The sequence below is a fragment of the Brevundimonas sp. UBA4553 genome, from assembly GCF_002387245.1.
GTDB lineage: Bacteria > Pseudomonadota > Alphaproteobacteria > Caulobacterales > Caulobacteraceae > Brevundimonas.
On record NZ_DGLD01000002.1, the window covers coordinates 54968 to 163994 of the forward strand.

Consider the following 109027-nt stretch of genomic DNA (forward strand, 5'->3'; position numbering starts at 1 on the left):
CCGACCTCCTCGAAGGTCTTCTCCAGATACTCGCGCGGCTCGACCTCATAGCCCTGGAACAGCTCGCGATAGGACTTGGCCACCCGCTTGGGCGTTTCCACCAGACCCTCGCGGTCGGGATTGTCGCCCGCCCACTGGATCAGGGTGCGAACGGCGGCTTCGGCTTCGGCCTGCGAGACGGAGGGTTTGTGCGCGTGGTCGGTCATGGCTTGTCCATATAGCCGGACGGGCCGATCAATCCAGTCGTCAAGACGATCGACGGTTCGCATCGGTTTTCCTAAACGGCCTGTTAACCATCCTGTCGGCATTTTCTGCCCAGTTCCCTGGGGTGGTCGATGAGCGGCGCGGAAGTTCTGGATATTGGCCGCGACGCCATCTGGCTGACGATTCAGCTGTGCGCCCCCGTGCTTGTCGTCGGCCTGGTGGTCGGCGTGGTCATCGGCCTGTTTCAAGCCCTGACCCAGATTCAGGAACAGACCCTGATCTATGCGCCCAAGATCATCGCCATTTTCGTGTCGCTGCTGCTGTTCCTGCCGCTGATGGGCGCCTTGCTGGGCGGCTTCATGCGCGAGATCGCCGCCCGCATCGCCGGGATGTAGGTCGGCCGTGGAGTCCTACGCCACCGCCGAACAGATCTGGGCCGGGGGGCTGATCTTCGCCAGGATCGGCGCGATCCTGATGACCATTCCCGGCATCGGCGAATCCTATGTGCCGCCGCGCGTGCGCCTGTCGCTGGCCCTGCTGCTGGCGCTGGTGATGTGGCCGCTGGTGGCCGGGTCGCTGCCGGCCCTGCCGCCGACCCTGGGCGGCATGGTGGGCTGGATCATCCGCGAGGTCCTGACCGGCCTGGCCATCGGGGTCATCCTACGCAGTTTCATGACGGCCCTGGTCACGGCGGGCGAGATCATCTCGCAGCAGACGACCCTGGGCTTCGCCCAGACCGCCAACCCCTTGCAGGCCTCGCCCGGCTCGACCCTATCGGCCTTCCTGATGCTGCTGGGCGTGACCCTGATCTTCGCCACCAACACCCACCACCTCTTCATCGCCGGAATCCTGGGCTCCTACGAAGCCATCTCGCCGGCCCAGCCGATGATCGCGGCTGACTTCGCCGCCATGGCGGTCAAGACCTTGAGCCAGAGCTTCATGCTGGGGGTGCAGTTGTCGGCGCCGGTGCTGGTCTTCGCCCTGATCTTCAACCTGGCCTCGGGCCTGATCGCGCGGGTCATGCCGGCGTTTCAGGTCTATTTCGCCGCCGCCCCGCTCAGCGTCCTGCTGGGCCTGTCGATCTTCGCGCTGAGCCTCGGCGTGATGGGAACCATCTTCATCGACCGCTATCGCGCCCTGGCGCGGGTGTTCACGGGAGGGAGCCTTGGCTGAAGGCGCCGATCCCGAGTCGAAAACCGAAGAAGCCACCCCGCGAAAACTTGAGGAAGCGCGGAAAAAGGGCGACGTCGCCAAGTCGCCGGACGTGGCGGCGGCCATGTCCCTGGCCGGGGCGACGGCGGTCCTGCTGATCGGCGGCGGATACTTCTCGCAACAGATGGCCGAGGACATGCTGCCGTTCCTGGCCGAGCCCCATGCCATGATCGGCGGGCTGGAGGCCGGAGCCGGGATCGAGATCGGGATGCGCGCGGTCTGGGCGGTGACCCCCTTCCTGGCGGCCCTGATGCTGGCGGTCGTGGTGGGCGGCGTGGGCGGCAACCTGTTTCAGTCGGGCTTCATGTTCACGGCCGAGAAGATCAAGCCCAAGTGGTCGTCGGTCAGCCCCCTGTCGGGTTTCAAGCGCATCTTCGGTCCGGACGGCATTGTCCAGTTCATCAAGACCTTCCTCAAGCTGGTGGCCATCGGCGCCGTCTGCTGGTGGGTGCTGAAGCCGCACACGCGCGAGCTGGAGAACCTGGCGGCCATGAGCCCGGCCATGATCCTGCCCTTCGCCCGCGACCTGGCGGCGGCGCTGATGATCTCCGCCCTGATCTTCCTGGCCTTCACCGCCGGGGCCGACTTCATCTGGCAGAAGTTCCGCTTCGCCAAGCGGATGCGGATGACCAAGGAAGAGACCAAGGAAGACTACAAGCAGACCGAGGGCGACCCCCATATCAAGGGCAAGCTGCGCCAGATCCGCATGCAGCGCAGCCGCCAGCGGATGATGCAGGCCGTGCCGGGCGCCACCGTCGTCATCACCAACCCGACCCACTATTCCGTGGCGCTGCGCTATGAACCGGATCAGGGCGACGGCGCCCCCATCTGCGTCGCCAAGGGCGTCGACGCCGTCGCGCTCCGCATCCGGGAGCTGGCGAAGGAAAGCGGCGTGCCCGTCGTCGAGAACGTGCCTCTGGCGCGCGCCCTCTACGCCACGGTCGAGGTGGACGAGGTCATCCCCCGCGAACACTTCGAGGCGGCCGCCAAGGTGATCGGCTTCGTCATGCAGGGACGGAAACGGCGGTGACGCGCGATGCTGAGAGGAACGGCGTATGCTGACGACCACTGATTCGCGCGAGCGAGGCGCCATGACCGTTTCCAAGACCAGAGCGGCGGCGACGCGCCGTCCGACCTTTGATCCCCTGCTGGTGGTGATGGCCTTGGGCTTCGCCCTGGCGGTCGCCGCCATGGTCTATCCGGCGTTTCGCGCCAACGCCTTCACCGCGCCCGGCCTGATCCTGATCTTCGCGGCGGGGGCCACGGCCCTGATCTGGCTGTTCGCCTTCGGCCGGGCCGAGGTGCGCCGCGCCCACGGCGACACGGCGGTCGAGATGCTGGACGCCATGGCCGAGCCCGCGGCCCTGGTCTGGCCGTCCGGTCAGGTGCTGGCCTTCAACGGCGCCTGGGCCGAGGAGAACGGGGCCGTCACCGCGCTCCCGCGCGGCAAGTCGGCGCAGGCCCTCTACATGGCCTTCGCCCAGGCCCGCGAAGGCCATCAGGGCCGCGCCATCGTCCAGATCGGCGCGCGCGAGATCGAGGTCCTGATCGGGCAGGCGGGGCAGGGGCGTTTCCTCGTCCGCGCCGCGCCCGACGCCGTCCTGCCGGTGCCGCAGACCGCGCCCGTCGCCGCCCCCGCCAAGGTCAGCGGCGAGGCCCGCGCCATGGCCGCCGGCGCCCCCTTCGGCTCCACGGTCATCGCCGGCGACGACCTGTTTGCAGGCCGGGCCGAGGATTCCAACGCCGCGCTCGCCGTCCTGACCGGCCCCGCCGCCTCGGGCGACGCCGCCTTTGGCCACCTGTTCGATCTGGCGGGCGTGACCGAGGCGAAGGTCAAGCTGGCGGCCGGGTCGTCCGGCCCGATCGAGCTGGTGGCCCGCGCCTATCCCGACCGCCACCTGCACCTCTATGTCGCGCCCGAGGGCGACAAGCGCCGCGTCTGGCTGTTCGACGTCTCGTCGCAGAAGTCGATGGAGCTGCAGCTGTCGCAGGCCCAGAAGATGCAGGCCGTGGGCCAGCTGGCCGGCGGCGTGGCGCACGACTTCAACAACCTGCTGACCGCCATCCAGATGCAGCTGTCCGAGCTGCTGGAGCGCCATCCCGTCGGCGACCCCTCCTATGACGGTCTGAACCAGATCCGCCAGACCGGCATCCGCGCCGCCGACCTGGTGCGCAAGCTCCTGGCCTTCTCGCGCAAGTCCACGGTGCGGCGCGAGCGTCTGGACCTGGGCGAACTGGTCGGCGAATTCGCCGTCCTGCTGCGCCGCCTGCTGCGCGAGGACGTGCGGCTGGAAACAGACTACGGCCGCGACATGCCTCTGGTCCTGGCTGACAAGAGCCAGCTGGAGACCGCCGTCATGAACCTGGCGGTCAACGCCCGCGACGCCATGCGCGGCGTGGTCGAGCCGGGCGCGGGCGTGGTCACCATCAAGACCCGCCGCCTGACCGAGGGCCAGGCCCGCGACATGGGCTGGCGCGAGGCCGCCGGCGAGATCGCCCTGATCGAGGTGTCGGACACCGGCCCCGGCGTGCCGCCCGAACTGCTGGACAAGATCTTCGAGCCCTTCTTCACCACCAAGGCGGTCAACGAAGGCACCGGCATGGGTCTGGCCACTGTCTATGGCATTGTCCAGCAGGCGGGCGGCCACATCAGCGTCACCAACCTCGAGGGGGCGGGCGCCGCCTTCCGCATCTTCCTGCCCGCCGCCTCGGCCGAGGAACTGGTCGCCGCCCCCGTGGTCGAAAAGGCGGTCAAGGCCGCGCCGCGCGACCTGTCGGGCGCGGGCCGCATCCTGTTCGTCGAGGACGAGGCCGCCGTGCGCGGCATCGCCGCCCGTCTGCTGCGCCAGCGCGGTTATGAGGTGATCGAGGCCTGCGACGGCGAGGAAGCCCTGATCCTGGCCGAGGAATGGGCGGGTCAGATCGACATGATGATCTCCGACGTCATCATGCCGGGGCTGGACGGTCCGTCCCTGCTGAGGAAGGCGCGACCCTTCCTCGGCGACGCCCCGGTCATGTTCATCTCGGGCTACGCCGAGAGCGACTTCTCGGACCTGCTGCAGGACGAGACCGGCGTCTCCTTCCTGCCCAAGCCGCTGGACATCAAGACCCTGGCCGAGCGTGTGAAACAGGAACTGCACGCAGGCTGATCGCGGCTCCCCTCACACCGGTCTGCGCAGCGGCGGCGCGGCAAGCAGAATGCAGCAGGTTCCTGTTCTGGAGCGCTGCTGCATTCCGATTACAGCGGGTGACCGGACTGCCCGTCAGTCGCGACCGTGACTGAGGAACTGCTGCACGACGTTGGACATGTCGAACGACTTGCCGCCCTGCACCGGCGGATACTGCGCCAGGGTTTCCAGATGCTGATGCATCAGTTCGCCCATTGGCGATGTCAGCCACGAAACCTTCTGCAGCAGGTGACCGTAAGAGTCGGTGGTGTCGTAGCTCTCGAATGGGTCCATTCGGATATTGAACACCAGCGGCTTGCTACGACCCGTGATCGTTCCATAGTAGTCCTTGGCCGTTGAGAAGTGCCATTTCCAAGGCCCCATCCTCATCGCCGTCAGTTTGGACTCATTGTAGTGGAAGATGTGGTTTCGTGCGGATTTGTCAGTCTTCCCCATCCAGTAATCAAGGTTATTTTCACCATCGATGTACTGTTTCTTTTCGGACATCACCTTGCCCTTCACATCTTCGACTCCGCCAATCGCGGCCAGGGTGGTGAACATGTCCTGGTGAGCCTGGATGCCGTTCTTGAGCTGTAGCGGCTCGATGACGCCGGGCCAGCGCAGCATCGAGATGACGCGTACGCCGCCTTCATAGGTAGTCATCTTCTCACCCCGCCAGGGCGTGGTGCCTCCGTGTGGCCAGGATGCGTGCTCCGGGCCGTTGTCGGTGGAGTACCAGACGACCGTATCGTCCTCGAGATCCTGATCCTTCAGGAAGTCGAGCACCACGCCGACGTCGTGGTCGTGCTGCAGCATGCCTGATCCGTGCAGGTCGGCCTCCGACGTGTACTTCTCCGCCGCATAGCGCCACTTGTCGTTCAGCCGGGTGTAGAGGTGCATGCGGCTGGTGTTCAGCCACACGAACCAGGGCTTGCCGTCGGCTTCGGCGCGCTTGATGAAGTCCAGCGCGGCCGGTGTGAATTCGGCGTTGTCGACGTCGTGCATCCGCTCCTGATGGAGGGGGCCGGTGTCCTCGATCTTCTGCTTGCCGACGCGGCCGAAGCGGGGGTCCTCGCTCGAGTCATCCACGTCTGTCGCCCAACTGTGGATCACGCCGCGGGCGCCGAACTTCTTCTCGTATTCCTCCAGGCTGCCCGAATAGGCCTTGGCGAAGTTCTGGTAGTCGCGCTGCTCGTCCTCTTCGGAGACGTTGAGGTGGTAGAGGTTGCCGAAGAACTCTTCGAAGCCGTGGTTGGTCGGCAGGTGCTCGTTGCGGTCGCCCAGATGGCTCTTGCCGAAGTGGCCCGTGGCGTAGCCGGCCTCCTTGAGCACCTCGGCCAGGCATGGCGACGCCGGCTGCAGTCCGAGCGCATCGCCCGGTTGCCCGACGGTGACCATGCCCGAGCGGATCGGATACTGGCCGGTGATGAAGGAGGCCCGACCGGCCGTGCAGGACTGCTGGGCGTAGTGGTCGGTGAACCGAATGCCTTCCAGCCCGATCCGGTCGATGTTCGGCGTGGTGTAACCCATGGTGCCCAAACCATAGGCGCTGACATTCTGCCAGCCGATGTCGTCGCCCCAGATGACCAGGATATTGGGTTGCTTCTTCGCCATGGCGGCCTCCGTTTCACAGAAGGCGAGCCTGACGTCCGGCGGCCGGGCTCCCCTATCAGGTCAAACCCGCAGACGGCTGCCGGAGAACCGTAACTGGTTCGCGAGTGGAGACCGGCGACCCGGCCTGGACCTCAAATCCTCATGTCGAAGTGACGCGGCTCGGCCCCGCGGCGTTCGCGGGCGGCGTCGTGCAGGGTGTCGGCCAGGTCGAGCAGTTGGTGGCGACGCAGGCGCGGGATGACTTCCAGCAACTGCAGTCGCAGGGTTTCGGCTTCGGCGTCGCTGAGGGGCGTAAGCCGGCGGAGGGCGCGGGCGGTCATGGCGGTCCTCCTTTCAGGAGGTTTGTGAGGTCACACGGATCACTTTAGAAAGCGCTGTTTCGCCAATCGGGTTCCAGTTCGGACGGGATTGCGGGAAAATCTGAACAAACAGCGCTGTAAAGGCTTGGGTCTTTCGTGCGTCGCCCTAGATAGGGACCAGACGAATCCCAACTGGAAGAGGAAGCTCCCCATGGCCTTCACCCTGCCCCCGCTGCCCTACGCCTATGACGCGCTGGAACCGGCCATCGACAAGGAGACGATGACCTTCCACCACGACAAGCACCACCAGACCTATGTCGACAACCTGAACAAGGCCGTGGACGCCGACGCCGCCCTGCAGGGTCAGTCGCTGGAAGAGCTGTTCGCCAAGATGTCGACCCTGCCCAAGGCCGTGCGCAACAACGGCGGCGGTCACTGGAACCACAGCCTGTTCTGGGAGCTGCTGGCGCCCCAGGGCCAGACCGGCGAGCCCTCGGCCGAGCTGGCCGCCAAGATCGACGCCGAACTGGGCGGTCTGGACAAGTTCAAGGCCGACTTCGACGCCGCCGGCGCAGGCCAGTTCGGCTCGGGCTGGGCCTGGCTGATCCTTCAGGACGGCAAGCTCAAGGTCACCTCGACCCCGAACCAGGACAACCCGCTGATGGACGTGGCCGACGAGAAGGGCGCCGTTCTGCTGGCCGCCGACGTCTGGGAGCACGCCTACTACCTCAAGTACCAGAACCGCCGCGTCGACTACCTGAAGGCCTTCTGGTCGGTCGTGAACTGGAACAAGGTCAACGAACTGTACGAGGCCGCCAAGGGCTGAAACGCCCGCGCAGCTTGACTCCGGGAGGGCGGGCCTTCATAAGCCCGCCCTTCTCGCATCGGGTTTCGGCCCGAGGCGCAGATTGACTACGGACGATGCGTGGACCGCCGTTGAGATCGCCGCTCCAATCGGGGAGGGGCCGGGCCGCATCAGCATGAAGAGTGACTTATGTCCAAGCGCCATAGCGCCAAGTACAAACTCGATCGGGTCATGGGTGAAAACCTGTGGGGCCGCGCCAAGTCTCCGGTTAACAAGCGCTCGTACGGCCCCGGCCAGCACGGCCAGCGTCGCAAGTCGAAAGTCTCGGACTTCGGCCTGCAGCTGAAAGCCAAGCAGAAGCTCAAGGGCTACTACGGCAACATCACCGAGAAGCAGTTCTCGGCGATCTATGACGAAGCCGGTCGCCGCAAGGGCAACACCTCGGAAAACCTGATCGGCCTGCTGGAATCGCGTCTGGACGCCATCGTCTACCGCGCCAAGTTCGTCCCGACCGTCTGGGCCGCTCGCCAGTTCGTCAGCCACGGCCACGTGACCGTCGACGGCAAGAAGGTCGACATCGGTTCGTACCGCGTCAAGCCGGGCCAGGTCGTCGAGATCAAGGAAAAGTCGCGCAGCATGGCTCTGGTGCTCGAAGCCCAGCAGTCGTCGGAGCGTGACATCCCTGACTACCTGGAACAGGGCGATCGCGGCTTCTCGATCCGCTACGTTCGCGTCCCGGAACTGTCGGACGTGCCGTACCCGGTCAAGATGGAACCGAACCTGGTCGTCGAATACTACTCGTCCTGATTTCAGGCGATCGACGATAGAGTTGACGGAGGCCCCGGTGAAAACCGGGGCTTCTTTCTTATTAAGGATCGCTGTTCCCTTACGGAAAGAAGCAGCGCATTCTACCCGGGTGGACAGGGGTCCGCCCCGGAAGGCCGAGATGAGACGAACCGCCGCTCTTTGCGCCATAGCCGCCGCCGCCGTTCTCGGGGGCGCCTGCGCCACGACGAACGCCGAGCCGGTGGTGCGCACGGCGGATATGCCGGGGCAGCTGGAGCCGATCCACGCCGCCGCCTTCACGCGCGACACGGCGGTCTTCTGGGTCAGCTCCAACGGCTGCACCAGCAAGGCGGACGTCAAACCCTTCATCACCCGCCTGCGCGACAGCGCCGTCATCACCCTGCGTCGGGTGGACGAGGACCAGTGCGCCCAGCCCCGTTCCGACGGCGTGCAGCTGCAATGGAGCTTCGAGGAGCTGGGCCTGCCGCCGGGCGCCGCCGTCTCGGTGAACAACCCCTACATGATGCGTCAGGACGAGAAGCCGAAAGAGGCCTCCTGACCCGCCGGCCGCGGCAAGGCTTCGTTAGCCATTTAGGACGACGACGGATTAAGGATTAAGGCCCTAGGGAAAGGATTGTTTTCGTATCCTTCCCCCCAGGATCCCATGCGTCTCGTCGAATGTCTGACCAACGCCCATAATCTGGCGCTGGTCGCCCTTGCCGCTCTTGTCTGCGTCCTGGGAAGCTGGATCACCATCAGCCTGCTGAAGCGGGTCCGCAGCACGCGGGCCGGGGCACGCATCGCCTGGGTCTTCCTCGGGGCTGTGGCGGGGGGCGCCACGGTCTGGTGCACCCACTTCGTCGCCATGATCGCCTATGAACCGGGCGTGCTGGTCACCTATGAGCCGGGTCTGACGGGCGTGTCGCTGCTGGTCGCCATAGCAGGCTCGGGGGCGGCCCTGCTGCTGGCGGCGCAAAGGCTGCGGATCGCGGCGGTCCTGGGCGGTCTTCTGTTTGGCCTGAGCGTGGCCAGCATGCACTTCATCGGCATGGCGGCCTTCGCCGTGGACGCGGTGATCCACTGGTCGAGCGGCTACGTCGTGGCGTCCGTGGCGGGGTCCCTGGTGTTCGGCGCCCTGTCCTTCCACCTGGCGGACAACGCCGTGGACACGCGCGGCCGCTGGCTGGCGATCGGCAGCATGGTGCTGGGCATCGTCATCCTGCACTTCACGGCCATGTCGGCCATGACCATCCTGCCCTTCGCGCCGCTGGACGGCGCCCTGACCGGCAATGACGCCAAGCACGCCATCGCCATCGGCGTCGCCGGCGTCGGCCTTCTGGTGCTGGGCGCGGGGGCGGCCAGCTATGCGCTGGACAGCCAGTCGCGCGGTCAGGCCGAGGTGCGCCTGCAACATCTGATCGAAGGTACGGTCGACGGCATGGCGGTCGAGCGCGACGGCGTCGTCATCGCCCTGAACGGCGCCCTGACGGCGCTGATCGGCGTCGATCGCGAGACGCTGATCGGCCAGAGCCTGTCGGCCTGGGCCGAGGACGCGGCCCGCCTGGTCAACGGCGACATGGTTCAGTCGACGCTGAAGACGGTCTCGGGCGAGGTTCTGCCGGTCGAACTGTCGGCCAAGCGCGACCACGCTAGCGAAGGCGTGGTCATGATCTACGCCGTGCGCGACCTGCGCGCCCGCCAGGCCCAGGAGCGCCGCATCGCCCACCTGGCCCGCAATGACAGCCTGACGGGCCTGCCCAACCGCGCCTCCTTCCTCGAACGCCTCAACCGCCAGACCTCGACGACCAAGCCGGGTCAGACCCTGGCCCTGTTCGCCCTGGACCTGAACCGGTTCAAGGAGGTCAACGACCTGTATGGCCACGCCGTCGGCGACCAGCTGCTGTGCCGCATTTCGGATCAGCTGCGCGACGCGCTTCAGGACGGCGAGTTCGTCGCCCGTCAAGGCGGGGACGAGTTCGTGGCCATGGCGCCCGTTTCCTCGCGCGCCGAGGCCCAGGCCGTGGCCGAGCGGCTCCGCGCCGCCGTCATCCGTCCTGTCACCATCGACCATGCCGACCTGTCCTGCGGCGCCAGCATCGGCGTCTCGTTGTGGCCCGAGGACGCCGACGACCTGTCGACCCTGATCAACAACGCCGACCTGGCCATGTATCGCGCCAAGGGCTCGCTGACCGTCGACATCTGCTTCTACGAGGCGGACATGGATCAGGCCGTGCGCGCGCGGCGCCGCGTCACCCAGGCCCTGCGCGAGGCCCTGGATAACGAACAGTTCGAACTGCATTATCAGGTCCAGGCCTCGGTCGAGACCGGCAAGGCGACGGGCTATGAAGTCCTGCTGCGATGGAAGGACGAGAACGGCCGCAACATCCCGCCGTCGGACTTCATTCCCGTGGCCGAGGAGACAGGTCTGATCCTGCCGATCGGCGAGTGGGTGCTGCGCCAGGCCTGCCAGCAGGCGGCAGCCTGGCCGGAGCCGCATCGCATCGCGGTGAACCTGTCGCCGGTGCAACTGGGCCATGTGGATCTGCCGCGCCTGGTGCAGCAGGTCCTGAAGGAGACGGGTCTGGCCGCCTCGCGGCTGGAGCTGGAGATCACCGAGACGGCCATGATCAGCGACATGGAACGTACCACGCACGTCCTGCGCCAGCTGAAGGCCCTGGGCGTCAGCATCGCCATGGACGACTTCGGCACCGGCTATTCGTCACTGTCCACCCTGCGGGCCTTCCCCTTCGACAAGATCAAGCTGGACCGGTCCTTCATGACCGAGCTGGACGGCGAAGGACCCCAGTCGCGGGCCATCATCCGCGCCGTCCTGACCATCGGCGAAAGCCTGTCGATCCCGGTGCTGGCCGAGGGGGTCGAGACGCCCGAGCAACTGGCCTTCCTGCGATCGCAGGGCTGCAACGAAGTGCAGGGCTATCTGCTTGGCCGGCCCCAGCCCGAGGCGGACGCCCTGTCGCACGGCGCCGCCGTGATCGCGGCGGCGCCGTCCCAGACTCAGGCCGCGATCGACGCGTCCGCCAAGGCTCTCGCCGCGGCGTAGCCGGGCCAGTGGGCGGCTCCGGCCCGCTCATACTGGACGGGCAGGCCCTCGGGTTGGCCCAAGGTCACCGCGGCGTGGTGGCCCCAGTGGGGATCGTCCAGCACGGCGCGCGCGATGGCGATCAGGTCCGCCTTGCCCTCGACCAGCAGGGCCTCGGCCTGCTGCGGAGTGACGATCATGCCCACGGCCATGACGTTGGCCTCCGGGACCGCCGCCTTGACGGTCTCGGCGAAGGCGACCTGATAGTTGGGCTGGTCGCCCGGAATGCGGGCTGTGGCGACATTGCCGCCGCTGGTCAGGTGCAGATAGTCGTAGCCCATGGCGTGCAGGGCCTGGCCGAAGACGGCGGCCTCTTCCGGGGTGACGCCGCCCTCGGTCCAGTCTGAACCGTTGAAGCGCGCGCCCAGGGCCTTGGTGCGGGGCCAGGCGTCGCGCAGGGCCTGCGCCACCCGCAAGGGGAAGCGCATCCGGTTCTCAAGCGAGCCGCCGAACTCGTCTGTCCGTTCATTCGACAGCGGCGACAGGAACTGGGTCAGCAGATAGCCGTGGGCGGCGTGCAGTTCGACAAGATCGAACCCGGCGCGGTCGGCCCGTTTGGCGGAATCGACAAAGGCGTCCACAACCCGGTCCATGCCCGCCCGATCCAGGGCGGTCGGCGTGTGCCAGTCGGCCTTGAAGGGCTGGGCCGAGGCGGAAAACGTCTCCCAGGCCTTGTCGGCGGGGGCGGGGCCGCCCCGCTCGATCCACGGCGGATTGGTCGAGGCCTTGCGCCCGGCGTGGGCCAGCTGGACGCCGATCGGGGTGTCGGAATAGGTGCGGATGTCGCGGATGAGCCGGGCGAAGGCGGCTTCCTGTTCGTCGTTCCACAGGCCGGTGTCGGCCCAGGAGATGCGGCCCGCGGCCTCGACGCCGGTGGCCTCGATGATCACCAGGCCGGCGCCCGACAGGGCCAGCCGTCCGATATGCTGGGCGTGCCAGGGCTGGGGAACCCCGTCCACGGCCGAATACATGCACATGGGGGCGACGACGATGCGGTTCTTCAGCGTCAGCGGTCCGACGGCGCGGGGGGTGAACAACAGGCTCATGCTCGGCTTTCTCGATGATCCCGGGGAGGGGGCGGCACAGTAGCTATGACTGTGGCTGTTCGGTTCAACCCCCGCCTTTCCGATTATTCACGTGATCTGAAACGGCGACGCTGGCAGTTTCCGCGTCAGCAAAGAAGGGGAACACCTATGCGCCGTATCATCATCGCTCTCGCCGTCGCCGCCGTCGCCGCGCCCATGCTGTCGGGCTGCATCATCATCGCCAGCGACAAGCCTACGACCCGCGTCATCCACTCGACCCCGGCCGAGGCCAACTGATGCGCCAGGCCTCCATCAGGGCAGCTGTCGCGGCCGTCGCCCTGCTGCCGCTGCTGGGCGGCTGCGTCATCTATTCGAACGACGGCGGGGAAAAGATCACGGTCGCCTCGGATCGCGTCTCCGTCCAGACCGAAACCCTGGAAGCCGTCCGCAAGGTCGACTTCGACGGGCAGAAGCTGAACGTCGTCGTCGGCTCCAACGGCTGCACCGAGGCCAGCAGCTTCGAGGTCAAGATCAAGGACGGCGACCCGGCCGAACTCAGCCTGACCCGCCGCGCGCCGGATCTGTGCAAGGCCCTGGTCCGCGAAGGCGTCACCGTCAGCTGGACCTACGCCGAACTCGGCCTTGAAGCCGGTCAGCCGGTGCGCGTGCTGAACCCGATCAGCCTGTAAGAAAAATCAGGACCTTCCTCTCTGTCGCGCAGCGACAGGGAGGAAAGGGCAAGCTCTGTCTTTACGCCGAAAACGGCCCAAGCATCTCCGCCGGGATGCGGGCGGGACGCAGGGTGGCGGCGTCGACCAGGCACCATTCCGACAGACCCTGGGCGCAGACCCGGCCCTCGCTGTCCTCGATGCGGACATAGCGGCTGAAGCGCGGACCCTGGGGGTCGCCGACCCAGGTGCGGGCGACGACGCCGGTGGCGCCGGGGGCGATGGCGCGCAGGTAGTCGATCTCGTGCCTCAGCGCGACCCAGGACCATTTCGCCCGGGTCTCGTCGTCGAAGCGCGCATTCCAGTGGGCCGTGCCGACATCCTGCAGCCAGCCGACATAGACGACGTTGTTGACGTGGTTGTTCTCGTCGATGTGTTCCGGCCGCACGTCCAGCGGGACGACGAAGACCTCACGATCCTCGCGCGGCGTCAGCGGCGGCCGGGCCATCCGGGGTCAGGCTTCGCCGAGGGCGACGCCCTTCTCGACCATCAGGGCCTGCAACTCGCCAGCCTGGAACATCTCGCGCACGATGTCCGAGCCGCCGACGAACTCGCCCTTCACATAGAGCTGGGGAATGGTGGGCCAGTCGGTGAAGGCCTTGATGCCGTCGCGCAGGCTTTCGTCCTGAAGCACGTCGACGCCGACGAAGGCCGCGCCCACGTGGTCGAGGATCTGCACGGCCAGCGAGGAGAAGCCGCAGCGCGGCGCGTCCGGCGTGCCCTTCATGAACAGGACCACGTCATGCTCGGCCACGGTCTGGGCGATGAAGGCGTGGACGGGGTCGGCGGCTTGGGCGGTCGTTTGATCGGTCACGTTGGGGCCTTTCAGAGAAGCCCGTCAGCTAGGCGCCCAAAGGGGCGGGGTCAAGGCCGCTGCGGCGTAAGAGCTCAGGCCGTCTCGGGCGTGCGCGCCAGACGCTCGGCGCGTTGCGCCAGGGTGGTGGCGCCGTATTCGCGCGCCGTCGCCGCGGCTTCGACCAGCATCAACCCCAGATCGCGCGGGGATTCGCCGGTCCAGCGGGCGCGGGCCAGAGCGATCCGGGCCATGCCGATCTGGTCCGCAGCCCAGTCCAGCGGGGTCGAGACCAACGACGGACGGATCAGGCGTCGACGCAGACCCGTCTCGATCTCCAGCAGCGCGCCCAGGTCTCCCACGGAGGCGGCGCGGCTCGCCTCCTGCGCCACCCGCCGTTCATGGGCCAGAGCGCCGAGCACCAGGCCGCCGCCCTCTGTCAGGGCCTCGGCTTGCACCAGCACCAGCAGGGGCAGGGTCTCGCGTTCGGCTCGCAGCACCTGGATGGCGGCCCAGTCCAGAGGGCTGTGGTCGGGCGTGAACTGGTCGGCGGCGGCGTCGAACAGGGCGTAGGCCTGATCGCGCGCCACGACATCGTCGGCGATCGCGGCCAGCGCGGCCATGCCCGCAGCGCAAAGGGCGAGAGCGCGGGCGCGACTGAGCGGCCGCTGCTCGGGCGAGGCGACCTCGACCAGGGCGCGCAGGTCGGCGCCCGCCTGATCCAGCATACGAGGGTCGCGCGCGGCGAGGCCCGCTTCCAGCATCAGGGCGGCGCGGTCCAGGCGCAGCTCGTCTTCCAGAGGGCGCTGCTGCCCCTTGAGGCCGTGAAGCGCGCCGTCCAACAGGACGGCGGCCTCCTGCAGGGCTGCGGCCTCGCCCGAGAGGGAGGCCTGCCGGGCCCTCAGCCGAGCGTAGAGGGCGCCGACGGCGGCGACCGTGTCGCTGCGCCGTGCGCCGGGCAGGGCGGCCAGCAGGGCCAGAACAGCCTCCAGCCGCGCCGGGTCGCCGCACAGGTCGAAGGCCAGCATCCCGCCCTGGGCCAACTCCAGCGTGGCGCGGATGATCTCGTCGTCGTTGCGGGCGTGTCGAAGGGCGTCGCGGGCGGCGGTCTCGGCCTTGGCCAGGCTGTTGGCGACGCCGCTTCGGCGGGCGTGTTCGCGCCACAGGGCCGAGGCGCGAAGCGAGGCGTCATGGGGCCGCGCGCAGGACACCCGACCGGCGTCGACGCTCTGCTGGCGGGCCTCGACCTCGACCAGGCCGACGCCGATCAGCTCCAGCCAGCCGAGATCGTCGCTATCGCGCGCCTTCTCGAACAGCCGTCGCAGATCTCTGCCGAATTCGAACATCTCAGACCTTCGTCGTCCCGCTTCGGGATCGCGAAGGCGATCCTGCTGACGCACAAGCAAACGCAGCGCCGCTGGAACGGTTCGGCTTGAGCATAAGGAAGGGAATTCGACGGCCAGCCCCGAGCGAGGCTCAGCCCAGACGCGGGGTCTTCTGACGGCAGCGTTGCAGGACGGCGCGGGCCTCGGCTTCGCCCGCCGACAGGCGTTTCACCGAATCGACCCTGGCGCGGGTCTGGTCGTTCTCGGCCAGGGTCGGATCGCGCCCCGCCGCCGTCGCCGCCTGCATGGCCGCCAGCGACCAGTAGAGGGCGGCGTCATAGAGGGTGCGGCCATAGCGGCTCTCGCCGCCTTCGAGTTCAGACGCCGCCTGGGTCAGCCCAGCGCACCGCACCGCCTCGTCATAGGAAACGAGTCGGGTCGTCGGGGCGGCCTGGCCCAGAACCGCCAGGGCGGTGACGACTGCGATGAACATCAAGAACTCCACGGCGCTCCGGAGGGAAGGAGCCGGCGCCGCCTCTCCTAGAGAACCACGGGCGTGTGTCGGATGAAAGACGTGTTCAGTAAAGCTTCAGGTTGCAGTCAGGTCGAGGGCGGGGCGGGGCGCATGGCGCGGCCCTGATCGACCAGCCAGCGGACGAAGGCGCGTCGCGCCCGCGACGGCTCGCCTGCGCCGGGGATGGCCGCGACCGCCGCGCCATCGGGCTGAAAGCCGAAGGGGGCCAGCAGCCGACCGTCTGTGACTGCTTCCGCCGCCAGCGCCCAGGGCAGCACCGCCGCGCCCCATCCCGCGAGGGCGGCGTCCAGCACGAAATGCAGATGAGCGACCGGACGCTCGGAGGTCGCGGTCGACCTATGGCCGCTGAGCGCCGACCAGTCCGTCCATCCGCTCAGGTGGGTACGCGCGGTCAGGCGGGGCGCGGCCAGGATCGCCGCGCGCGCGTCCGGACCCGCGAGGGCCGGCGCTATCACCGGGCCCACGGCGCTGGGGGTCACGACCTCGGCCTTCAAGGACTCGATCCGTTCGGGGTCCAGCAGGCGCAGCACGACGTCGGCCCCGCGACGGCTGACCGCATGGGGCGCCAGTTCGACCAGATGGACCCGGATCTCGGGATGCAGGCGTCCGAAGTCGGCCAGACGCGGGATCAGCCATTTGACCGACAGGCTGGCGTTGACGGCGACGTGCAGGTCCTGACCCTCGCTGCGGGCTCGCGCCACGGCGGCGGCGACCCCGTCGAAGGCGGCGGTCAGGCCGGGCAGCAGGTCGCGGCCCCCCCGCGTCAGCGTCAGGGCGTGGCGCGGCCCCTCGAACAGCCGAACCCCCATCTGGGCCTCCAGCGCCTTGACCTGACGACTGACGGCGCTGTGGGTCACGTTCAGCTCGGCCCCGGCCAGGGTGGCGCTGCCGGTCCGCGCCATGGCCTCGAACGCCCGCAAGGCGTTCAGCGAGGGCAGGGCGGCCCCGGATGTGAGGTTTTCGAACATACCCTTTCCGATAGGTCGCTTTCGTTCCCGCGGCAATGCGAGGATCAGGGCGACCCATGTCGTCCCCTGCTCATCGTCTGATCGTTCCCGTCCTCGGCTTCGGCCTGATCGTCGCCTTCGCCTCCAGCTACTATCTGCTGGGCGTGCTGGCCGAGCCGCTGGCGGCGGGGACAGGCACGACGCCGTCGCTGGTCTTCGCCGGGCTCTCCGGGGCCTTTCTGGTTTCGGCGGCGCTCAGCCCCTTCGGCGGCCGCTGGGTCGACCGGCGCGGCGGGCGCGAGGTTCTGGCGGTCGCCTCCGTGGTTTTCGCCGCCGGTCTGGCGGGCCTGGGCCTGTCGCAGGGGCCGATCAGCGTGGTCGCCTCGATCCTGATGCTGGGCGTGGGGATGGGCGTGGGCTTCTACGGCCCGGCCTTCGCGGTGCTGGTGGCCCTGCACGGCGAGGCGGCGAAAAAGCCGATCACGGCGGTGTCCCTGATGGGCGCCTTCGGCGGCGCGCTGGGCTGGCCGCTGACCCTGGCCATGATCGAGGCGGTCGGCTGGCGCGGGGCCTGCTTGGGATGGGCAGCCCTGCATCTGCTGGTTTGCCTGCCGCTCTATCTGACCTTGCTGCCGGACGGGCGGGCCGGACCCCGTCCGTCAGCGGAGGTCGGGCGGGTGCGTTGGGACGGGCGCATGATCCGGCTGGCGGTCCTGTTCGCCGGGGCCTGGTGGATCGCCACGGCCATGAGCGCCCACCTGCCGCGCCTGATGGGCCGCCTGGGGCTGGCGCCGGTCGAGGCGGCGGGCGCGGCCAGTCTGATGGCGGCTGCGGCGGTGGGGGTGCGGCTGCTCGCCTTTCTGACCTCCGGCAGGGGCTCCCCGGTCGCCGTGCTGCGGTTCGCCACCCTGCTGCACCCCCTGGGCGCGGTCGTCGCCTTCTTCGGGGGCAGGTCGCTGGCTGGGGCGGCGGCCCTGGGTCAGGGGGCGGGCAACGGCCTGCTGTCCGTGGCCTCGGGCGTCCTGCCGCTGCACCTGTTCGGCAAGGAGAACTACGCCACGCGTCAGGCCCTGATCCTGACCCCGGCGCGCTTCCTTCAGGCGGCGGCCCCGCTTAGCTACGGCGTTCTGCTGGACCGTTCGGCAGGGCTGGCGCTGCTGGCGTCGAGCGCCGTCTGCGTCCTGATGTTCGCCATGACCTTCGGGCTGGAGCGGCGCGCCTAGATCACCGGCTCAGGGTCGGCCAGCAACCTCGTCTTGCGCGGTCCGGCGCGGTCCAGGGAACGCCAGGCGGCGGCTAGGCCCTCCACGGCGCGGTCCAGATCCGCCTCCTCGCGGCTGAAGGGCAGGCGGATGAAGCGGTCGAACGCGCCGTTGACGCCGAAACGCGTGCCGGGCGGGATGCGCACGCCATGATCCGGCGCGGCCAGGGCCAGGCGCGTGCTGTCGGGCCGGGGCAGTTCGACCCACAGCGACAGGCCGCCGTCGGGACGACGCGTCTTCCACTCGGGCAGGACTTCCGCCAGTTGTCCGCGCAGATGGGCTTCGCGCTGGACGATGATCCGGCGGCGCGCCGCCAGCGGCGCCGGGTCGCCGGCCAGCAGGACGGCGGCGGCCAACTGCTCCATCACCGGCACGCCCAGATCCAGCGACGGGCGATGGCGCACCACCGCCTCCACCACCTCGGCGTGGGCGCGCAGCCAGCCGACGCGCAAGCCGCCCCAGTAGGGCTTGCTGGTCGAGCCCAGCCGGACCACGTGCGGCCCGTGATCCACGGGCGGCGGCGGCGGGCGGTCGAACCACAGTTCGCGCAGGGTGTCGTCCAGCACCAGCAGGGCGCCGACGCGGGCCGCCGCCGTCGCCAGGGCGGCCTCGTCTTCCGTCGACAGGACATGGCCGGTCGGGTTCTGGTGCGCCCCGATCAGATAGATCATCCGGGGTCGGACACGGGCGATAGCGGCCAGCATCCCGTCCATGTCCCAGCCCTGCGCCGTCATGGCCACGGGGCTGAGGTCGAGGCCGGCCTGCATCAGGGCGTCCAGGGCGTGGGGATAGCCGGGATGCTCGACCACCGCCCGATCGCCGGGCCGCGTCGCCGCCCGCAGTAACAGGGCCAGGCCGCTGAGGGCACCCGCGCTGACGACGATCTGCTCGGGCGTGGTGGTCAATCCGTCGGCGGCGTAGCGCTCGGCCACGGCGCGGCGCAGGACCTCGATCCCGAGCGGCTCATAGCCCCGGCTGGGCAGGTGGGCGGGCAGGGCCTCCAGCGCGCGGGCGTAGGCCGCGTGGACCTGTTCATCGGCGGGCATGGCGGCCGAAGCCATGTCGACGACGCCCGGCGCGTCGTCCCTCTGCATCGGCCCGTCGAGGCGTCGCACCGATCGCGACGCCGGGCTGGCGGGCAGGGCGGTGACGCTGCCCGATCCGGTGCGGCTGACCACGAAGCCGTCCGCCCGCAGTCGGTCCAGCGCCGCGCTGACGGTGATGCGGCTGACCCCCAGGGTTTCGGCCAGCCGCCGCTCGCCCGGCAGGCGCGCGTTCAGCGACAGCCGCCCGTCGAGGATCATCAGCTTCAGGGCCTCTGACAGGCGGCGATAGGCGGGCTCGCCGTCCGGCCCGCGCCAGCCGTTCAACTGACGCGACAGGGAGGCGGCGTTGACCAGGGCGGGGCGCATAAGGCCATCCTCGCAAAAGCGGCCCTATAAAACAAGGCCAATAGTCTGTTCTGTGACCTCATGTTCATGCGTCGCTTCATCCAGCTTCAACTCGGCCTGCTGCTCTACGGGGCGTCGCTGGCCCTGATGGTCCGCGCCGATCTGGGTCTCAATCCATGGAGCGTCCTGCATCAGGGCCTGTCCGAACGGACCGGCCTCAGCCTTGGCATGGTCGTCAACCTGGTCGGGGCTCTGGTGCTGTTGATCTGGATTCCACTGCGCCAGAAGCCGGGCGTCGGCACCATCTGCAACGTCCTGCTGATCGGCACGGCGGCGGACGTGGCGCTGTGGGCCTTGCCGCCTGTCGAGGGGCTGGCGCTGCGGATCGTCTTGCTGATCGCGGCCATCGTGCTGAACGGGGCGGCGACGGCGGCCTATATCGGCGCGGGCCTCGGTCCCGGCCCGCGCGATGGTCTGACCACGGGGCTGGTCCGGATCAGCGGCTGGCGCATCGGCTGGGCGCGGACCGCCATCGAGGTCGCGGTCCTGGCCATCGGCTGGCTGCTGGGCGGCGTGGCCGGCGTCGGCACCGTCCTCTACGCCCTCGCCAACGGCCCTCTGGTCCAGTGGTTCATGGCCCGTTTCGAGATCGCCCCGAAACCACAGGTCAGCCCGGCGCCGTCAGTCTGAGGCGGTTTCGGCCGCTGGCGTCCTGATCTGATCCAGCAGGGTCCGGGCGCGCTCGACGTGCTCGCCGCCATGCGGATTATTGGCCACGGGCGCCAGCATGGCCGCCGCCTCCTCGCGCTGCCCGACACGCAGCAGGGCGTCGGCCGCCTGGGCACGGGCGCTCATGACCTGGGGCGCATAGGCGACGGCCAGGCGCCAGGTCTGCAGGTCGTTGTCGTTGGGATAGGTGTCGGCCATCCGGCGGATGCGGGCCAGGGCCAGATAGATCCGGTAGTCGGTCGGATCGGTTTGCAGGGCGCGCGCCAGATAGCCCTGAGCCTCGACATAGCTCTGGGCGAGATTGTCGGGGGCGTCGTCGCCGGCCCGAATGCGGGCGCGGGCCAGAAGTTGCAGGGCCTCCGCATCGTCGGGCGCGACGGCGAGCGCCCGTTGCAGCGCGGCCTCGCCCTTGGCGGCGTCGCCCCAGTTCATCTCGGCCCGCCCCAGGGCGACCAGCGCCAGTCGGTCGTCGGGATAGCGGGCGGCGTCGCCTCGCACCTTCTGCAGCAAGGCTTGGCCGTCGGCCTCGGTCTTGGGATAGCGGATGTTCAGGCTGTCCAGCAGCATTTGGTCGGCGCTGTCGGGCAGGGTCTGGAAGCTCATCGCCGGACGGACGTCGTCCATGCGGATCTCCGCATAGCTCATCCTGCCGCGCAGATAGGCCTTCAGCGCCGCCTCCAGGCTGTCGGGCGTATGTCCAAGGTGAGTCTGCAGCGCCTCGAGCGGCGGCGTGCCCCCCGCCGTCGCCGCCAGATAGGCGTCCAGACCGCGGCGGCGGTCGGGGTCCATGAACATATAGTGGGTCAGCAGCCAGGACTGGGCGTAGAAGGCGCCGCGCATGCGGCGATTATCGAACGTGCGGGGGCTGCTGATCAGCAACTGTTCGATGGGCAGCCATTGGACCTCGTTCAGCGTCCGCAGGCGGCCCGGATTGAAGTAGCCGACCGTCACCTTGTCCGGATTATCGACCGAGGCGGTCATGAAGAACTCGGCGAAACCTTCGGTGAACCAGCCCGGATACCCGCCCGGAAAGTTCTGGAACATGAAGTGGTGGGCGTATTCGTGAAACAGGATGTCGTCGCCGCTGCGCCGGTTCAACACGGCGTAGACGTCGGTCTCGCTGGCCGAATAGAATCCGGCGACGCCTTCGGCCAGATTGGGATTCACCTGACGCAGGTCGCTGTTGGTGTAGACCAGATAGACCGGCAGCTTTCGCGACCCTTCCGTCGGGGGCACGCTGAGCTGGCGGCGTAGAAGGGCGTCGAACCGTTCCAGCCGTTCGGCGTGACGGCGGAGGTCGCCCTCGGAGCCTTCGCCATAGACCAGGAAGTTCGGGGTCTCGGCGCGTCGCCATTCGGCCTGGGCCGCCTGGACCGAACCGAGGGCGATCACCCCGCCCAGGAGCATGGCGCGCAGGGTCCGCGACAGCCGGCCGACGCGCGTTCCGTTCCAGTGAATCATGAGCCGCCCCCGTTTCGACGCAGCCTATAGGTCGACCATGACAGCTGCAAAACGGCGATCGGTCGCAGCCGGGATGCGGCGTCCGAACCTCGCCAGACCCCGATGGGCGGGCATGAAAGGAAGGCGACGTCCATCACCGAGGGAGGTCCCCATGCCTGTACTGTCCGACAAGGTCGCCATCATCACCGGAGCCAGTTCCGGTATCGGGGCCGCCGCCGCCCGCCTGTTCGCCGCCGAGGGCGCGGCGGTGGTCGTCACCGCCCGGCGCGAGGCTGAGCTGTCGGTCCTGGTCGCCAGGATCGAGGCCGAAGGCGGCCGCGCCGTCGCCGTGCCGGGCGATATCCGCGACGAGGCTCTGTCCGAGCGGCTGGTGCGCACGGCGGTTGATCGTTTCGGCGGCCTGGATATCGCGCTGAACAACGCCGGGGCCATTGGGGTCAATGAACCGACGCCCGAGATCGCCCTGGACCGTTGGCGCGACACCCTGGACATCAACCTGACCGCCGCCTTCCTGGGCGCCAAACATCAGATCCCGGCCCTGCTGGATCGCGGCGGCGGCTCGCTGATCTTCACCTCGACCTTCGTCGGCCACGCCATCGGCATGCCGGGCATGGCGGCCTATGCGGCGGCCAAGGCGGGTCTGGTCGGCCTGTCGCGGGTCATCGCCGCCGAGTTCGGGGGCAGGGGCCTGCGCAGCAACTGCCTGCTGCCCGGCGGCACCGACACCGAGGCGGGGCGCGAGTTCGCCCACACGCCCGAAATCATCGCCTTCGTCGAGGGAATGCACGCCCTGAAGCGGATGGCGACGCCGGACGAGATCGCCCGCGCCGCCCTGTTCCTGGCGTCGGACGCCTCCAGCTTCATGACCGGAACGGCCATGCTGGTCGACGGCGGGGTGTCGATCAGCAAGACCTGAGGTTCAGCCCCGCTCCTTGGTCTTGGTGAAGGCGATCTTTGGGAAGCGTTCGGAGACATAGCCGGTCTCCCACGACGACTTGGCCAGGAAGACCGGCGCCTGGTCGATGTCCACGGCCATCTGCGGGCGATACTTGCCGGCGAAGTCTTCTAGGTCGGCCTTGTCGCCAGCCACCCAACGCGCCTCGGCGTAGGGGCTGGGCTCGAAGACGACGTCGAGGTTGTATTCCTCGCCCAGGCGGTCGGCCATGACCTCGAACTGCAGCTGGCCGACGGCGCCGACGATGAAGTCCGAGCCCAGTTCGGGGCGGAACAGCTGGGTCACCCCTTCTTCGGCCAGACCTTCCAGCGCCTTCTTCAGGTGCTTGGCCTTCAGCGGGTCCTTGACCCGGACGCGTTGCAGGATTTCCGGGGCGAAGTTGGGCAGACCGGCGAAGCGCACCAGACCGCTTTCCGACAGGCTGTCGCCGACGCGCAGCACGCCGTGGTTGGGAATGCCGATGACGTCGCCGGCATAGGCGTCCTCGGCCAGTTCGCGGTCCGAGGCGAAGAACATGATGGGGGCGTTCACCGACAACTGCTTGCCGGTGTTCTGCACCTTCAGCTTCATACCGCGCTTGAACGACCCCGAGGCCATGCGGAACATGGCGATGCGGTCGCGGTGGTTGGGGTCCATATTGGCCTGGACCTTGAAGACGAAGCCGGTGACTTCGGTCTGACCCGGCTCGACTTCGATCTCGACCGGCGCCGGGGCGTTGCGGGTCTCGGGCGGGGCTTCCTTCCGCGCAGGCATGACTTTGGGCGGCGGGGCCCATTCGCCGATGGCGGCCAGCAGTTCGTCGATGCCGAAGTGGCGCAGGGCCGAGCCCCACAGCACCGGCGTCATGTGGCCTTCGAGGAAGGACTGGCGGTTGAAGGCGGGATAGCCGGCCTCGATCAGCTCTTGGGTCTCCATCAGGGCCTCATGCTCGCCCGCCTCGAAATACTGGGCGGCGTCGGCCAGAGGCAGGGCCTCGGGGTGGGGCACGTCTTCTTTGGAGCCCGCAGGCTTCTTGGCGTAGGGCTGGAACTTGCCGGTGCCCATTTCGACCATGCCGCGCAGACGGTTACCGCTCTCGGCGGGCCACCAGATGGGGGCGGGGTCCAGCTGAAGACGCGAGGCGATCTCGTCCAGCAGGGCCATCGGGTCCTGGGCCTCGCGGTCCAGCTTGTTGATGAAGGTGATGATCGGGATGTCCCGCAGACGGCACACCTCGAACAGCTTGAGAGTCTGCGGCTCGATGCCCTTGGCGGCGTCCAGCACCATGATGGCGCAGTCGGCCGCGGTCAGGGTGCGATAGGTGTCTTCCGAGAAGTCCTCGTGGCCCGGCGTGTCCAGCAGGTTGAACATCTTGGCCACGCCGTCGGCCGTGGTGTGCTCGAAGGTCATGACCGAGGCCGAGACCGAGATGCCCCGCTCCTTCTCGATCTTCATCCAGTCCGACTGGGTCCGCCGGTTCTCGCCGCGCGCCCGCACGGCGCCCGCCGCGCGAATGGCGCCGCCCGCCAGCAGGATATGCTCCGTCAACGTCGTCTTGCCGGCGTCGGGGTGCGCGATGATGGCGAAGGTCCGGCGGCGGCCGGCCTCTTCAGGCAGGGTCAGTTTCGACATGGCGCGCACGTAGCGCGCGCAGCGCCGAAAGTCGATTGTCACGATGCCGTGAAAGACCCTTCGCGAAGCGGGGCTTTTGGGGGCATGCTCATTTCTGTGAGACGCCGGTCCATGAGGTCGACGCCGCAAGGGAAAGGAAACGACATGGCTCTGGTGCATCCGGGCAAGGTCCCGCCCGCGCGTGGCGAGCGGGAACTTCACCCCGTCTTCGGTCTGATCTGCGGCTTCGGCCTGATCGCCCTGGCGGCGACGACCGTCCACATCCTGTTCGGACTGTTCTAGGCTCCGCCTCAGTCGGCGGCGGGCTCGTCCTCGGCCTCGGCCTCGCCCCGACGCAGGGTTTCGGCCTCCTCGGCGTCTGCATCGGCCTCGCTGATCCCCTTGGCGCGCAGCAACAGGGCGCGGGCGCCTGGCGAGGGTCGGTGCGGGTCGTTGACCAGGGGCTCCAGCAGGGGCACGGCCTCGTCGTTACGGCCACGGATCATCAGCACCTGGGCCAGGTTGATGCGCGCCTGGCCTAGTTGCGGGGCCAGAAGATAGGCCTGTTCCAGCACAGTCACGTCGTTGTCGTTGGGATAGCCTTCACCGCCGTTCCGGTTCTCGGCGATCAGCAGCAGGGTGGCGTAGTTGTCGGGATCGGCCCGATAGGCGCGGTGAAGCAGGCTGCGGGCCTCGGCGCTCAGGCGGTCGGCGTCTTCCGGGGTGTCAGCGTTCTTTCGGGCCTCAAGGCGGGCGCGGACCAGGTACTGCAAGGCCTCAACGTTCTCGGGCTCCAGTGCGAGCAGGCGTTGCAGAGGCGCTTCGGCAGCCGCCGGATCGCCGAAATGCAGTTCGGCGTGACCCAGCGCCAGGAGAGCCAGCGGGTCTTCCGGGTGACGGGCGGCGGCGCGGCGAACCTCGGCCGCCGTCTCGGCGCGATGCTCCTCGGAGACGCCGATCTTGAGCCTCTGGTTCAGCAAAAGCAGGTCGTTCGCCGAGCGCGGCAGCCGCGTCACGGTCACCGGCACGGTCGGATAGGCGATCACCACGCCCTGATAGGGAATGCGGCCGCTCATGTAGCGGCGCAGCGTGCGGCTCAGTTCGACCGCATCCAGCCCCGTCGCCCGTTCCATCGCTTCCACTGGATCGCCGCCGGCCCCGACATCGCGCAGATAGACGTCCAGCATCGCCTGACGCCCAGGGTCACCCAGGAACCAGTGGGTCAGCAGCCAGGCCAAGGGGTAATAGGTGTCGCGGCGACGTGCGGTTTGCAACGGGCGTTTGGACAGCAGCTCCGTCATGGGCATCCAGGAGGCCGTCTGCAGCCAGTACGCGCGGTTCTCGTTGTACTGGCCCACCAGGACGCGGGATTTCTGAACCTCGACCGTGGCGTAGTATTCGGCGAACCCCTCGATGAACCATCCCGGATAGGGATAGGCGAAGTTCTGCATCATGAAGTGGTGCGCGTATTCGTGCTTCAGCGTGTCCACAGTCTGGTCACGCAGGGCGATGCCGAAGATGTCCTCGTCGGTCGCCATATAGAAGCCGGCGACGTTCTCCGGCAGATCGGGCCGAACCTTGACCAGGCCGCTGCGCGAGGCGGTGAGATAGATGGGCAGCTTCCGTGGCGGGCTTTCTTCAACGTTCAGCCCCATGCGCAACCGCAGGAAGCGATCGAAGGATTCCAGCTCCTGAACGAAGTCGCGCAGCTTGCCCTCGCTGCCGTCGCTGTAGACGATGAAGCGTTCGCTTTCGGCTTTCAGCCAATCGGCGGAGGCGGGGGTGATCCCCGCCGTGGCGGCCGTCACCATGGACAGGGCGGCGATCACCGCGCCCCGGCGCAGGCCGCTGAAAAGATTGAAATGCTTCATGTCGACGCCCCCCATGACGAAGGCGTCAGAGGTAACGGAGGTTGACGGAATGGAAAAGGGGTTGCGGCGTCAGGCCGCCATTCGGCCCCAGACGGCGCGGTCGGCGGCGACGGCGCTCAGGCGGCCGTGGGCGGCGCGGGACTGAAGCTGGCGCATCACCATTTCGGGCAGGGCGCAGAAGCGCGGCTCGACCAGTTCGGGCGCGCAGCCTGCGTCCGGCGCCGCGAACAGGGCGGCGTTCACGCCCTCGGTCTTGTGCGCGATCAGCCAGGCCAGACGCCGGGCGCGGGCAGGATCGTTCCGATGCAGCATCGGGTCCTCGGCGAACAGGTCGCAGCCCATTTCCAGCACATAGTCGAAGTCCAGCTTCTCGAAGCGTCGCACGTCATGGCTCGGGGCCGGGCAGGCCTCGTCCAGATCGAACACGACGTCGTTCAAGAGAAACAGCATGGCCGTCCACCGCTACGCAGGCCGTTCTGGCCCGATGAGACCGGTTTACGTCGCCTCGCTTGCGGTCCCGTTCACGAACGCGGTGAACGCGCGGTTAGGGATGATGAGCTGACGGAGCCTAGGCGTCCTGCACCTTCTCCGTCAGGAAGTGCCGGCCCTGGCGGTCCTCGATCTCCACCACCCACAGGTCGGGATCGTAGCGGCGCTGACGTTCGATGTAGGCGTCCAGTTCATTTTCGCTGTCGCTGACGACGGGCTGGATCCACAGGGGCTCGCCGTCCTGGCCTGTAGCCTCGGTATAGAGACGGGCCGTGCGTTCGGCGGTGTTGTAGGCCTTGACGATCACGGCGCCGCCGCGCGCATCGCCCTTCCTGACCACGGTGGCGTAGGCGCCCTCCAGTTCGGCGCGGCGGATCAGGGCACCGGCCCAGACATCGGTGGAAAGAAGCAATTCGCTAACCCTGATTGGACACGGGACCGGAACCTTGCGGCCCTAGGGTCGAGGTCATGAGGATAGGCCTTTCCCCCCGTTCCGCCAGCAGAATGCTGGCCGCGACGCTCGCCGCGATGACGCTGGCGGCGCCGGTTGGCGCGGCGCGCGCGGCGGTGACCGACGCCTTCTACGATCGCGTCTTCATGCTGGCCGCCCACCAGAAGTGTGACCTGTTCGAGCCAAAACTGATCGCCGCCCTCGACGCTGCGGCCTTGCAGGCGCGGGGCGCGGCCCTGCGCGCGGGCACGCCCGCCGCTGATCTTTCGGCGGCGGCCGCGCGCGCCCGGTCCAAGGCGTCGCGCACGGCCTGCGACGACGCCGACCTCGGCCGGGTGCGCGCGCGTGTCGACGCCGGGTTCGCCGGCTGGTCGCGCGCGGCCCGCATGACCTTCCCTGGCGAGCGCGGCGCCTGGCGCGGCGACCGCTATGAAAGTCAGGCGGTCGGCTGGCGGCTGGTGCAGGACAGCGTCACCGGCGGCTCGCCGGTTCGCTTCGGCCTGGCGGGCAGCGGGCCGACGGCGACGACGCCGGTGGCGGTCGTCTCCTTCGTCGGCGGGCCCCGTCCCTACGCGGCGCGTCTGGTCATGCGGGACCGAGCCCAGGCGCCGCGGGTCTGGCTGACCGGAGGCGGGCTGCCGCCCGAATCCGTGCGTCAGGTCTTCTTCGCCGCCGCCGCCCGGGCGGCCGCGCCGACCCTGCTGACCGAGGGCGCGCGTCAGGGCGAAACCTGGACCTTCTCGCCCCAAGCCGCCGACGCCATCGCGCAACTGGACCCGCGCGAGAGCTTCGTCATTGAATTCCTGTTCCGCGACGACAGCGTGGCGGAAGCCCGCTTCGAAGCCGGCGACTTCGCCGCCGGCCGCGCCTTTCTGGCCATGGGTCTGCTTTAGGGCTCTTGCCAGCGCGTGCGGCGGCCCTTGAACCGTTCGGTCACGCGCTACGGTTCAGCGGAATGACCTCCGCCTCGCCGGTGACCGGAGCGCGCGTTGCGGGGACGACGACGGGCAGGCGGACGGTGACGGCCGTGCCCTCGCCCAGGGTGCTGTCGATGGTCATGGCGCCGCCGTGCAGTTCGGCCAGCGAGCGGACCAGCGACAGGCCCAGGCCCGTGCCCTGCGCCCGCTGTTCGGCCCCGCCGGCCTGCTCGAAGGGGCGGCCGAGCCGGACCAGATCCTCAGGCGCGACGCCCAGACCCGTGTCGGCCACAGTCAGCTCCAGCTCCGCGCCTAGCCCCTCGGCGCGAACGGTCACCGACCCGCCCGTGGGGGTGAATTTCACCGCGTTGGACAGCAGGTTCAGGGCGATCTGCTTCAGGGCGCGGCGGTCGGCGGCGACGGTCAGGGGCTCCGGCGGCAGGACCGCAGCCAGCTCCACGCCCTTGTCCTCGGCCTGGACCCGGACAAGGGCCAGCGCCGCCGAGACCAGTTCGCGCATATCGAACCGTTCGATCGTCAGGGCGTAGCGTGCGGCCTCGATGCGGCTGACGTCCAGCACGTCATTGATCAGATCCAGCAGGTGGCCCCCGGCCTGATGGATCGACTGGGCGTAGTCGGCGTAGCGCTCGGGCACCGGGCCGAACAGGCGCTGACGCATGATGTCGGAAAAGCCCAGGACGGCGTTCAGGGGGGTGCGCAGTTCGTGGCTCATGTTGGCCAGGAAGCGGGACTTGCTGGCGTTCTGGGCCTCGGCCTCAGCGCGCGCGGCTTCCAGACTTTCCTCGCGGGCGTGCTGAAGGGTGGCGTCCAGCGCCAGGGCGATCAGGCGGGGCGGCGCGTCCTGACCCAGGCGGCGCAGGATCAGGAGGATGCGGCGATCCAGGGCCAGGCGCGGGGCGAAACGCACCTGGGCCTCGGCGCCGGCGCGGGCCTTGGCCAGGGCGGCCTGGACGGCGGGCCGGTCCGGCGCGTGGACGGCGGCGACCAACCCGTCCTCGAACAGGGGGTCGATGGGCAGGGCCGCCGGCGCGGCGCCATAGGCCGCCAGGACCATGTCCGAGGCGTCGAGCACCAAGGTCAGTCCCGCCTGGCCGGCCAGCACGGTCTCGACCCGGGCGGCGGCGGCGCTGGTCGCCGCCCGCCGGCGGGCCTGGCTGACGGCGTTCATGCGGAAGGCCGACGCCGTGGCTCCGGCGGTCAGCAGGCCCGACACGGCCGCCAGACCCGGCGAGACTTCCGGCGCGCCGTTCACGGCGGCGGCGATCAGGCCGGCCAGGATCGCCAGCGCCGATCCCAGGGCGCCGAAGGGGCCAAGCCGCGCCGGGGCCAGGGCGACGGCGGCGGCCAGGGGCATGAAGACGAACCCGCCCAGCGGTCCGGCCAGACCGCCTGAAAGACCCGACGCCGCCGTGGCCGCCACCGACCAGGCGATCAGAAGCGCGGCGCGCACCGCAGGGGCGTCACGGCCCAGCAGGCTGAGGCCCAGCAAGCCCGGCGCAGCCATGGCCAGGGCGGCGGGGACATCCAGTCGGGCGTGACCGTCGCCCAGCCAGACGCCGCCCAGCGCCGTCAGCCCAACCGCCGCCGCCCAGCCCGCGTGCCAGGCAGCGAGAGCCGGCCCGCCCGGCGCGTCGTCGGGCAGGGCGTCGGCGGGATGGGACAGGATGGGCGGTGGGTTCAATCCAGGGCTTCGCGCGAGTGAATCAAGCGGCGCAGTCTAGGCCTGGACGGCGCCGGTCCCTAGGCCGCTCGCCTCGCGGGCGACTGGAACCCGCCGTCATTGAGCAATCAGTTGGGGAAGAATGCGGCGGTTGTCGTTAACGTCGCCGCAGCCTATGTCGCCCGCATGACCGCCACAGACGCCATCCCCGCCCTCGCAATCGACGAGGTTCTGAGCGAACTGGTCGAGGAATTCGACCTTCTGGGCGATTGGGAAGGCCGGATCGAATACGTCATCGACCTGGGCAAGGGTCTGGCGCCCCTGCCCGAGAGCGACCGGGTCGAGGCCAACAAGGTGCCGGGCTGCGCCGCACAGGTCTGGTTGTCGACGCGCTTCGCCGACGGGCGGCTCTTCTTCGACGCCGATTCCGACAGCGCCCTGTCCAAGGGCAATATCGCCCTGTTGCTGAAGTTGTATTCGGGCCGCGAGCCGGCCGAAATTCTCGCCTTCGACGCGCGCGCGGCTTTGGACCGGCTGGGTCTGCCCTCCGCCCTGACCCGTCAGCGGGCCAACGGCCTGAACAGCATGGTGGGGAGAATTCGGGAGGCTGCGGCGGCCGGCACGGCCTGATCGCGCCTCAACCGATCGTCAGGAAGGCGCCGATGAGCGCGGCGATGGCCAGGGTCAGGAGCAGTCCCTCAAACGGAGAGAGGGACCAAGCGGAACGACGTCGGCGGACTTTTGCAACCATTGTGGCCTCTCGCTTTCAATAATGATCTTGAGGGCGAGTTCCGGCGCGCCGCGAAGCGGTAGCGGCTGGCCGTAAAGGCCGCGCCACAATGCATCCAGTGCGCGATCGGCTTCCCCCAAGGGTTCCATGCGAATCACCGAGCCACGGCCGAGCGGGGGGCGTCGTTAACAATTGTTGGGAAATTGGGGTAACGTTGGTTTTTGTGAAGTCGCCTCACCCGATGCCATAGTGGTCCGCGAGGGCCTGCAGCCCCTGCTTCAACAGCGTCTTGCCCTGGCGGCGACGCAGGAACAGGGCCTCCTCGGCCAATTGCAGGGACGTGCCGCGAATGCAGACCTGTTCGACCAGGGCGCGCAGTCGGGGGCCGCACGCGGTCAGGGCCTTCTCGACGCGGGCAGCGGCGGACAGGGCGCGGTCGGTCGGTTCGCTGCGCGCGGCGGAGCCGCCGCCGGCGCGGGGCAGGGCGTCCCAGCGCATGGTCAGTGAAGGGCCTGAAAGGGCCATCTCTGCTTCACGACGCAGGCGTTCGCCCGCCGCCACCTCGGCCGGGGCGAGCCACGGGCGGCCCGAGGCGTCCTTGCGCCGCGCCAGCCAGGCGACAGGGCTCTCGCCCAGATTGGCGCGACGCGTGGTCAGGCGGCCGTCGGCCTCCATGACCGGCCGTTCGCCCTCGATCAGGCCAGGACGCCCCGGCGACGGCGAGGGCGACAGCGAGGTGTTGGTCGCGGGCAGGGCGCGGGGCAGCCAGCCGCCGCCGTCGCGTCGTCTCAGGCCGGGCCGTTCGACCAGGGCGCGAAACGCCGCCTCGTCCAGGGTCAGAACCACGCGTCCGCGTCGGTCCCCGCCCAGCCGCAGGGGATAGCCGCCGGCCGACTGGTCCAGCCAGGCGCCGGGGCGATCCAGCAAGGACCGCGCTCGCTCCAGGGCACGGCTCACCGGCCCGCTCCCGCCGTCGCGGCCAGGTCGATGGCGGGCAATTCCGACACGGCGCGCAGGCAGGCCTCCAGCCCGTCCATCACCGCGTCGTAGCGGTCGTCGTCTCGCTCGTCCTCGGCCCAGCGGCAGGCGGTCGAGGCGGTGGCCCGGTTCAGGCCGAAGGCGTGGCCGACGCGCTCCAGCGGCCAACCGTAGGAGACATGGGCCAGATACATGGCCGACCAGCGGGCGCGACAGGCGCGCGGACGGGTCCGTTCGCGCCCCCGCATCTCGGTCGCCGGCACACCGAAGGCGTAGGCTGCCAAATGCAGGGCCGCGTCGGCGCGGATGCGGTCGCCCTCCGTCACCGGCACGCGATAGGGCTCGATCCGATAGGTTTCCATGTCGTCAGTTGCTCCCGAACGCTCGTTTGTTCTTCCCATCGTGCCGTAAGCCGAGGGGTGGGTTAGGAATGTTGTCCTAACGAACGTCAAAAGCGGTCGTTTCCCCTTGCCGGGTGCGGGATCGGCTGTGGATGGATCGACGCGCGACAGGGGACGGTGCGCGCGTCAAGGGGGTATGGCGCGCCCTCGCGTTAATAAATTAACGAATCCTTGACTCGGGACTCTCGACGGCGATTCGCAAATCAGCCTAAGCGTTTCATATCGGGACCGTTAACCCTTCTTAAGGTTTTGACCCGTTAACGTTGGAACAAGGTTACCCGGCCGTCGCTCCCTTGGCGGTCGCACCCAAGCTTTGCCTGGAGGGGCATGAATGCGCGTCCTGCTGATTGAAGACGATCACGCCACGGCCCAGAGCATCGAACTGATGCTCAAGTCGGAAGGCTTCAATGTCTATACGACCGACCTGGGCGAGGAAGGCATCGATCTGGGCAAGATCTATGACTACGACCTCATTCTGCTGGACCTGAACCTGCCCGACATGAGCGGCCTTGAGGTTCTGCGTCAGCTGCGCGTCGGCAAGATCAATACGCCGGTCATGATCCTTTCGGGCAGCCACGAGATCGAAACCAAGGTCAAGACCTTCGGCGGCGGCGCCGACGACTACCTGACCAAGCCTTTCCACAAGGACGAACTGATCGCGCGCACCCACGCCGTGGTCCGTCGCTCCAAGGGCCACGCCCAGGCCATCATCCACACCGGCGAGATCGCCGTGAACCTCGACGCCAAGACGGTCGAGGTCGATGGGCACCGCGTGCACCTGACCGGCAAGGAATATCAGATGCTGGAGCTGCTCTCGCTCCGCAAGGGCACCACCCTGACAAAGGAAATGTTCCTGAACCACCTCTACGGCGGCATGGACGAGCCCGAGCTGAAGATCATCGACGTCTTCATCTGCAAGCTGCGCAAGAAGCTGGCGACGGCGGCGAACGGCAAGCACTACATCGAGACCGTCTGGGGCCGGGGCTACGTCCTGCGCGACCCGTCGGAAGGCGCGATCAACGTCGCCGCCTGAAAGACGCCCTGAGCCTCCACTCGGGTTGAAGACTGAAACGCCCGCCGGGAAACCGGCGGGCGTTTTTGCATTCTGGGTGCGCTAACGGCCTTCGGCCTGCTTGAGCGCAATACGCCTTTCTCCCGCAACGGCAGAAGGGCTTTAGCCCCTCACCGCGATGACCGACTTTGTCAGGCCCAGGACCACCTCGTCGTGGTGGGCGGCGTCGGGGAAGAGGAAGCGGAACTGGGTCTTGTCCAGCAGGCGGGCGTGCTGGACGTCGCGCATGGCGGCGCCGATGTCGGGCGCCTTCTGCGAGAAGCCATGGGCCTTGCGCATCAGGGCGCGCGCCCGGCTCTGCTCGCTGCGCCAGTGGAAGAAGGGCGCCGAGAAATGGGGCTCGATCGGGAACCAGAAGTAGGGGGTCTGGACGTAGTAGCGCGGCGCCAGGCGGCGCGCCTCGGCGGCGAAGGCCTCCATCCGCACCCAGTCGCCGACGTGCTCCACCACGGAGTTGGAGTGGACCAAGTCGAAGCTGTTGTCCGCATACTGCGGCAGGGCGCAGGCGTCGCCGTCGACGTTGTCGAACAGGGTCTCGTCGACCGCGTCGAAACCGCCCGGATTGACCAGGGTGATGCGGACGCTGTGTGCGTCCAGGAACTCGCGCGGGAACAGGTTCCAGTATTCGGGCTCGCCGCCCAGATCGATGATCCGCACCGCGCCCTTCTCGGCGTGGATGGCCTCGATCAGCGCGGTGACGCGTTTGGCGCGGGCGCGGCGGAAGCGCGACACCAGCGAGTTGGGATCGGCGTTGTCCTGAAGGGCGTGGATCAGCTTCATGACGCCGTTAGATCACGGCGGCGTTGCCTTCCGGTAAATCAGCGACGGAACGCCGCCTCGAGCGCAGCGGCCAGGGGCTTGGGGCGGCCCTGGGCGTCGAACAGCAGGGGCTGGTCGCGGCCGTCGTCCTCGGGTTCGCGCCGCAGCCAGCTATCGGTGTCGCGCAGGCCCCAGGCGGTGAAGGCGAACCGCTGGGCGGCGGGCAGGACCATGAAGGCTTCGGCCAGTTCGACCACCCGGCCCTTCTGCTGCTCCAGCTTCTGATCGCGCGACCGGGTGTCGAGGCGGCGGCCGTTGCGCAGCGAGGCGTCCAGTTCGGAGACGTGGATCGGCAGGCCGAAGGCGGCCAGCTCGCGCATGAAGGCCGTGATCTGGCCGGCGGGAATCTCGATGTCCAGGTGCGACTGGGTGCCCAGTCCGCCGATCGGCGCGCCTGCCTTCAGCAGGCGTTCTACGGTGCGCAGGAAGGTGGCGCCCTTTCGGGGATTATTCTCGAGATTGTAGTCGTTGATGAACAGGACGGCGTCAGGCGCGGCCAGCTTCGCCTGTTCGAAGGCGCGGATCATATAGCCGTCCTGGCCTAGACGCTGGCTCCACAAGCAGTCGCGCAGACCGTCGCCGTCCTCGGCCACCGGCTCATTGACCACGTCCCAGCCGACCGCCTGGCCGCGGTAGCGTCCGGCGACAGTGGCGATCCAGCGGTCGTAGTCGGCCTCGAACCGCCTCTGGTCCAGGTCGTGGAAGTGGGGATGGTCCTGAGCGTACCAGATCAGGGTGGTGCCATAGAGGCGCAAGCCATTGTCGCGGGCGAAGACGGCGATGCGGTCGGCGGCCGAGAAGTCGTAGCCCCCGTCGGCCGTCAGGATCCGCTCCATCTTCATCTCCCACTCGGGGGTCAGCTGATTGAAGTGGGTGCGGACCAGATCGACCCATTGCGGATCGTCGAACTGCCCCGTCATGGCGCTGAGGCCGACCGGGAAGGGAGCGGTCGATTTCAGGGGCGCCACGGTCGGCGGCGGCGCCGGCGGTTCCGTAGAGCCGCAGGCGGCCAGAGCCAGGGGCGTCGCCAGGACGGCGCGGCGCGAGATCATCGGACGTCAGCCCTCGGCACGACGCCTCAGGCCCATTTCGTCGAAGGCGGCGGTTTCGCGCTTGGCGGCGGCCAGCAGCTTGCTGAGGCGGGTCGCCTCGGCGACGTGCTCGAACTTCTTCAGTTCCTCAAAGGCGCTGGTCAGGGCGTCGCGGGCGCCTTCCTCCTCGGCGCCGACGGCGACGACCAGTCCCTCCGCGTCGGCCCGCTTCAGCGCCCAGCCCTTGAGGTAGGCTTGCAGCATCATGCCCGACGACGGGTCCAGGCGGGCGTTCTGGCGTTCGATCTCGACCTCGGCGTCCAGCACGGCGACGCGCATCTCGGCCTCGGCCTTGCGGGCCGCGACCTCGGCCAGACGCTTCTGCAGCGTCTCGACTTCGTAGTTGGAAATGCGGATCAGGGATTGAGCCCAGGCGGTCATACGGAAGTCTTCCAGATCACGGTTGCACCATTCCTTGGTTCAGAATGGTTTCCAGACGGTCAAAGCTTTCGCTTAAACTGGTGTGGTCGTCCTTGTCCTGGCCGAGGAAGTCCTCGAGCGCGGGGTTCAGGGCGATGGCGCGGTCGACGATGGGGTCGGCCCCGGTGCGATAGGCGCCGATCTTGATCAGCTCTTCCATGTTGGCGTAGGCCGAGAGGCACTGGCGGGCGCGGCGGTTCAGCTCGCGCTCGGGCGGGGTCTGGCATCCGGGCAGGGTCCGGCTGACCGACTTCAGCACGTCGATGGCGGGGAAGCGGCCGCGTTCGGCGATCTTGCGGTCCATGACGATGTGGCCGTCCAGAATACCGCGCACGGCGTCGGCGATGGGCTCGTCATGGTCGCCGCCGTCGACCAGGACGGTGAACAGGGCGGTGATCGGCCCGGCCTCGGTGCCGTCAGGTCGGATCGGGCCGGGCCCGGCGCGCTCCAGCAGCTTGGGTAGTTCCGTGAAGACGGTCGGCGTATAGCCCTTGGTGGTCGGCGGCTCGCCCGCGGCCAGACCGATCTCGCGCTGGGCCATGGCGAAGCGGGTGACCGAGTCCATCAGGCACAGGACTTCCAGACCCTGATCGCGCAGATATTCCGAGATGGCCAGGGTCATATAGGCCGACTGGCGACGCTTCAGCGCGGGCTCGTCCGAGGTGGCGACGACGACGATGGCGCGCTTCAGGCCCTCTTCGCCCAGGGTCTCCTCGATGAACTCGCGGACCTCGCGGCCCCGTTCGCCGATCAGGCCGACGACGACGACGTCACAGGTGGCCTGCTTGGCCAGCATGGACAGCAGCACCGACTTGCCCACGCCCGAACCGGCGAAGATGCCGAGGCGCTGACCCCGGCAGGTGGTGGTGAAGACGTCCATCGAGCGGACGCCCAGATCCAGCCGCTCGCCCACCCGGCCGCGCGAATGGGCCGGCGGCGGCGAGGCGCGAAGGGGATAGGGAACGGCGCCCTGCGGCAGCGGGCCCAGCCCGTCGATGGGCAGGCCGAAGGCGTCGATGATCCGCCCCAGCCAGGCCGTGGTCGGACGCACGCTGGCGGCGGTGTCGATGATGCGGATGTCGGCGCCGGGGGCCACGCCCTCCACCGGGCCGAAGGGCATCAGCAGGGCCTTGGCGTCGCGGAAGCCGACCACCTCGGCGGGCAGGGGGGACTGTCCGCGGCGCTCGATCTCGGCGCGCGCGCCGACCGCCAGACGCGACAGGCCGCCCCGGGATTCGATCAGCAAACCGCTGACGCCCGCCACCTTGCCGGTGACGACCAGCGGGTCGATCGCTTCGACGGCGGCGACGAGATTGCGCAAGCAGAAGGCCCCTCAGGCTGCGTCGGGTCGATCCGAACGCCACGCCTGTCACCGTTAACGAATGCCTCATCGTGGTTAATGAGCGGTGAAGCTGATGTAGGGGGATGCCCGTAGGCTGTGCCGTAGGAAAACTAAGGTTTCTGATTTTACAGTTCGATGACAAGGCGCGTCATCAATCGAGTCTATCGCTGGGGAGCGGACTGGATGTTCGGCAAGGGTCGTCAGAAGCAAGATGTGGAGCAGAAGCTCCATGACCTCGACAGCAAGATGGCCGCGATCGGCCGATCCCAGGCGGTGATCGAGTTCGATCTGGACGGTCGCATCCTGGACGCCAACGACAATCTGCTGAAGACCATGGGCTATAGCCTGGACGAGATCCGGGGCCAGCATCACCGCACCTTCATGGATCCCGCAGAGGCCGCCAGTCCGGCCTACGCCGCCTTCTGGCGCGACCTGAACGCGGGGCGCTTCGTGGCCACCAAGTTCCGGCGTCTGGCCAAGGGCGGACGCGAGGTCTGGCTGCAGGCCTCCTACAACCCGGTCATGGGACCGGACGGTCGCCCGGCCAAGGTCGTCAAGCTGGCGGTGGACATCACCGAGGCGGAACATGACGCCGCGCGGCGCGAGGCCGAGCGCCTGGACGCCGAAGCGGCGCAGTCCGCCCTGGTCGAGGCCGTGGCCGGCAGTCTGGCGCGTCTGTCGGACGGCGACCTGACGACGCGGATCGACCGCGACATGAGCGGCGCGCACGCTCGGGTGAAGGACGACTTCAACAACGCCGTCGACCGTCTGGGCCAGACCCTGGGCCAGGTGCTGCATTCGGTCTCGGGCCTGCGCGGCGGCTCGGATGAAATCTCCATCGCCTCCGACGACCTGTCGCGCCGCACCGAGCAGCAGGCCGCCAGTCTGGAAGAGACGGCCGCGGCTCTGGACGAGATCACCGCCACCGTGAAGCGCAGCGCCGAAGGCGCGCGGCAGGCCGCCGCCGTCGCCGGCGAGGCGCGGGGCCAGGCGGATCGCTCCGGCGGGGTGGTGCGTGAGGCCGTGGCCGCCATGGACGGCATCCGCCAGAGTTCGAACCAGATCAGCGACATCGTCGGCGTCATCGACGAGATCGCCTTCCAGACCAATCTGCTGGCCCTGAACGCCGGGGTGGAGGCGGCGCGGGCGGGCGAGAGCGGGCGCGGCTTTGCGGTCGTCGCCTCCGAGGTCCGCGCCTTGGCGCAGCGCTCGGCCGAAGCGGCGAAGGAGATCAAGGCCCTGATCTCGGCCTCGGCCGCCGAGGTGGCGCAAGGGGTCAGGCTGGTGGGCGAGGCGGGGGCGTCGCTGGACGCCATCGTCGGCAAGGTCGGCGAGATGGACGCCCTGGTGGCCGAGATCGCGGCCTCGTCCCAGGAGCAGTCGTCGGGGCTCAGTCAGGTCAACTCGGCGGTGAACCAGATGGATCAGGTGACCCAGCAGAATGCGGCCATGGTCGAACAGACCACGGCGGCGGCGGCCAACCTCAAGACCGAGGCTGAAAGCCTGGCGCGGTTAGTCGGGCGTTTCCGCACCGGGGCGGCGGGGGCGCCGCCCGTGCTGGAAGATCAGCGAGCGCGGCTGCGCGCCGCCTTCTGAGCCGTCAGAAGACGCGCTGGATCGCCAGCCGCATCAGGACCGCGAGGATGAGGCCGAACATCAGGCCGGCGGCGATATTGCCAAGGGGGCTGCGCAGGCAGGCGATCAGGGTCTTCATGGTCGTCTGAGCGTCAGGCGGGCGCGCCGGGCTCGGTCAGGCCCTGGGCCTGTCCCCTGGGCGCCGTCAGGACCGCGCCGATCGAGGCGGCGATGATGCAGGCGATGGCCAGCCACTGCATCGGGCTGAGCTGTTCGTGCAGCAGGACCAGGCCCGCCACGGCGCCGATAGCCGGCTCGACGCTGAGCAGGACGCCGAAGGTGCGCTTGGGAATGTGACGCAGGGCGATCATTTCCAGCGAATAGGGCAGGGCGCTGGACACCAGGGCGACGCCGAGGCCGAGCAGCAGGATCGAAGGCGCCAGCAGCGCCGCGCCCGCCGTCGAGACGCCGAAGGGCAGGATGACCAGGGCGGCGGTGCTCATGCCCAGGGCCACCGACTGTCCAGCGTGCATGTGCGACAGCCGCTTGCCGAAGACGATGTAGAGCGCCCAGCACAGGCCGGCGAAGGCGGCGAAGGCGACGCCTACCGGGTCCAGCCCTTCGACCCCGCTCCAGATCGGCAGCAGCATGGCCAGCCCTGCGACGGCCAGGCCCACCAGGGCGAAATGCACCAGACGGCGCGAATGGATCAGGGCCAGGGTCAGGGGGCCGGCGAACTCGATGGCGATGGCCAGGCCCAGCGGAATGGTGCGCAGCGCCATGTAGAAGCTGAGGTTCATCAGCCCCAGGACCAGGCCGTAGAGCAGCACCCGCCCGGCGTCCGAGCGGGTCAGACGGAACCGCCATGGCCGCCAGATCGCCACCAGCACCAGGGCGGACAGGCCGACGCGCAGGGCCGCCGTGCCTTCGGCCCCCACGAGAGGAAACAGGCTCTTGGCGAAGGAGGTGCCGACGGCCAGCGACACCATCCCCCCGGCCAGGGCGAGGTAAGGCAGGGCGGCCGAAAGGCGCGGCGAATTCTGGATCAGGGCGGGGGAGGACATCGGCCGGGAACCTAGTGAAAAGCCGCTTGCGTTTCTCGCTGATTTCAACTGATGAAACGCGTGAAACCCGCGTCTGGATACATGGCCATGCAAGAAACCGTCACGCTCGATGATTTCGACCGTCGCCTGCTGGATCTGGTCCGGCGCGACAACCTCAAACCCGCCCGCCTGCTGGCGGAGGCTGTGGGCCTGTCCGAATCGGCGGTGTCGCGTCGTCTTCGCCGCCTGCGGGAGGAAAAGGTCATCATCGCCGACGTGGCGGTGATCGATGAGGAGCGGCTGGAGCGGGCCTTGACCATGCACGTCCTGGTCGAGATGGAGCGGGAGGGCACCGGGGTGCTGGACGCGCTGATCGACAGTCTGACCGCGCGACCGGAAGTCCAGGCGGCCTGGTACGTCACCGGCGAGACCGACTTCCTGCTCTATGTGCGCGTGCCGACCATGGAGGCCTATGAAGTCTTCACCCGCGAGGTGCTGAACGACGACGCGCGCGTTCGGGCATTCAAGACCCTGATCTCGATCCGCGAGGTCCTGCCGTTTGATCCGGCGCGGCGGCGATTGATGCGGTGAGCGCAGCTGGGACGAGGTTGAGAATTCCTGTGCGGCCCCGTCTTGCCTCGGGCGTATAAGGGCTGTCACTTAGACGAAACTCGATGCACGGAGATCTCCCCATGTCCGATACCGCCTATGACGCCAGTCGCCACAAGAAGGCCGGCCGGGGCCGCGTCTACGACAGCATCATCGACACCATCGGCGACACGCCCCTGGTGCGGCTGCCCAATCTGACGGCGGAGTATCAGCCCAAGGCGACGGTGCTGGCCAAGCTGGAGTTCTTCAACCCGATCGCCTCCGTCAAGGACCGGATCGGCGTGGCCATGATCGAGGCTCTGGAGCAGGCGGGCCGCATCCGGCCCGGCGCCGTTCTGGTCGAACCGACCAGCGGCAACACCGGTATCGCCCTGGCCTTCGTCGCGGCGTCCAAGGGCTACAAGCTGATCCTGGTCATGCCCGAGAGCATGTCGATCGAGCGCCGCAAGATGCTGGCCCTGCTGGGCGCCGAGCTGGTGCTGACCCCGGCGGAACAGGGGATGAAGGGGGCCATCGCCATGGCCCAGGACATCCTTGACCGCACCCCCGGCGCCGTCAGCCCCTCGCAGTTCGAGAACCCGGCCAATCCGGTCATCCACGAGGTCACCACCGCCGAGGAGATCTGGAACGACACGGCGGGCGCGGTGGACATCGTCGTCTCGGGTGTCGGCACGGGCGGCACCATCACCGGCGTCGGCCATGCGCTGAAGCTGAAGAGGCCGTCGATCAAGATGATCGCGGTCGAGCCGACCGCCTCGCCCGTGCTGTCCGGCGGCGCGCCGGGACCGCACAAGATCCAGGGCATCGGGGCCGGCTTCATTCCGCCGATCGTCGACCGCGACGTCATCGACGGGGTCGAGCAGGTGTCGAACGAGGACGCCTTCGACATGGCGCGCAAGGTGGCCCGCGTGGAGGGGGTGCCGGTCGGCATCAGCTCGGGCGCAGCCCTGGTCGCCGCCTTCCGTCAGGCGGCGCTGGACGAGAACGCCGGCAAGACCATCGTCGCCATCATCCCCAGCTTCGCCGAACGCTACCTGTCCACGGCCCTGTTCGAGGGGCTGTAGGGGCGGACGATCGCCCTCACCCGCGGTTAACCGGCTCGCGTTAGGGTAGCAGCCATGTCGATGCCGGCTGCCAGTTCCGAGCCTGAAAGCCTTCCGGGTCCCTCGAAGGCGCGCCAGACCCTGCTGAGGCGTCTGGCCGACGTGGTCTGCCTGCCCGCCAGCCGGATCAACGCCTTCGAGCGGGCGGTGACCGGCGACCTGCTGGTCGAATTGTTACGGCAGGCCTCGGTCGAGGAGCGGCGGCGGGTGGCCGTGCGCCTGGCCCCGCTGGCCGAGATTCCGGACAGTCTGGCCCGGCTGCTGCTGCGCGACGAGCCGTCGGTGGCCGCCCCCCTGATCGAACAGTGCGCCTCGCTGACCGACGTGGATCTGATCGGCTGCGCACGTGACGCGACGATCGAGCATCGTCTGCTGATCGCCGAGCGGCGCGGGCTGTCGGAAGTGGTCACGGAGGCCCTGCTGAGCTTTGGCGAAGAGGCGGTCATCGAGGCGGTGCTGCGCAACACGTCCGCTCGCCTGGCGCAGATCGCCGTAGAGGGCGTGGTGGCGCTGAGCCGTCACAGCCGCGGGCTGTGCGCCCCCTTGCTGAAACGGCCGGAGCTTCGGCCCTCGGGCGCCTATGTCATGTTCTGGTGGTGCGGGCCTGAAGAGCGCCGCATCGTGCTGCAGCGGTTCGCCGTCTCGCGCGAAGTCCTGCAGGACAGCGTCGAGGACCTGTTCGCCCAGGCCGCCGCCGAGGGCTGGTCGGACCCCGTCACGCGCAAGGCGCTGCAGTTCATCGAGCGCCGCCAGCGCAACCGCGCAGCTATCGAAAAGAGCCCCTATGGCGGTCTTGAGGCCGCCGTCGCCGCCGCCGGGCAGGGCATGACCCGCGAACTGGTCGGCGAGATCGGCTATCTGTCCGGGGTCAAGCCGCTGACCTCGGCCAAGATCATGGGCGACGCCGGCGGCGAGTCCCTGGCCATCCTGTGCAAGGCCACGGGTCTGTCGCGGCTGGACCTGCAGACCCTGTGGCGGGCCATGCGCCGACCCGAGACGACCGAGGACGGCGAGGTCCATCCCGACTGGGAGCGGGTGCAGATCACCTATGAGATGCTGGCGGTGGACCGGGCGCAGACGGTGCTGCGTTACTGGAACTGGTCGCTGTCCTCGGCCCTGACGCCCGAACTTCTTCGCGCCATCCGTGAAGGCGAGGAAGACCTGGTCGATGAATACTCCGCCCCGGAGCGCGCCGCCATGTTGGCGCTTGCAGAGAACTTTGGTCGCTGAAGCCCGAGCACTGATTTCATTTTAGATAAGTAGAAGACTTCGCCCGCGAGGCGATATTCTATGCTTGCATTGCCATTATCGTCGAACATCCGTATGAAAACGTTCAGCGGCGGGTCTTGTCAGATCAGTCGAATGCGTTTGGCTCCTGCAACAGGCGATCCCCCCATGGAAGAAAAACCCGAACTGCTGGAAATGACGGCGGACATCGTGTCGGCTTACGTCAGCAACAACACCGTCTCGGCCGACGCCGTGCCCGGTCTGATCGCCCAGATCCACGCCGCTCTGTCGGGCGTGTCTTCCGGCCCGGTCGAAATCGAACCCGAGCCCAAGGAACCGGCGGTTCCTGTTCGCAAGTCGATCACGCCTGACTTCCTGATCTGCCTGGAAGACGGCCGCAAGTTCAAGTCGTTGAAGCGCCACCTGCGCACCAAATACAACATGAGCCCCGAGGAATACCGGGCGAAGTGGGGTCTGGCCAAGGACTATCCCATGGTCGCCCCGAACTACGCCAAGGCCCGTTCGGACCTGGCCAAGCAGATGGGCCTGGGCCAGGGCGGCCGCAAACCGGCCCGCGCCCCGCGCGCCAAGAAGTAAGTCCGACCTTCCAGGGTTGGCTGCAGCGCCCGTCTTCCGAAAGGAAGGCGGGCGTTTTTGCATTCTATCGGCCGACGGTGATTGACCTAATCCATTCGGATCAATGGCCTGACCGTGCATGAGATGGTGCCGGCCTGCACACGAACCTCGGCATGCTTTTGGTCAGGAATGGAAAACCAGGTCTCCCGACCTTCTAGGGACGAATAGATCACTCCCGGTGAAACGGATAAGCAGCGCCCTGTGTCCATCGTGTCGAAGGTGCAGTCTGTCACGCCTTGCTTGAAGGCGAGAAGCGCCGAGCCGACCTTGAACTTGCTTTGATACCGACCCCAGTGGTCAATCGGGCGACTGATGGTCTGGCAAGGCGCTTCTATTTGAGCGGGCGCCGCCAACGGAACAAAAAGCGCTAGGGCGAATGACAACATGAGCTCATCCTGGCAGGCGGCCCCATGAAGTGAGGCGGCAGGTCTCTACGCCGCGTGCATGGCCTTGCGCATGCGCCAGAAGCGCAGGGTGCGCTGGGCGGCTTCGTGGGTCAGGTCGTTGTACATGCCGGCGTAGGCGCGGGCCTTGCCCATGGCGTCGCCGTCGGTGTTCAGCAGCACGACGGCGTAGGTCAGGAACAGGGCGCGATCCAGATCGGCCGCCTTGCAGACCACGGCCAGGGCGTCCAACTCGCGTCGCTCGACGATCTGGCGGGCCGTGTGAAACTCGATGTCGGCCAGCTGCGACAGGGCGATCAGGAAGGAGGTCCGGCCGCCCGAGCGCAGGAAGCGGGCCAGGACCTGCGGCGTCAGCTGGTTGGCGGCGCGCAGTTCTTCGACATAGGCCAGGCTCTCGGCGTAGTCAGGCGGCAGGGCGCCGTCGTCGGTGGCGACACGGGTGCGGCCGGCGGCCAGGGCGCTTTCCAGCAGGGCCGGGTCCATGCGGGCGTTCTGTTCCAGAATGCGCTGACGCAGGCGGGCCTCGACCTCGAAATACATCTCGTTCAACAGGTCGGCGGGCAGGCTGGCGCGCTCGACCGTCGGCGCGTGCAGGGCCGGGTTGGCGCGGGCCCGTTCGACGGCGGCTTCGCAGGCGGCGCGCGACAGATGGGCGCCGTCGTTGCCGAGCAGGACGCCCAGGGTTTCGTCGTCGCCGCGCTCGACAATGGCGTCGGACACGGCTTCGGAGACCTCGGCGCGCTGGCTGACGGCGCGCATATGACCCTGACCGCGCGAGCGGATGACCTGGATAAGGTCCGCCTCGGTCAGCATGGGCGAGGCGCGCAGCACGGGCTGGGCCACGTCCTCCGCCTCGTCGTTGGCGAGACGACGGATCAGCTGGATCGGGGCGTCGGTGGCGGCGGCGAAGCGCTCGGCCAGTTCGGCCCGGACAGCCAGCTCCATGGCGTCGGTCAGGTCGCTGAGCACCGCGCCGTAGAGGGCGGTCTCGGCTTCGCTGCGTTCCGGGTCGCCGAAGAAGTGGTCGGTCAGTTCACGCAGCAGGGCGCGGCGCTTCTCGCTGGACGTCTCCTGAGCTAGCGCGATCAGGTCGGGCAGGCGCGAGACGTCCATGATGGGGGAGAAGGCGGCGCCGTCGCTCATGGCAGGTCAGGATCTTCGTTGGCGGGCAGGGCCTGCAGGCGGCCGTTGGCGTTGCGGATCAGATTGGGGGCGGCCGGCGGCTGGGCCAGGTCGGTCGAGGCCGGCATGGAGGTCAGGTCCACCGGAAGCGCGTCCAGATAGACTGGCGCCGGCATGGGCGTGGCGTCGGGCTGACGTCCCGCCTGGCGGTGGACGGAATAATAGCGGGCGCTGTCCTGGGCCGGAGCGGGGGCCGGAGCCGCATAGGCGGCGGGCGGCGTCTGGGCTTCGGCCTGGGACTGGGCCGGCGCAGCGGGCGACGGGGCAGGACGTTGCAGGCGGAAGATGGGGGCGTCGCGGCGGGGCGCCATTGGATCGTAGGCGGCGGGATCAGGAACTGCGGCGGCCGGTGCGGCCTCGACGACGGGAGCCGGGCGCGCCTCCGTCGCCGCGGCGTAGGCCGCAGGCGCCGAAGGGGGCGAGACTGGAGCCGGAGCTGGAGCCGCGGGGGTGGGGGCGGCCGCATGGACGGTCGGCGCGGTCTCCGCGAAATAGCCGGTCGGCACGGCGGCAGGCGCCGGGGCCGGCGCGGGTGCGGCGGCCGGAGGCTGGGTCCACGGCGCCGGCGCAGGGGCGGGCGCGGCGGCGAAATAGGGTTGCGGACCCGGCCCCTCGATCGGGGCGACCGGCTGCGGCGCGTAGGCGGGGGCCTGTGAGCCGATCCAGGCGCTGGCCGGGGTCAGGCCCTGGCGCGGCTCGACGCTGGACGGCCGGGCCGCGGCGGAATAGCCGCCGCGCGGGATGATCGGCGGGCGGACGGGCGCAGTTGAAGGCGACGCCTCGACGGCGGGGTGAAGGTCGGCGGCCGGCGTCGACACGGGCGCGACAGAGGACGGCGCGGGGGCCGGGCGGTAGGTGCGGCCGGGCCAGCTGAGGTAGCGCAGGCCCGCAGCGGAGGCGCTGGACGGGGCCGGGGTCTGACCGACCGCGCTCTGGGCGGCTGCGGGCGCGACAAGGCCCAGGGCGCTGGCCCCAAGGGTCAGGATGGCGATGATCGGCGGGCGTCGCACGGACGGCCTCCTGCTGCGAGACGGCGTTCAGCGTCCAGACTAGGCCGTGACGGCTTAATCCGCTGCTAACGGCGGCTCAGTTGCGGCCCGGCAGATACTGGGGCGTGAAGGCCTCGCGCCAGTCGGGGGGCGAGGGATAGGCCGCCTCGGTCTGTTCGGCGAAGGCCTGCCAGCGATCGGCGGTCATGGCGCCCAGACCGTAGAGGGCGGCGTCGCCGCCATCGACCACGGCCTCGGTCCGCAGGCTGTCGCGCACGGCGTTCAGCAGGCGCTGGGTCAGGGCGGGATTGGCGCGCCGGATCAGGGCGTCGCCCTTGGACCCGTCGCCGTGCACATAGTCGCGCCAGCCCTCGACCGAGGCGGCGATGAAGTCGCGCAGGGCCCGGGCGTTGTCGCGGGCGAAGGCGTTGGGGGCCAGGACCAGCCCGCCGTAGGAGGGGTATCCGTCGTCGGCCGGGATCAGGACGCGCGGCTCGAACCCGGCCTCGCGCGCGATCAGGGCGGGATCGCCCGAGGTCAGGCGTCCGATCAGGACCGCGCGCGGATCGTCGCGCAGGGCCTTGAGGTTGTCGTCAGGCGCGCCCGGTCGGGCCTGATCGGCGGCCAGTTCGAAGCGGGTCCGAAGCCAGTTCCAGAAGCCGGCCTGATCGGCGGGCGACATCAGGATCGGTCGGTCGCGCAGGGCCGACAGGGTCTCCAGCGGCTGATCCGGGCGGGCCATCAGGACCACGGGGTCCTTCTGCATGAAGGCGGCGACCGCCTTGACCGGGGCGCGGTCGGCGATCAGCCGCATCGGCGTGAAGCTGTCGACGCCGACGGCCAGTTCCACGGCGCTCGTGGCCAAGAGGGCGGGGATGTCGGCGCCCGCCGCGCCGGTCAGGATCTCGACGTTCAGGTCGCGGCGTTCGTAGGCCCCGGTGGCGATGGCCTGATAGAAGCCGCCGTGGGCGGCGGTGACCGGGCCGCCGGCGGCGAGGCGCAGACGCACCCGCCCGGACTCATCGACCGGCGCCTCGGCGCGGTCGCACGCGGACACGGCGCTGACGGCGGTCAGGCCGGCGGCGCCCAGCAGCAGATTGCGGCGGGAGAGGCGGTCGAGGGTCATTGACTGACGGTTTAGGCGGCGACGGCGCACTTGGAAAGGCCGCGGCGCCGCACTGCACACTGGAATTGAGCGAGGGGACGCGACCCCGGGCGAACCCGCGATCCCGTCCCCTCGCCAAGTCCGGGTTGGACCTGGCCGTTCGGGTCAGGGCCTGGCCTTTCTCCGAAGCGAAGATCCGCGTCTGGACGCAAGCGTCCGAACCGATTTCGCTGCGGCGACGTCGGGCGAGCCCGGCGGCGTCGGCTGGTCTCCTGGCGGCTCCTGGGTCGCGTCGGGCGCGTCGTCGGGACGCGTCGTCTTCGATCCTGGCCTGGTTCTCCGTGACCCCCGCGCCGGGGCGCTGAAAGGTCGGGAGCCTGTGGCCCTGCCTCGGTGTCTCCGCGTCCTCCGAAGAGGCTTTGGAACCCTGGGTCAGAGAGCCGGGCCGGTTCGCTTGATCTCCCGCTAACCCATTGCTGAGTTTGGGATTTCCGCGCCGCCGTGTCCCGTTGGCCTGTTGACGTTCTCGCGGAAACCGCTATGGGGCAAGCGTCCGAATCCGGTCGCTTGTGCGGAACACCCCCGAGCCCGGTGGATAAGCCTGTGCATATCTGTGGACGGACGAAATTCGCGCTCGCGGATCAGCGGCTTGCGGCTGTCCACAGGAAAGCGGCCGTTGCGGCATACCGCCACGAGCAAGGAACGGCCGCCGTCTCCCGAACGCTTCCTCGACATCCAAACCGAAGGAGGAACCGCCATGACAGCCCAGTCGAACCGCGCCCTGGACCGTAATGAAGCCCTCTGGGTCGATCAGACGGAGCGCCTGACCGATCACACGGATCGCGAGCTGGCGGACCTGATCAAGCTCATCAGGGCCCGCCGCGATCGCGCCCAGCGCCTGATCAGAACCCGTTCCCGATCGGCGCAGCGTCAGGGCGAGGTCAATATCGACAGCGGCGCGCGCGAGAAGAAGGCCCTGCTCAACGCCGCCATCGACCGGATCAGCCAAGAAATAAAGCGCCGCAAGGACCCGGTCGCGCGCGCTGAAACGGCGACCGCCAACCTTCGTGACGCCGTGCAGCGCAAGACGGAGAACCCGAGCTGGACTGGGCCGGAAGACTTCACCGCCAACGACGGTCCGGCTGAGACCCCGAACGCCAAGATCGCGCCTTCGGGCGCGCTGCACGCCGAGGGCATGCGGGCGGCGATCGCCCGATCGACCGGCGATCGCTGATCAGGCGGGCGGGCGAACACGCGGAACCGCAAGGGAAATCCATCGTTCCGCCCTCATCTGAAGGAGAACGACATGATCAAGTGGGCCATCATCTTCGCCATCATCGCCATCGTGGCGGGTCTGCTGGGCTTTGGCGGCGTCGCCGGCGCGGCGGCGGGCATCGCCAAGTTCCTGGCGGTTCTGGCCCTGATCGTCTTCGCGATCTTCCTGGTCCTGGGCTTCACGGTGGCCAAGAAGGTGACCTGATCCAGAGCGCGATCTGTGACCACGAACGGCGGCTCCCTGTGGAGCCGCCGTTTGCCGTTTCGCGGGCCTGCGCTAGGGGGTAGGTCCCTATCGAAGGAGCAGACCATGCAGCGGCGATACAGAGTTGTGGACGCCTTCTCAGCCACGCCGCTAATGGGAAACCCCGTCGCGATAGTCCTGGATGCCGAAGGTCTGAGCGATGGGCAGATGGCGAGCATCGCCCGGTGGACCAATCTGTCGGAAACTACCTTCGTCCTGCCGGCCACGACGCCCGGCGCCGATTATCGGCTGCGCATCTTCACGCCTGAGAGGGAGTTGCCCTTCGCTGGCCACCCCACGATCGGAACGGCCCATGCGGTTCTGGAGGCGGGGCTCGTAGAGTTGAGCAATGGTGGCGTCACCCAGGAGTGCGGCGTGGGTCTGGTGAATATCGCCGTGACGGGATCAGGCAGCGAGCGGCGACTCGCCCTGACCCTGCCGCCCGCAACCATGGTCCCCCTGGACGAGGGCGATGTCATCGAACTGGAAGCGATCCTGGGCCATCCCGTGTCGAGGCCGCCGGCCCCGGCCGTCATCGACGTGGGGGCTGTTTGGGCTGTGGCGCAGGTCGAGAACGTCGACGCTCTGCTGGCCCTGACGCCCGACTACGCGCGGTCCGCCGCGTTCGAGCGACGCAAGGGCCTCACAGGTCTGTCGCTCTTCGCGGTCGATCCGGCGACCGGCAGGGTCGAGACCCGGTCTTTCGCCCCGTCCTGCGGCGTCGACGAAGATCCGGTCTGCGGCAGCGGCAACGGCTGCGTCGCCGTGTTCCGGGCTCGCTCGGGTCAGCTTGCCGGCGCGTCATGGGCCTACACGGCCGAGCAGGGTCGGAACGTGGGGCGCGCCGGTCTGATCGAACTGTCGGCCTCTGGCGACGTCATCCGTGTCGGCGGAGCCTGCGTCACCACGCTGATCGGCGTGCTGGAGGTCTAGCCCGCCAGCGCCGCCTTCTTCTCTTCCAGCTCCAGCCAATCCAGTTCTGCGGCTTCGAGGTCGGCGCGGGCCTTGTCGGCGGCCTTCATGGCGCGGTCGAAGGCGGCGGGGTCGCGGGTGTAGAGGCTCTGGTCGGCCAGGATGGCGTCCTGCCTCGCGATCTCGACCGGCAGGGTCTCCATCAGCTTCTCGACCTCTTCCAGACGGCGGGCGTCCTTATACGAGAGTTTGACCGACTTCTTGGACGCGGCGGCGACTGGGGCGGGGGCCTTCGGGGTCGTCTCGGCGTGGGTCGGCGGGGGGGCGAGGAAGGTCGGGTTCTGACGCAGGAAGTCCTGCCAGCCGCCGGGGGTCTCGACGATGTCGCCGCGTCCGTTCATGGCGATGGTCGAGGTGGCCAGGCGGTCGACGAAGTCGCGGTCGTGGCTGACCAGGATCAGGGTGCCGTCATAGCCCTCGAGCAGCTCTTCCAGCTTGTCGAGCGTGTCCATGTCCAGGTCGTTGGTCGGTTCGTCCAGGACCAGCATGTTGGCGGGCTTGGCCAACGCCCTTGCCAGTAGAAGGCGGTTGCGCTCGCCGCCCGACAGGGTCGAGATCGGCTGGCGCAACTGGGCTTCTGAGAACAGGAAGTCCTTGGCGTAGGCGGCCACGTGCTTGGAGAAGCCGCGCACGATGATGCTGTCGCCGCCGCCCGGCGTCAGGGCGTCCCACAGGGTCATGTCCGACTTCAGCCCCTCGCGCGACTGGTCCAGATAGACGGGCTCCAGGTTGGCGCCGAGGCGGACGGTCCCCTCGTCCGGCGTCAGTTCGCCGAGCAGGGTCTTGACCAGGGTGGTCTTGCCCGCGCCGTTGGGGCCGACGATGGCTAGGCGATCGCCGCGCATGACGCGGGTGGTCAGGCCCTTGAAGATGGTCCGCTCGCCGAACCGTTTGGCCACACCCTTCAGCTCGGCCACCAGCTTGCCGGACACGGCGCCGGAATCCACGCCCAGATAGAGGTCGCGCGGAACGTCCTTCATCTTCTCGGCGCGTTCGGCGCGCAGGGCGGCCAGGTTGCGGGCGCGGCCCTCGTTGCGGGTGCGGCGGGCGGTGATGGAGCGGTAGAAGGTCTCGGTCTCGCGCTCGATGGTCTTGGTCAGCTTCTCGAGAGCCAGGGCCTCTTCTTCCTGAACCTTGGCGGCCCAGTCGTCGAAGGCGTCGAAGCCCTTGTTCAGGGTGCGGACGCGGCGGTTGTCCAGCCAGTGGACGGTGTTGGTGACCTTGTTCAGGAAGGCGCGGTCGTGGCTGACCACCAGGACGGCGAAGCGGGCCTGAACCAGCTCGTTCTCCAGCAGTTCGATGGCCAGGATGTCGAGGTGGTTGGTCGGCTCGTCGAGCAAGAGGACGTCGGGTTCCTCGGCGAAGGCCTTGGCGAGGGCGGCGCGGCGGGTCTCGCCGCCCGACAGGCCCTGGGTCGATTTGGACGGCGACAGGCCGAAGGTCTCGAGCCAGCTTTCGGCGGTCCAGCGTTCGGCCCCGCCGGAAGCGGCGTAGTCCAGAACCGTCTCGCCGGTAATGTCGGGCTCCTGGGGCACATAGGCGAAGCGGGCGCCGGCCTGGACCGCGCGGTCCCCGCTGTCGGCCTCGATCAGGCCGATGACGATCTTCATCAGGGTCGACTTGCCGGCCCCGTTGCGGCCGACCACGGCGGCGCGGCTGCGCGGCTCGACCGCCAGATCGACCCCGTCGAACAGCGGGCGCTGACCGTCCTGCAGACGGACGTCCTTGAGAGCGACGAGAGGGGGGCGAGCAGCCATGAAGACGATGAGACCAATGAAGCGGGAGGCAGGGGCGTCCCTATAGAGCAAAGGGGCGGTGACAAGCCATCGCTTGATAACATACCAACTGGACGGTAAGTGTCGCGCATGGACACTCAAACCCGCCGCCGCGCGCCGGAAGCCACGCGCGCCGAGATCATCGACATGGCCATCGAGGCCGCCGCCGAGCAGGGGGCGATGGGGTTGAAGCTGGATGCGGTGGTGGCGCGCGTTCCGTTCAGCAAGGGCGCGCTGCTGCATCACTTCCCGACCAAGCTGGCCTTGCTCGAGGGGGTGATCGACCATCTGGCGGCGGAGATGACGGCGGCCATCCTGGCCGAGGCCGCGCGCGATCCCAACCCCTATGGCCGCAATGCGCGGGCCTATCTGCGGGTGACGGTCAATGATCCGGTGACCGACCGCGACGTCAGCATCGGCCGGGCCGCCCTGGTGGCCTGTGCTGTGGAACCGAGCCTGATCACGCGCTGGCGGACGGCGATGCGCAGCCTGGCCGAGGATGACCCCGTCGACCTGGCCGGCAAGGACGACGCCTTGATGCTGCGGCTGATCGCCGATGGTCTGTGGATGAGCGATCTGTTCGGCACCCACGAGGTCTCGCCGGAACAGCGCAAGGCTCTGCTGTCGCTGCTGACGCCGGGCAGCATCCTGACCGAGGCCCAGGCCGAGCTTGAAGGTGGCCCTGAGGGCGGGCGGGCCGAATGAATCCGATCACATGGGCGGCCCTGCTGGGCGCCATCGGCTTCGAGGTGCTGGGGACGACCCTGTTGCAGCAGTCGCAGCAGTTCACGCGGCCCTGGCCGACGGCGGGGCTGGCGCTCTGCTACGGCCTGGCTTTCTATCTGCTGACCATCGCGCTGAAGCAGATGCCGGTGGGTCTGGCCTACGCCATCTGGAGCGGGCTGGGCGTGGTGCTGATCTCGATCATCGGCCTGTTTCTGTTCAAGCAGAAGCTGGACGTTCCGGCCATCGTCGGTCTGGTCATGATCGTCGGCGGGGTGGTGGTGATCAACCTGTTCTCGAAGAGCGTGACGCACTGAAGGGCGACAGGGGCGCGCAGGGCGCGTATAGGCCCCGCCCATGAAACCCTTCTGGGAAACAACGCCGCTGACCGAGATGTCGGCGACCGAGTGGGAGAGCCTGTGCGACGGGTGCGGCCTGTGCTGCGTCATTCGCTTCGAGGACGAGAACACCGGCGAGATCGTGCCGACGCGGGTGCACTGCAAGCTGTTCGATCCCGACAAGTGCAGCTGTTCTGACTACGCCAACCGACAGGCGCACGTGCCCGACTGCATCCGGTTGACGCCCGGCAAGATCGGCGGGCTGCGCTGGCTGCCGCCGTCGTGCGGCTATCGTCGGGTTCATGAGGGACGCGGGCTGGCCTGGTGGCATCCGCTGGTTTCGGGCGATCCCGAGACGGTTCATGCGGCCGGGGTGTCGATCCGTCGTCAGACGATTTCCGAGACCGCGCTGGAGAGCGAGGAGGACGCCCTCGATTTCGAGGCGCCCGAATGGATGCTGGAACGCGGGTCGAAAAACCCCGGCTGATAACGTTTCGTTCGGCGCTTTGGGCGAGAACCAAGTTTCCGGAGGGCGTAACCGTGTCATTCACCACCAAGAGCATCGAGGCGCTCGACGCCCCGGCGGGGCCTTTCCACCGGCTGGTCGATCTGGCGGCGACCCTGTTCGATTGCCGGGCCGCGGTGGTGACCTTGCTGACGCCGACCGAGGCGATCATCCGCTCCAACGCCGGCCTGTGCGCCACGCGGACGCCGCGTGACAGCAGTCTGGCCCCCCTGGTGACCGAGATGGGGCGCGGGGCGGTGCTGGTGATCCCGGACACGACCGAGGACCCGCGCATCAGGGACCACCCCATCGTCAAGGGGCACGCCAACCTGAGATTCTTCGCCGCCGCCACCGTGTGCGGACCGGACGGCCAGCCGATCGGGGCGCTGAGCGTCCTGCATGACCACAGCCTGCCGACGCCGAGCGATCGGGAGATCGCGCAGCTCAAGCTCCTGGCCGGCATGGCCGAAGACATCATCGCCGGCATCGAGGCGGCGCGCATTCGCGACGAGCGCCTGGAGACCCTGAGGCTGGTCGAGCAGATGTCCGGCGTCGGCCATTGGCGGCTGGAGCGCAGCAACGGGGTCGTCGAGTGGTCCGATGAGGTCTACCGGATCCACGGCGTCGAGCGGGAGAGCTTCGATCCCAATCTGGACAGCGCCCTGGACTTTTATGTCGATGGCGATCGCCAGACCCTGACCGAACTGATCCAGCGCGGGCTGGAGGACGGCGAGGGATACCTGGCCAAGCTGCAGATCACGCGGCCGGACGGCGAGGAGCGGCGGGTCCTGACCCATGCCGAGACCGAGGTCGACGAGACCGGCCGGGTCATCGCCATGTTCGGCGTCTTCCAGGACGTGACGGAGCAGGAACGCGTCCTGGCGCGGGCGCGGCGGGACGAGGGCCGTTATCGCCTGCTGGCCGAAAACGTCGGCGACGTCATCACCCGCGTGAAGATGGACGGATCGAGCAAGTATATCTCGCCGGCCATCCAGCAGTTGCTGGGCTGGACCTTCGAGGAGATGAGCGGCCAGTCGCAGGACTATGTCTATCCTGAGGACCGTCATCTGGTGCTGAAGGCGATCGGCGAGGCGGTGAAGACCGGCACGCCCAGCCGCCTGGAACACCGGGCGGTGCACAAGAACGGCACGGTGATCTGGGTCGAGTGCACCTTCAAGGCCCTGACGGACGAGAACGGCCATGTCGACGACGTGGTGGTGGTGATCCGCGACATGACCCAGCGCAGGGCGTTGGAGGACGAGGTCATCGAGGCCAAGGAAAGGGCCGAGAAGGCCGCCCAGGCCAAGAGCGAATTCCTGGCCAACATGAGCCACGAGCTGCGGACGCCGCTGACCAGCGTCATCGGCTTTTCGGGCCTGTTGCAAGGCTCGGAGGCCCTGCCCGACGAGGAGCGGGTCTATGTCGAGCGGATCGCCACGGCCAGCGAGGCTCTGCTGGGGGTGATCAACGACATCCTCGACTATTCCAAGCTGGAAGCGAACGCGATCGAGATGGACCCCGAGCCCTTCCAGGTCGCGGCCTTGGTCGACGGGGCCGCGGCGATCGTCGAGGGCCAGTGCCTGAGCAAGGGGCTGAAGCTGAATGTGGTGGTCGACGCCGCCATGCCCGCCGTGCTGACGGGCGACGCCGGGCGTCTGCGCCAGGTCATGCTCAACTTCCTGTCCAACGCCGTGAAGTTCACCGGCAAGGGCGGGGTGACGCTGAGGGTCGGCGGACGACCGGAAGGCGACGGCCGCTGGCGGCTACGGGTGGAGGTCACCGACACCGGGATCGGGATTCCGGCCGAGAAGATCGAGGTCCTGTTCCAGCGGTTCTCGCAGGCCGACGCCTCGACCACGCGAGTCTATGGCGGCACCGGGCTGGGGCTGGCGATCTCGCGGCGGCTGATCGAGATCATGGACGGCGACATCGGCGTCGACAGCCAGCCGGGTCAGGGCGCGACCTTCTGGTTCGAGGCGCCCCTGGCGCAGGGCGGGGCGGTGGGACGCCTGGCCAGCGGCGGCGAGGCCATGCCGACGCCGGGCGGGATGACGGGCGGCCGCATCCTGCTGGCCGACGACGCGCCCGGAAACCGCGAACTGGTCAGCGCCATCCTGCGCGGGCTGGGGCTGGAGATAAACACCGTGTGCGACGGCGCGGAGGCGGTGCAGGCCATGCAGACCGGGGCCTATGACCTGGTGCTGATGGACGTGCATATGCCGGTCATGGACGGGCTGACGGCGACCCGGGAAATCCGCCGGATGCAGACCGGCACCGGGCGGCGGACGCCGATCCTGGCCCTGACGGCCAACGTCCAGGCGGACCAGGTGACGCGGTGCCTCGACGCCGGCATGGACGGGCACCTGGCCAAGCCGATCCAGATCGTCGAGTTGGCGGGCGCGCTGGCGCAATGGCTGGCGGAGACGGACGGCGACCCGGCGGCGGCGGGTCTGGTGGTCGCCTGACGACGCCATCCTGCGACGGCTATCGCAGTCACACGCCGCAAAGCCTGTAAATTCCCGGGATTGACCCGTTCTCGAGGCTGTTCGCCAGCCTGAGGACGCTGGTCGGCTATGGTTCAGGCATGGCGGGAAATGGGGATCAGACGGGAATGGAGACCAGTTGGCTGGACGCCGTGTTCGATCGGCTCAAGACGCTGACCGACGAGGCGATCGCGGTGATCGCGGCCGCTGATGCGCCGGCCGATGTCGCGGAAGCCGAGAAGCGGGCGCGGGCGGTCGGCGTTCTGGCGCGGACGGCCAAGGCCGTGGCGGCCCTGCGCGCGGTTCCTGTCCGAAAGACCCCCAACCCCGAAGAGGATGAAATGAGCGAAGACGATCGTGATGTCAGCGACGCCGAACTGGCCGGGCTCCAGGCCGAATTCTTCGCCCGTGTCGATCATCTCGTCGCAGCCTTCGAGCGCAAGTCCCTTGCTGCGGGACTGGATCGAGGGCCTGCCGAGAGAGGCGCAGGTCCGGGCGCTGCGGGCGGGGATTCAGGCGGCGCCGAAGCTGAGCGACGAACAGATCTGGCCGCCTGACGACTGGCGCACCTGGGTGCTGCTGGGCGGACGGGGGTCGGGCAAGACCTTCGCCGGCGGCTTCTGGATGAACGAGCTGGCGCGGCGAAAGGACTGGACCTTCGCCCTGGTCGGGCCGGCGCTGCACGACGTGCGCGAGGTCATGGTCGAGGGGCCGTCGGGCCTGAAGGCCCAGGCGGCGAGAGACAACCGGCCGCGCTGGGAAGCGGGGCGACGGCGGCTGGTGTGGCCGTCGGGTTCGGCGGCCTACGCCTTTTCGGCGGAGGACCCGGACAGTCTGCGCGGGCCGCAGTTTCATGCGGCCTGGGCTGACGAGTTCTGCGCCTGGCGGAACATCGAGGCGACGCTGTCGAACCTGAGGTTCGGATTGAGGCTGGGGCACGACCCCCGGCTGACGATCACCACGACGCCGAGACCCATTCCGGCGCTGCGGCGGCTGCTGGCCGAGCCCGGCGTGGCGAAGGCGCGGCTGGCGACGGCGGCCAACGCCGACAATCTGGCTCCGGGATTTCTGGCGCATCTGAAGCGCCTCTACGCCGGGACGCGGCTGGAGGCGCAGGAGATGGAGGGGCTGATCGTCGAGGCGGACGGCGCCCTGTTTCGGGCCGAGGATCTGGCGCGGGCGCGAGGGAGCCGGCCGGCGAAATTCGAACGGGTGGTGGTGGCGGTCGATCCGCCGGCCAGCGCCCACGGCGACGCCTGCGGCATCGTGGCGGCAGGGCGCAAGGACAAGGTTGGATATGTGCTGGCGGACCGGTCGGCGCGGGGGCTGTCGCCGGCCGGATGGGCGAAGCGCGCAGCGGAGACGGCAGCGGAGTTCGACGCCGACCTGGTGCTGGCCGAAGCCAATCAGGGCGGGGAGATGGTGCGGACCCTGCTGGGGCAGGCGGACTGTCCGGCGCAGATCAAGCTGGTCCACGCCAGCCGGTCCAAGAAGGCGCGGGCCGAGCCGGTGGCGGCTCTCTATGAGCAGGGGCGGGTGGTTCACTGCGGCGCGTTTCCAGCGCTGGAGGAAGAGATGATGGCCTTGGGGAGCGAGGCGGCGGGCGCGAAAAGCCCTGACCGCGCCGACGCCCTGGTGTGGGCGCTGACCCATCTGCTGCTGGCCGGGAAGACGCAGCCGAGGCTGCGGGCGCTCTAGAGCCCTATTTTGATGGAGAACCACATGGATTGGCGACGACCGTTTGGTCGGCGGCGCATCGACGCGCCTGAAACCAAGGACAGCCGGGCGGGACCGCTGATCGCCCTGACCGGGGCGGGGCGAGCGCGGTGGACGCCGAGGGATTACGCCCATCTGGCCGAGGAGGGGTTTGCGAGGAACGCCGTGGCCTATCGCTGCGTGCGGATGATCGCGGAGGCGGCGGCGTCGACGCCCCTGATGGTCATGGCCGCGGGCGTGCGGACGACCGAGCATCCCTTGGCGCGCCTGCTGGCCAGGCCCAATCCCGAGCAGTCGGGCGGGGAGTTGATGGAGGCGCTCTACGGCGCGTTGCAGACGGCGGGCAACGCCTATGTCGAGGCGTCGGGGGACGCGGAAGGGGACGGCGCACCGGACGAGTTGTGGGCGTTGCGGCCCGATCGGGTGAAGGTGGTGCCGGGTCGTGCGGGCTGGCCTGAGGCCTATGAGTATGCGGTGGGCGGGCGGGCGGTGCGGATAGGGCGGCACGGAGACGGCTGGTCGCCGGTCATGCACCTGAAGCTGTTTCACCCCACTGACGATCACTACGGGTTCTCGCCGCTGGAGGCGGCGGCCTTCGCCATTGACGTGCACAACGCCTCCGGGGCCTGGAACAAGGCGCTGCTGGACAATGCGGCGCGGCCAAGCGGGGCTCTGGTTTACGGGGCCAGGGACGGCGAGCGGCTGACGGGCGAGCAGTTCGAGGCGCTGAAGGCGGAGCTGGGCGAGGCCCATTCTGGTGCGAGGAACGCCGGGCGGCCGCTGTTGCTGGAAGGCGGGCTGGACTGGAAGCCGATGAGCCTGACGCCGCACGACATGGACTTCATCGCCGGCAAGCACGCGGCGGCGCGGGAGATCGCCCTGGCGTTCGGGGTCCCGCCGCAGCTGCTGGGGATACCGGGGGATGCGACCTACGCCAACTATCGCGAGGCCAACGCGGCCTTCTGGCGCGGAACGGTGATCCCGTTGGTGCGCAAGGCGGCGGGCGCGATGACGGGCTGGCTGGGCGGACGGTTCGCGGACTGCCGCATCGAGCCGGACCTGGATGCGGTTCCGGCCCTGCAGGTCGAGCGGGATGCGCTGTGGGCGCGGCTGACTGCGGCCGGCTTCCTGACGCACGAGGAGCGGCGTCGGATGGCGGGGGTGGAAGCGTGATGGAACAGGTCAGGAAGATCCCTGTCGCCCTGATCGCGGCCCTGCTGGTGCAGACCATCGGCGGCCTGGTCTGGGCCGGCGGCGCGGCGGCGCGCATCGCGACGCTGGAGCAGAGGGTGGGCGAGCAGAGGCTGGTGGCCGAGCGGCTGGCGCGGGTGGAAGCCCAGGGCGAGGCCGTGAGGGCGGCGGTGGACCGGATCGAGCGTCGGCTGGAGGAGAAGTGATGGACGATGATCCAATCCTCCCCTGCGGAGCGGGGGAGGGGGACCATCCGCAGGATGGTGGAGGGGGCGGAACGGCCCTGCATGATTTCAATCAAGGTCGGGGCCTGTCGCTGAAGTCGAGCGTGAGAGCCGCCCCCTCCACCGCTGCGCGGTCCCCCTCCCCCGCAGGCGGGGGAGGATTGCTGTGGATCGAGGGCTACGCCTCGTTATGGGGCGTGGCGGACCTGAACGGGGACGTGACGGCGCGCGGCGCCTTCGCCGACAGCCTGGCCAGGACGGGGGCGGGCGGGGTGCGGATGCTGCATCAGCATGAGAGCCGCGCCGTGGTCGGGGTCTGGGACGAGATGGTCGAGGACGAGCGCGGCCTGCGGGTGCGCGGGCGTATCCACGACTGGTCGGGCGAGGCGCGCTACGCCCAGGCCCTGACGCGGGCGGGGGCGCTGGATGGGCTGTCGATCGGATTCCGCGCGGCCAAGGCGCGGCGCGAGGGGCGCCTGAGGGTGCTGAGCGCGGTGGAGCTGTGGGAGGTGTCGCTGGTGACGTTTCCGATGCTGCCGGGGGCGCGGTTTCAGTTGTCGCGGGCGTAGTATTCGCGGCCTTCGCGGCGGAGGTCTTCGAGGGTCTGGCCGTTCGGCGGCGTGATGTAGGCCAAGGCGGGTGGGGCGTCGGGCGAGCATCGGCGCTTGGGGTCTTCACCGAACCACACGACATTGAAGCCGCCCAGTGTGTTGCGCCGCAGCTTCCAACGAACTGCGCGGTCGCTGCGGCGATCTGTGTGCTGAACGGTTAGGACCGTCAGTCGCCCCCGACGAACCTCGCCCGAATGAGCACGGCGGACATCTAGATCGACGATCCAAGGCCAGCGCATGATGATGCAGTCATTGCAGTCTGGCATAATGGTCGGCGTCTGCGAGACGATGCGAGCGGAGACTTCGGCGTCGTAGCATTCAGTTTTCTGGGCGATGGCGCTGGTCGCGCTCCAGGCGGAGGCGGCGGCGAGAGCCGACAGGAAGACCAGCTTTTGGGTAGCCCTGCTGAGCGTGGAATTCGATCTCATGAACGCAGCGCCGGGAAGGGACGGCGGCCGGTGGGTTTGGCCTCGACGACGTAGTGGTCGTGCATTTGACGCAACCAGCGCCAGTGCGTGAAGAGCAGCGCTGCCGTCAGCATCAGGCCGTAGGCGGACCAGTAGTCGAGTGGCAGGGTCAGGCCGGTCCAGCGGGTCAGGAGGCCGAAGGGGTCGCGCAGGAAGGCCAGGGCGATCAGGGCGACCGAGATCAGGAGGCCGAGCGCCGTGATGAGGGGCTCAAGGAGGCGAGGGAGCGGAGCGCCGAAATGGGCGATGGCGGCCTGAAGCCAGTCGGGAAGTGAATCGACGGGCGGCTTTTCGTCGATGCCGAGGGTTTCGCCGACGGTGGCGGCGTCGGCTTCTTCGGACATCTGCATCCGCTGCAAGGGCGACAGGGCGCTGCGGCGCGCCTTCTTGGCCGGCTGGAGGAGGCGGCCTACGAGGAAGGGAAGCGCCGCGCCGCCGAACACCACGATGGCGGGCAGGGCCGCGATCAGGCCCGATTCGCTGTCACCGGCATGGAAACTGACGGCGATGGCGGTGACGGGAATATAGGGCACGCACAGCCAGGCCAGCTTGAGCCGCCAAGACCGTTCGGCGGCGTTGAGCCAGGCGGAGGTCATGCCGGGCTCTGGCGGCGTAATAGGCATGACGTTTCTAGCGCCCCTTCGACGTATCGACTTCGCGGATCGTGGCACCCTGGACCGCCCAGAGCTTGTCGCCCGCCATGACGTAGATCGGCAGGCGGTTGAGCAGCGAAAGGAAGACATGAATTTCGAGCGGTTGGGGCGCGACGATGACGTTGGTCATGAGGCCGACCGTCTGACCGCCTTGCTGGGCCTGGCGGCGGTCCAGATCGAGGCAGCTGTTGGACAGCTGTTCGCGTTTTTCGACGGTGCGGCCGTCGGCGCTGACATGGAAACGGTAGTGGCCGCCCATCGGCACCTTGTTGGCGTCGGTGGTCGAGGCCAGCAGCCAGACCAGCCAGCCGTCGCTGTCGGGATCGTCCAGCACCACGGAGTTGTAGCGGGCGGCGCACCGTAGGGCGCCGACGCCAGAGGCGGCGGTGTTGCGGGCGCGGAAAAGGGTGGCGTGCTCTTCCGACAGGTCGGCGCCGAGGGTTTCGATGACCGCACTGGCGCGCCCGGTCTTGTCGACCAGGACGTCGTAGCCCGGACGCGGTTTGTCGAGATCGCCGACGAGGAAGCGGACCAGATGACCTTCGTCTTCCTGAACCGCGATCCAGCCGATCAGCCCTTCGGGCGGTTTGCCGCCGAAGCGCGCCAGCAGAGCATCGGTGGCGCGGGCGGCGGCGCGATCCTGAAGGAAGATGGCCGAGCCCATCCCGCCGGTCTGCGGCAGAGGCCAGGCCTCGACCTGGACGGCGGGCGCGTCTTCCGAGGCCAGCGCGGCGTGGCCCAGGCCCAGCGTCAGGCCGATGAGCAGGGATACCAACAGCAGCCGCATGGGCGATCCTTTTCGAGGATGTCCCGCGCAGCGGCAGGGACAGGGCGCGACTCGATGCGGGTCGCGCGCCGAGCGTAACCGCGAACCGCGGTTCTTCAACCGGAGAGAGCATGAAAGAGACCAAGACCGTGTCGGGTAATCCCGAGGCGCGCGCCGCCCTGCATGAGATGATGGCGGCGTTCGAGGCGTTCAAAGGGGCCAATGACGCCCGTCTGGACGAGATCGAGAAGAAGGCGTCGGCGGATGCGCTGCTGGAGGAGAAGGTGGCGCGCATCGACCAGGCGGTGGCGGGCGCGCAGGCGCGTCTCGACCGCGCGTTGAGCGAGAGCCGCCGCCCGATGTTGGGCGGTGAGCCGCCGGCGATCGTGGCGGCGCCGGAGGCCAAGGCGGCCTGGGACGGCTATATGAAGTCGGGTCAGTCCTATGGTCTGGAGCTGAAGGCGGGGCTGTCGTCGGCGTCGAACTCGGCGGGCTATGTCGTGCCGCCGGAGACGGAGCGGGCCATCGAGCGGCGCCTAATGGCGGGGTCTCCGATGCGCGAGATCGCCACGGTGCGCACGGTCGGTTCGGGCGTGTTCAGGAAGCCGGTGTCGACGGCGGGCGTGACGGCGGGCTGGGTGGCCGAGACGGCGGCGCGGCCTGAGACGGACCCGGCGACCCTGGCCCTGCTGGAGTTCTCGTCGGCCGATCTCTACGCCTGTCCGGCGGCGACGCAGAGCCTGCTGGACGACGCCCTGATCGATCTGGACGAATGGCTGGCGGCCGAGGTCGAGGACGCTTTTGCGGCGCAGGAGACGGCGGCCTTCGTCAGCGGCGACGGGGTCAACAAGCCCAAGGGCTTCCTGGCCTATGCGACGGCGACCGAGGGCACGCAGACCTGGGGCCAGATCGGCACGGTGGCCTCGGGCGCGGCGGGCGCTTTCGCCAGCACGAGCCCGGCGGACAAGCTGATCGACCTGATCTATGCGCCCAAGGCTCAGTATCGGCCGAACGGGCGCTTTGTGATGAACCGGCGCACGGTCTCGGCGGTGCGCAAGTTCAAGGACGCGGACGGCGCCTATATCTGGTCGCCGGCGACGCGACCGGGCGAGACGGCGTCGCTGCTGGGCTATCCGGTCACCGAGATCGAGACCATGCCGGATGTGGCGGCCAACAGCCTGTCGATCGCATTCGGCGACTTCTCGCGCGGCTATCTGATCGTGGATCGCGCAGGCGTGCGGGTGCTGCGCGACCCCTATTCGGCCAAGCCCTATGTGCTGTTCTACACGACCAAGCGCGTGGGCGGCGGGGTGCAGAACTTCGACGCGATCAAGCTGATGAAGTTCGCGGCGAGCTGACTGAACTGACCCCTCTCCCCTTGCGGGAGAGGGAGGGACCCGTCGCGTGAGCGGTGGGAGGGTGAGGGGTTTCGCGGGCGGTGCGACCCCTCATCCGACCCCCCTTTGGGGGCCGCCTTCTCCCGCAAGGGGAGAAGGAAGAGGGAAACAGGAGAATTACTCATGAGCGCACCCGTGACCCTCACGGAGGCGAAACTGTTCCTGCGCGTCGAGCACGAGGCGGAGGACGGGCTGATCCAGACCCTCATCGACGCCGCGCGGGCGCGGGTGGAGGGGGAGGTGGGGCTGAGCCTGACCTCGACCTCGGCGGCGCCGCTGCGGCTGGCGGTGCTGATGCTGGTGCTGCGGGCCTATGAGCGCGGCGAGAATGAGATGTCGGCGGCGCCGGTCGAGGGGTGGATCGCGCCCTATCGCGTGGTGCGGCTGTGAAGATTGTTGCGAGCCTGGTGCGGGCGGTGGAGGCGGAGACGCCCTATGGCGGTCGCGCAGTCAGTTATGAGCCGGTCGGGTCGCTGTGGCTGAGCCTCGGCGCGCGACGCCGGCGCGAGCGGACGGAGGGCGGCGTGACGCGCGGCGTGGAGACGCTGAGCGCGACCGTGCGGGCCGATCCGCGGCTGGCCGAGGGGCTGATCGTGCGGTTCGGCGGGGCGGACTGGGGCGTCGCCGGGATCGAGGCCGATCCCAAGGCGGCGGGGCGCGTGCGGCTGAACCTGGAGCGGACGCGATGAGAGATCATGAGGGGGCGCTGATCAAGGCGCTGATCGCCTGGCTGAAGGGCGACGCGGCCTTGCAGGCGCTGCTCGGCGATCCGGTCAGAGTCTGGGACCAGCCGCCGGAGGAGCCTGAGTTTCCGCATCTGCTGATCGGCAAGAGCGAGAGCCGGGGGCTGAACGCGGACGGGGGCGGGGTCGAGCATCGACTGACCCTGACCTGCGCCAGCCGGTTTGCAGGCATGGAAGAGGCGCGGGCGGTCGCGGCGGCGGTGCGGGCGCGCGTGGCGGACGCGGCGGTCGAGGGCGACGGGGTGAGGGCGGTCAGTCTGGACGTGACGTTTACCGACGTGTTTCGCAGCGCGGACTTGAAGCGCGGCCAGTCACGAGCATGGGCGGTGATGCGGCTGCGGGCCGTGACGGAAGAGGTTTGAGAACTGATCCTTCCCTGCGAAGCGGGGGAGGGGGACCATGCGCAGCATGGTGGAGGGGGCGGCTACGGGCAGTGCGTGGGGCTTGCCCCCTCCACCGCTTCGCGGTGCCCCTCCCCCGTCGCTGCGCGACAAGGGAGGATTGAAGGCATGACGGCGCAACGCGGCAAGGACATCTTGCTGAAGATCGAGGGCGCGGCAGGCGCCTTTACAACGGTGGCGGGCCTGAGGGCGCGGACGATTTCGCTGAACGCGAAGACCGTGGACGCGACGGACGGCGACAGCGCCGGGCGCTGGCGCGAGCTGCTGGCCGGGGCCGGGGTGAAGTCGGCGGCGGTGTCGGGGCAGGGGATCTTCCGCGACGCGGCGTCCGACGCCCTGATCCGCGAGGCCTTCTTTGAGCAGGCGGCGAAGACGTGGCGGCTGATCGTGCCGGACTTCGGCGTGCTGGAGGGGGCCTTCCTGGTGGCGGCGCTGGAATACGCCGGCGAGCACGAGGGGGAGGCGAGTGTTGCGCTGAGTTTGGCCAGCGCGGGCGAAGTGACGTTCGCGGCGCTGTGAGGGTGAACGGCGTGCGGGGCGAGGCGACGGCGGTGTTGGCGGGGGCGGAGCGGAGGCTGTGTCTGACGCTGGGAGCGCTGGCGGAGATCGAGACGGGGCTGGGCGTCGCCGGGATGGCGGGGCTGGCCGAGCGGATGAAGGCGCTGTCGGCGCGGGATCTGCTGGTGGTGCTGGCGGCCTTGCTGCGCGGCGGGGGCGAAGGGGTGTTGGCGGACGGGCTGGCGAGCGCGGCGGTTGATCCACGCGAGGCGGCGGAGGCGGTGGCGAAGGCGTTCGCGGCGGCCGCATGACGCCACAGGATCAGCAATGGAGCGAGATGTTGCAGGCGGCGGCGCGGATGGGCGTCGGGCCGGAGGGGTTCTGGCGGCTGTCGCTGAAGGAGTGGCGGATGCTGACGGCGGGGCCGGCGCAGGCGGCGCCGCTGGCGCGCGGCGAACTGGAGCGGATGAGGGAGATGTGGCCGGATGACTGACAGTTTCAGGCCGGACGGGATCGACGCCGTGCCGGTGAAGGCGGCCGAGGCGGCGGTGGCGCTGGAGTCGCTGAAGGAGCCGGCGGAGCGGGCGGCCAGCGCGATCGAGGAGGCGTTCGGGCGGGCGGGCGAGAGCCTGACGCGGTCGCTGGTGCGGGCGGCGGCGGACGGCGAGGTGACGATGGCCGAGCTGGCGCGGGCGGTGCTGAACGCCGTCAATTCGGCGGCCGGATCGGGCCGAAGCGGCCGCCTGTCGGATGCAATCTCGGCGGCGATGAGCGGGTTCGGCGGGGCGCGGGCCGAGGGCGGGCCGGTGCTGGGCGGCGGGGCCTATCTGGTCGGCGAGCGCGGACCGGAGGTGTTTCGACCGGCGGGCGCGGGCAGCATCGAGCCGATGGGCGGCGCGGGCGTAACGGTCAATGTCAGCGTGGACGGCGGGGCGCAGGGCGTGTTGCGGTCCGAGGCGCAGATCGCGCGGATGCTGGCGCGGGCGACGGCGCTCGGCGCGCGAAGGATGTAGCGGCAAGGCCTAAGCGACGGCCGAATACAACGAGGCTCAAGCAGCGAGGCGCCGCGCGCCGAGCGATAGCTCAAAGAAAAAGGGGCGCTCCGAAGAGCGCCCCCTGGTCTTATTCGCCCTTGGGATTGGGGCCGAACCTGTTGTCGCCGCGCTGGCTGTCGCTGATGCCGATCCAGAGCAGGAAGGCGATGTTGACCAGGAACATCACAGCGATGCCGCCCATCATGGAGCCGAACATCGCCAGCATGACCTCGGGGTCTTCGCTCTCGAAGGCCTGGGGGTTGGTGATGATCGACATGCCGACGGCGCTGATGATCATGATGAAGCCGACGATGTTGGCGACCCAGGGGACAACGGCGAACCAGCCGGTCTTGCCCATGTCGTGCAGGCGTTTCACCACAATGGCGACGTTGGGCCAGATCATGGCGATCGACAGGATGGTGCCGATGATCGGAATCCAGCCGAGAACGACGCCCGCGCCGAGCAGGATCAGCCAGCTGATCCAGAAATGCTGGCGGCGCAGGCGGCCGTTGAACGAGAACATGGCGCTGGCGAAATCATAGCCGCCGCCGGTGTCGCGGGCGGTGTAGGCCGAGTTGGCGGCCTGGCCGAAGGCGGCGGTCGGCGAACCGGCCAGAACCATGACCTGGGTCGCCTCGAGGCCTTCCGGCACGAAGTCGACGCGGGCGCCGGCGGCGATAACGCCGCCTGCCTGGATGGCCGAACGGGCGAAGCCGTAGCGGATGCTGTCGTCGCCGCTGATCAGGCCCGTGCCCGACACGTCGTCATAGCTGAGAATTTCACCGCGCAATCGGAAGTCTCCATATCTGAACGGCCCCCGGGCCGCTTTGCCGCGAGCATGACCGAGCGATGGTTTCCAGACAAGCCGAAGCGTGACCTTGGGGCAGGTTTTTTAAGAACGAGTCTCAGTTTGGGTCAAAATCGTTTCGGAGCCAGCCCGTAGCGATTGGGGTGGGGCTGGGAGGGAATGCAGGCCACGACCAGCATGAAGAGGCCCCCGACATAGGGGACGAAGCTGATCAGATAGAGCCAGCCCGATAGGCCGACGTCGTGCAGACGGCGCGAGGCCAGGGCGATGCCAGGAAACATCAGGAACAGCCCCCAGACGGCTGGCGCCAGCATGGCCAGAACGGCGACGGCGGACAGGGAATCGCTATCGTAGCTCAGGCCCACGAGGAAGAAGAAGGGCAGGAAGGCCGCCATCATCGTCAGCCAGGCGAAGAGGACGAAGGACCAGTATTCCAGGCGTCGAGCGCGACCGTCGCCGTCGACGACCTTCTGACGGATGCAGCGGACGAAATAAGCCCACATCCCGAGAGCAGGCTCGGCCGGACCGAAGGCTGCAGGCGACAGGCCGCCAGCCTGAATCAGCAGGGGGATGATCTGGCCGGCGCGGTCGTCGAGCGGTACGAAATCGACGCGGAGGCCGGGGGCGGGCTCCTGGGCGCCGCTGACGTCGATCCGGGAGAAGCGATAGCGCATCAGATCGTCGCCGCTGATCAGGCCTTCGCCGCTGACCGCATCGTAGCTGAGAATTTCACCGCGCATGAAGGCCCCCGATCGCGGTCGTGGAGACCGCCCTGAGTCACTGGACGGGGTGTCGCGGAAAATCAAGATAACAGGAGTCCTTGATGGCCTTTCACGAGGTGCGTCTGCCCGCGCGGCTGGCGTTTGGGTCGACCGGCGGGGTCGAGCGGCGGACCGAGATCGCCACACTGGGATCCGGGTTCGAGCGGCGTTCGACGCCCTGGGCCGAGGGGCGGCGGCGCTATCTGATCGGAGCGGGATTGCGGTCGCTGGACGACATGGCGGCGCTGACGGCGTTTTTCGAGGCGCGGCGGGGGCGGCTGTACGGGTTCCGGTTCCGCGACTTCGCCGACTTCAAGAGCTGCGCGCCAGGCGACACGGTCGCCGCCAAGGACCAGGTGATCGGGACGGGAGATGGCGTGCGGCGGAGCTTTGGCCTGTGCAAGGCCTATGGCGATCATGAGCGACGGATCACGAAGCCGGTCGAGGGCTCGGTCCGCGTGGCGGTGACGGGCGTGGAGACATCGGGCTTCGCGGTCGATACGGCGACGGGGGAGGTGACACTGACGACGGCCCCGGCCCCGGGCGCAGCGGTGACGGCGGGGTTCGTGTTCGACACGCCGGTGCGGTTCGACGCCGACCGGATCGAGGTGACGCTGGAGAGCTTCGGCGCCGGGCGGATGGTCGCCATGCCGCTGATCGAGGTGCGGGTCTAGCCATGCGCGACATACCAGAGGAGATGGCCGTCCGCATCGAGAGCGGGGCGGCGACGCTGTGTCATGCCTGGGTGTTGAGGCGGGGCGACGGCGCAGCGATGGGGTTCACCGATCATGATCGGGACCTGAACGTCGAGGGCGTGGTCTGTCGGGCGAGCAGCGGCTGGACCGCGGGGGCGGGCGAGGGCGAGGCGGGGCTGGCGGCGGGCGGACTGTCGGCATCGGGCGGGCTGGATGATGAGGCCATCACCGAGGCGGATGTGGCGGCGGGCCTCTATGACGGGGCGCGGATCGCCTTGTGGCGCGTGGACTGGGCGCGGCCGGACCTGGCGGTGCGGCTGTGGGCCGGGACGCTGACGCGGATCCGGCGTGAGAACGGCGGCTTTGTCGCCGATCTGGACGGCCCGATGGCGGCCTTGGAGCGGGTGGTGGGGCGGACCTATGGCCGGACCTGCGACGCGGTGCTGGGCGACGGGCGCTGTCGGTTGAGTGCGGCGGTGGCGGCCGGTCGGAGCTGCGACAAGCGGTGGGCGACCTGTGCGGACGTGTTCGGCAATGGCGTCAACTTCCAGGGCTTTCCGGACATTCCCGGCGACGACTTCCTGACGGCCAGGCCGGCGGGGAGCGGGCGCAATGACGGGGGGAGCCGGCGATGAGGGGGGAACTGTGCAGGGGCCTCCCCACCCGATCGCTGCGCGACCACCCTCCCCATGAAGGGGAGGAAGAGGGGCGGCGCGCTTTGGTTCTCGCGGCCGCGCGAGGGTGGCTGGGGACGCCCTATCGGCATCAGGCCAGCGTGAAGGGAGAGGGAGCGGACTGTCTGGGCCTGGTGCGCGGGGTGTGGCGCGAGGTGGTGGGCGAGGAGCCGGAGACGCCGCCCGCCTATCGGCCCGATTGGGCTGAGGTCGGGGGCGAGGAGGCGCTGTTGCAGGCGGCGAGAAGGCGGCTGGTCGAGGTTTCGCTGGCGATGGCGCGGGCGGGCGACGTGCTGCTTTTCCGCATGAGTGCGGGGTGTCCGGTCAAGCACTGCGGCATCCTGTCGGCTGACGACGGGCCGGAGTGGAAGATGATCCACGCCTATTGGGCGCGGTCGGTGGTCGAAAGCTGGATGGGGCCGTGGTGGCGGCGAAGACTGGTCGCGGCCTTCCGCTGGCCGACGACGAAGGAGACGTAGATGGCGCAGGTGGTTCTGACGGCGGTGGGCGGGTCCATCGGCGGGCCGGTTGGCGCCTTTATCGGCGCGACCATCGGGCGGGCCATCGACAACCGCGTGGTCGCCAGCCTGTCGCCGGCGCGGCAGAAGGGGCCGAGGCTGGAGGGGCTGAACCTGCAGTCGTCGGCGGATGGCGCGCCGATGGGCTGTGTCTTTGGTCGGGCGCGGGTGGTGGGTCAGGTGATCTGGGCGGCCCGGTTCCTGGAGACGAAGCACAAGCGGTCAGGCGGCAAGGGCGGGCAGAAGACGGTCGAATACGACTATTCGCTGAGCTTCGCCGTGGCGCTGGGCGAGGGACCGATCGATGGGGTGGGGCGGATCTGGGCCGACGGCCAGCCGCTGGACCTGACCGGGGTGACGATGCGGGTGAATCGGGGCACGCAGACGCAGACGCCGGACCCGCTGATTGAAGCCGTTGAAGGGGCGGCCTCGGCGTTTCGGGGCACGGCCTATGTGGTGTTCGAGGACCTGCCGCTGGGGCCGTTCGGCAATCGCCCGCCACAACTGGCGTTCGAGGTGTTTCGTCGGCCGGCGGGCGTGGAGCGACGTCTGGAGGACCAGCTGGAAGGGGTGTGCCTGATCCCCGGGGCGGGAGAATTCTGTCTGGCGACCGAGGTGGTGATGCGCCGCGAGGGGCTGACGCGCAGCACGCCGGAAAACGTCAACAACGCCGAGGGGCGGGCGGACATCGAGGTGTCGCTGGATCAGTTGATGGTCCAGGCGCCGAACCTGAAGCGGGTCAGTCTGATCGTCGGCTGGTTCGGGGGCGACCTGCGGGCGGGGCATTGCCGCATCTGGCCTGGCGTGGATCGGCGCGACAAGCCGACGACGCCGATGGGCTGGAGCGTGGCGGGGCTGGAGCGGCATGAGGCGCATCTGGTGTCGCAGGTGGACGGCGGGCCGGCCTATGGCGGGACGCCGTCGGACGAGAGCGTGCGTCAGGCGATCCGCAGCCTGAAGGCGCGCGGGCTGGAGGTGACGATCTATCCCTTCGTCTTCATGGACTGCGCCGGCTATCCGTGGCGCGGGCGCGTGGCGGGGACGGCCGGCGCGGGGGCGGCGGGCGAGGTCGCGGCCCTGTTCGGGACGGCGAGCGGTTGGGGCCTGCGACGGCTGGCGCTGCACTATGCGCAGATGGCGGCGGAGGAGGGCGCGGACGGCCTGCTGATCGGCTCGGAGATGCGGGGGCTGACGGGGACGCGTGACGCCGGCGGCGGCTTTCCGGCCGTGGCGCAGTTCCGGACGCTGGCGGCGGAGTGCCGGGCGATCGTCGGGACGGGAGTGAAACTGTCCTACGCCGCGGACTGGTCGGAGTACTTCGGGTTCCAGAAGGACGGCGAGGTTCGGTTTCATCTGGACCCGCTGTGGGCCGATCCCAACATCGATTACGTCGGCGTCGACTGGTATCCGCCGTTGGGCGACTGGCGGGCGGGCGACGGCGGACTGGATGGAGCGGCGTTCGAGGGCGCGGCGGACCCGGCCTACCTGGCGGCTCAGGTGGCGGGCGGGGAAAACTATGACTGGTATTATGCGTCGGCCGAGAATCGCGCGGCGCAGGTCAGGACGCCGATCAGCGACGGGGCGCACGGCGAGGATTGGCTGTATCGGGCCAAGGACCTGAAGGGGTGGTGGTCGAATCCTCACTATGAGCGGGTGGCGGGCGTGCGCAGCGCGACGGCGACGGCCTGGATTCCGGGGATGAAGCCGATCCGGCTGACGGAGTTCGGCTGTGCGGCGGTGGACCGTGGCGGCAACGCGCCCAATCTGTTCCAAGACCCCAAGAGTTCGGAGAACGCCCTGCCGCCGCACTCGACAGGCGCGCGCGACGACCGAATGCAGCGGCGGGCGCTGGAGGCGGTGCTGACGCATTTCGAGGCCGCGGAGAACAATCCCGTGTCGAGCGTCTATGGCGGGCGGATGATCGAGGGGGCTGACGCCTGGTGCTGGGATGCGCGGCCCTATCCGGCGTTTCCGGCGCGGGCGGAGGTCTGGGCCGATGCAGGAGCGTGGCGGACCGGGCACTGGCTGAACGGGCGGATGAGCGGCGAGGCGTCCGACATGGTGGCGGCCGTGTTGAGGCGCGGCGGGCTGGAGGATGAGGCGTTCGAGGTCGCGGCGCTGGACGGCGAGATCGTGGGCTATGTGATCGACCGGCCGATGCGGACGCAGGATGCGCTTGAGCCTTTGCTGGCCGGGCTGGGGGCGACGGCGGCCGAGCGCGGCGGGCGGATCGCGGTGCTGGGCGAGGCGGCGGCGGGACTTTCCTTGACCACGGAGGCCCTGGCCCTGCCGGAAGAGGGGGGCGGCGTCGTGGCGGATCGGTCGCTGGAGCCCAGGCCCGGCGCGGCGCGGGTGCGGTTTATCGATGAAACGGCGGACTATCAGACCGGGTCGGTGGTGGCGCGGGGCGAGGGCGATGGCGGGGGCGTCGATCTGGAACTGCCGGCGGTGTGCGGCGCGAGCGTGGCCGGGGCGCTGGCGCGGCGGACGCTGGCCACGACCGGGGGCGAGACGGATCGGTTGAGGGTGAAGCTGGGGCCGCTGGAGGCGCTGAAACTGGAGCCGGGCGACGTTGTCAGGGTCGAGGAGCGGGCGGGCGACTGGCGCGTGACGCGGCTGGATGTGGACGAACAGCCGTCGGCGGCGCTGGAGCCGGTGATGGTTGTGCGGGCCGAGGATGAGAAGACGGACTGGCGGTCCGGCGACGCCCCCACGGTGATCGGGGCGCCCTTCTTGCGGTTGCTGGATCTGCCGCCCCTGCCGGGAAGCGGGGATGACGGGCGGCCGGTGGCGGTGGTGGCGGCGGAGCCCTGGACGCCGATGACGGTGCATGGCGGCGCGAATGCGGACGCTCTGACGCCGCGGGCGACGGTGGATCGGCCAGCGACGGTCGGGGTGCTGGTCGAGGCGGTCGGGCGCGGCGTGGTCGGGCGCTGGGACGAGGCCAATGCGATCACGGTGCGGGTCGAGGGGCGGGCGCCGGAGAGCCTGACGGAGGGCGCGGTTCTGGACGGCGGCAATGCGTTGGCCCTGGAGACGGCGGCGGGCTGGGAACTGGTGCAGTATCGCCGCGCTGAACTGGTCGGCGGCGAGATCTGGCGGCTGAGCGGTCTGTTGCGTGGGCAGCAGGGGAGTGAGGACGCGAGCGCAGCGGGGGCTGTGGTCGGGGCGGTGGTTGTGTTTCTGGAGCGCGACATGGCGCGGGCCGAGGTGGCGGCGGACGAACGGGGCCTGCCGCGGGTCTGGCGGGCGGGACCGGTCGGAGCGCCCCCGGGCGGGAACGGGTTCTCGGAGACGGACTTTGTCTGGACCGGACGGACGGCGCGGCCCTGGCGGCCGGCGCATCTGCGGGCGGTGGTCGAGGGCGGCGGGCGGCGGCTGTCGTGGACGCCGCGCGTGAGAGTGAACGGCGAGAGCTGGGACGCCGAGCCGGTCGAGGTCGATCCGCGACGCTTCCGGGTGCGGGTGCTGGACGGGGCGATGGAGAAGCGGGTTTGGGAAGTCGACGGGCTGGAGGCGGTCTATGCGGCGGCTGATGTGACGACGGACTGGCCGGGCGGGATCGGCGACGGCGCTCGCGCAGCCGTGGCGCAATGGGGCGACGGCTATGGCTGGGGGGCGGAGGCGGTCGCGCCCTTGCTCTAAACCACGTCAGCCCCTTCCAGCGGGGGGGCGCATGGCTTAACTGACGCTCTGGTCTTTTTCTGATCTCGGAGTGAAGCGAACGTGGCTGGCGATCCCTATAAGGAACTGGGCGTTGCCAGAGGCGCGAGCGCGGACGAGATCAAGAAGGCGTTCCGCAAGCTGGCGAAGGAACTGCACCCGGACAAGAACCCCGGCGACAAGGCGGCCGAGGAGCGGTTCAAGCGCATCACCGCGGCCTTCGACCTGCTGGGCGACGCCGAGAAACGCGCCAAATATGATCGCGGAGAGATCGACGCCGACGGGCGCGAGCAGTTTCGTGCGCCGCCGGGCGGCGGCGGGCGCTCGGGCGGCTTTGGCGGCTTCGGCGGGTCAGGCGGACGCGGCGGGTTCGAGGACATCGATCTGGAAGAACTGTTCGGCGCCTTTGGCGGCGGGGGCGGACGCACGGCGGGTCGCGGCGGCTTCGGCGGCGGCAAGGGCCAGGACGTGCGGGCCACGCTGGACATCAGTCTGGAAGACTCCATCGCCGGGACGACGCGCCGCATCCAGTTCTCGGACGGGCGGATGCTGGACGTGGTCATTCCCAAGGGGGCGTCCGAGGGCCAGGTGATCCGGCTGAAAGGCCAGGGCGCGCCGGGGCGCGGCGGTCAGGCGGGCGACGCCCTGATCGAGCTGAAGATCCAGACGCACCCGGTGTTCAAGCGCGACGGAGCGGACCTGACCATGGACCTGCCGGTGTCGGTTCCCGACGCGGTTCTGGGCGGCAAGATCCAGGTGCCGACGCCCGAGGGCGTGGTGATGATGACCATCCCCAAGGGCTCCAACAGCGGCAAGGTGCTGCGCCTCAAGGGACGGGGCGCCTACGCCGCCGGTAAGCGCGGCGACCTGCTGGCCAAGCTGGCGGTGACCCTGCCGGAAAGCCCGGACGACGACTTGGTTCGCTTCGCGACCGAGTGGCGCGACAAGCGCCCCTACACCCCAGGACGCTGACACCCGATCTTTCTGTTTTTCCTCTCCAAGGACCGCCTACGCCATGATCGCCCAAGCCGCGACCAAGCCTGACGCCAAGCCCGTTCGCCCGTGGTTCTCCGCCGGCCCGACGGCCAAGCGTCCGGGGTGGTCGCTGGCGGGGCTGCCGACCGACCTGCTGGGGCGCGGCATCCGCGCGCCGGAGGTAGTGGAGCGGTTCGCCTATGGCTTGCGGCTGACGCGGGAGGTGCTGAGCCCGCCGGACGACTACGTCATGCTCTATACGCCAGGATCGGACACCGGCGCGGTCGAGGCGGCGCTGTGGGGGATGCTGGGCGAGCGGCCGGTGCAGGTCGTGGCCTATGAGAATTTCGGTCAGGTCTGGGCGACCGACGTGCGCGACCACCTGAAGCTGGAGCCCGAGGTGCTGACGGCGCCCTGGGGCGAACTGCCGGACATGACGCAGGTCGATCCGGACAAGGACGTGGTGTTTCCGTGGAACGGCACGACGTCGGGGGTACGTGTCGACAACGCCGACTGGATTTCCGACAGGCGCGGGGGGCTGACCATCTGCGATGCGACCTCGGCGGCGTTTGCGATGGACCTGCCGTGGGACAAGCTGGATGTGACCACCTTCAGCTTCCAGAAGGCGCTGGGCGGCGAGGCGGGCATCGGCGTCATGGTGCTGTCGCCGCGCGCCGTGGCGCGGCTGGATCGTTATCGCCCCGAGCGGGCTATCCCCAAGGTGCTGCGTCTGACCGACAAGAAGGGCTTTGACCGGACGCTGGCGGACGGGGTGGTGATCAACACCTTCTCGATCCTGACCATTGAAGACTGGATCGACGCTCTGGAATGGGCGAAGGGCGCGGGCGGCCTGTCCGAACTGATCCGACGTACGGATCGGAACTATGCGGCCTTGGCCGAATGGGTGGAGCGGACCGACTGGATCGCCTTCCTGGCCGATCGACCGGAAATCCGCTCGACCACCTCGGTCTGCCTGAAGTTCGTCGATCCGCGCATCGCGGCGATGGACGAGGCGGGGCAGAAGGCATTTGTGAAGCGGTTCAAGGCTCTGCTGGAAGGCGAGGGGGCGGTGTTCGACATGGAGCCGCACCGCTATGCGCCGCCGGGCCTGCGTCTGTGGTGCGGCTGCACCGTCGAGACGGCGGACGTCGTGGCCGCAACGCCGTGGCTGGAATGGGCGTTTGCGACGGCGGCCAGCGAACAGGCTGGATAATTCTGCGCCTTAATCTGCGTCCTTGGGGCGACTCCTGACGATTCAGGGGTTATAGGCTCCCACCGCATTCTGGATTGCGGAGAAACGGTCTTGGCTAACGTCGCAGTGGTCGGCGCCCAATGGGGCGACGAGGGCAAGGGCAAGATTGTGGACTGGCTGTCCAATCGCGCCGACATGGTCGTCCGGTTCCAGGGCGGCCATAACGCGGGCCATACCCTGGTCGTCGACGGCAAGGTCTACAAGCTGGCGCTGCTGCCGTCGGGCGTGGTGCAGGGCAAGCCTTCGATCATCGGCAACGGCGTGGTCGTCGACCCCTGGCACCTGGTCGGCGAGATCGAGAAGATCCAGGCCCAAGGCGTAGCCATCACCCCCGACATCCTGACCATCGCCGACAACGCCTGTCTGATCCTGCCGATCCACCCGGCCCTGGACGTGGCGCGCGAAGCCGCCGCCAGCGCGCCGGGCGCCAAGATCGGCACGACCGGCCGCGGCATCGGCCCGGCCTATGAAGACAAGGTGGGCCGTCGCGCCATCCGCGTCTGCGACCTGGCCAACGAAGACGACCTGAAGATCAAGATCGACCGCCTGCGCTCGCACCACGATCCGCTGCGCGCGGGCCTGGGGCTGGAGCCGATCGACCCGGCGGCGCTGCTGGCGCAACTGCTGGAGATCGCGCCGAAGATCCTGCCCTATGTGAAGCCGGCCTGGCGGGTGCTGGATCAGGCCCAGAAGGACGGCAAGCGCGTGCTGTTCGAGGGGGCGCAGGGCGCCTTCCTGGACGTGGACCACGGCACCTATCCCTATGTGACGTCGTCGAACACTGTAGCCGGACAGGCGGCGGCGGGCTCGGGCATCGGGCCGCGCGGCGTTGGCTATGTGCTGGGGATCGTGAAGGCCTATACCACCCGCGTCGGCGAAGGCCCCTTCGCCTGTGAACTGAACGACGAGGTCGGCGAGCATCTGGCGGTCGTCGGCCGCGAGGTCGGCGTGAATACGGGCCGGGCGCGTCGTTGCGGGTGGTTCGACGCCGTGCTGGTGCGTCAGTCGGTGGCGATCAACGGCATCGACGGCATCGCTCTGACGAAGCTGGATGTTCTGGATGGGCTGAAGACGCTGAAGATTTGCGTCGGCTATCGCATCAACGGCGAGGTGCTGGACTACCTGCCGTCGAGCCTGAAGGCCCAGGCCTCGGCCGAGCCGGTGTTCGAGGAACTGGAAGGCTGGAGCGAAAGCACCGCCGGGGTCCGCACCTTCAAGGATCTGAACGCCCATGCGCTGAAATACGTGCGTCGGATCGAGGAGTTGATCGGTGCGCCGGTCGCCCTGCTGTCGACCAGCCCCGAGCGCGACGACACCATCCTGATGCGCGATCCCTTCCAGGGTTGAGGCCAGGGCAGGGGGCTGTGTCCCGATAAGGGAAACGGCCCCTTAACCCCCTGAGTTTACCTTTCCGGTTCCAGATGGAGCCGAGCCGTGTTCGCTTTAGACGCCAAGACGATGCAGAAGATCGCCCCGGTCGTGCGCCGGGTGTTGATCGTCGATCACAATCCGGCCGCGGCGCGGCTGCTGTCTGACCTGTTGAAGGGCTTTGGATCGCGCGATGTCGCGGTCGAGGGCGACGAGGCGCGGGTGATCGATCTGGCGCGCGAGATGGAGCCGGGCCTGATCCTGACCGAGCGGACCGGGCCGCGTCTGGACGGTGAGGCGCTGGCGCGGCGGATCCGCCGATCCAGCCTGGCCTGCCGCCGCGTGCCGATCATCATGGTCACGGCCGAGGCCACCGCCAGCACCATCAAGGGCGCGCGGGATTCCGGCGTGCATGAGTTTCTGAGAAAGCCCTTCACCAGCGGCGATCTGTTCCGCCGGGTCGAGAACCTGGCCACCAAGCCGCGCGACTGGGTCGAGGCGGTGGGCTACATCGGGCCGGACCGTCGCCGCTTCAACTCCGACGACTACGCGGGTCCGGGCAAGCGCAAGGCGGACAAGCCGGCGTCGGCGGCTGAAGCCGTGGTGGCGGTCAAGGATCAGGCGATGCGCATCCTGAACTCGGCCCTGGCCCAGTTCGACACCGATCCCATGCAGGCGGTGCGGGCCATCAAGCAGCAGGCCGAGACGTTGAAAGCCCTGGCCATCAAGACCGGCGACGCGTCGCTGGCCATTGCGGCGGCGGGTCTGGAAACAACCCTGTCGGCCGGAGCCGCGACGAAGGCGACACTGACCGGACCGGTCGCGGCTGTGCTGGCTCTGGCCTCGCCCGAGAGCCTGTCTCGGGCGGGCTGAGGCTTCTGTCTTTTTGCGCTAACGCCTTCGGCTGCCTGAGCGCTCAGGCGTCGACCAGATTGCGCTCTTCGGCGGCGGCGCGCATGGCTTTCTGCAGCTTCTCGAAGGCGCGAACCTCGATCTGACGCACGCGCTCGCGCGACACGCCGTACTGGCCGGCGAGCTCTTCCAGCGTCACCGGATCATCCTTGAGGCGGCGTTCGGTGAGGATGTGCTTCTCGCGTTCAGTCAGTTCCTGCATCGCCTCTTCAAGAAGGCTCATGCGGATGGATTTTTCCTCGGAGTCGGCCAGCGCCGTTTCCTGGGACACCGCATTGTCGTCGGCCAGCCAGTCCTGCCACTCGCTTTCGCCGTCGGCGCGCAGGGGCGCGTTCAGCGAGGCGTCGCCGCCGAGACGGCGGTTCATGTTGGTGACCTCTTCCTCGGTCACGCCCAGCTTGGTGGCGATGGCGGCGAGATGTTCGGGGTGCAGGTCGCCTTCCTCGAAGGCCGAGATCTGGCTCTTGGCCTTGCGGAGGTTGAAGAAGAGCTTCTTCTGCGCGGCGGTGGTGCCCATCTTCACGAGCGACCAGCTGCGCAGGATGTATTCCTGGATCGAGGCGCGGATCCACCACATGGCGTAGGTGGCCAGGCGGAAGCCCTTGTCGGGGTCGAATTTCTTCACGGCCTGCATCAGGCCGACGTTGCCCTCGGAAATCACTTCGCCGATCGGCAGGCCGTAGCCGCGATACCCCATGGCGATCTTGGCCACGAGACGAAGGTGAGAGGTGACGAGGCGGTGGGCCGCTTCGGGGTCCTGATGCTCCGACCAACGCTTGGCGAGCATGAACTCCTCGTCCTTGGTGAGCATCGGAAATTTACGGATTTCCGTGAGATAGCGCGAGAGACCCTGTTCAGGCGACATCACCGCGAGTGTCGAGTTAGCCATTAGACGTGGTCCCTCCGACCGAAAGCAAAGAGCAGGCGCCACGGCCATGACCACATGCGTGCGTCATCGCCTCACCCCTCAACCGACCAGATGGGTATGGGTTGCCGCCCTGTGTAGAGGCGGTTCGTCACACGAAGGCGTGACTGTGGCTCCCAAGCCACCTGTTTCGGCGAGCTCTTATATAGAACACTTGCTGTTGCTATTCAAGAGCGCGGGCGCGGCAGGCTGACGCGCTTGCCAGTCTGGCCCCTCCTTTCGTATGACACCGGTGGACAATTGCTTCTGGGGAGGGGTGAATGACGCAGGACATGACGCGCCGGGGCGCGATCGTCAGCGTGGCGGCTCTGGGGCTGGCGGGCGCGGCCAAGGCCGAGGCGTCGTCAGGCCGAGTGGAACGGTGGGGCCTGTTCGAGGTCGCCCTGTCGGCGGCGACGACGGGCAACCCCTTCGCCGTCGAGGTGGTCGGCGTCTTCACGGACGGGCGGACGACGGTGCGCGCGCCGGGATTCTATGACGGCGAGGGCGTGTGGCGGATCCGTTTCTCTCCGCCCGAAACGGGCGTGTGGCGTTGGATCAGCGAAAGCCCGCTGGCGGGCCTGAACGGCAAGCAGGGGCGGTTCGAGGTCGTAGCCCCCGGCGCCGGCAACCACGGCCCGGTCGGGGTGGTCGACACCTATCACTTCGCCCATGCGGACGGCGCACCCTACCGCCAGATCGGCACCACGGCCTATGGCTGGACCCATCAGCCGCAGGCGAAACGGACGCAGACGCTGGAGACGTTGAAGACCGCGCCGTTCAACAAGATGCGGATGCTGGTCTTTCCCAACGCCTCGGTGAAGACCAACGAGGCCCTGTTCCCGTTCGAGAAGACCGGACCGGGCGACAGGGACTGGGATCTGACGCGGTTCAACCCGGCCTATTTCCAGCGGCTCGAGGCCTGCGTCGCCGCCCTGGGGGCGCTGGGGATCCAGGCGGACGTCATCCTGTTCCATCCCTATGACGGGCGCTACGGCTTTGATGAGATGCCGGCGGAGGCGGATGATCGTTACCTCCGCTATGTCGTGGCGCGGCTGGCGGCCTATCAGAACGTCTGGTGGTCGATGGCCAATGAGTTCGACATCCTGAAGACCAAGACGGACGGCGACTGGGACCGTCTGTTCCAGGTGGTACAGGCCAGCGATCCCTACGGCCGGCTGCGGTCGATCCACAACTGGCGGCGGCTGTATGACAATGGCAAGCCCTGGGTGACCCACTCCAGCATCCAGAACGGGTCGGCCGTGCTGGACGACGCGCGGGCCGAGACCTATCGCAGCGTCTGGCAGAAGGCCGTGATCTTCGACGAGGTCTGCTACGAGGGCTCGCTGAGCGAACGGTGGGGCAACCTGACCGGGCCGCAGATGGTGCGGGCCTTCTGGCATGGTCTGATCGCCGGAACCTATGTCGGCCATTCGGAGTGCTTCCCCATCGACGGCGGCGAGTTCTGGCTGGGCGAAGGCGGCGAACTGCGCGGCGAGAGCGCGCCGCGGCTGGCCTTCCTGAAGACGATTATGGAGGCGGGACCGCGTCCAGGGATCGAGCCGATCGACAAGTGGTGGGAGCAGCATCTGGGCGGCGTGCCGGGGCAGTACTACATGCGCTACTTCGGCGACGAGGCGCCGAGCGAGTGGGCCGTGGACGTGCCGCGCGACGAGATCACTGGCGGCGAACGCTTCCGGGCCGACATCATCGACACCTGGAACATGACGGTCGAGCCCGTGCCCGGCGTCTTCACCTTGGCGCAGAAGGACACCAAGTACTTCTTCCACGATCCGGCGCGCCCGACGCTGGCTCTGCCGGGGCGGAAGTGGATGGCGGTGCGGCTGACGCGGGTCGCCTAGAGCTCAGCCAGAAGGGTCTCGAGGCGCTGCATGTCCTCGGGCGGGGCGGTTTCGAAGCGCAGGGCCTGGCCGGTCACCGGATGCACGAAGCCGAGGACGGCGGCGTGCAGGGCTTGGCGGGTCAGGCTGACCTCGGCGACGGCGGCGCGAACGGGGGCGGCGGGGCTGCCCGAGCCATAGACGGGGTCGCCGAGCAGGGGCGAGCCCTTGGACGCCAGGTGGACGCGGATCTGGTGCGTGCGGCCTGTATGCAGGGTGCAGGCGACGCGGGCGGCCATGGGGGCGCCGGAAGCCTTGGCGGGCTGGCCGAAGGTGCGCTGAACAACATAGTCGGTGATGGCTTCGCGCCCGCCGCCCTTGAGCACGGCCATCTTCTTGCGGTCGTGGGGCGAGCGGCCGATCAGCGTCTCGATGCGGCCCTTCTCTGGCGAAGGCGCGCCGCGCGTCAGGGCGATATAGGTGCGCTCGATGTCGTGGGCCGCGAACAGAGCCGACAGGCCCTGGTGGGCGCGGTCGGTCTTGGCGGCCACCATGACGCCAGAGGTGTCCTTGTCCAGGCGGTGGACGATGCCCGGACGGGCCACGCCGCCAATACCCGACAGGCTGTCGCCGCAGTGGGCCAGCAGGGCGTTGACCAGGGTACCGGTCTCGCAGCCGGGCGCCGGGTGGGCGGCCATGCCGGGGGCCTTGTCGATGACGATCAGGTCGGCGTCCTCGAACAGGACCGTCAGGGGGATGGATTCCGGCAGGGGCGTGGCCGGGGCGACAGGCGGCAGGATGACGGCGTAGAGGCCGGCCTGGGCCTTCGACGAGCCGTTGGTGATCGGCCGGCCGTCACGGGTGACGGCGCCCTCGGCCAGCAGGGCTTGAAGCCGGGCGCGCGACAGGCTGGGGAAGGCGGCGGCCAAAGCCTTGTCGAGACGGACGCCCGGCGCGTCGATGCGCGCCTCGAGAATCTCGGTGTCGCCGTCTTCCGTCAGCAAAGGTTCATCGGTCATAGGGCGAAATAGCATGGCTTGCCGGGCGAGGCTTCATCGCTCCTTGCTCGTCGCATGAAACGCCTTGGGAGAGGCCGAAGAGATGAAGGTTCTGATCGCCGTCACTGTCGCCGTCACGGGCGTCGTCCTGCTGTCCGGTTGCGCGACCATGAGCGAAGACCAGTGCCTGGTCGGAGACTGGGGCGGGCAGGGCTGGCGGGACGGGGTCGCCGGACATCAGATCAGCCGCTTGGACGACCATGCCAAGGCCTGCGCCAAGTATGGCGTGGCGCCGAACATGAGCGCCTATATGGCGTCGCGCGAAGATGGTCTGAGGACCTATTGCACCTGGGAGAACGGCTTCCGGCAGGGACGGCAGGGAAGCAGCTATGGCGGGGTGTGCGCGCCGGTCGAGGAGCGCGACTTCCTGCCGGCCTATGAGGATGGACGCCGGATCTACGTGGTCGAGCAGGCGGTGTCCTCGGCGGAGAGCGCGCTGAACTCGGCGATCAGCCGCATCGACGACCGCGAGGACAAGCTTGACGCCAAGGAGCGGGAGTTGCGTCAGGACGGGCTGACCGACGAGCAGCGCGAACGCATCCGCGACCGTATCCGCGAGGTGCGCGGCGAGATCCGCGATGCACGCCGTGACGCAAGGCAGGCGGAGGACGACCTGCGCCATGCCGAGGTCGAGGCGCGGCTGGTGATCGGGATGATCGGCGGGCGTTACGGCATCTGGTGAATACGACAACGCCCGCCTTCCATGAGAAGGCGGGCGTTTCAGTCTGTCTAGCCTGTTGAGGCCGATCAGCCGATGCGCGGGTCCAGATCGCCGGCGGCGTAGAGCTTGGCCATCTGGGCGGTGGACAGGGGCTTGATCTTGGAGGCCTGACCTTCGCAGCCGAACTGCTGATAGCGCTCGACGCACAGCTTCTTCATGGCTTCCTTGGCAGGCTTCAGGTAGGCGCGCGGATCGAACTCGCTGGGCTTTTCGGCCAGAACCTTGCGGATGGCGCCGGTGATGGCCATGCGGTTGTCGGTGTCGATGTTGATCTTGCGCACGCCGTGCTTGATGCCGCGCTGGATCTCCTCGACCGGCACGCCCCAGGTCTGGGGCATCTGGCCGCCATAGGCGTTGATGATATCCTGCAGGTCCTGCGGCACCGACGACGAGCCGTGCATCACCAGATGGGTGTTGGGCAGGCGGCGGTGGATTTCTTCGATCACGTTCATGGCCAGGACGTCGCCGTCCGGCTGGCGCGTGAACTTGTAGGCGCCGTGCGAGGTGCCCATGGCGATGGCCAGGGCGTCGACCTTGGTGGCCTTGACGAAGTCGACGGCCTGATCCGGGTCGGTCAGCAGTTGCGAGTGGTCCAGCTTGCCCTCGAAGCCGTGGCCGTCTTCGGCCTCGCCCATGCCGGTCTCCAGCGAGCCGAGCACGCCCAGTTCACCCTCGACCGAGACGCCGCAGCTGTGGGCCATCTCGGTGACGCGACGGGTGACGTCGACGTTGTATTCGTAGGAGGCGGGGGTCTTGGCGTCTTCTTCCAGCGAGCCGTCCATCATCACCGAGGTGAAGCCGTACTGGATGGCGGTGGCGCAGGTCGCCGGGCCGTTGCCGTGGTCCTGGTGCATGCAGACCGGGATGTGCGGATAGAGCTCGGCCAGACCGTCGATCAGCTTGGCCAGGATGATGTCGTTGGCGTAGTTGCGGGCGCCGCGCGAGGCCTGGATGATGACCGGGGCGTTGACCTGATGGGCCGCCTCCATGATCGCCAGACCCTGCTCCATGTTGTTGATGTTGTAGGCGGGCAGGCCGTAATCGTTCTCCGCCGCGTGGTCGAGCAGTTGTCGCAGCGTGATGCGCGCCATGGGTAGTCTCCTGAACCGGTATTATTTTGCTGAGGCTTTAGCCCGGCCGCGCGGGGAAGTCACGCCGGGTTACAGGACCAATCCCGCGTTCTGTGACGCTTTCGAGATGAGAAACGCCGCCTCCACGGGGAGGCGGCGTTAAAAAGCAGACCAGAGGTCAGGTCAGGCGCGCAGGGCCTCGACGCCCGGCAGGACCTTGCCCTCCATCCATTCCAGGAAGGCGCCGCCGGCGGTGGAGACGAAGGTCATGTCGTCGGCCGTGCCTGCGTGGTTCAGGGCCGCGACGGTGTCGCCGCCGCCGGCCACGGCGACCAGCTTGCCAGCCTTGGCCAGTTCGGCGGCGTGCCTGGCGGCGGCCACGGTGGCCTTGTCGAACGGCGGGACCTCGAACACGCCCAGCGGCCCGTTCCAGATCAGGGTTTTCGACAGGTCCATGGCGCGGGTCAGGCGGGCGACGGTTTCAGGACCGGCGTCCAGGATCAGGTCGTCGGCGGCGATACGGTCGAGGCCGCGCACGCCCGATTCGATGCCCGGCTTCACGCCCTTGGCGACCACGACGTCGACCGGCAGCAGCAGTTCGCAGCCCTTCTGACGGGCTTCCTCGATGATCTCCAGCGCGGTGTCGGCCAGGTCCTTTTCGCACAGCGAACCGCCGACATCGACGCCCTGGGCGTGCAGGAAGGTGTTGGCCATGCCGCCGCCGATGGCCAGGTAGTCCAGCTTGGCGACCAGGTTCTTGAGCAGGTCCAGCTTGGTCGACACCTTGGCGCCGCCGACGATGCCGATGACCGGCTTCTGCGGGCTGCCGAGAGCGGCGTCGAGCGCTGAGAGTTCGCGAGCCATGGCGCAACCGGCGTAGGCGGGCAGAAGGCGGGCCAGACCCTCGGTCGAGGCGTGGGCGCGGTGCGCGGCCGAGAAGGCGTCGTTGACGTAGAGGTCGCCCAGTTCCGCCAGTTGAGCGGCGAAGGCCGGGTCGTTCTTTTCCTCGCCCTTGTGGAAGCGGACGTTCTCCAGCAGCAGCACGCCCCCGGCGTCCAGATCCGCCACGGCGGCCTTGGCCTCGTCGCCCACGCAGTCGTCGGCGAAGCGCACGGGCCCGTGCAGCAACAGTTCAAGCGGCTCGACCACAGGGCGCAGGCTCATCGCGGCCACGCGCTCGCCCTTGGGGCGGTCGAAGTGGGCCAGCAGCACCACCTTGGCGCCGGCTTCACGCAGACGGTGGATGGTCGGCAGTGCGGCCTTCAGACGGGTGTCGTCCGTGACCTTGCCGCCCTCCATCGGCACGTTGAAATCCACGCGGACCAGAGCGGTCTGGCCGGACAGGTCAGCGGCGTCGTCGAGAGTGCGGAAGGTCATGGGAACTCCAGGTCTTCCTTCTCCCTGTGGGAGAAGGTGGCCCGCAGGGCCGGATGAGGGTCGAAGGTATCCGTCGGCGTAAGCCGTGGTCAGGACGCGATCAAGCGGGCGTGTGTACGAATAGCGGCGACGACGCTGTCGGGTTCGCTCAATACCTGGGTGTTGGTGAAGCGCAGGACGGTCCAACCCAAGGCCTCCAGCTCGATCTGCCGCAGATGATCGCTTGTCACGACCTCGTCCCGATCATGGACCCCGCCGTCGATTTCGATGACCAGCCTCAAACGATCGCAGGCGAGATCCGCGACATAGCGACCGATCGGATGCTGGCGACGGAACTTGTGGCCGTCGATCCGTCCGCTGCGCAGCAAGGCCCAAACGCGCTGCTCTGCAAGGCCGGATTTTTGTCGAAGCGTGCGGGTGAAGACGGTGCGTTCCACAGTCATGGCCGCCGACCCTCACCCTTTCGCGCAGCCAATCGCCTTCGGCTCTTGGGCGCTCAAGCCCTCTCCCAGTGGGAGAGGGCTCAGCATTTCCTCCTTAGAGGAACTTGGCCATCACCAGGGCGGTGTCGGCCATGCGGGTCGCGAAGCCCCATTCGTTGTCGTACCAGCTTAGGACGCGCGCCAGCTTGCCGTCGATGACCTGGGTCTGCGGCAGGGCGGCGGTCGAGGAGGCGGCGATGTGGTTCAGGTCCGACGAGACCAGCGGGTCGGTCGTGGTGAACAGGACGCCGTTCATCGGGCCGTCGGCGGCGGCTTGCAGGGCGGCGTTGATTTCCTCGACGGTCACGTCGCGGGCGGCGACGACCTTCAGGTCGACGACTGAGACGTTCGGAGTCGGGACGCGGATCGACGAGCCGTCCAGCTTGCCCTTCAGTTCCGGCAGGACCAGGCCCAGGGCCTTGGCGGCGCCGGTCGAGGTCGGGATCATCGACAGGGCGGCGGCGCGGCCGCGGTACAGGTCCTTGTGCATCGTATCCAGCGTCGGCTGGTCGCCGGTGTAGGCGTGGATGGTGGTCATGTAGCCGCGCTCGATGCCGAACAGGTCGTTCAGCACCTTGGCCACCGGGGCCAGGGCGTTGGTCGTGCAAGAGCCGTTCGACACGACGATGTCGTCGGCCGTCAGGGTGTCATGGTTGACCTTGAAGACGATGGTCTTGTCGGCGTTGTCGGCAGGGGCGGAAACCAGGACGCGCTTGGCGCCGGCCTTCAGGTGAGCCGAGGCCTTGTCCTTGGAGGTGAAGATGCCGGTGCACTCGAAGGCGATGTCGACCTTCAGCTCGGCGTGCGGCAGGTTGGCCGGATCGCGCTCGGCGGTGACCTTGATCTTGCCCGTGCCGACGTCGATCCAGTCCTCGCCCGAGGTCACAGTGCCGGGGAAGCGGCCGTGCACCGAGTCGTAGCGCAGCAGGTGGGCGTTGGTCTCGACCGGACCCAGGTCGTTGATCGCCACGACCTCGATGTCCTTGCGGCCATGCTCGACGATCGAGCGAAGCACGAGGCGGCCGATGCGGCCGAAGCCGTTGATGGCGACGCGAACGGTCATGGGGAGGTCTCCTGAACGAGGTCGGTTATGATTGGCGCCTTAGTGGGACGGCGCGCGCACGGTTGCAACCCCGCCGCCGTAACAAGGTGTGATCGCCTGTAACCGAAGCAAGGCCTAGGAGGCGCGGCGCATCAGGCGGCTGACCCCCGTCTGGCTGTCGAGGACCTCTAGCGCCGACACGCGCCCCGCGTCGTCGCGGATGAAACGAATACGGCGATAGGGCTCGTCCATGTCGAAGAAGAGGTCGGGCGACAGGGGGCGCAGCCGCCAGGCCGGGCGACGTTCGTTGCGCCAGATCAGACCCTCTTCGGTCGCCTGCACCACGGACCCGCCATAGGCGCCGAGGTAGGCGGCGGCGTCGAACGGGGCGGAGCCGGCGTCGAGCGCTTCGCCCACCCAGGCGGCCTGGGTCGCGGCGGCGGGGGCTGCGTTGGCCTGACCGGCGAGGGCGGCTTTCCAGGCTGTGCTCAGCGCCTCTTCGGCAGGGACGGCCACGTCTGGACGAACGCCGACCTTTTCCCAGTTGGCGCCGGTCAGGGGATTGGTCGGCGAACCGGTGGATATGAAGACGCGATAGCCCGAGGGCGTGAAGACCGGGCCCCCCGGATTGGCCGCGCCGCCCGAGGTCTCGCCGACGATGACCGCGCGTTTCGCGGCCTGCAGGGTGTAGGCGAAGGCCTCCGCCGCCGAGCCGGTGCGGCCGCTGATCAGGACATAGACCGGCACGTCCAGACGCGGCGCGGCGTGGGGCTGGGCGGGGGCCTCGCTGCTTTCGCCCTCGCGGGAGTGGAAGCGGTTATAGACGTCCGCGTCCGGCCCGACGAAGGCGCTGACCAGATAGCCGACCATGGCGGGCGACCCGCCGCCGTTATTACGCAGGTCGATGAGGACGGCGTCGGCGCCGGAGATCAGTTGCAGGGCGGCGTCGACCTGTTTGCGGGCCGGGTCGTCGGCTCTTTCGAAGTCGGCGAACATCCTCATGTCGATCAGGCCGACATTGCCGGGCAGGATCTGGACCGCGCGGAAACCCTGGCCGCCGCGGGCGGCGACGACGGGGAAGGGGACTGGGGAGAGGCCGGATGACGTGGCCGCCGATGGGGTATGGATGACCGCGGGCGATGTCGGTCGGCCGACGCTGAAATGCTGGTCCCAGGGTTCCAGTTGCGCTGTCAGCGCCGTTTCCAGATCGCGTGGATCGGTGAAGGCGTCGTAGCGGCCGGCGGCCGCTTCGGCTTCCAGCGCTGCGGCGATGGTCTCGGCCTTGGCGGGGTCGAAATAGGTCTGACGGATCGCGGCGGCGACCTGGGCCGCCACGACCCGCGGCTCGGCAGGGGCTGCATCCTGGCGCGCCAGGGCCGGCGAGGCGGCCATCAGCAGGGCGACGACGAGGGCGGGGGCGTGCGCTTTCATGCCCGCCACCTTATGCCGCCGCCGCGCCTTGGCGAGTGAACTCGCGGTAAGGTCTCAGCAGCAGCGGAAGGCGCCGCCAGCCCCGAAGCGTCGCGCTTCGTGCAGGCGGAAGAAGGCGGTGCGATCCAGCGGCGGCTGCTCGGGGTGGGTGGCCTCGGCGTGGGCGACATAGACCTCATAGTCGGGCTGGCCGACCATGAGGCTGGCGGTGCGGCGGGCGTCCTTGCCCCACCGCACCAGGGTGTCGCGGCAGGCGCAGAGCAGGTCTGCGCCGCCGGCGGCATCGGGCGCGGGCCTAGGCACGGGCCGCGTCCATGGCCTGATCTTCCAGCGTCAGCTCATGCTCGGCAGGCGTCTCGACCACGGTGGCGTGGTTGATCCGATAGGCCTTGAGGCAGGCGCGCACGCCATAGACCACCATGGTCAGGACCACGAACAGGAAGCCGGCAGTCAGGGCCGAGTTCACGTAGTCGTTGATGATGATCCGGTGCATGTCGCCCGCCGTCTTGGCCGGAGCCAGCAGGTCGCCGGAAGCGAGGGCGTCCTGATACTTCCGGGCGTGGGCCAGGAAGCCGATCTTGGCCTCGGGGTGGAACAGCTTCTGCAGCCCTGCGGTCACGGTGCAAATCAGCAGCCAGACCGCGGGAACCGCCGTGGCCCAGGCGAAGCGCTCGCGCTTCATCTTGAACAGGACGACGGTGCCCAGGATCAGGGCGACGGCGGCCAGCATCTGGTTGGCGATGCCGAACAGCGGCCACAGGCTGTTGATGCCGCCCAGCGGATCGACCACGCCGGTGTAGAGGAAGTAGCCCCACAGACCGACGGTCAGGGCCGTGGCCAGCACGTTGGCGGTCCACGACTTGGTTTCGCGCATCTTGGGCACGGCGACGCCCATCAGGTCCTGGATCATGAAGCGGCAGACGCGAGTGCCGGCGTCGACCGTGGTCAGGATGAACAGGGCCTCGAACAGGATGGCGAAGTGATACCAGAAGGCCATCATGGCCTTCCCGCCGATGACGTTCGACAGGATGTGCGCCATGCCGACCGCCAGGGTCGGGGCGCCGCCCGCGCGTGACAGGATGGAATGCTCGCCCACGTCGCGGGCCAGCTGCTCCAGTTCGGCCGGGGTGATGTGGAAGCCCCACTGAGCCACGGCGGCGGCGGCGGAGGCGGCGTTGTCGCCGATCACGGCGACCGGGCTATTCATGGCGAAGTAGACGGCCGGGTCCAGCACAGTGGCGGCGATCAGGGCCATGATGGCCACGAAGCTTTCACACAGCATGGCGCCATAGCCGATCAGCGGGATCTGGTTCTCGTTCTCCAGCAGCTTGGGCGTGGTGCCCGAGGAGATCAGGGCGTGGAAGCCCGAGACGGCGCCGCAGGCGATGGTGATGAACAGGAAAGGGAAGAGGGCGCCGGAGAAGACCGGGCCGGTGCCGTCGATGAAGGGGGTGATGGCGGGCATCTGGACGTGCGGGCGCACGATGATGATGCCGACGGCCAGGCCCAGGATGGCGCCGATCTTCAGGAAGGTGGACAGGTAGTCGCGCGGCGCCAGCAGCAGCCAGACCGGAATGACCGAGGCGACGAAGCCATAGGCCATCATGGCGATGGCCAGGGTCGTGCCCGACAGGGTGAAGGCCGGACCCCAGAACGGGTCAGCCGCGATGTGACCGCCGCCGATGATGGCGAGGATCAGCAGCACCACGCCGATAATCGAGACCTCGCCCACGCGGCCGGGCCGCAGAAAGCGGGTGTAGAGGCCCATGAAGATGGCGATGGGAATGGTGGCGGCGACGGTGAAGGTTCCCCACGGGCTTTCGGCGAGGGCCTTGACCACGACCAGGGCCAGAACGGCCAGGATGATGACCATGATCATCAGCACGCCGACCTGGGCGATGATGCCGGGGATGGGGCCCATTTCGGTGCGGACCATGTCGCCCAGAGAGCGGCCGTCGCGGCGGGTCGACATGAACAGGACCATCATGTCCTGAACCGCGCCGGCCAGCACCGCGCCGACCAGGATCCACAGCACGCCGGGCAGATAGCCCATCTGCGCCGCCAGCACCGGACCGACCAGAGGCCCCGCGCCCGCGATAGCCGCGAAATGGTGACCGAACAGGACGTTGCGCGGCGTGGGCACATAGTCGAGCCCGTCGTTATGTCGAACCGCCGGCGTGGGCCGTTTCGCGTTCAAGCCCATGACCTTTCCGGCCAGGTAGCGGGCGTAGAAGCGGTAGGCGATGGCGTAGACGCAGAGCGCCGCCACCACGATCCAGACGGCGCTGATGCTCTCGCCCTGGTGCAGGGCGATGACGGCGAGGGCGATGGCCCCCAGTATGGCGATGGCGCCGAAAATCAGCGCCGTCCTGAGCTTGCCCATGGCGAACGGTCCTCCGGGTCGACTGAGGTGCGACCTTTCGGCATTTCTGGACCCATTAGGGGCGCGGCGCCAACCGACTAAAGTCGAAGGTCGGCGCCTTTATTTTGCAGTCAGAGCCAGCTTTACGGCGAATTGTCAGGGTTTGACGACGCGCACCTTGCCCGCCGCCTCGGTCGCCCGCTCGCGCGCCTGATCCGTGTCGGCGCCGCGCGCCAGGGCCACGCCCATGCGACGACGCTCGAAGGCCTCGGGCTTGCCGAACAGGCGCAGGTCGGCGGTCGGCACCGACAGGGCTTCGGCCACGCCCTCAAAGACCACGCCCTCGGCCTCCAGGCCGCCATAGATGACGGCGCTGGCGCCCGGCTCGCGCAGGCTGACATCCACGGGCAGGCCGAGAATGGCGCGGGCGTGCAGGGCGAACTCGCTCATGGTCTGGGTCGCCAGCGTCACCAGCCCGGTGTCGTGCGGGCGCGGCGAGACCTCGGAGAACCAGACCTGATCGCCGGTGACGAACAGTTCGACCCCGAACACGCCGAGACCGCCCAGCGCATCCGTGACCTTGCCCGCAATTTCCTGCGCCGCCTGCAATGCGGCCTCGCTCATGATCTGCGGCTGCCAGCTTTCGACGTAGTCGCCCTTCTGCTGGCGGTGGCCGATGGGCGCGCAGAAGTCGGTGCGAACGGCCCCGTTCCGCAGCGAGCGGACCGTCAGCAGGGTGATCTCATAGTCGAAGCCGATCTTGCCCTCGACGATGACTCGGCCGCCCGCGACCCGCCCCGAGGCCTCCGCATAGGCCCAGGCGTCGGCCACGGCGTCGGGACCTTCGACATAGGACTGGCCCTTGCCCGAGGACGACATCACCGGCTTGACGAAGCAGGGGAAGCCGACAGCCTCGGCGCCCGCCGCCAGTTCCTCGGCCGATCCGGCGAAGGCGTAGGGGCTGGTCGGCAGACCCAGCTCCTCGGCCGCCAGACGGCGGATGCCTTCGCGGTTCATGGTCAGCTGGGTGGCGCGGGCGGTAGGAATGACGCGGGCCAGACCCGCCGCCTCGATGGCCGCCAGGGCGTCGGTGGCGATGGCCTCGATCTCCGGCACGATGATGTGCGGGGCCTCGGCCATGATGATGCCGTTCAGCACCTGAGGGTCGGTCATGGGGATGACGTGGCTGCGGTGCGCCACCTGCATGGCCGGGGCGTTGGGATAGCGGTCGACCGCAATCACCTCGGCGCCCAGACGCTGCAGCTCGATAGCCACCTCCTTGCCCAGCTCGCCCGAGCCTAGCAGCATGACGCGCGTGGCGTGGTCGGTAAGCGGCGTGCCGATCTTCATGGCGTCAGGCTCCGGTAGCAGGTTCGATCAGGTCCCAGGCGTTGCCGTAGAGGTCTTCGAAGACCACCACCTTGCCATAGGCCTCGTGACGGGGCGTTTCGCGGAAGGCGACGCCGGCCTGCAGCCAGGCGGCGTGGTCGCGCATCAGGTCGTCGGTATAGAGGAAAAGCCAGACGCGGCCGCCGGCCTGATCGCCGATCCGGGCGACCTGTTCCGGCGTCGCGGCGCGGGCCAGCAGAAGGGAGGTCTGGCCGCCTTTCGGCGTGACGCGGACCCAGCGCTTGCCGCCGCCCATGTCGGTGTCTTCGCTAAGCTCGAAGCCCAGCTTGCCGACATAGAAGGCGATAGCCTCGTCATAGTCGCGGACCAGCAGGCTGACGGCGCCGAGGTGGCTCATGAGGCAGGCACCGCATAGAGCCGGCGGAAGGCGTCCAGGGCGGCGCCGTGATAGATGCTGGCGTGGCTCTCGGTCGGGCGCGGGGTGAAGTCCCATTTCACGCCGGGCAGGGCGTGATCGCGCAGGTTGGCGGTCAGGACGTCCATCGGGGCCTGCATCTCGTCACCCTCGTCGCCCAGCGTCAGGATCAGGGTGCGCGGGTCGTTGGAGTGGTCGCGCAGATGCGCGCCCGACTGCCGCGCCAGCTGGCCGCCGTCCCACCACAGGCTGGGACTGACGGCGACATAGGCGTCGAACATCTGCGGCTCCTTCAGGAAGGTCTCGACCACGAACAGACCTGCCAGGGACTCGCCCATCAGGGCCGTTTCGCCATTGGTGCGGAAGCGGCCGGCGATGAAGGGCTGGACCTCTTCGCCGACGAAGCGGCGGAAGCGCTCGGACTGGCCCTGCGTCGGATAGCGGGCGATCAGTTCGGCGTTTTCGGTCGGCAGGGCCAGCTCGTTGCGGCGGTCGACCGAGGCGACGCCCACGACGATGACGTCGCGGGTCGTGCCGACGATGGTCCCCAACTGGGCGATGCCCGAGATGTGGTGGAAGTCCTGGTCCTGACCGCCGTCCAGCACATAGAGGACAGGATAGGTCTGGCCGCCGCGCTCATAGCCGGGCGGCAGCCAGACGTTGATCTCGCGCGTGTGGCCCATGACGGTCGAGGGCAGGGCGTAGGACCGGCCTATGACGACGGGCGTCTCGACCGCCACGGGGACGGCTGTCTGGGCCAGGGCAGGCGCACCGCCCGCCATCGACAAGCCGAAGCTGAGGACGAGGGCGAGACGGCGCATGAGGCTTACAGTCGCGCCTTGGCGGCTTCGACCACGGCCTCGGCGGTGATGCCGAACTCGCGGTAAAGGACTTCGGCCGGGGCCGAGGCGCCGAAGCTGGTCATGCCGACAAAGCCGCCGTCTTCGCCGATGAAGCGTTCCCAGCCCTGCTTGATCGCGGCTTCCACGGCGACGCGGACGGTGCCGCGGCCGATGACGGCGTCCTGATAGGCCTTGGGCTGCTGTTCGAACAGTTCGAAGCAGGGGACCGAGACGACGCGGGTCGGCACGCCTTCGGCTTCCAACGTCTCAGCGGCTTTCAGCGCCAGGGCGACTTCAGTGCCGGTGCCGAACAGGGTGACTTTCGCTGCGCCGTTGGCGGCCTTCAGCTCATAGGCGCCCTTGCGCGACAGGTTCTCGCCGGCGTCGGTCAGGCGGACCGCCGGGGTCTTCTGACGCGACAGGCACATGCCCGACGGGGTCTTCTTGTGCTGCAGGGCGACCTGCCAGCACTCCAGCGCCTCGACCGTGTCGGCGGGGCGGAAGACCATCAGGTTGGGGATGGCGCGCAGGGCCGCCAGATGCTCGACCGGCTGGTGGGTCGGGCCGTCTTCGCCCAGACCGATCGAGTCGTGGGTCAGGACGTGGACCACGCGCACGCCCATCAGGGCGGCCAGGCGGATCGCCGGGCGGCTGTAGTCCGAGAAGACCATGAAGGTGCCGGCGTAGGGAATGACGCCGCCGTGCAGGGCCATGCCGTTCATGGCCGAAGCCATGCCGTGCTCGCGCACACCCCAGTTGACGTAACGACCGGCGTAGTCGGGCGCGTCGAGGATCTGGGTGTTCTTGACGAAGGTGTTATTCGAGCCGGTCAGGTCGGCCGAGCCGCCGATCAGTTCGGGAATGGCGTTGAACACCGTCTCCAGCGCCTCGCCCGAGGACTGGCGCGTGGCCAGGGCGGGCTGGTCGACGACCAGCGACTTCAGCTTGGCCTCAAGGGCCTCAAAGGCGCCGGTGGGCAGGTCGCCGGCCATGGCGCGGGTGAAGTCGTCGCGCTGGGCGTGGTTCAGCAGGCGGGCTTCCCAGCCCTTGCGGGTCTTGGCGCCCTGCTTGCCGACCTTGGCCCAGGCCTTCTGGATGCCTTCCGGCAGGTCGAACGGTTCGAAGGCCCAGCGCAGAGCCTGGCGCGTGGCGGCGATCTCGGTGGCGCCCAGGGCCGCGCCGTGAGTCTTGTGGCTGCCCTCCATGGTGGCGGCGCCCTTGCCGATCTTGGTCTTGCAGGCGATCAGGGTCGGCTTCGACTGCTTGGTCGCCCAGGCCAGCGCCTTCTTGATCGCGCCGTGGTCGTGGCCGTCGATGGCCTTGACCGCCCAGCCCGAGGCCTTGAAGCGGGCCAGTTGGTCGGTGGAGTCCGACAGCGACACCTTGCCGTCGATGGTGATCTCGTTGTCGTCCCACATGACGCACAGCTTGTTCAGCTTCAGGCGGCCGGCCAGGGCGATGGCTTCCTGCGACACGCCTTCCATCAGGCAGCCGTCGCCGGCGATGACCCAGGTGCGGTGGTCGACCAGATCCGAACCGAAGCGGGCGGCCAGATGACGCTCAGCCAGGGCGAAACCGACCGAGTTGGCGATGCCCTGACCCAGGGGGCCGGTGGTCGTCTCGATCCCGGTCATGTGACCATATTCTGGGTGGCCTGCGGTCCTGGCGCCCCACTGACGGAAGTTTTCCAGCTGTTCCCGGGTCGCGTCCTTGTAGCCCGTCAGATGCAGCAGGCTGTAGATCAGCATCGAGCCGTGACCCGCCGACAGGATGAAGCGGTCGCGGTCGGCCCAGTCGGGGCGGCTGGCGTCGAACTTGAGGAATTTCGAGTAGAGGACGGTGGCGACGTCGGCCATGCCCATCGGCATGCCGGGGTGGCCGCTCTTGGCTTTCTCGACGCCGTCCATGGCCAGAACGCGGATGGCGTCCGCCATCTGTTTGGGCGAAGGCTTGGCGAATGCAGCTTGGGCGTCGGTCACGGCGAGACCTTTCCTCAGGAAACAGGATATAGCGGGGCGGCGCCGCTTTACCCCGACGCGCGCACAGGTTCTATACGGAATCTGGACGAAAGGACCCCTATGGACGCCGTTACGGCCGCAAAGACACGCATCGACAAGGCTCTGGCCCTGCTGGAACGCAAGGTGCTGGAGCTGAAAGCGCGTCCGGCCACCGCCCCCGCCATTGCTGACGACGATCTGTTCGCGCCCCGCCCGTCGAACGCGGCCGACCTGGCGCGCATAGGCGAGCTGGAGGCCGCAGGCCGCGACGCCGCCGAGGCTCTGGGCCGGGCGGCAGAGGCCGTGCGCGAGGTCCTGGCCGAGCAGGAGGCGCGCTGATGGCGACCGTTACGGTAGAGGTCAATGGTCGCTCCTATGCGGTCGGTTGCGCCGATGGTCAGGAAGAACGCGTCGGCATCCTGGCTCGTCAGTTCGACACTCACGTCCGCCAGATCGCCGGCGACGTCGGCCATGTCGGCGACCTGCGCCTGTTCCTGATGGCCTCGCTGATGCTGGCCGACGAACTGCATGAGGCGCGGCAGCGTCTGGAGAGCGGACAGGGCCCGGCCGAGCAGGACGGCCCGCAGAAAGCTCCGCCGCCTCCCTCCGGCGACGGCGTGGCCGAGGCGTTGAATGCGGTGGCCGCCCGCATTGAGAAGATCTGTCAAACGATCTGACCGTCGCTTGGCGTCATCCCGGCCGCAGGGTAGCGAAGAGCCGGGATCGCCCAGGACGTCGCGTTTGCGGCGGCCCCGGATAAGCGCTGCGCGCTTTCCGGGATGACGCGCGGCGGTTCGCCATTGTTGAAATGCAATGGAGCGCCTATCTTGCTCGACGGCGGGTCCTGCTGCGGCTCACGTCGAAGACAACATATCCTTCTGACCTTAATTCACTCTACGGGATCTGTCCCTGTCCGGGCTCGAGGGCCTGGGCATATGGAGCCCACCTGGCTACCCAGGTCGAGAGGATTAAAACGCTCTTCACGGTTCTTGCGGCGCCGCCACCCTTTCATTCTTAGTGCGCTATGCTCGCGACGCGGTCGCTCGCGGCTTGAGCGCGTTTTGCGCTATCGCTCGGCCTGTGGCCCCGCTGCCTGAGCGCGGGCGATCCTCCCCTCGAAGCGGGAGAGGATTGATGGGCGTTCTCGCGCAAGTCGGCTAGAGAAGCCCCATGACCTCCAAACACGAACTCCGCGCCGCCATGCGCGCCCTGCGCAAGCGGCTGGCCGAGGTCGATAGCGAAGCCGCCGAGCGCGCCGCCGGACACGCCGGGGCTCTGCCGTCGGGCGAAACCGTCGCTCTCTATCGCGCCATGGGGTCGGAGCTGGACACGGACGCCTTGGCCGTCGCGCTGCATCAGGCGGGCCGTCGCCTCTGCCTGCCGGTGGTGATCGAGCGCGACACGGCCATGATCTTTCGCGCCTGGGCGCCGGGCGAGCCGCTGGAGCTGGACGCCGCAGGATGCCCCGCGCCTCTGCCGCTGGCCGAGACCGTGACGCCCGACCTGATCCTGACGCCTCTGCTGGCCTTTGACGCCCATGGCGGGCGGCTGGGTCAGGGCGGGGGCTATTACGACCGGACGTTCGCCGTCCTGCCCGACGCCGTGCGCGTCGGCTTCGCCTACGCCGGTCAGGCGGTCGAGCGCCTGAGGCTTGAGCCACACGACATGCGCCTGCATGGCGTTTTGACCGAGAAGGGTTATAGAGCCGCCCTATGAGATTGGCGTTTTTCGGTGACGTTGTCGGCAAGTCCGGCCGCGATGGACTTACGGACCACCTTCCGGGGCTGAGGCGCGACCTCAAGCTCGACTTTGTGGTGGTCAACGCCGAGAACGCCGCAGGCGGCTTCGGCATCACAGAAAACACGGCGCGCGAGATTTTCGCCGCCGGGGCCGACGTCCTGACGCTGGGCAACCATAGCTGGGACCAGCGCGAGGCCCTGACCTATATCGTGCGCGAGCCGCGCCTGATCCGTCCGGCCAACTATCCGCGCCTGATGGATGCGCCTGGGCGCGGCGCTGACGTCTTCGTCACCGCGGACGGCCGCCGCGTGCTGGTGATCAACGTCCTGGGCCGGGTGCACATGGACCCGATGGACGACCCCTTCAGCGCCGTCGAGCGCGAGCTGGAAGCAGCGCCCCTCGGCGTCGTCGCCGACGCCGTCATCGTCGACATGCACGCCGAGGCCACCAGCGAGAAGATGGGCATGGGCCACTTCTGCGACGGCCGCGCCAGCCTGGTGGTCGGCACCCACACCCACGTCCCGACCGCCGACGCGCAGATCCTGCCCCACGGCACGGCCTATCAGACCGACGCGGGCGGCTGCTGCGACTATGACTCGGTCATTGGCAACGACAAGGAAGAGCCGCTGCGCCGCTTCACCACGCGTCTGTCCGGCGGGCGCTACACCCCCGCCAGCGGCCCGGCCACCATCTGCGGCGTCTTCGTCGAGACCGACGACCGCACAGGCTTGGCCACGCGGATTGAAGCCATCCGCGTCGGCGGGCGCCTGAGCCAGGCCATCCCGCAGGTCTAGGCCGCTTCGGCGCGATTCCGTCGCGCCCTCAACCTCAACCGCATGGTCCGTTGGCTGCGCAGCGTCACCTGGTGGACGGGGCGCGGCTCGATCGGGGTGATGGCCTCGACCTCGGCGACTTTCAGGATTTCGGCCAAGGCGATGATCGCCTCCTGCATGGCGAAGGCGGCGCCAATGCAGATGCGTGGGCCGCTGCTGAAGGGCAGCCAGGCGTAGCGGTCGATCGACTTGCGGTTCTCGGGCAGGAAGCGTTCGGGGCGGAAGACGTCCGGCTCGTCCCACAGCTTCTCGTGTCGATGGATGACCCATGGCGCGATCAACACGCTCTGACCCGCCTTCACCTCATGCCCGCCGATTTCGTCGTCCTCCAGCGCCTGCCGGATCATGGCCGGAGCGGGCGGGAACAGGCGCATGGCCTCCTCGATCACCGCGCGGTGCCAGTGCAGGTCGCGCAGGGTGGCCGCGCGGCGATCCCAGCCGTCGGCCTCGGCCTTGAGCAACGAAGCCACACGCGCGTCGCGGCTGATCAGGTGCAGGGTCCAGCCCAGGGTTCGGGCCGTCGTCTCATGTCCCGCCAGGATGAAGGTCAGGATGTTGGACGCGACCTCGTGGTCGGACAGACCCGCGCCGTCGCCTTCCTCGTCGCGAGCGCTGAGCAGGGCGGTCAGCAGGTCCTCGGGCGCGTCGTCGTCCTGTTCGATCCGTGCGCGGCGGCGCGCCACCAGGGCATCGACCCTTTCCTTGAAGAAGCGCGCGTCGCCGCCTGCCGCCACCCGCCCCAGGCGCGGAATCCAGTCTGGGGCCTTGAGCGCGTCCAGAGGGCTGATCCGCGCCCCGACCGCCAGGAAATGGTTCAGCGCCTTTTCGAACCCCGCTGCATCCCCGTCCAGATCGTCCGAGAACAGCGTCGCCGACAGGATGTCGAAGGTCAGGCCGCTCATCTCGCTGTCGATGTTCAGCACGCGCGCGCCATGCTCCAGTCGCCAGCCCTCGACCCGGCGGCGGCAGACCCGGTCCATGGCCTCGGCCGTGCGCGCCGTATGAGCGGGAGTAAACAAGGGAGCCATGATGCGTCGCGCGCGCCGCCACTGTTCGCCTTCGGTCAGCAGCAGCCCGTCCGCCAGCATGGGGCCCAGCACCCGCCGTTGCAGATCGCCCTTCACATAGTTGGCGGCGTTGTCGGTCAGGACGTGACGCACGCCCGCCGGGTCGCTGACCACCAGCGAGCGGCCCAGCGGAGACTGGCCGGAGATGTAGAGTTCCTTGAAATGCGCCTCGCCCCAGATGGCGAGGGGATCCCGCCAGCTCTGCCAGAGGAACGGCAGCAGGCTGAGCCGTTCCGTCCGGCGCGGGGGCGTCCAAGGTCGAAAGGTCGAGGCGGCGTCGTCGGTCATGAAGCGCTCCTTCTCCGAAGCGCATCATAGTTATTGACTAAGATGTCAAAATAAAGGGCGAGGCCCTATTGAACCGCCATCGCCTTCTGCTGGGCTTCCAGCGCGCGCAAGCGGCCCTCGTCTGCGCGCAAGTCGCCGGTCAACTGACCTTTCAGGGCCGGATCCGTGGTCGTGGCCAGGAGGGCGCGGGTGTCTTCGACCGCCTGGCGGCGGGCGGCGATCAGGCGCGCCAGTTCCTCGCCAGCCTCAGCGGATGGCCGGGACGCCTGTTCTTCCTCGGTGGTCTTCAGCGCTGCGGCTTGCCGCGCCGCCGCGGCGTCGCGCAGCGCGTGCTGCACCGGGTCGCCGCCCTCGATGTCGCAGGCGGCCAGAAGGGCCGCGCCAGCGACAACGAAAGCGACGGCGCGCAGGCGCATCAGCCCTCGATCCAGTTCGGCATCCAGCCTTCGTGGATTTCGCGCAGGTGGGCGACGGGGATGCGGTACAACTCGCCCTTCGGACCCGAGGAGGCGAAGTCCGCGCCCTTGGCGACGCCGACGACCGAGGCGTGCAGACCGGCGTCCTGGGCCTTGGCGATCAGGCCCTCGGCGTCCGAGACGGCGACCAGATAACGGGCCTGATCCTCACCGAACAGGAAGGCGTGGGCGTGGGCAGCGCTGGAGGCGTTAAGCTCGATGCCGACGTCAGACGCCAGAGCCAGGTCGGCGGCGGCGCCGACCAGACCGCCGTCCGACAGGTCGTGAACGACCGTCAGCTCGCCGGTCTCGATCAGGCCGCGCACGAAGTCGCCGGTCTTCTTTTCCAGCTTCAGGTCCACCGGCGGCGGGGCGCCGTCTTCGCGGCCCAGAACCTCGCGCAGATAGATGGAGGAACCCAGCTCGCCATGCGTCTGGCCGATCAGGACCAGGACATCGCCCTCGACCACGCCGCCGAAGCCGGTGACCACGTCGTAGTTGGTCAGCAGGCCGACCGCGCCGACCGTCGGGGTCGGCGGAATGGCGACGCCGTTCGTCTCGTTGTAGAGGCTGACGTTGCCCGAGACGACGGGGAAGTCCAGCTCGCGGCAGGCCTCGGCCATGCCGTCGGTGGCGCGCACGATCTGGCCCATGATCTCGGGGCGCTGCGGGTTGCCGAAGTTGAGGTTGTCGGTGATGGCGATGGGGCGCGAGCCCACGGCGGTCAGGTTGCGCCAGGCCTCGGCCACGGCCTGCTTGCCGCCTTCATAGGGGTCGGCCTGGACATAGCGCGGAGTGCAATCCGAGGTCACGGCCAGACCCTTGTCCGTGCCGTGGACGCGGACCACGCCGGCGTCGGCGCCGGTCGAGGAGTCCTGCAGAGTGTCGGCCATGACGTGACGGTCGTACTGTTCCCAGATCCAGCGCTTGGACGCCATGTCGGGGCAGGCGATGACCTGGATGACCGCGTCGTTCCAGCTTCCCGGGGCAGGAACCTCGGCCGGGTCGAGGCGCGGCTGCAATTCCGGCTGGACCCAGGGACGGTCATAGAGAGGAGCGTCGTCGAACAGCGGGGCCAGCGGCACGTCGCAGACCACCTCGCCGTGATGCTTCAGCACCAGATGGCCGGTGTCGGTCGTCTTGCCGATGATGGCGAAGTCCAGGCCCCATTTCTGGAAGATGCGATAGCCGACGTCCTCGAAGCCGGGCTTGAGGACCGCCAGCATCCGCTCCTGGCTTTCTGACAGCATCATCTCATAGGCGGTCATGCCGGTTTCGCGCTGGGGCACCTTGTCGAGGTCCAGCTCGACGCCGACGCCGCCCTTGCCGGCCATCTCGACCGACGAAGAGGTCAGGCCCGCCGCACCCATGTCCTGAATGGCGGCGACGGCGCCCGAGGCCATCAGCTCCAGCGTGGCCTCGATCAGCAGCTTCTCGGCGAAGGGATCGCCGACCTGGACGGTGGGGCGTTTGGCCTCCGACTCGTCGTCGAACTCGGTCGAGGACATGGTGGCGCCGTGGATGCCGTCGCGGCCCGTCTTGGAACCGAAATAGACCACGTCGTGACCTGCTTCGGGCGCAGCCGAATAATAGATCTCATCGGCCCGGGCGACGCCCACGCACATGGCGTTGACCAGGATGTTGCCGTTGTAGCCCTTGTGGAAGTTGGTCTCGCCCGCGACCGTCGGCACGCCGACGCAGTTGCCATAGCCGCCGATGCCGGCGACCACGCCCTTGACCAGACGCTTGGATTTCTCGTGCGAGGGATCGCCAAAGCGCAGGGCGTTCAGCAGGGCCACCGGGCGGGCGCCCATGGTGAAGACGTCGCGCATGATGCCGCCCACGCCCGTCGCCGCGCCCTGATAGGGCTCGATATAGGAGGGGTGGTTATGGCTCTCCATCTTGAAGATGCAGGCGTCGCCGTCGTCGATGTCGATCACCCCGGCGTTCTCGCCCGGGCCGCAGATGACGCGTGGTCCCGTGACCGGGAATTTCATCAGCTGCTTCTTGGAGGATTTGTAGGAGCAGTGCTCGGACCACATGACCGAGAAGACGCCCAGCTCGACCTGGTTGGGCTCGCGGCCCAGCCGGTCCAGCAGGACCTCATACTCGTTCGGAGCCAGACCGTATTCAGCGGCCAATTCTGCGATGGTCTTTTGCGGAGCGCTCATGGGCGGGGCTTCTAGCCGGGTCTGAGCCTCCTGTCAGCCCGTCCAATCAGCGGCGGCGCTCGATCCCGCGTTTCAGGCCGAAGACGAGGATGACCGCGGCCACGACCAGCAGGAAGGCGGCGCCCAGGGCGGTGAAGCCAAGCATCGGATTCCGCTCCTGTTCCGCCACGAAGGCCCCCACCAGCCCCCAGGCGATCGGCAGGGCGTAGAAGAGCGTGCGCAGATAGAGGGTGACTTCGATCGCCACCAGAACCACCACCGCGATCGCGATGATGGCCCAGCCTGTGGGAGAGACGAAGGCGGGCAGGGCGTCCAGGGCGGTCGCCGTGGTGATCAGATTCAACGGCGCGGCGATCGTCAGCCAGCCCGCCAGCGCCGCCAGCGGCCAGATCAGGAACCAGCGATCGCGGTCGGCCACGCCGGTCGCGCGAATGGTCCCGGCGTTGACCAGCAACGGGACCAGCAGGGCCAGCAGGGAGGCGAAGATGATGACGACGCTGGCCGCCTTCAGATTCAGGGCGGCGGCGACGATCCACATGCCGATGCCGAACATGGCGACCGCCGAGGGCCAGCCCATGCGGTTGATCAGCACGCTTTCGCCCGTCTGCGGCAGGACCTGACGAACGGCGTAGGCCAGCAGGCCCAGGTAGATCAGCCCCCAGATGGAGAAGGCGTAGCCCGCCACCTGTAACGTCCGGTCGCCGTCCGCTGCAAACTCGGCCTGGGACAGACCGAAGCCTCCCAGGTTCTGCACGACCGGAACCACGACGGCGAAAACGGCGGCGGCCAGGACGACCAGGCGACGGGTGCGTTGGCGCGGCGTAGGACGTTCGACGGCGGACATTGCGGCGGCTCCGGCTCAGCTTCGCCGTATCTACGCATCGGGGGTCGATTTGGTTCATCGGAACCGCTCGGCCTTCGTCCCGCTTAGGTCAGGAGAGACGCCACCCTAAGGAGACGCACCATGGCCGACCCCGACAATCTGCCGGAAGACCCCGCCCTCGACACCGACGAGGTCGACACCAATCGCGCCCTGGAGCAGGGCCTGGGCGTCGGCGCCCGCGAGCTGGCGGCCATTGGTGAATCGGGCGAGGCTGGCACGCTCGAGCGACCGCTGGACGAGGACGGCGAGCCGGCTGAACCTGAGATCGAGGTCGATGAACTGGGGCGGAGCGCCAGCGTGCTGGATCGCACCCGTAACTCGTGACTCAAGGCCGCTTGACCACACCGCCGCTGCATCGTTCTCATGTTCCATGAGCGATGTTCGATTGTCCGATTCTGGTTCGCTTCTCGCTAAGGCGAGGGCCGCTCGTGAACGGGCGGACTTCGCCGCTCTCGGGTTGGCCGCAGACGCCCTGCTGCGCCTGAACCCGCGCGAGCCTCGTGCCTTGGTGCTGAAGGGCGATGCCTTGGCCGGGCAGGGAGATCATCGCGCGGCCGCCAGCTTCTACAGCACCGCCCTGGCCCAGGGGCGCGCGGTCGCAGAGCCCTCGGCCGATTTACGCGCCGAGCTGGAACGGGCGGCCCGCGCCCAGGTCGAAGGCGCGCGACGATTTGAGACCGGACTGCGCGACGGTTTGCGACAGCGGGGCTTCGATGCAGAAGCCTCAAGTCAGCGGTTCGCCGCTTCTCTTGACCTGATGACAGGGCGACGTCGGCTCTACTATCAGCAGCCCAAATTCTACATGTTTCCGGGCCTCCCCCAGATCGAGTTCCAGCCCCGCGATACGGTGGCCTGGTTGGCCGGAGTCGAGGCTGCGGCGCCCGCCATTCGAGCTGAACTCGACGCGGTGCTCGCGGAGCCGTCGCTGTTCGCCCCCTATGTCGAAGACCGGGTCAATCGACCAAGGAACGATCAGGCCGGAATGCTGCACAATGCGGCCTGGAGCGCCGTCTTTCTGTGGAAAGACGGCGCCGAAGTTCCCGACATCGCCGCCCGGTGCCCCGAAACGATCCGCGCCCTCGCGGAGGCGCCCCTCTGCCGAATCCCCGGGCGTTCGCCCTCGATCCTGTTCTCTAGGCTTCAGGCAGGTGCGAAGATCCCGCCGCACCATGGGTTGATCAATCCGCGCTTGATCTGCCACCTGCCGCTGATTGCGCCACCGGGCTCCCATTTCCGCGTGGGAGGCGAGGTCCGGGAGTGGCGGGAAGGTCAGGCCTGGGCCTTTGACGACACCATCGAACACGAGGCGTGGAACGACAGCGGTCGCGACCGCACCATCCTGATTTTCGATGTTTGGAAGCCCGAGATCACGACCGAGGAGCAGGTCCTGATACGCGCCCTGTTCGCCACCATCGACGCAGCCGGAGGCGGAGCGCCGAAGCTGGGCGTCTAGGACGTGGAGTGAACCTGAAGACAGCGCGCCGCCCCTTACGGAGCGGCGCGCTGTCTTCAGGTCTTGGGCTTTTCGTCGGTATCGGTGTCGTTGATCGAAACGCGGACCGTCCCGTCGTAGGAGAAGGTGCGCAACTGCTTGGCCTCGACGCCGGTGTTGACGACGGCGGAGTACATGCCGACCGGCACGACCGAAGTGACGACCCCGATCTGGATGGCGTCGTATTGCTGGCCGACCAGTTCAGGCGCCGCCGTCACCAGCAGGTAGGCTTCGTTATGCCGCGGGCGGAACTGCACGGAGTAGACGGGGCCGCGATAGAAGTACTCGCGCCGCTCGAAAGAGCGCGTGACCTGTCCTTCTGCATCCAGAATTTCCACGCTGGGCGCGAATATACGCATCGCTTCCAGCGTGGAGCCGACGTTCAGCGTCTTGTCCTCGAAATCGGCGGGAAGCGTGTAGACCACATAGGGCAACGGACGGCCTGCACGGAGCAGGCACGGCGTTTCCGTGCCGACAGGGGAGGCGACCAGATGGACCGCCCGCTCCTTGTCCGGTGTCAGGCTGATGGCGCCCGACAGATCCGGCGCGACGGAGCAATCTGTCCGGACATAGGCCAGCATCGCCGGCGGAGGCGGAGCAGCGGTGGCGCAGGCCGAAGCCATTGTCCCGAGCAGGCCGACCGCCGCCAGAGCGTGAAGACGCGTCATGTGCCCGCGCCCTATTGCAGGAGGCGGGCGGCCGTATCGGCCACCTGGTTCAGCGCGTCTTCGATGCCTGCTGCCAGACGCGTAGGATTTTCCAGCAACTCGGCGCGATTGTTGAACGCATACTCGGGATTCGGAGCCAGGGTGACGACCCCTTCGGCCGGCGCCAGCGGATTGTAGACGATGATGTTCTCCATCAGGGTCGAGCGATCCGACACTTTCACCAGCCGCACCTCGGCGCCGACGCTGGGGCGGAAGGGCTGACCGGCGCCCGACGACAGGTAGCCGTAGTGGGTCACCGAGACGTCCAGGTAGGCGTCCACGCCAGACGCGTCCGGATAGGCTTCCAGCAGGTCACGCTTATCGCGAGCCGTGCCCGACAGGGGCGCAACGTTGTAGCCGTGCGTCGACAAGGCCGAGGCCATGCGGCGTTCCAGCCGCTCTTCGGCGTCGAAGTCGATGCTGATCAGGGCGTCGTTCACGGCGTCCTGACGGCTGGCCTGGATGCCGGCGTCGACCAGGGCGCCGATCAGGCCGAAGTTGGAGCCGACCGAGGCGACTTCATAGGCGATGGCCTTTTCAGGCAGGGCGTCGTCCATCATCGTGATGGATTGCACGTTGTGCGCCGTCCGGTCGTAAGGCGTGGCCACATAGGGCGACGCGCACGCGCCCAGCGACAGGATCGCGGCGATCCCGAGAATTTTCTTGATCATTTAAAAGCCCCCCTTGGCTGTCGGCACAGATGCCGCGCAGCCGCGAGGGCGTCAAGATCGGAAAACGAGGTCCGCTGAAAGCCCGTGAACGGACTAGGCCGCGGCGTAGATGCTCTGGAACAGGGTGGCGCCGTCGGCGCTGCCCAGTTCGGCCTCGAAGGCGCGGTCGGGGTGGGGCATCATGCCCAGGACATTGCCGCGTTCGTTCTGGATTCCGGCGATGTCAGCGACCGAGCCATTGGGATTGTCGACGTAACGGAAGACCACCTGGCCCTCGCCTTCGAGACGGGCCAGGGTCTCGGCGTCGGCGAAGTAGTTTCCGTCGCCATTGCCCTGGGTCATCACGACTTCGCGCTGGCCCTGATAGCCCGAGGTGAAGCGGGTCTGGCCGTTGGCGACCGTCAGACTGATCGGCTTGCAGACGTATTTCAGACCGGCGTTGCGCAGCAGGGCGCCCGGCAGCATCCCGGCTTCGCACAGTACCTGGAAGCCGTTGCAGATGCCCAGAACGGCGACGCCGTCGTCGGCCGCCTTCTTGACCGCCTGCATGATCGGGGCCTGGGCCGCCATCGCGCCGCAGCGCAGGTAGTCGCCGTAGGAGAAGCCGCCCGGCAGGACGATCAGATCGAGGCCTTTCGGCAGCTCGGTCTCGGCGTGCCAGACCATCTGGACCTGTTCGCCAGTGGAACGTTCGACGGCGACCTTGCAATCGCGGTCGCAGTTGGAACCGGGGAAGACGATGACGGCTGCGCTCATGGGCGGGCCTCCTAGCACCCTTCGGGACGAATGTCAGGCGTCGCGTTATGCGGTCTTGCGTCCGGTCAGCCAGGCGACGACCCAGACCGCGAATCCGCCCAGCGACAGCGTAACGCCGACCCAGCCGGTCGAGGTCCAGCCCCAGCCGGCGGCCACGGCCATGCCGCCCAGCAGGGGGCCGATGGCGTTGGCGGTGTTGAAGGCGGAATGGTTCAGGGCGGCGGCCAGCGTCTGTGCGTCCCCGGCCACGTCCATCAGGCGGGTTTGCAGGATCGAGCCCAGGCCGCCGCCCCCGCCGATCAGGAAGACGACGATCAGCATGGCCCAAAGATGCGGCGCGGCGATGGGATAAAGGGCCAGTGCGGCGGCGCTCCACAACAGCAGGCCACCCGCCGCCTTCATGCCGTAGCGGTCAGCGGCCCAGGCTCCCAGCAGGTTTCCGCTGAGCATGCCCAGACCGAACATGGCGAAGACCCAGGGCAGGACCTCGGCGCCGACACCGGTCACGGCGGTCAGGGTCGAGGCCAGGTAGGCGTAGACCGCGAACATGCCGCCGAAGCCAATGGCGCCGACGCCCAGCGTCAGCCAGACCTGCCCGCGCTTCAGGGCGCCCAGTTCGCGCATGGGGCTGGCGTCGGCGTGGGCCGGGTCGCGCGGCGCGAACAAGGCAACCAGGGCCATGGTGATCACCGCCAGGACGCTGACAATGGCGAAGGTCCAGCGCCAGCCGAACTCATGGCTGACGGCGGTCGCGACCGGCACGCCGATCACGGTGGCGACGGTCAGACCCATCAGGATGGTGGACACAGCGCGGGTGCGAAGCCGCAACGGCACCAGGGACGCCGCGACAAGCGCCGCCACGCCGAAATAGGCCCCGTGCGGAATGCCGCTCAGGAATCTGAAGACCAGCATCCATTCGTAGGTGGGGGCGATGGCGCTCAAGGCATTGCCGACGGCGAACAGCGCCATGAAGCCGATCAGCAGCAGCCAGCGTGGCAAGCGCGCGCCCAGCACCGCAAGGATCGGCGCGCCGACCACCACGCCGGCGGCGTAGGCGCTGATGACATGACCGGCGGTCGGTTCATCGACGCCCAGGCCTGCGGCGAAGTCAGGCAGGACGCTCATGGCGGCGAACTCGGTGACGCCGATCGCGAAGCCGCCCATCGCCAGGGCGAGCAGCACCAGCGCCACCTTGCCGGGCGCGGCGACCGCCTCCATCGCGGGCGACGACGCGCAGACGCGGTCGTCGATACAGGGGGCGGTGTCGGTGGAAGGCATGAACTATCGCAATGCAGCAAACTTTACGCTGCGTCGCAAAATAGGGTCTCCGCGGCGGGCTTCAACCTTGGCCGACCGACTCGGCCATCACTCTTTGCGCGCCCACGCGATTACGCGTGGGACAGTTCGGCCTGAACCCGAGGGTGCGAGACGGAAAGACCCAGGGTCTGGGCGGCGTAGAGCTCGAGCAGCAGGCGATCCTGGTCGTCCGCCAACTGCAGCCAGCGGGCCTTGATGGGCCGGGTGCGGCCAGGCTTTCGGCCGGGCTCGCTGACGCTGACCTGGGGCGCGCCGCCCCCGATGGGATGCTTCACCTTGGCGGCCAACGAGAGCCGCAGCGATGGGGCCAGCATCCGGCGTTCCTCCAGATGCGGAGGGCTGCCGACATGGATGGGCTCATCGTCGTGGTAGAAGACATAGACGGCGCCGTCGGCAGGCAGGCGCGCGCGAGTCAGAGACTCGAGCGGCCGGTCCATGAGACGGCGGAACAGGTCGGGGACCGCCGCCAGCCTTTGGTCGTGATCCAGGGTCGCCGTGCTCACTCGCCCGTGTTCTCGTAGGTGGCGGTGATCGAGGCTCGCGCCAAGGTGTGGAAATGCAGGTTGAAGCCGAACACGGCGCCGGAGTTGTCGGCCGTGAGGTCCAGCCGGTCCGTATCCACGGCGAAGACGGTGAAGATGTACCGGTGCGGGCCGTGGCCGGCAGGCGGAGCGGCGCCGCCGTAACCGGGCGCGCCGAAGTCAGTGCGGCCCTCGATCGCGCCCGCAGGCAGGGCGGCGCCGGCGGCGAGGGTGGTCACGTCGGCCGGAATATTGGCCACGGTCCAGTGCCAGAAGCCCGAGCCGGTCGGGGCGTCGGGATCATAGCAGGTGATGGCGAAGCTTTTCGTGCCCTCAGGCGCGCCAGACCAGGACAGCTGAGGCGCGGTGTTGCCCAGCGCCTTCACCTGGGCGTCGGGCAGGGTGTCGCCATCGCGGAAATCGGCGGAGGTCAGGGTGAAGGTCATGGGCGGGCTCCGGTGTTCTTGGGTCGCGAACGGAACGGTCTGGCTTCGACACCGTTGCGCTGCGACAGTCTGTTCCTAGCCAAGCTTGATCGAGGTTCAAAGCGCGGAGAGTCGGATGCTGCAATCCCTTCTCGACCGGACCTTCCTGACACGCGCGATCCGGGTTCGTCTGCCGGATGGGCGCGAACTGACGGCGGGCGCGGGCAGGCCCGAACTGACGGCGGCGATTTCCGACATGCGAACCGCGGTCGCCATCGCCGCCAATCCCGAACTGGCGCTGGGCGAAGCCTTCATGGACGGCCGCTTCCAGATCGAGGGCGGCGATATCTTCGACTTCCTGCAACTGACGACCTCGCAACTGGCGTTGAAGCCGCGCGGCGGGAAACTGACCCTGCTGCAACGTCTCAGACGCGGCGCGGAGCAGGCCAACGACCGGTGGCGCGCCCGCAGCAACGTCCACCATCACTACGACCTGACGGTCGACTTCTATCGCCTGTTTCTCGACGAGGACCTGCAATACTCCTGCGCCTTCTTCGAGACGCCGGACACCACCCTGGAACAGGCCCAGGTCACCAAGAAGCGGCGGTTGATCGACAAACTGCTGCTGACGCCCGGCCAGACCGCTCTTGATATCGGCTGCGGCTGGGGCGGCCTGGGCCTGTCGATGGCCGAGCGGGGGGCACGGGTCACCGGCGTCACACTGTCGACCGAGCAGCACCGAACGGCCAACGAACGGGCGATGAAGCGCGGCCTGGCCGACCGGGCCGAGTTCCGGCTGCAGGACTATCGCGACCTCAACCAGACCTTCGACCGCATCATCTCGGTCGGGATGTTCGAGCACGTGGGGGCGCCCAACTACCAGGAGTATTTCGACGGCATAGCCCGGCTTCTGGATGATGACGGGGTGGCTGTGGTCCACTCGATTGGCCGCAAGACGCCTCCCAGCCGGACCCAGCCCTTCATCCGCAAATACATTTTCCCCGGCGGCTATATTCCGGCCCTGTCCGAGGTCCTGCCCGCCATCGAACGTTCCGGCCTGTGGGTCACGGATATTGAGGTGCTGCGTCTGCATTACGCCGAGACGCTCAGGGTCTGGCGTCAGCGTTTCCTCGCCCGCCGCGACGAGGCGCAGGCCCTGTATGACGAGCGCTTCTGCCGGATGTGGGAATTCTATCTCGCCGCCAGCGAGGTGGCCTTCCGCGAACTGGGCCACATGGTCTTCCAGTTGCAGTTGACGAAGAAGCAGACGGCGGTCCCGCTCAGCCGGGATTATCTGTGCGAGCAAAAATGAAAAAGGCCGCCCCGGAGGGCGGCCCTGACCGTGTGACTTTCGCTATCAGGCGACTTCGATCCGGTAGCTTTCGATCACCGTATTGGCCAGCAGGGTGTCGCACATGCGCTTCACCTCGGCTTCCTTGTCGGACAGGCTGTCATCAAGGTCGAACTCGATCAGCTTGCCGACGCGGGCGTTGGCGACGCCGGCCCAGCCCAGACCCTGCAGCGCGCCTTCGACGGCCTTGCCCTGCACGTCCAGAACGCCGGGTTTGAGGAAGACGTGAACCTTAACCTTGGCCATTAGTGCAGTCCCCCTTGGATCACGGTCGGCATGTCCTTCATGATGCCGAGGCGGCGAGCCACCTCGGTGTAGCTTTCGATCACGTCGCCCATGTCGCGACGGAAGCGGTCCTTGTCCAGCTTCTCGCCGGTGGCGGTGTCCCACAGGCGGCAGGAGTCCGGGCTGATCTCGTCGGCCAGGATGACGCGGGCGAAGTCGTTTTCCCACACGCGGCCGAACTCGATCTTGAAGTCCACCAGGGTGATGCCGACGGCGCCGAACATGCCGCACAGGTAGTCGTTGACGCGGACGGTCATGGCCAGGATGTCGTCCAGTTCCTGGGTCGTGGCCCAGTTGAACGCCGTGATGTGCTCTTCCGTCACCATCGGGTCGTTCAACTCATCTTTCTTGTAGTAGAATTCGATGATCGAACGGGGCAGGGCGGTGCCCTCTTCCTGGCCCAGGCGTGTCGCCAGAGAACCGGCGACGACGTTGCGGCAGACCACTTCCAGCGGAATGATCTCGACTTCACGGATCAGTTGCTCGCGCAGGTTCAGGCGCTTGATGAAGTGATTGGTCACGCCGATGCCGTTCAGGCGCGACATGACGAACTCGCTGATGCGGTTGTTGATGACGCCCTTGCCTTCCAGCGTCGCCTTTTTCTGGGCGTTGAAGGCCGTCGCGTCGTCCTTGAAATACTGGATCAGCGTGCCGGGCTCGGGTCCTTCGTAAAGGATCTTGGCCTTGCCCTCGTAGAGCTTCTTGCGCTTGGAATTCATGGTCGAGTCCCGAAAGGGAAGAAAACAGACTGCCTCAAAACGAAAAACGCGCGGCCCTAGGGGTCGGGGCGGCGCGATCCTGAATCGACGACGTGCATATAAGATCGAACGCCCTTTAGCCGAAGGCCGTCTGTGACACAAATATCCTCCTGTAACCTAGCGTCAGGGGCGCGACCGCGAGTCTGGTTGCGTTCGTCTGGAAGGGGGGTATAGACGGCGATGCGGACCCCAATTCCGTCCGCCACTGGAGTGACTACGCGAATGACGACCTTTGACGATCGGGAAAAGGGCTACGAGTCCAAGTACGCCCTCGATCAGGAACAAGAGTTCAAGGCCATCGCGCGTCGTAACAAGATGCTGGGTCTGTGGGCGGCCGAGAAAATGGAATTGTCGGCCGAAAGCGCCGAACAGTACGCCGCCGCCGTGGTCCGCGCCGACTTCGAGCAACCGGGCGAGGAAGACGTCTTCCGCAAGGTCGCCGGCGACTTCAAGGCCTCGGGCATGACGGTCTCGGAGGGCGAACTGCGCTCCAAGATGGACGAACTGGCCTCAATCGCGCGCGAACAGATCCGCGCCGGCGAATAGGTCCCGGTTCATTCCGGACGAAAGAAGGGCCGCGACCGGCATGGTCGCGGCCCTTCTTCGTTTGCGGCGAAGTTACTTGGGCATCAGCACCGTGTCGACGACGTGCACCACGCCGTTCGACTGGCCGACGTCGGCCTGGGTGATGGTCGAGGTGCCGCCCTTGG

Annotated in this window: 119 protein-coding genes and 1 other RNA gene (2 of these 120 cut by a window edge); 60 read left to right on the forward strand and 60 right to left on the reverse strand. The window is 68.4% G+C overall.

All coding sequences use genetic code 11. The features are described 5' to 3' along the window. Positions 1 to 206 carry the 5' portion of a GTP cyclohydrolase I FolE gene (gene folE, locus B4A39_RS01630; protein WP_292032568.1) on the reverse strand. 382 nt of this gene lie to the left of the window's left edge, so only the first 206 of its 588 coding nucleotides appear in the window; it begins with the start codon at positions 204 to 206; its stop codon lies beyond the left edge, outside the window. 129 nt (positions 207 to 335) lie between these two features. On the opposite strand from folE, the gene fliQ reads away from it, so the two are divergent. Genes fliQ through cckA form a run of 4 tightly spaced genes read left to right on the forward strand, consistent with a single transcriptional unit; the run spans position 336 to position 4565 of the window. Next, complete coding sequence (gene fliQ / locus B4A39_RS01635) at positions 336 to 599, forward strand: flagellar biosynthesis protein FliQ (RefSeq protein ID WP_105564070.1); 264 nt, start codon at positions 336 to 338, stop codon at positions 597 to 599. A 7-nt stretch (positions 600 to 606) separates the two neighbouring features. Continuing rightward, positions 607 to 1377, forward strand: coding sequence for a flagellar biosynthetic protein FliR (fliR, locus tag B4A39_RS01640; protein WP_292032572.1), 771 nt, complete (start codon positions 607 to 609; stop codon positions 1375 to 1377). After that, positions 1370 to 2446 (forward strand): flagellar biosynthesis protein FlhB, encoded by a 1077-nt coding sequence (gene flhB, locus B4A39_RS01645; protein ID WP_292032574.1) that lies wholly within the window; start codon positions 1370 to 1372, stop codon positions 2444 to 2446. The genes fliR and flhB overlap by 8 nt, the downstream gene beginning before the upstream one ends. Positions 2447 to 2471: 25 nt before the next feature. Continuing rightward, positions 2472 to 4565, forward strand: coding sequence for a cell cycle histidine kinase CckA (gene cckA / locus B4A39_RS01650; protein ID WP_292032576.1), 2094 nt, complete (start codon positions 2472 to 2474; stop codon positions 4563 to 4565). A gap of 114 nt (positions 4566 to 4679) precedes the next feature. Here cckA and B4A39_RS01655 read toward each other — a convergent pair whose 3' ends face one another. Further along, complete coding sequence (locus B4A39_RS01655; protein WP_292032578.1) at positions 4680 to 6197, reverse strand: arylsulfatase; 1518 nt, start codon at positions 6195 to 6197, stop codon at positions 4680 to 4682. Between the two features lie 131 nt (positions 6198 to 6328). Further along, positions 6329 to 6517, reverse strand: a complete 189-nt coding sequence (locus tag B4A39_RS01660; RefSeq protein WP_292032580.1) for a hypothetical protein — start codon at positions 6515 to 6517, stop codon at positions 6329 to 6331. A 190-nt stretch (positions 6518 to 6707) separates the two neighbouring features. On the opposite strand from B4A39_RS01660, the gene B4A39_RS01665 reads away from it, so the two are divergent. The 4 genes from B4A39_RS01665 to B4A39_RS01680 all read left to right on the forward strand — a co-directional run bounded on the left by B4A39_RS01665 (position 6708) and on the right by B4A39_RS01680 (position 11148). After that, positions 6708 to 7322 carry a superoxide dismutase gene (locus B4A39_RS01665; protein ID WP_292032582.1) on the forward strand — a complete coding sequence of 205 codons (615 nt, stop codon included), beginning with the start codon at positions 6708 to 6710 and terminating at the stop codon, positions 7320 to 7322. Between the two features lie 168 nt (positions 7323 to 7490). Continuing rightward, positions 7491 to 8108: a 30S ribosomal protein S4 gene (gene rpsD, locus B4A39_RS01670; protein ID WP_292032585.1), complete on the forward strand. Its 618-nt coding sequence runs from the start codon at positions 7491 to 7493 to the stop codon at positions 8106 to 8108. A 139-nt stretch (positions 8109 to 8247) separates the two neighbouring features. Then, on the forward strand, positions 8248 to 8646 hold the full coding sequence (locus B4A39_RS01675; protein WP_292032588.1) for a hypothetical protein: 399 nt from the start codon (positions 8248 to 8250) through the stop codon (positions 8644 to 8646). Between the two features lie 105 nt (positions 8647 to 8751). Then, positions 8752 to 11148, forward strand: a complete 2397-nt coding sequence (locus B4A39_RS01680; protein WP_292032590.1) for a bifunctional diguanylate cyclase/phosphodiesterase — start codon at positions 8752 to 8754, stop codon at positions 11146 to 11148. On the opposite strand, the gene B4A39_RS01685 is transcribed toward B4A39_RS01680, so the two are convergent. Continuing rightward, entirely contained in the window at positions 11103 to 12233 is a 1131-nt protein-coding gene (locus tag B4A39_RS01685) for an NADH:flavin oxidoreductase/NADH oxidase (RefSeq protein ID WP_292032592.1), read from the reverse strand. The genes B4A39_RS01680 and B4A39_RS01685 overlap by 46 nt on opposite strands. A 147-nt stretch (positions 12234 to 12380) precedes the next feature. Between B4A39_RS01685 and B4A39_RS01690 the strand changes: the two genes are divergently transcribed. Both B4A39_RS01690 and B4A39_RS01695 read left to right on the forward strand, forming a co-directional pair. Beyond that, on the forward strand, positions 12381 to 12509 hold the full coding sequence (locus B4A39_RS01690) for a hypothetical protein (RefSeq protein ID WP_292032595.1): 129 nt from the start codon (positions 12381 to 12383) through the stop codon (positions 12507 to 12509). Further along, positions 12509 to 12901 (forward strand): hypothetical protein, encoded by a 393-nt coding sequence (locus B4A39_RS01695; protein WP_292032597.1) that lies wholly within the window; start codon positions 12509 to 12511, stop codon positions 12899 to 12901. Before B4A39_RS01690 ends, B4A39_RS01695 begins: the two co-directional genes overlap by 1 nt. Before the next feature lie 61 nt (positions 12902 to 12962). Here the strand turns inward: B4A39_RS01695 and B4A39_RS01700 are convergent, their stop codons facing one another. From B4A39_RS01700 to B4A39_RS01720, 5 genes are all read right to left on the reverse strand, one after another. Beyond that, a complete protein-coding gene (locus tag B4A39_RS01700; RefSeq protein ID WP_292032599.1) occupies positions 12963 to 13388 on the reverse strand; it encodes an acyl-CoA thioesterase in 426 nt (141 codons plus the stop codon). Between the two features lie 6 nt (positions 13389 to 13394). Further along, positions 13395 to 13754, reverse strand: coding sequence for a Grx4 family monothiol glutaredoxin (gene grxD, locus B4A39_RS01705; protein ID WP_292032601.1), 360 nt, complete (start codon positions 13752 to 13754; stop codon positions 13395 to 13397). Positions 13755 to 13828: 74 nt separating this feature from the next. After that, on the reverse strand, positions 13829 to 15079 hold the full coding sequence (locus tag B4A39_RS01710) for a hypothetical protein (protein ID WP_292032602.1): 1251 nt from the start codon (positions 15077 to 15079) through the stop codon (positions 13829 to 13831). Positions 15080 to 15209: 130 nt separating this feature from the next. After that, positions 15210 to 15551 carry a hypothetical protein gene (locus B4A39_RS01715; protein WP_292032604.1) on the reverse strand — a complete coding sequence of 114 codons (342 nt, stop codon included), beginning with the start codon at positions 15549 to 15551 and terminating at the stop codon, positions 15210 to 15212. A gap of 107 nt (positions 15552 to 15658) precedes the next feature. Further along, positions 15659 to 16561, reverse strand: a complete 903-nt coding sequence (locus tag B4A39_RS01720; protein ID WP_292032607.1) for a LysR substrate-binding domain-containing protein — start codon at positions 16559 to 16561, stop codon at positions 15659 to 15661. Positions 16562 to 16617: 56 nt separating this feature from the next. Between B4A39_RS01720 and B4A39_RS01725 the strand changes: the two genes are divergently transcribed. After that, a complete protein-coding gene (locus B4A39_RS01725) occupies positions 16618 to 17763 on the forward strand; it encodes an MFS transporter (protein ID WP_292032609.1) in 1146 nt (381 codons plus the stop codon). Here B4A39_RS01725 and B4A39_RS01730 read toward each other — a convergent pair. Next, positions 17760 to 19214 carry a PLP-dependent aminotransferase family protein gene (locus B4A39_RS01730; RefSeq protein WP_292032611.1) on the reverse strand — a complete coding sequence of 485 codons (1455 nt, stop codon included), beginning with the start codon at positions 19212 to 19214 and terminating at the stop codon, positions 17760 to 17762. The two genes, B4A39_RS01725 and B4A39_RS01730, sit on opposite strands and share 4 nt — an antisense overlap. 66 nt (positions 19215 to 19280) lie before the next feature. On the opposite strand from B4A39_RS01730, the gene B4A39_RS01735 reads away from it, so the two are divergent. After that, a complete protein-coding gene (locus B4A39_RS01735) occupies positions 19281 to 19883 on the forward strand; it encodes a YczE/YyaS/YitT family protein (RefSeq protein WP_292032612.1) in 603 nt (200 codons plus the stop codon). Here the strand turns inward: B4A39_RS01735 and B4A39_RS01740 are convergent. Further along, positions 19875 to 21383, reverse strand: coding sequence for a DUF1570 domain-containing protein (locus tag B4A39_RS01740; RefSeq protein ID WP_292032614.1), 1509 nt, complete (start codon positions 21381 to 21383; stop codon positions 19875 to 19877). The two genes, B4A39_RS01735 and B4A39_RS01740, sit on opposite strands and share 9 nt — an antisense overlap. A gap of 151 nt (positions 21384 to 21534) precedes the next feature. Here B4A39_RS01740 and B4A39_RS01745 point away from each other — a divergent pair, with 151 nt between their 5' ends. Then, complete coding sequence (locus B4A39_RS01745; protein ID WP_292032616.1) at positions 21535 to 22299, forward strand: SDR family oxidoreductase; 765 nt, start codon at positions 21535 to 21537, stop codon at positions 22297 to 22299. 3 nt (positions 22300 to 22302) lie between these two features. Here B4A39_RS01745 and B4A39_RS01750 read toward each other — a convergent pair whose 3' ends face one another. Further along, entirely contained in the window at positions 22303 to 23949 is a 1647-nt protein-coding gene (locus tag B4A39_RS01750; RefSeq protein ID WP_292032618.1) for a peptide chain release factor 3, read from the reverse strand. A 144-nt stretch (positions 23950 to 24093) separates the two neighbouring features. Here B4A39_RS01750 and B4A39_RS01755 point away from each other — a divergent pair, with 144 nt between their 5' ends. Beyond that, entirely contained in the window at positions 24094 to 24231 is a 138-nt protein-coding gene (locus tag B4A39_RS01755) for a hypothetical protein (RefSeq protein WP_292032620.1), read from the forward strand. Positions 24232 to 24239: 8 nt separating this feature from the next. Here the strand turns inward: B4A39_RS01755 and B4A39_RS01760 are convergent, their stop codons facing one another. The 3 genes from B4A39_RS01760 to B4A39_RS01770 form a co-directional block, all read right to left on the reverse strand. After that, complete coding sequence (locus B4A39_RS01760; RefSeq protein WP_292032622.1) at positions 24240 to 25799, reverse strand: tetratricopeptide repeat protein; 1560 nt, start codon at positions 25797 to 25799, stop codon at positions 24240 to 24242. Between the two features lie 69 nt (positions 25800 to 25868). Further along, positions 25869 to 26249 carry a hypothetical protein gene (locus B4A39_RS01765; RefSeq protein ID WP_292032624.1) on the reverse strand — a complete coding sequence of 127 codons (381 nt, stop codon included), beginning with the start codon at positions 26247 to 26249 and terminating at the stop codon, positions 25869 to 25871. A 118-nt stretch (positions 26250 to 26367) separates the two neighbouring features. Further along, the gene (locus B4A39_RS01770; protein ID WP_292032626.1) at positions 26368 to 26700 is read right to left on the reverse strand and encodes a DUF1491 family protein; all 333 of its coding nucleotides are present in this window, start codon (positions 26698 to 26700) and stop codon (positions 26368 to 26370) included. A 92-nt stretch (positions 26701 to 26792) separates the two neighbouring features. On the opposite strand from B4A39_RS01770, the gene B4A39_RS01775 reads away from it, so the two are divergent. Beyond that, positions 26793 to 27632 carry a hypothetical protein gene (locus B4A39_RS01775; RefSeq protein WP_292032629.1) on the forward strand — a complete coding sequence of 280 codons (840 nt, stop codon included), beginning with the start codon at positions 26793 to 26795 and terminating at the stop codon, positions 27630 to 27632. A 40-nt stretch (positions 27633 to 27672) separates the two neighbouring features. On the opposite strand, the gene B4A39_RS01780 is transcribed toward B4A39_RS01775, so the two are convergent. Then, on the reverse strand, positions 27673 to 29358 hold the full coding sequence (locus tag B4A39_RS01780) for a sensor histidine kinase (RefSeq protein ID WP_292032632.1): 1686 nt from the start codon (positions 29356 to 29358) through the stop codon (positions 27673 to 27675). Between the two features lie 165 nt (positions 29359 to 29523). Between B4A39_RS01780 and B4A39_RS01785 the strand changes: the two genes are divergently transcribed. Next, entirely contained in the window at positions 29524 to 29967 is a 444-nt protein-coding gene (locus B4A39_RS01785; RefSeq protein ID WP_292032634.1) for a SufE family protein, read from the forward strand. A 334-nt stretch (positions 29968 to 30301) separates the two neighbouring features. On the opposite strand, the gene B4A39_RS01790 is transcribed toward B4A39_RS01785, so the two are convergent. After that, positions 30302 to 31024: a DUF6456 domain-containing protein gene (locus tag B4A39_RS01790; protein WP_292032636.1), complete on the reverse strand. Its 723-nt coding sequence runs from the start codon at positions 31022 to 31024 to the stop codon at positions 30302 to 30304. Then, positions 31021 to 31407 carry a chromosomal replication initiator DnaA gene (locus B4A39_RS01795; protein ID WP_292032639.1) on the reverse strand — a complete coding sequence of 129 codons (387 nt, stop codon included), beginning with the start codon at positions 31405 to 31407 and terminating at the stop codon, positions 31021 to 31023. The genes B4A39_RS01790 and B4A39_RS01795 overlap by 4 nt, the downstream gene beginning before the upstream one ends. A gap of 370 nt (positions 31408 to 31777) precedes the next feature. On the opposite strand from B4A39_RS01795, the gene ctrA reads away from it, so the two are divergent. Then, a complete protein-coding gene (gene ctrA / locus B4A39_RS01800; protein ID WP_292032640.1) occupies positions 31778 to 32479 on the forward strand; it encodes a response regulator transcription factor CtrA in 702 nt (233 codons plus the stop codon). Between the two features lie 141 nt (positions 32480 to 32620). Here ctrA and B4A39_RS01805 read toward each other — a convergent pair whose 3' ends face one another. The 4 genes from B4A39_RS01805 to fliI are packed head-to-tail and all read right to left on the reverse strand — an operon-like array spanning position 32621 to position 36169. Next, positions 32621 to 33298, reverse strand: coding sequence for a methyltransferase domain-containing protein (locus B4A39_RS01805; protein WP_292032641.1), 678 nt, complete (start codon positions 33296 to 33298; stop codon positions 32621 to 32623). A 38-nt stretch (positions 33299 to 33336) separates the two neighbouring features. Continuing rightward, positions 33337 to 34389 carry an endo-1,4-beta-xylanase gene (locus B4A39_RS01810; RefSeq protein ID WP_292032642.1) on the reverse strand — a complete coding sequence of 351 codons (1053 nt, stop codon included), beginning with the start codon at positions 34387 to 34389 and terminating at the stop codon, positions 33337 to 33339. Between the two features lie 6 nt (positions 34390 to 34395). Continuing rightward, on the reverse strand, positions 34396 to 34809 hold the full coding sequence (locus tag B4A39_RS01815) for a flagellar export protein FliJ (RefSeq protein ID WP_292032643.1): 414 nt from the start codon (positions 34807 to 34809) through the stop codon (positions 34396 to 34398). 16 nt (positions 34810 to 34825) lie between these two features. Beyond that, complete coding sequence (gene fliI / locus B4A39_RS01820; protein ID WP_292032644.1) at positions 34826 to 36169, reverse strand: flagellar protein export ATPase FliI; 1344 nt, start codon at positions 36167 to 36169, stop codon at positions 34826 to 34828. A gap of 156 nt (positions 36170 to 36325) precedes the next feature. On the opposite strand from fliI, the gene B4A39_RS01825 reads away from it, so the two are divergent. Continuing rightward, the gene (locus B4A39_RS01825) at positions 36326 to 37786 is read left to right on the forward strand and encodes a methyl-accepting chemotaxis protein (protein ID WP_409449583.1); all 1461 of its coding nucleotides are present in this window, start codon (positions 36326 to 36328) and stop codon (positions 37784 to 37786) included. 131 nt (positions 37787 to 37917) lie between these two features. On the opposite strand, the gene B4A39_RS01830 is transcribed toward B4A39_RS01825, so the two are convergent. Then, on the reverse strand, positions 37918 to 38829 hold the full coding sequence (locus B4A39_RS01830) for an EamA family transporter (RefSeq protein WP_292032646.1): 912 nt from the start codon (positions 38827 to 38829) through the stop codon (positions 37918 to 37920). An 87-nt stretch (positions 38830 to 38916) separates the two neighbouring features. On the opposite strand from B4A39_RS01830, the gene B4A39_RS01835 reads away from it, so the two are divergent. The 4 genes from B4A39_RS01835 to B4A39_RS01850 all read left to right on the forward strand — a co-directional run bounded on the left by B4A39_RS01835 (position 38917) and on the right by B4A39_RS01850 (position 42344). Further along, a complete protein-coding gene (locus B4A39_RS01835; protein WP_292032648.1) occupies positions 38917 to 39399 on the forward strand; it encodes an Lrp/AsnC family transcriptional regulator in 483 nt (160 codons plus the stop codon). Positions 39400 to 39500: 101 nt separating this feature from the next. Continuing rightward, positions 39501 to 40481, forward strand: coding sequence for a cysteine synthase A (gene cysK / locus B4A39_RS01840; RefSeq protein ID WP_292032650.1), 981 nt, complete (start codon positions 39501 to 39503; stop codon positions 40479 to 40481). A 54-nt stretch (positions 40482 to 40535) separates the two neighbouring features. Then, entirely contained in the window at positions 40536 to 41750 is a 1215-nt protein-coding gene (locus tag B4A39_RS01845; protein ID WP_292032653.1) for a DUF2336 domain-containing protein, read from the forward strand. A gap of 165 nt (positions 41751 to 41915) precedes the next feature. Beyond that, a complete protein-coding gene (locus B4A39_RS01850; RefSeq protein WP_184265541.1) occupies positions 41916 to 42344 on the forward strand; it encodes a MucR family transcriptional regulator in 429 nt (142 codons plus the stop codon). Positions 42345 to 42430: 86 nt separating this feature from the next. On the opposite strand, the gene B4A39_RS01855 is transcribed toward B4A39_RS01850, so the two are convergent. The 4 genes from B4A39_RS01855 to B4A39_RS01870 all read right to left on the reverse strand — a co-directional run bounded on the left by B4A39_RS01855 (position 42431) and on the right by B4A39_RS01870 (position 46084). After that, a complete protein-coding gene (locus B4A39_RS01855; RefSeq protein WP_292032659.1) occupies positions 42431 to 42769 on the reverse strand; it encodes a hypothetical protein in 339 nt (112 codons plus the stop codon). A 45-nt stretch (positions 42770 to 42814) separates the two neighbouring features. Beyond that, a complete protein-coding gene (locus tag B4A39_RS01860; RefSeq protein WP_292032662.1) occupies positions 42815 to 43930 on the reverse strand; it encodes a DUF2336 domain-containing protein in 1116 nt (371 codons plus the stop codon). Further along, complete coding sequence (locus tag B4A39_RS01865) at positions 43927 to 44979, reverse strand: hypothetical protein (protein WP_292032665.1); 1053 nt, start codon at positions 44977 to 44979, stop codon at positions 43927 to 43929. Before B4A39_RS01865 ends, B4A39_RS01860 begins: the two co-directional genes overlap by 4 nt. 76 nt (positions 44980 to 45055) lie before the next feature. Further along, a complete protein-coding gene (locus B4A39_RS01870) occupies positions 45056 to 46084 on the reverse strand; it encodes an ABC transporter substrate-binding protein (RefSeq protein ID WP_292032667.1) in 1029 nt (342 codons plus the stop codon). Positions 46085 to 46820: 736 nt separating this feature from the next. On the opposite strand from B4A39_RS01870, the gene B4A39_RS01875 reads away from it, so the two are divergent. The 3 genes from B4A39_RS01875 to B4A39_RS01885 all read left to right on the forward strand — a co-directional run bounded on the left by B4A39_RS01875 (position 46821) and on the right by B4A39_RS01885 (position 48515). Continuing rightward, on the forward strand, positions 46821 to 47297 hold the full coding sequence (locus B4A39_RS01875) for a hypothetical protein (protein WP_292032670.1): 477 nt from the start codon (positions 46821 to 46823) through the stop codon (positions 47295 to 47297). A gap of 72 nt (positions 47298 to 47369) precedes the next feature. Then, positions 47370 to 47543 carry a DUF1328 family protein gene (locus tag B4A39_RS01880; protein ID WP_292032672.1) on the forward strand — a complete coding sequence of 58 codons (174 nt, stop codon included), beginning with the start codon at positions 47370 to 47372 and terminating at the stop codon, positions 47541 to 47543. Positions 47544 to 47648: 105 nt separating this feature from the next. Continuing rightward, complete coding sequence (locus tag B4A39_RS01885) at positions 47649 to 48515, forward strand: PhzF family phenazine biosynthesis protein (RefSeq protein WP_292032674.1); 867 nt, start codon at positions 47649 to 47651, stop codon at positions 48513 to 48515. Here B4A39_RS01885 and B4A39_RS01890 read toward each other — a convergent pair. Further along, entirely contained in the window at positions 48512 to 50311 is a 1800-nt protein-coding gene (locus B4A39_RS01890; protein WP_292032675.1) for an ABC-F family ATP-binding cassette domain-containing protein, read from the reverse strand. The two genes, B4A39_RS01885 and B4A39_RS01890, sit on opposite strands and share 4 nt — an antisense overlap. 108 nt (positions 50312 to 50419) lie before the next feature. Here B4A39_RS01890 and B4A39_RS01895 point away from each other — a divergent pair, with 108 nt between their 5' ends. Genes B4A39_RS01895 through B4A39_RS01910 form a run of 4 tightly spaced genes read left to right on the forward strand, consistent with a single transcriptional unit; the run spans position 50420 to position 54360 of the window. Then, the gene (locus B4A39_RS01895) at positions 50420 to 51034 is read left to right on the forward strand and encodes a TetR/AcrR family transcriptional regulator (protein WP_292032677.1); all 615 of its coding nucleotides are present in this window, start codon (positions 50420 to 50422) and stop codon (positions 51032 to 51034) included. After that, positions 51031 to 51369 (forward strand): DMT family transporter, encoded by a 339-nt coding sequence (locus B4A39_RS01900; protein ID WP_292032679.1) that lies wholly within the window; start codon positions 51031 to 51033, stop codon positions 51367 to 51369. The genes B4A39_RS01895 and B4A39_RS01900 overlap by 4 nt, the downstream gene beginning before the upstream one ends. A 40-nt stretch (positions 51370 to 51409) precedes the next feature. Then, the gene (locus B4A39_RS01905; protein ID WP_292032681.1) at positions 51410 to 51877 is read left to right on the forward strand and encodes a YcgN family cysteine cluster protein; all 468 of its coding nucleotides are present in this window, start codon (positions 51410 to 51412) and stop codon (positions 51875 to 51877) included. 53 nt (positions 51878 to 51930) lie between these two features. Next, the gene (locus tag B4A39_RS01910) at positions 51931 to 54360 is read left to right on the forward strand and encodes an ATP-binding protein (RefSeq protein ID WP_292032683.1); all 2430 of its coding nucleotides are present in this window, start codon (positions 51931 to 51933) and stop codon (positions 54358 to 54360) included. Between the two features lie 113 nt (positions 54361 to 54473). On the opposite strand, the gene B4A39_RS01915 is transcribed toward B4A39_RS01910, so the two are convergent. Beyond that, positions 54474 to 54797 carry a hypothetical protein gene (locus B4A39_RS01915; RefSeq protein ID WP_292032685.1) on the reverse strand — a complete coding sequence of 108 codons (324 nt, stop codon included), beginning with the start codon at positions 54795 to 54797 and terminating at the stop codon, positions 54474 to 54476. 28 nt (positions 54798 to 54825) lie between these two features. Here B4A39_RS01915 and B4A39_RS01920 point away from each other — a divergent pair, with 28 nt between their 5' ends. The 4 genes from B4A39_RS01920 to B4A39_RS01935 all read left to right on the forward strand — a co-directional run bounded on the left by B4A39_RS01920 (position 54826) and on the right by B4A39_RS01935 (position 58078). Next, entirely contained in the window at positions 54826 to 56076 is a 1251-nt protein-coding gene (locus B4A39_RS01920; protein ID WP_292032687.1) for a DNA-packaging protein, read from the forward strand. A 24-nt stretch (positions 56077 to 56100) separates the two neighbouring features. After that, complete coding sequence (locus B4A39_RS01925; RefSeq protein ID WP_292032689.1) at positions 56101 to 57267, forward strand: phage portal protein; 1167 nt, start codon at positions 56101 to 56103, stop codon at positions 57265 to 57267. Then, positions 57267 to 57491 carry a hypothetical protein gene (locus B4A39_RS01930; protein ID WP_292032691.1) on the forward strand — a complete coding sequence of 75 codons (225 nt, stop codon included), beginning with the start codon at positions 57267 to 57269 and terminating at the stop codon, positions 57489 to 57491. The genes B4A39_RS01925 and B4A39_RS01930 overlap by 1 nt, the downstream gene beginning before the upstream one ends. Before the next feature lie 179 nt (positions 57492 to 57670). Next, positions 57671 to 58078 carry an HK97 family phage prohead protease gene (locus tag B4A39_RS01935; RefSeq protein WP_292033295.1) on the forward strand — a complete coding sequence of 136 codons (408 nt, stop codon included), beginning with the start codon at positions 57671 to 57673 and terminating at the stop codon, positions 58076 to 58078. On the opposite strand, the gene B4A39_RS01940 is transcribed toward B4A39_RS01935, so the two are convergent. Genes B4A39_RS01940 through B4A39_RS01950 form a run of 3 tightly spaced genes read right to left on the reverse strand, consistent with a single transcriptional unit; the run spans position 58060 to position 60027 of the window. Further along, positions 58060 to 58548 carry a hypothetical protein gene (locus B4A39_RS01940; protein WP_292032693.1) on the reverse strand — a complete coding sequence of 163 codons (489 nt, stop codon included), beginning with the start codon at positions 58546 to 58548 and terminating at the stop codon, positions 58060 to 58062. The genes B4A39_RS01935 and B4A39_RS01940 overlap by 19 nt on opposite strands. Further along, a complete protein-coding gene (locus B4A39_RS01945) occupies positions 58545 to 59183 on the reverse strand; it encodes a hypothetical protein (protein ID WP_292032694.1) in 639 nt (212 codons plus the stop codon). The genes B4A39_RS01940 and B4A39_RS01945 overlap by 4 nt, the downstream gene beginning before the upstream one ends. Before the next feature lie 34 nt (positions 59184 to 59217). Further along, positions 59218 to 60027, reverse strand: a complete 810-nt coding sequence (locus B4A39_RS01950) for a hypothetical protein (RefSeq protein ID WP_292032697.1) — start codon at positions 60025 to 60027, stop codon at positions 59218 to 59220. A gap of 110 nt (positions 60028 to 60137) precedes the next feature. Between B4A39_RS01950 and B4A39_RS01955 the strand changes: the two genes are divergently transcribed. The 8 genes from B4A39_RS01955 to B4A39_RS01990 all read left to right on the forward strand — a co-directional run bounded on the left by B4A39_RS01955 (position 60138) and on the right by B4A39_RS01990 (position 64058). Next, entirely contained in the window at positions 60138 to 61364 is a 1227-nt protein-coding gene (locus tag B4A39_RS01955; protein ID WP_292032699.1) for a phage major capsid protein, read from the forward strand. Between the two features lie 162 nt (positions 61365 to 61526). Next, entirely contained in the window at positions 61527 to 61793 is a 267-nt protein-coding gene (locus tag B4A39_RS01960; RefSeq protein ID WP_292032700.1) for a head-tail connector protein, read from the forward strand. Beyond that, positions 61790 to 62092 (forward strand): phage head completion protein, encoded by a 303-nt coding sequence (locus B4A39_RS01965; RefSeq protein ID WP_292032702.1) that lies wholly within the window; start codon positions 61790 to 61792, stop codon positions 62090 to 62092. The genes B4A39_RS01960 and B4A39_RS01965 overlap by 4 nt, the downstream gene beginning before the upstream one ends. Continuing rightward, the gene (locus B4A39_RS01970) at positions 62089 to 62508 is read left to right on the forward strand and encodes a DUF3168 domain-containing protein (RefSeq protein WP_292032704.1); all 420 of its coding nucleotides are present in this window, start codon (positions 62089 to 62091) and stop codon (positions 62506 to 62508) included. Before B4A39_RS01965 ends, B4A39_RS01970 begins: the two co-directional genes overlap by 4 nt. Before the next feature lie 147 nt (positions 62509 to 62655). Then, entirely contained in the window at positions 62656 to 63066 is a 411-nt protein-coding gene (locus B4A39_RS01975) for a phage major tail protein, TP901-1 family (RefSeq protein ID WP_292032706.1), read from the forward strand. After that, positions 63063 to 63356, forward strand: a complete 294-nt coding sequence (locus B4A39_RS01980) for a GTA-gp10 family protein (protein ID WP_292032708.1) — start codon at positions 63063 to 63065, stop codon at positions 63354 to 63356. The genes B4A39_RS01975 and B4A39_RS01980 overlap by 4 nt, the downstream gene beginning before the upstream one ends. Next, positions 63353 to 63538: a phage tail assembly chaperone gene (locus B4A39_RS01985; protein ID WP_292032711.1), complete on the forward strand. Its 186-nt coding sequence runs from the start codon at positions 63353 to 63355 to the stop codon at positions 63536 to 63538. The genes B4A39_RS01980 and B4A39_RS01985 overlap by 4 nt, the downstream gene beginning before the upstream one ends. After that, the gene (locus tag B4A39_RS01990; RefSeq protein WP_292032712.1) at positions 63531 to 64058 is read left to right on the forward strand and encodes a phage tail tape measure protein; all 528 of its coding nucleotides are present in this window, start codon (positions 63531 to 63533) and stop codon (positions 64056 to 64058) included. The genes B4A39_RS01985 and B4A39_RS01990 overlap by 8 nt, the downstream gene beginning before the upstream one ends. A gap of 109 nt (positions 64059 to 64167) precedes the next feature. Here the strand turns inward: B4A39_RS01990 and B4A39_RS01995 are convergent, their stop codons facing one another. Both B4A39_RS01995 and B4A39_RS02000 read right to left on the reverse strand, forming a co-directional pair. Beyond that, positions 64168 to 64869, reverse strand: coding sequence for a DUF805 domain-containing protein (locus tag B4A39_RS01995; protein WP_292032714.1), 702 nt, complete (start codon positions 64867 to 64869; stop codon positions 64168 to 64170). Positions 64870 to 64994: 125 nt separating this feature from the next. Beyond that, entirely contained in the window at positions 64995 to 65627 is a 633-nt protein-coding gene (locus tag B4A39_RS02000; protein WP_292032716.1) for a DUF805 domain-containing protein, read from the reverse strand. 83 nt (positions 65628 to 65710) lie between these two features. Between B4A39_RS02000 and B4A39_RS02005 the strand changes: the two genes are divergently transcribed. The 8 genes from B4A39_RS02005 to B4A39_RS02040 all read left to right on the forward strand — a co-directional run bounded on the left by B4A39_RS02005 (position 65711) and on the right by B4A39_RS02040 (position 75666). Next, complete coding sequence (locus B4A39_RS02005; protein WP_292032718.1) at positions 65711 to 66322, forward strand: DUF2460 domain-containing protein; 612 nt, start codon at positions 65711 to 65713, stop codon at positions 66320 to 66322. Between the two features lie 2 nt (positions 66323 to 66324). After that, on the forward strand, positions 66325 to 66978 hold the full coding sequence (locus B4A39_RS02010) for a baseplate hub protein (RefSeq protein ID WP_292032720.1): 654 nt from the start codon (positions 66325 to 66327) through the stop codon (positions 66976 to 66978). An 83-nt stretch (positions 66979 to 67061) separates the two neighbouring features. Continuing rightward, the gene (locus tag B4A39_RS02015; RefSeq protein ID WP_292032721.1) at positions 67062 to 67496 is read left to right on the forward strand and encodes an NlpC/P60 family protein; all 435 of its coding nucleotides are present in this window, start codon (positions 67062 to 67064) and stop codon (positions 67494 to 67496) included. Continuing rightward, positions 67497 to 71180, forward strand: coding sequence for a baseplate multidomain protein megatron (locus tag B4A39_RS02020; protein ID WP_292032723.1), 3684 nt, complete (start codon positions 67497 to 67499; stop codon positions 71178 to 71180). Between the two features lie 81 nt (positions 71181 to 71261). Then, on the forward strand, positions 71262 to 72170 hold the full coding sequence (locus B4A39_RS02025) for a DnaJ C-terminal domain-containing protein (protein ID WP_292032725.1): 909 nt from the start codon (positions 71262 to 71264) through the stop codon (positions 72168 to 72170). A gap of 43 nt (positions 72171 to 72213) precedes the next feature. Beyond that, positions 72214 to 73386, forward strand: a complete 1173-nt coding sequence (locus B4A39_RS02030; RefSeq protein ID WP_292032726.1) for a phosphoserine transaminase — start codon at positions 72214 to 72216, stop codon at positions 73384 to 73386. 90 nt (positions 73387 to 73476) lie between these two features. Beyond that, complete coding sequence (locus tag B4A39_RS02035) at positions 73477 to 74772, forward strand: adenylosuccinate synthase (protein ID WP_292032729.1); 1296 nt, start codon at positions 73477 to 73479, stop codon at positions 74770 to 74772. An 87-nt stretch (positions 74773 to 74859) separates the two neighbouring features. Beyond that, positions 74860 to 75666, forward strand: a complete 807-nt coding sequence (locus tag B4A39_RS02040; protein ID WP_292032731.1) for a response regulator — start codon at positions 74860 to 74862, stop codon at positions 75664 to 75666. A 43-nt stretch (positions 75667 to 75709) separates the two neighbouring features. On the opposite strand, the gene rpoH is transcribed toward B4A39_RS02040, so the two are convergent. Beyond that, the gene (gene rpoH, locus B4A39_RS02045; RefSeq protein WP_292032733.1) at positions 75710 to 76594 is read right to left on the reverse strand and encodes an RNA polymerase sigma factor RpoH; all 885 of its coding nucleotides are present in this window, start codon (positions 76592 to 76594) and stop codon (positions 75710 to 75712) included. 296 nt (positions 76595 to 76890) lie between these two features. On the opposite strand from rpoH, the gene B4A39_RS02050 reads away from it, so the two are divergent. After that, complete coding sequence (locus B4A39_RS02050) at positions 76891 to 78471, forward strand: DUF5605 domain-containing protein (protein WP_292032734.1); 1581 nt, start codon at positions 76891 to 76893, stop codon at positions 78469 to 78471. Here the strand turns inward: B4A39_RS02050 and B4A39_RS02055 are convergent. Then, entirely contained in the window at positions 78468 to 79469 is a 1002-nt protein-coding gene (locus B4A39_RS02055) for an RluA family pseudouridine synthase (RefSeq protein WP_292032736.1), read from the reverse strand. The genes B4A39_RS02050 and B4A39_RS02055 overlap by 4 nt on opposite strands. Positions 79470 to 79551: 82 nt before the next feature. On the opposite strand from B4A39_RS02055, the gene B4A39_RS02060 reads away from it, so the two are divergent. After that, a complete protein-coding gene (locus B4A39_RS02060) occupies positions 79552 to 80190 on the forward strand; it encodes a DUF2799 domain-containing protein (RefSeq protein ID WP_292032739.1) in 639 nt (212 codons plus the stop codon). Positions 80191 to 80255: 65 nt separating this feature from the next. On the opposite strand, the gene fba is transcribed toward B4A39_RS02060, so the two are convergent. The 11 genes from fba to tkt all read right to left on the reverse strand — a co-directional run bounded on the left by fba (position 80256) and on the right by tkt (position 92534). Beyond that, positions 80256 to 81320 (reverse strand): class II fructose-bisphosphate aldolase, encoded by a 1065-nt coding sequence (fba, locus tag B4A39_RS02065; RefSeq protein ID WP_292032741.1) that lies wholly within the window; start codon positions 81318 to 81320, stop codon positions 80256 to 80258. Between the two features lie 162 nt (positions 81321 to 81482). Continuing rightward, positions 81483 to 82676: a phosphoglycerate kinase gene (locus B4A39_RS02070; RefSeq protein ID WP_292032743.1), complete on the reverse strand. Its 1194-nt coding sequence runs from the start codon at positions 82674 to 82676 to the stop codon at positions 81483 to 81485. 89 nt (positions 82677 to 82765) lie between these two features. Further along, positions 82766 to 83119, reverse strand: coding sequence for an endonuclease domain-containing protein (locus B4A39_RS02075; protein WP_292032745.1), 354 nt, complete (start codon positions 83117 to 83119; stop codon positions 82766 to 82768). Between the two features lie 94 nt (positions 83120 to 83213). Next, complete coding sequence (gene gap, locus B4A39_RS02080) at positions 83214 to 84221, reverse strand: type I glyceraldehyde-3-phosphate dehydrogenase (protein WP_292032748.1); 1008 nt, start codon at positions 84219 to 84221, stop codon at positions 83214 to 83216. 114 nt (positions 84222 to 84335) lie between these two features. Further along, positions 84336 to 85631, reverse strand: coding sequence for a S41 family peptidase (locus B4A39_RS02085; protein WP_292032750.1), 1296 nt, complete (start codon positions 85629 to 85631; stop codon positions 84336 to 84338). Positions 85632 to 85685: 54 nt separating this feature from the next. Beyond that, positions 85686 to 85934 (reverse strand): YbdD/YjiX family protein, encoded by a 249-nt coding sequence (locus B4A39_RS02090; RefSeq protein WP_312217500.1) that lies wholly within the window; start codon positions 85932 to 85934, stop codon positions 85686 to 85688. Then, positions 85927 to 88014, reverse strand: a complete 2088-nt coding sequence (locus tag B4A39_RS02095; protein WP_292032752.1) for a carbon starvation CstA family protein — start codon at positions 88012 to 88014, stop codon at positions 85927 to 85929. Before B4A39_RS02095 ends, B4A39_RS02090 begins: the two co-directional genes overlap by 8 nt. Positions 88015 to 88149: 135 nt before the next feature. Further along, positions 88150 to 89343, reverse strand: a complete 1194-nt coding sequence (gene purT / locus B4A39_RS02100; RefSeq protein ID WP_292032753.1) for a formate-dependent phosphoribosylglycinamide formyltransferase — start codon at positions 89341 to 89343, stop codon at positions 88150 to 88152. A gap of 4 nt (positions 89344 to 89347) precedes the next feature. Then, positions 89348 to 89740, reverse strand: a complete 393-nt coding sequence (locus B4A39_RS02105; protein WP_292032756.1) for a VOC family protein — start codon at positions 89738 to 89740, stop codon at positions 89348 to 89350. Continuing rightward, complete coding sequence (locus B4A39_RS02110) at positions 89737 to 90579, reverse strand: alpha/beta hydrolase (RefSeq protein WP_292032761.1); 843 nt, start codon at positions 90577 to 90579, stop codon at positions 89737 to 89739. Before B4A39_RS02110 ends, B4A39_RS02105 begins: the two co-directional genes overlap by 4 nt. Positions 90580 to 90584: 5 nt before the next feature. Further along, positions 90585 to 92534, reverse strand: coding sequence for a transketolase (gene tkt / locus B4A39_RS02115; RefSeq protein WP_292033299.1), 1950 nt, complete (start codon positions 92532 to 92534; stop codon positions 90585 to 90587). A 144-nt stretch (positions 92535 to 92678) separates the two neighbouring features. On the opposite strand from tkt, the gene B4A39_RS02120 reads away from it, so the two are divergent. The 5 genes from B4A39_RS02120 to B4A39_RS02140 all read left to right on the forward strand — a co-directional run bounded on the left by B4A39_RS02120 (position 92679) and on the right by B4A39_RS02140 (position 95131). Beyond that, a complete protein-coding gene (locus B4A39_RS02120) occupies positions 92679 to 92936 on the forward strand; it encodes a hypothetical protein (protein WP_292032763.1) in 258 nt (85 codons plus the stop codon). Then, on the forward strand, positions 92936 to 93274 hold the full coding sequence (locus B4A39_RS02125; RefSeq protein WP_292032766.1) for a cell division protein ZapA: 339 nt from the start codon (positions 92936 to 92938) through the stop codon (positions 93272 to 93274). Before B4A39_RS02120 ends, B4A39_RS02125 begins: the two co-directional genes overlap by 1 nt. Before the next feature lie 164 nt (positions 93275 to 93438). After that, a non-coding RNA gene (ssrS, locus tag B4A39_RS02130) (6S RNA) lies at positions 93439 to 93599 on the forward strand. 168 nt (positions 93600 to 93767) lie between these two features. Next, a complete protein-coding gene (locus tag B4A39_RS02135) occupies positions 93768 to 94313 on the forward strand; it encodes a 5-formyltetrahydrofolate cyclo-ligase (protein WP_292032768.1) in 546 nt (181 codons plus the stop codon). Next, positions 94310 to 95131 carry a TIGR00282 family metallophosphoesterase gene (locus B4A39_RS02140; RefSeq protein WP_292032772.1) on the forward strand — a complete coding sequence of 274 codons (822 nt, stop codon included), beginning with the start codon at positions 94310 to 94312 and terminating at the stop codon, positions 95129 to 95131. The genes B4A39_RS02135 and B4A39_RS02140 overlap by 4 nt, the downstream gene beginning before the upstream one ends. Here B4A39_RS02140 and B4A39_RS02145 read toward each other — a convergent pair. From B4A39_RS02145 to B4A39_RS02160, 4 genes are all read right to left on the reverse strand, one after another. Beyond that, entirely contained in the window at positions 95128 to 96525 is a 1398-nt protein-coding gene (locus B4A39_RS02145) for a cytochrome P450 (RefSeq protein WP_292032774.1), read from the reverse strand. The two genes, B4A39_RS02140 and B4A39_RS02145, sit on opposite strands and share 4 nt — an antisense overlap. 65 nt (positions 96526 to 96590) lie before the next feature. Further along, the gene (locus tag B4A39_RS02150; RefSeq protein ID WP_292032776.1) at positions 96591 to 96941 is read right to left on the reverse strand and encodes an indole-3-glycerol-phosphate synthase; all 351 of its coding nucleotides are present in this window, start codon (positions 96939 to 96941) and stop codon (positions 96591 to 96593) included. Then, positions 96941 to 99151 (reverse strand): phosphoribosylformylglycinamidine synthase subunit PurL, encoded by a 2211-nt coding sequence (purL, locus tag B4A39_RS02155; protein WP_292032783.1) that lies wholly within the window; start codon positions 99149 to 99151, stop codon positions 96941 to 96943. The genes B4A39_RS02150 and purL overlap by 1 nt, the downstream gene beginning before the upstream one ends. Before the next feature lie 46 nt (positions 99152 to 99197). Next, a complete protein-coding gene (locus B4A39_RS02160; RefSeq protein WP_292032785.1) occupies positions 99198 to 99995 on the reverse strand; it encodes a hypothetical protein in 798 nt (265 codons plus the stop codon). A 120-nt stretch (positions 99996 to 100115) separates the two neighbouring features. Here B4A39_RS02160 and B4A39_RS02165 point away from each other — a divergent pair, with 120 nt between their 5' ends. Further along, positions 100116 to 100358, forward strand: a complete 243-nt coding sequence (locus B4A39_RS02165) for a hypothetical protein (RefSeq protein WP_292032787.1) — start codon at positions 100116 to 100118, stop codon at positions 100356 to 100358. Positions 100359 to 100419: 61 nt separating this feature from the next. Next, positions 100420 to 101487, forward strand: coding sequence for an aspartyl/asparaginyl beta-hydroxylase domain-containing protein (locus B4A39_RS02170; protein WP_292032789.1), 1068 nt, complete (start codon positions 100420 to 100422; stop codon positions 101485 to 101487). Positions 101488 to 101543: 56 nt separating this feature from the next. Here the strand turns inward: B4A39_RS02170 and B4A39_RS02175 are convergent, their stop codons facing one another. The 6 genes from B4A39_RS02175 to B4A39_RS02200 all read right to left on the reverse strand — a co-directional run bounded on the left by B4A39_RS02175 (position 101544) and on the right by B4A39_RS02200 (position 105944). After that, positions 101544 to 102194: a MalM family protein gene (locus B4A39_RS02175; protein ID WP_292032791.1), complete on the reverse strand. Its 651-nt coding sequence runs from the start codon at positions 102192 to 102194 to the stop codon at positions 101544 to 101546. 11 nt (positions 102195 to 102205) lie between these two features. Further along, positions 102206 to 102904: a hypothetical protein gene (locus tag B4A39_RS02180; protein WP_292032793.1), complete on the reverse strand. Its 699-nt coding sequence runs from the start codon at positions 102902 to 102904 to the stop codon at positions 102206 to 102208. Between the two features lie 93 nt (positions 102905 to 102997). Next, positions 102998 to 103660: a phosphoribosylformylglycinamidine synthase subunit PurQ gene (gene purQ / locus B4A39_RS02185; RefSeq protein ID WP_292032795.1), complete on the reverse strand. Its 663-nt coding sequence runs from the start codon at positions 103658 to 103660 to the stop codon at positions 102998 to 103000. A 45-nt stretch (positions 103661 to 103705) separates the two neighbouring features. Next, on the reverse strand, positions 103706 to 104938 hold the full coding sequence (locus tag B4A39_RS02190) for an MFS transporter (protein ID WP_292032796.1): 1233 nt from the start codon (positions 104936 to 104938) through the stop codon (positions 103706 to 103708). Positions 104939 to 105048: 110 nt separating this feature from the next. Further along, complete coding sequence (locus B4A39_RS02195; protein WP_292032797.1) at positions 105049 to 105480, reverse strand: hypothetical protein; 432 nt, start codon at positions 105478 to 105480, stop codon at positions 105049 to 105051. Beyond that, complete coding sequence (locus B4A39_RS02200) at positions 105477 to 105944, reverse strand: YbhB/YbcL family Raf kinase inhibitor-like protein (protein ID WP_292032798.1); 468 nt, start codon at positions 105942 to 105944, stop codon at positions 105477 to 105479. Before B4A39_RS02200 ends, B4A39_RS02195 begins: the two co-directional genes overlap by 4 nt. A 115-nt stretch (positions 105945 to 106059) precedes the next feature. On the opposite strand from B4A39_RS02200, the gene B4A39_RS02205 reads away from it, so the two are divergent. After that, positions 106060 to 107235, forward strand: a complete 1176-nt coding sequence (locus tag B4A39_RS02205; protein ID WP_292032800.1) for an SAM-dependent methyltransferase — start codon at positions 106060 to 106062, stop codon at positions 107233 to 107235. Between the two features lie 45 nt (positions 107236 to 107280). Here the strand turns inward: B4A39_RS02205 and purS are convergent, their stop codons facing one another. Next, positions 107281 to 107520, reverse strand: a complete 240-nt coding sequence (gene purS, locus B4A39_RS02210; protein ID WP_292032802.1) for a phosphoribosylformylglycinamidine synthase subunit PurS — start codon at positions 107518 to 107520, stop codon at positions 107281 to 107283. Next, positions 107520 to 108278 (reverse strand): phosphoribosylaminoimidazolesuccinocarboxamide synthase, encoded by a 759-nt coding sequence (purC, locus tag B4A39_RS02215; protein WP_292032804.1) that lies wholly within the window; start codon positions 108276 to 108278, stop codon positions 107520 to 107522. Before purC ends, purS begins: the two co-directional genes overlap by 1 nt. 261 nt (positions 108279 to 108539) lie before the next feature. Between purC and B4A39_RS02220 the strand changes: the two genes are divergently transcribed. Beyond that, complete coding sequence (locus tag B4A39_RS02220) at positions 108540 to 108863, forward strand: DUF1476 domain-containing protein (RefSeq protein WP_292032806.1); 324 nt, start codon at positions 108540 to 108542, stop codon at positions 108861 to 108863. 72 nt (positions 108864 to 108935) lie between these two features. Here B4A39_RS02220 and B4A39_RS02225 read toward each other — a convergent pair whose 3' ends face one another. Next, positions 108936 to 109027: the 3' portion of a fasciclin domain-containing protein gene (locus B4A39_RS02225; protein WP_292032807.1), read on the reverse strand. The gene runs 541 nt beyond the window's last position; 92 of the gene's 633 nt are visible here — the last part of the coding sequence; its start codon lies beyond the right edge, outside the window; it ends in the stop codon at positions 108936 to 108938.

Coding starts and splice junctions, on each gene's coding strand:
- cckA (WP_292032576.1), top strand. CDS start 2,472: ATGCTGACGACCACTGATTCGCGCGAGCGAGGCGCCATGACCGTTTCC.
- B4A39_RS02160 (WP_292032785.1), bottom strand. CDS start 99,995: ATGTCCGCCGTCGAACGTCCTACGCCGCGCCAACGCACCCGTCGCCTG.
- B4A39_RS02055 (WP_292032736.1), bottom strand. CDS start 79,469: ATGACCGATGAACCTTTGCTGACGGAAGACGGCGACACCGAGATTCTC.
- B4A39_RS01715 (WP_292032604.1), bottom strand. CDS start 15,551: ATGTTCATCGCAGTCGTCACCGCCCTGGCGGTTCTGGGCCAGGCCGCC.
- tkt (WP_292033299.1), bottom strand. CDS start 92,534: ATGGCGGACGCCATCCGCGTTCTGGCCATGGACGGCGTCGAGAAAGCC.
- B4A39_RS01680 (WP_292032590.1), top strand. CDS start 8,752: ATGCGTCTCGTCGAATGTCTGACCAACGCCCATAATCTGGCGCTGGTC.
- B4A39_RS01915 (WP_292032685.1), bottom strand. CDS start 54,797: ATGATCGACACGGGCGAAGAATTCGGCCTGGAGCCCGGCCAGTTCGGC.
- B4A39_RS02050 (WP_292032734.1), top strand. CDS start 76,891: ATGACGCAGGACATGACGCGCCGGGGCGCGATCGTCAGCGTGGCGGCT.
- B4A39_RS01945 (WP_292032694.1), bottom strand. CDS start 59,183: ATGACCTCCGCCTGGCTCAACGCCGCCGAACGGTCTTGGCGGCTCAAG.
- B4A39_RS02145 (WP_292032774.1), bottom strand. CDS start 96,525: ATGACCGACGACGCCGCCTCGACCTTTCGACCTTGGACGCCCCCGCGC.
- B4A39_RS01975 (WP_292032706.1), top strand. CDS start 62,656: ATGACGGCGCAACGCGGCAAGGACATCTTGCTGAAGATCGAGGGCGCG.
- B4A39_RS02175 (WP_292032791.1), bottom strand. CDS start 102,194: ATGACGCGTCTTCACGCTCTGGCGGCGGTCGGCCTGCTCGGGACAATG.
- B4A39_RS01750 (WP_292032618.1), bottom strand. CDS start 23,949: ATGTCGAAACTGACCCTGCCTGAAGAGGCCGGCCGCCGCCGGACCTTC.
- B4A39_RS01835 (WP_292032648.1), top strand. CDS start 38,917: ATGCAAGAAACCGTCACGCTCGATGATTTCGACCGTCGCCTGCTGGAT.
- B4A39_RS01720 (WP_292032607.1), bottom strand. CDS start 16,561: ATGTTCGAAAACCTCACATCCGGGGCCGCCCTGCCCTCGCTGAACGCC.
- B4A39_RS01760 (WP_292032622.1), bottom strand. CDS start 25,799: ATGAAGCATTTCAATCTTTTCAGCGGCCTGCGCCGGGGCGCGGTGATC.
- B4A39_RS02020 (WP_292032723.1), top strand. CDS start 67,497: ATGGCGCAGGTGGTTCTGACGGCGGTGGGCGGGTCCATCGGCGGGCCG.
- B4A39_RS02060 (WP_292032739.1), top strand. CDS start 79,552: ATGAAGGTTCTGATCGCCGTCACTGTCGCCGTCACGGGCGTCGTCCTG.
- B4A39_RS02075 (WP_292032745.1), bottom strand. CDS start 83,119: ATGACTGTGGAACGCACCGTCTTCACCCGCACGCTTCGACAAAAATCC.
- B4A39_RS02000 (WP_292032716.1), bottom strand. CDS start 65,627: ATGCGCGGTGAAATTCTCAGCTACGATGCGGTCAGCGGCGAAGGCCTG.
- B4A39_RS02140 (WP_292032772.1), top strand. CDS start 94,310: ATGAGATTGGCGTTTTTCGGTGACGTTGTCGGCAAGTCCGGCCGCGAT.
- B4A39_RS01930 (WP_292032691.1), top strand. CDS start 57,267: ATGGAACAGGTCAGGAAGATCCCTGTCGCCCTGATCGCGGCCCTGCTG.
- gap (WP_292032748.1), bottom strand. CDS start 84,221: ATGACCGTTCGCGTCGCCATCAACGGCTTCGGCCGCATCGGCCGCCTC.
- B4A39_RS01970 (WP_292032704.1), top strand. CDS start 62,089: ATGAGAGATCATGAGGGGGCGCTGATCAAGGCGCTGATCGCCTGGCTG.
- B4A39_RS02105 (WP_292032756.1), bottom strand. CDS start 89,740: ATGAGCCACCTCGGCGCCGTCAGCCTGCTGGTCCGCGACTATGACGAG.
- B4A39_RS01890 (WP_292032675.1), bottom strand. CDS start 50,311: ATGGCTGCTCGCCCCCCTCTCGTCGCTCTCAAGGACGTCCGTCTGCAG.
- B4A39_RS01830 (WP_292032646.1), bottom strand. CDS start 38,829: ATGTCCTCCCCCGCCCTGATCCAGAATTCGCCGCGCCTTTCGGCCGCC.
- B4A39_RS01990 (WP_292032712.1), top strand. CDS start 63,531: ATGACTGACAGTTTCAGGCCGGACGGGATCGACGCCGTGCCGGTGAAG.
- B4A39_RS01985 (WP_292032711.1), top strand. CDS start 63,353: ATGACGCCACAGGATCAGCAATGGAGCGAGATGTTGCAGGCGGCGGCG.
- B4A39_RS01795 (WP_292032639.1), bottom strand. CDS start 31,407: ATGGAAACCTATCGGATCGAGCCCTATCGCGTGCCGGTGACGGAGGGC.
- fliQ (WP_105564070.1), top strand. CDS start 336: ATGAGCGGCGCGGAAGTTCTGGATATTGGCCGCGACGCCATCTGGCTG.
- B4A39_RS01675 (WP_292032588.1), top strand. CDS start 8,248: ATGAGACGAACCGCCGCTCTTTGCGCCATAGCCGCCGCCGCCGTTCTC.
- B4A39_RS02150 (WP_292032776.1), bottom strand. CDS start 96,941: ATGCGCCTGCGCGCCGTCGCTTTCGTTGTCGCTGGCGCGGCCCTTCTG.
- B4A39_RS01845 (WP_292032653.1), top strand. CDS start 40,536: ATGTCGATGCCGGCTGCCAGTTCCGAGCCTGAAAGCCTTCCGGGTCCC.
- purT (WP_292032753.1), bottom strand. CDS start 89,343: ATGAAGATCGGCACGCCGCTTACCGACCACGCCACGCGCGTCATGCTG.
- B4A39_RS01755 (WP_292032620.1), top strand. CDS start 24,094: ATGGCTCTGGTGCATCCGGGCAAGGTCCCGCCCGCGCGTGGCGAGCGG.
- ctrA (WP_292032640.1), top strand. CDS start 31,778: ATGCGCGTCCTGCTGATTGAAGACGATCACGCCACGGCCCAGAGCATC.
- purL (WP_292032783.1), bottom strand. CDS start 99,151: ATGAGCGCTCCGCAAAAGACCATCGCAGAATTGGCCGCTGAATACGGT.
- purQ (WP_292032795.1), bottom strand. CDS start 103,660: ATGAGCGCAGCCGTCATCGTCTTCCCCGGTTCCAACTGCGACCGCGAT.
- B4A39_RS01905 (WP_292032681.1), top strand. CDS start 51,410: ATGAAACCCTTCTGGGAAACAACGCCGCTGACCGAGATGTCGGCGACC.
- B4A39_RS01765 (WP_292032624.1), bottom strand. CDS start 26,249: ATGCTGTTTCTCTTGAACGACGTCGTGTTCGATCTGGACGAGGCCTGC.
- B4A39_RS01730 (WP_292032611.1), bottom strand. CDS start 19,214: ATGCGCCCCGCCCTGGTCAACGCCGCCTCCCTGTCGCGTCAGTTGAAC.
- B4A39_RS02010 (WP_292032720.1), top strand. CDS start 66,325: ATGCGCGACATACCAGAGGAGATGGCCGTCCGCATCGAGAGCGGGGCG.
- B4A39_RS01775 (WP_292032629.1), top strand. CDS start 26,793: ATGCTGGCCGCGACGCTCGCCGCGATGACGCTGGCGGCGCCGGTTGGC.
- B4A39_RS01810 (WP_292032642.1), bottom strand. CDS start 34,389: ATGATCTCGCGCCGCGCCGTCCTGGCGACGCCCCTGGCTCTGGCCGCC.
- B4A39_RS01960 (WP_292032700.1), top strand. CDS start 61,527: ATGAGCGCACCCGTGACCCTCACGGAGGCGAAACTGTTCCTGCGCGTC.
- B4A39_RS02120 (WP_292032763.1), top strand. CDS start 92,679: ATGGACGCCGTTACGGCCGCAAAGACACGCATCGACAAGGCTCTGGCC.
- B4A39_RS02110 (WP_292032761.1), bottom strand. CDS start 90,579: ATGCGCCGTCTCGCCCTCGTCCTCAGCTTCGGCTTGTCGATGGCGGGC.
- B4A39_RS02135 (WP_292032768.1), top strand. CDS start 93,768: ATGACCTCCAAACACGAACTCCGCGCCGCCATGCGCGCCCTGCGCAAG.
- B4A39_RS01885 (WP_292032674.1), top strand. CDS start 47,649: ATGCAGCGGCGATACAGAGTTGTGGACGCCTTCTCAGCCACGCCGCTA.
- B4A39_RS01940 (WP_292032693.1), bottom strand. CDS start 58,548: ATGAGATCGAATTCCACGCTCAGCAGGGCTACCCAAAAGCTGGTCTTC.
- B4A39_RS01725 (WP_292032609.1), top strand. CDS start 16,618: ATGTCGTCCCCTGCTCATCGTCTGATCGTTCCCGTCCTCGGCTTCGGC.
- B4A39_RS02220 (WP_292032806.1), top strand. CDS start 108,540: ATGACGACCTTTGACGATCGGGAAAAGGGCTACGAGTCCAAGTACGCC.
- B4A39_RS01880 (WP_292032672.1), top strand. CDS start 47,370: ATGATCAAGTGGGCCATCATCTTCGCCATCATCGCCATCGTGGCGGGT.
- B4A39_RS01855 (WP_292032659.1), bottom strand. CDS start 42,769: ATGTTGTCATTCGCCCTAGCGCTTTTTGTTCCGTTGGCGGCGCCCGCT.
- B4A39_RS01710 (WP_292032602.1), bottom strand. CDS start 15,079: ATGTTCGAATTCGGCAGAGATCTGCGACGGCTGTTCGAGAAGGCGCGC.
- B4A39_RS01900 (WP_292032679.1), top strand. CDS start 51,031: ATGAATCCGATCACATGGGCGGCCCTGCTGGGCGCCATCGGCTTCGAG.
- B4A39_RS01745 (WP_292032616.1), top strand. CDS start 21,535: ATGCCTGTACTGTCCGACAAGGTCGCCATCATCACCGGAGCCAGTTCC.
- B4A39_RS01860 (WP_292032662.1), bottom strand. CDS start 43,930: ATGAGCGACGGCGCCGCCTTCTCCCCCATCATGGACGTCTCGCGCCTG.
- B4A39_RS01805 (WP_292032641.1), bottom strand. CDS start 33,298: ATGAAGCTGATCCACGCCCTTCAGGACAACGCCGATCCCAACTCGCTG.
- fba (WP_292032741.1), bottom strand. CDS start 81,320: ATGGCGCGCATCACGCTGCGACAACTGCTCGACCACGCGGCGGAGAAC.
- B4A39_RS01735 (WP_292032612.1), top strand. CDS start 19,281: ATGCGTCGCTTCATCCAGCTTCAACTCGGCCTGCTGCTCTACGGGGCG.
- cysK (WP_292032650.1), top strand. CDS start 39,501: ATGTCCGATACCGCCTATGACGCCAGTCGCCACAAGAAGGCCGGCCGG.
- B4A39_RS02070 (WP_292032743.1), bottom strand. CDS start 82,676: ATGACCTTCCGCACTCTCGACGACGCCGCTGACCTGTCCGGCCAGACC.
- B4A39_RS02085 (WP_292032750.1), bottom strand. CDS start 85,631: ATGAAAGCGCACGCCCCCGCCCTCGTCGTCGCCCTGCTGATGGCCGCC.
- B4A39_RS02190 (WP_292032796.1), bottom strand. CDS start 104,938: ATGCCTTCCACCGACACCGCCCCCTGTATCGACGACCGCGTCTGCGCG.
- B4A39_RS01850 (WP_184265541.1), top strand. CDS start 41,916: ATGGAAGAAAAACCCGAACTGCTGGAAATGACGGCGGACATCGTGTCG.
- B4A39_RS01925 (WP_292032689.1), top strand. CDS start 56,101: ATGGATTGGCGACGACCGTTTGGTCGGCGGCGCATCGACGCGCCTGAA.
- B4A39_RS01955 (WP_292032699.1), top strand. CDS start 60,138: ATGAAAGAGACCAAGACCGTGTCGGGTAATCCCGAGGCGCGCGCCGCC.
- B4A39_RS01695 (WP_292032597.1), top strand. CDS start 12,509: ATGCGCCAGGCCTCCATCAGGGCAGCTGTCGCGGCCGTCGCCCTGCTG.
- B4A39_RS01685 (WP_292032592.1), bottom strand. CDS start 12,233: ATGAGCCTGTTGTTCACCCCCCGCGCCGTCGGACCGCTGACGCTGAAG.
- B4A39_RS02005 (WP_292032718.1), top strand. CDS start 65,711: ATGGCCTTTCACGAGGTGCGTCTGCCCGCGCGGCTGGCGTTTGGGTCG.
- B4A39_RS02200 (WP_292032798.1), bottom strand. CDS start 105,944: ATGACCTTCACCCTGACCTCCGCCGATTTCCGCGATGGCGACACCCTG.
- B4A39_RS02125 (WP_292032766.1), top strand. CDS start 92,936: ATGGCGACCGTTACGGTAGAGGTCAATGGTCGCTCCTATGCGGTCGGT.
- B4A39_RS02030 (WP_292032726.1), top strand. CDS start 72,214: ATGATCGCCCAAGCCGCGACCAAGCCTGACGCCAAGCCCGTTCGCCCG.
- B4A39_RS01660 (WP_292032580.1), bottom strand. CDS start 6,517: ATGACCGCCCGCGCCCTCCGCCGGCTTACGCCCCTCAGCGACGCCGAA.
- B4A39_RS01825 (WP_409449583.1), top strand. CDS start 36,326: ATGACAAGGCGCGTCATCAATCGAGTCTATCGCTGGGGAGCGGACTGG.
- B4A39_RS01815 (WP_292032643.1), bottom strand. CDS start 34,809: ATGACCGCCTGGGCTCAATCCCTGATCCGCATTTCCAACTACGAAGTC.
- B4A39_RS01700 (WP_292032599.1), bottom strand. CDS start 13,388: ATGGCCCGGCCGCCGCTGACGCCGCGCGAGGATCGTGAGGTCTTCGTC.
- rpsD (WP_292032585.1), top strand. CDS start 7,491: ATGTCCAAGCGCCATAGCGCCAAGTACAAACTCGATCGGGTCATGGGT.
- purS (WP_292032802.1), bottom strand. CDS start 107,520: ATGGCCAAGGTTAAGGTTCACGTCTTCCTCAAACCCGGCGTTCTGGAC.
- purC (WP_292032804.1), bottom strand. CDS start 108,278: ATGAATTCCAAGCGCAAGAAGCTCTACGAGGGCAAGGCCAAGATCCTT.
- B4A39_RS01870 (WP_292032667.1), bottom strand. CDS start 46,084: ATGACCCTCGACCGCCTCTCCCGCCGCAATCTGCTGCTGGGCGCCGCC.
- B4A39_RS01785 (WP_292032634.1), top strand. CDS start 29,524: ATGACCGCCACAGACGCCATCCCCGCCCTCGCAATCGACGAGGTTCTG.
- B4A39_RS01875 (WP_292032670.1), top strand. CDS start 46,821: ATGACAGCCCAGTCGAACCGCGCCCTGGACCGTAATGAAGCCCTCTGG.
- B4A39_RS01740 (WP_292032614.1), bottom strand. CDS start 21,383: ATGATTCACTGGAACGGAACGCGCGTCGGCCGGCTGTCGCGGACCCTG.
- B4A39_RS01655 (WP_292032578.1), bottom strand. CDS start 6,197: ATGGCGAAGAAGCAACCCAATATCCTGGTCATCTGGGGCGACGACATC.
- B4A39_RS02180 (WP_292032793.1), bottom strand. CDS start 102,904: ATGATCAAGAAAATTCTCGGGATCGCCGCGATCCTGTCGCTGGGCGCG.
- B4A39_RS02165 (WP_292032787.1), top strand. CDS start 100,116: ATGGCCGACCCCGACAATCTGCCGGAAGACCCCGCCCTCGACACCGAC.
- B4A39_RS01665 (WP_292032582.1), top strand. CDS start 6,708: ATGGCCTTCACCCTGCCCCCGCTGCCCTACGCCTATGACGCGCTGGAA.
- B4A39_RS01690 (WP_292032595.1), top strand. CDS start 12,381: ATGCGCCGTATCATCATCGCTCTCGCCGTCGCCGCCGTCGCCGCGCCC.
- B4A39_RS02095 (WP_292032752.1), bottom strand. CDS start 88,014: ATGGGCAAGCTCAGGACGGCGCTGATTTTCGGCGCCATCGCCATACTG.
- B4A39_RS01950 (WP_292032697.1), bottom strand. CDS start 60,027: ATGCGGCTGCTGTTGGTATCCCTGCTCATCGGCCTGACGCTGGGCCTG.
- B4A39_RS02205 (WP_292032800.1), top strand. CDS start 106,060: ATGCTGCAATCCCTTCTCGACCGGACCTTCCTGACACGCGCGATCCGG.
- rpoH (WP_292032733.1), bottom strand. CDS start 76,594: ATGGCTAACTCGACACTCGCGGTGATGTCGCCTGAACAGGGTCTCTCG.
- B4A39_RS01895 (WP_292032677.1), top strand. CDS start 50,420: ATGGACACTCAAACCCGCCGCCGCGCGCCGGAAGCCACGCGCGCCGAG.